Here is a 113,613-nt window from a genome sequence, read left to right as displayed (position 1 = left end):
AGCCCTTCGTCGCGGACGTCCCCGACCGCGGTGAGCTGCTGCAGCGCGTCGAGCTGCTCGAGGCCACCCTCGCCGCCGAGGACCTCTTCGAGGCCGCCGGCGACCTCTCCGGCGCCCTCCGGGGGACGACGGAGCGCGTGGTCGCCTGACCCCCTGGGGCGCCGCTGCGAGCACCCCGCCGCCGCCCGCCCCCGGCCACCCCGAGAGGAGCACCCACCGTGCCGATCGACCCCGCCGACATCCGGGCCCAGGAGTTCCGGGTCACCTTCCGCGGCTACGACATCGGAGAGGTCGACGCCTTCCTCGACTGGATCGAGGAGGAACTGGGCCGGACGGCCGGCGCCGCGCCCCCGGCCGGCCACGCCGGACCCCGCGCCGCGGCCCCTCCGCAGGAGACCGGCACCCCGGCCGTGGCGCTGCGCACCCTCCAGCACGCCGAGCGGATGGCCGAGCAGGTCCTGGCCGACGCCACCGCCGACGCCGCCGCGATCGTGGCCCGGTCCCGGGCCGAGGCCGAGGCGGTCCTCGCCGACGCGCGCGACGAGGCGGCCCGGATCGTCGCGGCCGCGCACCGGGCCCCGCGGGCCGACGTCGACGACCTCGTCGCCCGCGGGCGGCGGCTGCGGGCCGAGCTGGACGGCCTCGACGAGTCCGAGCGCCGCTGTCGCGAGGAGCTGCGGGCCTGGCTCGACGAGCACGAACGGCTGCTCGACCGGCCCGCTGCCGGCGAGGCCGTCGACCGGCCGGCCCGGCCCCGCACCGACGCCACCGTCCGCCGGGTCAGCACGACCCTGCCGTTCACCGCCGTCCGATGACCTCCCCACCCGCACCCGGAAGGACACCCGTGATGACCGCGCTCCCGATCGACGTCTACGACGAGTTCACCAGCCGCAACCGGGGCTTCGTGCCCCCGGAGTCGCAGCAGCGGCTGCGGGCCGCGACGGTGCTCGTCGCCGGGTGCGGGTCGACCGGCGGCGCCGTCGTCGAGCCGCTGACCCGGCTGGGCGTCGAGGACCTCGTCCTCGCCGACAACGGCGTCTACGAGCTGAACAACCTCAACCGGCAGAGCGCCGGGCGGGAGGACATCGGGCGGAACAAGGCCGAGGTCTGCGCCCGCCGCGTGGCGGAGATCAACCCGCGCGCCCGGACCTGGGTCGACACCGACGGCATCCAGCCCGGCACCGTCGCGGCGATGGTCGGTGCCTGCGACCTCGTGGTCGACGGCGTGGACGTGACCGAGCCGGCGGGGTGGCGGGCCAAGTACGCGCTGCACGAGGCGGCCGCCCGCGCCCGCCGGCCGGTCATCTCCGGCTACGACATGGCCGGCACCCAGTACGTGCGCTTCTACGACTACCGGCGGCCCGGAGCCCCCTTCGACGGGGCCGTCACCGCCGCCCAGGTGGCCGAGGGGCGGACGTGGAGCCTCCTGCGGCGGGTCGTCCCGCTGCGCGTCGTGCCGGTGGAGATGCTGGAGAGCGCCCGCCGCTCGGTGGCCACCGGCGAGGAGAGCGTCTCCCAGCTGGTCTACACCTCCATGCTGTTCGGCGCCCTCACCGCCCGCATGGTCATCGACGTGCTCGACGGCCGGCCGGTCCGCCGCCACACCGTCGTCGACGCCCACCGGGCCGTGCGGCCGCCGCTGGCCCACCTGCGCACCCGGCTGCGCAAGCCGTGGGTGCTCGCGCTGGCCCTGCGGGACCTCGCCGTCCTGGAGCACGGGTCGGAGCGGAGGCGGTGATCGAGCGCTTCACCGCCGCCACCCGGCGGTGGCGCTGGCCGATCGCGGTCCTCTGGCTGGTCGCCGTGGCCTGCGCGGGCGTCGTCGCCACCGGGCTGCCCGGCCGGCTCAGCGGCGGCGGGTGGGAGGTCGAGGGCTCGCAGTCCGCGGCCGTGGAGGAGGCCCTGCGCTCGGGCTTCGTCGGCCGCGCGGCCAGCACCCTGACCGTCGTCGTCCGGGACACCGCGCACACGGCGGAGGAGGAGCCGTTCGAGGGGCGGGTCCGCGAGGTGGTGGCGGCGGTGACCGCCGACCCGACGCTCGACGTCCAGAGCGGCTACGGCTGGTCGACGCTGGGGCCCGAGGCCCGCGCCCCCTTCCTCGGCCCCGACCGGCGCACCGCCGTCGACGTCGTCGGCCTCGGCATCGAGGAGGGCCAGGCCCGGCAGGAGCTGCCCGACGTGCAGTCCCGCCTGCGCGAGCAGTTCGCCGACCGCGGGCTGCAGGTGTCCCTCGTCGGCCCGGCGTCCTTCTGGGGCGCGGTCAACGAGCTCAGCGAGGAGGGGCTGGTCCGGGCCGAGCTGATCACCCTGCCGCTGGTCCTGCTCGTGCTGCTGGTGCTCTTCGGCGGCGCGGTCGCGGCGCTGGTCGCGCTGGTGGTCGGCGGGACCTCCATCGTGCTCACCCTCGCCGTGCTCACCGTGCTGGCCGGCCAGTACGAGCTGTCGCTGTTCGTGCAGAACACCGCCACCATGCTCGGCCTGGGCGTCGGCATCGACTACTCGCTGTTCGTCATCGCCCGGTTCAAGGAGGAGCTCGCCGCGGGCCGGGACGTCGAGAGCGCGGTCGCCGCCACGCTGCGCACCTCCGGGGAGACGGTGCTCTTCTCCGGCGTCACCGTGATCGCGGCGATGTGCACGCTGTTCCTGGTCCCGCTCGGCGTCATCGGGTCGATCGCGCTGGGCGCGGTGGTCGTCGTCGCCTTCTCCGTGCTCACCAGCGTCGTCCTGCTGCCGGTGGTGCTGCACCTGCTCGGGCCGCGCATCGAGCGGGGGGTGGTGTTCGTCCGCCGGGGGACCCACCGCCGGCCGGCCGCCGCGCGCTGGGTCGCCTTCGCCGGCCGCGTCATGCGGCGCCCCGCGCTGTTCCTCGCCGTGAGCGTCGGCGGCCTGCTGCTGCTCGCCGCGCCGTCGCTGGGCCTGCAGACCTTCACCCCCGACTCGCGGATCGTCCCCGCCGACGAGCCGGTGCGGGCCGGCTTCGCCGTCATGGAGGAGCAGTTCGGACCCGGCTCCACCGCGCCGCTGCAGGTCGTGGTGAGCTCCCCGGACCCGTTGGGCTCCGACGACGGCGCCGCCGTCCTCGGGCTGCGGGACCGGCTGCGGGCCCTGCCGTCGGTGGTCCGGGTGGACTCCGCCCTGGACGCGCTGGCCGCCGTCGCCCCGGCCGACCCGCTGGCCGCCCTGGCGGGGCCGGCGCGGGAGGCCCTGCCGCCCGACGTCCGGCAGACCGTCGACCACCACGTCTCCGACGACGGCCGGCGGCTGCTGCTCAGCGTCGTCCCCGACGCCCCGGCGTCGGCTCCGGGCACGCAGGACCTGCTGGCCGCCGTGCGGGCCGAGGGTGCGGCCCTGGACGCCCCCGGCCTGTCGGTCGCCGTCGGCGGCGAGACGGCGCAGGGAGTGGACAGCAACGACGCCATCACCCGCACGATGCCGCAGGTGGTCCTGGCGATGCTGGCGATCATCTACCTCTTCCTGCTGCTGAGCTTCCGGTCGGTGTTCCTGCCGCTGAAGGCCATCCTCATCAATATGCTGTCGGTGGCGGCCACGTACGGCGTGCTGGTCCTGGTCTTCCAGCACGGCCTCGGCGCCGACCTGCTCGGCTTCGAGCGCACCGGGTACGTCCAGAACTTCGTGCCGGTGCTGCTGCTGACCCTGCTGTTCAGCCTCAGCACCGACTACGAGGTGTTCCTGCTCAACCGGGTGCGCGAGTACCACCAGCAGACCGGCGACGACCGGGGCAGCGTGGCGCGCGGGCTGGCCGACACCGCACCCCTGATCTCCGGGGCGGCGCTGCTCATGGTCGTGGTCTTCGGGGCCTTCTCCTTCGCGGGGATCCTGCCGATGAAGCAGCTCGGCTTCGGCATGGCCGTCGCCATCGCCCTCGACGCCACGGTCATCCGCCTCCTGGTCGTGCCCGCCTCGATGCGGCTCATGGGGGCCTGGAACTGGTGGATGCCCGGCCGCCGCCGGGTCCCGGCCCGCCGGGCCGCCGCCCGCGGCCGGCAGCCCCGCCGCCCACCGGCCGGCGTCCCCGCCCCGGCGCGGGACACCCAGCACCGCTGGGCGCCGGCCGCCCCCTAGCGCCCGCGCGGCCGCGTCCCGCGGCGCCCACCGCGCCCGGGGCGGGGGTCCACCCCACCCCGCGGCCGGGGGTCGGCAGCGCTCCTCGTAGGGCCTGCTCGATCGTCCCGGGCCGCCGACCGCAGCAGGCTCCTCGTACCGAACCGCACGCCGCTCCCGCGGCCCTCCCGAGACGAGGCACGAGATGGTCAGCACCCAGCCGGAGTCCACCCGCCACGGGGGACAGGCCACCAGGGCGCCGGAGGGCACCGGCCGGTCCCCGGAGCCGGCGGCGCGCCCCCGGCAGCCGCGACCGGCGTCCGGACCGGCGGGCCCCGCGGGGCACCGGACGACGCGCGGCACCCCGGCGGTGCGCGTCGACCGGGCGCCGGCGGCGCGGGACACCACCGGCCACCTGGTCCGGCGCGCCGCGCAGGGCGACCAGTGGGCCTGGCACGCCGTCGTCGAGCGGTACGGCGGACTGCTGTCGTCGGTCGTGGGGGCGTTCCCGCTCTCGGACGCCGAGGCCGCGGACGCCGTCCAGGCCACCTGGCTGCGCCTGCTGGAGGACCCCGCCGCCCTGCGCCGACCCGAGCGGCTGGCCGGGTGGCTGCGGACCACCGCCCGGCGTGCCTGCCGGGACGCGCTGCGGGACGCGGACCGGGAGGACCCCGACGACGGTGCGACCCCCGGGCCCGATGCCGACCCCCTGGCGCACGTCCTCCGCCAGGAGCGGGCCGACCTGGTCCGCCGGGCCGTCCGGCAGCTGCCCGAGCGGCAGCGGCAGCTGCTCGAGCTGCTCGTCACCACCCCGGTCCCGAGCGACGCGGCGATCGGCGCGCGGCTCGGGATGCCGGTCGAGGCCGTCGGGCCGGCCCGGGCCCGTCTGCTGGCCGGGCTGCGCACCGCGCTGGCACCCGCCGCCCCCTAGGACCCCCTCGCCCCGCGACCGCCCCGCCCCTCAAGAAGCCCCGACAAGCCCCGACAAGCCCCGACGAGGAGAAGCCCGTGCCCGGACCCTCCACCGCCCCCCGGAGCCGCATCCCCGACCGGTACGACGCGATCGTCACCGGCGCGGGAGCCGGCGGCCTCACCTGCGCCCTCACCCTCGCCCAGCAGGGGGCCCGGACGCTGCTGCTGGAGAAGAACCCGTTCGTCGGCGGGTACGCCCACGGCGACGGGGAGCAGGGCTTCCACTGGGACCACGGCGGGCACATCCTGCTGGCCTTCCGGCTGGGCATGCCGGCCCGCCAGGTGTTCGAACGGCTCGGCATCGACCAGCGCATCGAGATGGTCCCCGACCTGCAGAGCTTCCAGGGCGTCTTCCCCGACGAGCGGGTGGGCATCCCGGCCGACCTCACCCTGACCGCCGAGCAGCTGTCCCGGCGGTTCCCGGCCGAGCGGGCCGGGATCACCCGGGTGCTGCTGGACATGGAGCGCATGGTCACCGAGCTCGACCTCGTCGTCCCGAGCTTCCGGATCGCCGACGTCCCGGGGCAGCGTCGCCCGCTGGACCGGCTGCTCGAGCAGTTCCAGCGGCCGTGGCTCGGGGACGCCGTCGCGCCCCTGGCCGGCCGGCTGGGCCTGCCCGGCTCGACGCTGCTGAAGTACCAGAACCGGACCCTGCAGCAGATGCTCGACGAGCACCTGCGTGACCCGGACCTCAAGGCCTCCCTGTCCCTGCTGTGCGTCGGGATCGGCACCGCCCCCTCGGAGCTGTCGGCGGTCATCGCGTCGGTCTTCCTCGTGCACGCGCTGCGGCTCATGTGGATGCCGCGGGGCGGCTTCGGCCGGCTCGCCGAGGTGCTGCGCGAGATGTTCCTCGAGGCCGGCGGCACGGTGGTCACCGGCGCGGAGGTCGAGCGGGTGCTGGTCACCGGCGGCCGGGTGCACGGGGTGCGGACCGTCGACGGCCGCGAGTTCGCCGCGGGCGCGGTGGTCTGCGCCTCCGACGCCCGCCGGCTCTACACCGAGCAGCTGCCCGCCGACGTCGTCCCCCGCCGGCTGCGGACGGCGGTGCAGACCCACCCCACCACGCCCTCGTTCTTCCAGGTGCAGCTCGGCATCGACCTGGACCTGGCCCGGTACGGCGAGGAGATCAGACGGCTGAACTTCGTCTACCCGCACCGCGACATCGACAAGGCGATGGCGGCCTTCCCGCTGGGCAACGTCGAGGAGGCGGCCTACTACCTCTACGTCGCCACCCTCCACCAGCCCGAGCTCGCCCCGCCCGGGATGCACTCGGTCAAGCTGGAGTGCCCGACCCGCCTGGACAGCGTCGGCATCGACTGGGACCGCGACAAGGACGCCATCGCCGAGGTCTTCATCCGGCGCACCGAGGCGCTCATCCCCGACCTGCGCCGGCACGTCGTGGTCCGCCGCGTGTACACGCCGCTGGACATGGTGCGGCGCACGCACAACAACCAGGGCGCGTTCGCCGGGTGGGGGCTGGTGCCGCAGATGCTCAGCCGCTCCCGTCCGCAGCAGCGCTCCCCGCTGCCGGGGCTGTACCTGGCCGGCCAGTGGACGACGCCCAACGCCGGCCTGCCCTGGGTCGTGCTGTCGGGCTACAACACCGCGGGCATGGTGCTCGCCGACGGCGGAGGGCACCCGCGGTGGGACCACTGACGACCACGGCGACGGAGCAGCGCAACCTCGACACCATGACGGCGGTCGTGCCGTGCTGGAACCGCCACGACGTGGCCGGGATCCTGGCGCACTACGACGACGGGATCACCTGGCACGACGTGGCGATGGGCCGCACCCACCGCGGGAAGGCCGAGGTCGGGGCGGTCCTGCAGGGGCTCTTCGACGCCGTGCCCGACCTCCGGCTGGACCTCACCCGGCGGCTGCCCCACGGGGACCTCGTCGCCGAGGAGTACACGCTCAGCGGCACGCACCTCGGCACGCTGTTCGGCGTCCCGGCCACCGGGCGGCGACTGCGGATCCGGGCCGTCAGCTTCGTCCGGATGCGCGACGGGCGCCTCGCCGAGGACCACTTCTACCTCGACGTGGCCGGCGTCCTCGCCCAGATGGGCCTGTTCCCGCCCCTGACCCTCGCCGAGACCCGGGCGGGACGGGCGGCCCTGCGGATCGCGGTGGCCCTCCGGTTCCCGTGGCGCGCCCTCGCGCGGACCGGCGTGCGGAGGCGTCGCGTGGGGCCGGTGTGACCAGCGGGCGCCCGCGGTGTGGTTCCGCTCAACACCGCGGCGCGCCCGGCCGAACCTGCCCGCAGGAGTTGTGCACCACCCGGTTGGTCCCCACGCACCCAGGAGTGCTGATGTCGTCGAGCTCGTCCGCCGCGCCCACCGGGGAGCTGCTCGAACTGCGCGCCATCGTCGAGGCCCTGCGGAACTCCCAGGCGGTGGTGGAGTACGACCTGGACGGGACCGTGCTGGCGGCCAGCCAGGACTTCCTCGACACGATGGGCTACACGCTGGAGGAGGTGCGCGGGCAGCACCACCGGGTCTTCTGCGAGCCCGAGCTGGCCCGGAGCCCCGAGTACGCGGGGTTCTGGGAGCGCCTGGCCGGCGGGGCGTCCGAGTCCGGTGTCGTGGTCAAGCGGCTGGCCAAGGGCGGCCGGGAGGTGTGGCTGCGGTCCTCCTACATCCCGATCCCGGGTCCGGCCGGCCGCCCGACCAAGGTGATCGTGCTGGCCACCGACATCACCGAGGGCAAGGTGGCCGCTCTCGAGCGGGAGAGCCAGGCGGTGGCGCTGGACCGCTCGCAGGCGGTCATCGAGTTCGCCCTCGACGGCACGATCCTCACCGCCAACCGCAACTTCCTCGACGCGATGGGCTACACGCTGGCCGAGGTGCGGGGCCGGCACCACCGGGTGTTCTGCGAGCCGTCCGTGGCCGCCAGCGACGAGTACGCCCAGTTCTGGCAGCGGCTGGCCAACGGCCAGTTCGAGGGCGGGGTGTACAAGCGGCTGGCCAAGGGCGGCCGGGAGGTGTGGCTCCAGGCGACCTACAACCCGATCCTCGACGAGGACGGCAAGCCGCTGAAGGTCGTCAAGTTCGCCAGCGACATCACCGTCGCCAAGCTCGCCGACACCGAGTTCCGCGGCAAGGTGGCCGCCATCGACCGCGCCCAGGCGGTCGTCGAGTTCCGGCTCGACGGGACGGTGCTGACGGCCAACCAGAACTTCTGCGACACCATGGGCTACGCCCTGCACGAGATCCAGGGCCGGCACCACGGCATGTTCTGCGAGCCGACGCTGACCAACAGCGAGGAGTACGCGGAGTTCTGGGCCCGGCTGGGTGCCGGCGGCTACGAGGTCGGTGAGTTCAAGCGGATCGCCAAGGACGGGCGCGAGGTGTGGCTGCAGGCCACCTACAACCCGATCCTCGACGACTCCGGCAAGCCGCTGAAGATCGTCAAGTTCGCCAGTGACATCACCGAGGCGAAGTACGCCGGTGCCGAGTCCCGCGGCAAGGTGGCCGCCATCGACCGCGCCCAGGCGGTCGTCGAGTTCGACCTGGGCGGCCGGGTCCTGACCGCGAACCAGAACTTCTGCGACACGATGGGCTACTCGGTCGCCGAGATCCGCGGCCGGCACCACCGGCTCTTCTGCGACCCCGCCTCCGCTGCCACCGACGAGTACGCGGACTTCTGGCACCGCCTGGCACAGGGCCGGTACGAGGCCGGGGAGTTCCGGCGCCGCGACAAGGACGGGCGCGAGGTGTGGCTGCAGGCCACCTACAACCCGATCCTCGACGACTCCGGTCGCGTGGTGAAGATCGTCGAGTTCGCGACCGACGTCACCGCGGCCAAGCGGCAGCACAACGAGTTCACCGGCAGGGTCGCCGCGATGGACCGCGCGCAGGCGGTCATCGAGTTCGACCTCGACGGCACGGTGCTCGGCGCGAACGGCAACTTCCTCGAGGCGATGGGCTACACGCTCGCCGAGGTCAAGGGCAAGCACCACCGGCTCTTCTGCGACCCGGCGTACGCCGCCACCGACGAGTACCGGCAGTTCTGGGAGAAGCTCGGCGCCGGCGACTTCCACAGCGGCGAGTACCGGCGGCTCGGCAAGGGCGGCAAGGAGGTGTGGATCCAGGCCACCTACAACCCGATCCTCGACGACGCCGGCAAGCCTTTCAAGGTGGTCAAGTTCGCCGTGGACGTCACCGCGAGCAAGCGGCGGTCGGCCGAGGTCCGCGCGCGCATCGACGCCGTGGACCGGGCCCAGGCGGTCATCGAGTTCGACCTCGAGGGCAACGTCCTGTCGGCCAACGAGAACTTCCTGCGGACGATGGGCTACTCCCTGCGGGAGATCCTCGGCCACCACCACAGCGAGTTCTGCGACGAGGCCTACATCCGCTCGCCGGAGTACCGGGACTTCTGGATCCGGCTGGGCAAGGGCGAGGTGCTCGCCGGCCGCTTCCACCGCAAGGGCAAGTACGGCCGGGACGTGCACATCCAGGCCACCTACAACCCGATCTACGACCTGTCCGGCGCGCCGTTCAAGGTGGTCAAGTTCGCCTACGACGTCACCGACGAGGTGGAGCGGGAGAACCGGATCGCCACCGCCACCCGCGCCATGACCGCCTCGGTGGGCGAGCTGGCCGTGTCCATCGAGGACATCGCCCGCAGCTCGCACACCGCGACCGCGCTGGCGGGGGAGACCCAGGACAACGCCCAGCAGGGCGTCGAGGCGCTGCGGGCGTCGCTGGAGGCGATCGCCCTGATCCAGAGGTCGTCCAACTCCATCACCGAGATCGTCCGGGTGATGGGGGAGATCGCCAACCAGACCAACCTGCTGGCGTTCAACGCCTCGATCGAGGCCGCCCGCGCCGGCGAGCACGGCGTCGGCTTCTCGATCGTCGCCGGCGAGGTGCGCAAGCTCGCCGAGCGGTCGTTCGAGGCCTCCCAGCAGATCGGCCGGCTCATCGAGGAGTCGGCCGACCGGGTCGCCCAGGGCTCGGAGGTGTCCAAGCGGGCCGAGTCCGCCTTCGAGCGGATCGTCGACAGCGTGACCCGCACCAACGACACCATCCGCAGCATCTCGGCCTCCACCCAGCAGCAGCAGGCCGCCTCGCGGCAGGTCGACGACCTCATCGCCCAGCTCGCCTCGGCCGACCGGACGTGACCGCGCCGGTCGGCCGCCTCCCGGTCCCGGTGGCGGGCACGGCCGGGGAGTCCGCGGGCGAGGTGGTGTACGGGCTGCTCCGGATGGCCGGGGTGGACGTCGCCCTGCCGCTGTCCGCGCTGCGCGAGGTGGTGCCCTGCCCGCCGGAGCTGGCCGGGCTGCCCGCCGCCGCCCCGGGCCTGCTCGGGGCCGTGCAGCTGCGCCGGCTGGTCCTGCCCGTGCTCGACCTGGCGGCGGTCCTGGGGCGCCCGGCCCCGCGGCGCCCGGGCCAGGTCGTGGTCGTCGCCGCCTCGGACGGCCAGGTGCTCGGCCTGCTCGCCGACGAGGTCCGCGGCATCTGCCAGGTCCCCGCGGACGCGCTGGTCGCCGCCCGGACCGAGGGCGGCGGCCTGCTGTTCTCCGCCACCTTCCGCCACCCGGAGACCGGTCAGGCGCACAGCGTCCTGGACGCCGCGGCGATCCTGGCCCTGCCCGGCGTGCCCACCGTCACCGACGTCACCCGCGACGCCGCCGTCCCCGGGTCGGCGGCCGACGGCGCCCGGCGGACGCTGACCGTGCTGCGTTGCGGGCCGTACCGGTTCGCCGTCGACGCCGCCCACGTGCACACCACGCTGCCCACGCCCGACCTGCAGCCGTCGGTGCTGTCCAGCCGCACGTGCCGCGGGGTGGTCGACTTCTCCGACCGCGAGGTGCCGGTCGTCGACCCCCTCGTCCTGCTGGGCCTGGGCGAGCTCGCCGCCCACGAGACCGGCGCCGGGCTGGTGCTCGACCTCGGCCCCGGGTACGTGGTGCTGGCCCTCAGCGAGCTGCTCGACCTGGTGCACGTCGCCGACGAGGACGTGCTGCCCGCGCCGTCGTTCGCCGTGCCCCGGCCGGACCTGGTCGCCGGCATGGTGACCGTCGACGGGCTGGGGGACTGCCTGGTCCTCGACGGCGCGGCGCTGCTCACCGATCCGGACCTCACCGGGTTCGCCTCGGTGAACACCGCGCTGGACACCGCGTCCGCCCGCCCGGGCGACGTCGCCTCCGTCGCCGCCGCGGCTGCCGGCGGCGCGCCGTCCCACCTCGTCTTCTCCGTCGGCGTCGACGTCACCACCCCGCTGGAGCAGGTCACCGAGATCCTGCCCCGCCCGCAGACCCTGACCGCCACCGCCGTGGCCGGCGTGCTGGGCCTGGTCACCCACCGCCGGGCCGCCGTCCCGGTGCTCTGCCTGGCCACCCTCCTCGGCCTGCCCGGGCAGCCGATGGGCGCGTCCACCTGCCTGCTGCTGGTCGACGTCGACGGCCGCCCGGTGGCCTTCGCCGTCGACGCGCTGCGCACCATCGCCCCCAGGACCTGGACCGACGGCGAGCAGACGGTCCGCGGACCGGCCGCCGACCGGGGCGCGACCCTGCGCTCCGCGCCGCTGGTGCGCGTCGGGGACGACAGCCGGCTGCTCCCCGACCTCGACCTCCGGGCCGTCGCCCGGCGCCTCCAGCAGCTGCGGGGGGCCTCGCTGCCCGGGGAGGTGGCGCCCCCGTCGGCCGCCGCGCGACCCGGGGCGCTGGCCGGCTCGCCGGCAGGGACCCGGTGGGCCTCCTCCGGAGGCGGGGAGGAGCCCCGGTCCTGACCATCGGGGCGGAGGCGCCGGGGGGTTCCCGACCTCCGACTCCGTGCGGGACAGTCGTCGGCGACCGGGCGACCGGGCCGGACCTCGACCGGCGTGTCACAGGGAGCCGGGATGCGGATCGTGCTGCTGACCGCCGGGAGCCGCGGGGACGTCGAGCCGTTCCTCGCGCTGGCCCGACGGGCACGGGACGACGGCCACGACGTCCGTCTGGGCGTGACGCGCGACTTCGTCGACACGGCCGAGGGCGTGGGCGTCGACGTCGCACCCCTGGACGCGGACTTCACCCGGGTGGTCGCGCAGCAGGGGGTCTCGGCGTGGGCCGCGCTCAGGTCCTACCGCTCCGTGGTCCGGCCCATGATGGCCGCGATGCTGCGGTCGGCGGTGGAGGCCGCGCTGGCCTTCCGCCCCGATGTGGTCGTCCACCACCCCAAGGTGCTGTCCGCGCCGGTCGCGGCCGCCCACCTGGACGTGCCCCGGGTGGTGGTCGAGCTCGTCCCGACCCTGACCCCCACCCGCGAGTTCCCCGCCGCCGGGGTCACCACAGCGGACCTGGGGCGGTTCAACCCGGTGACCTACCGGGTCCTGGCCGGCGCCTCCCGGGCGTTCGCCGGGACGCTGCGCGAGATCCGGGGCCGGCTCGGCGTGCCGGTGCGCGGCCCGCTCCCGCAGCCCTCGCTCACCGTCGTGCCGATCAGCGGGGTCCTCCTGCCGCGGCCCCACGACTGGCCGGACACCACCCAGCTGACCGGGGCCTGGCAGAGCCCGCCGGCGGATCCGCCGCTCGACGCCGAGCTCGAGGCCTTCCTCGACGGCGGGGACGTCGTGTACGCCGGCTTCGGGTCCATGGCCGCCGGTGACCCCGTCGCTCGCGGCCGGGCCGTGGTCGGCGCGGTCCGCGCAGCCGGACGACGGGTCCTCGTGACCACGGGATGGGGCGGCCTGCAGATCCCCGAGGACCTGACCGGCGAGGACGTCCTCGTCCGTGCGGGTGTCCCGCACGCCACGGTCCTGCCCCGGTGCGCCGTCGCCGTGCACCACGGCGGCGCCGGCACCGCGCACGCCGTCGTGCGGGCGGGGGTGGTGTCGGTGACGGTGCCGTTCCTCGCCGACCAGCCCTTCTGGGGCGCCCTGCTGCACCGGCGGGGCCTCGGCGCGGTGCCGGTACCCGCGCGGCGGCTCACCGCTGACCGCCTCGGGGCGGCACTGGCCACCCTCCCCGCTCCCGGCGCCGCGGCGGCCGCCGCCCGGGCGATGGCCGGGGAGGACGGCTGCCGGACCGCGATGACGCTCCTCCACCGGCTGTCCTGAGGTCGCGGCGCGGACACGGTCCGCACGCGTCGCGCCGTCCGCCGCCTCCCGGTAGGACTGGAGCGGGGCGCCGTGGGCGTCCTGATCGCTCCCCCCGAGAGGACCGGACGTGACCGCTCCCACGCTGGAGACCGACCCGTGGCTGGTCCGCCAGCCGCACGTGGACACCGAGACGCTCGCCGTCGCCGAGTCGGTCTTCAGCCTGTCCAACGGCTACCTCGGCATCCGGGGGGCGCTGGACGAGGTCGAGCCCTCCGGCATGCGGGGCACGTACCTGTCCGGCGTCTACGAGACCCATCCCCTGTCCTATCCCGAGGGCGGCTACGGACAGCCCGAGGAGGGGCAGGCGCTGCTCACCGTCGTCGACGGCACGCCGCTGCGCCTGCTGGTCGACGGGATCCCGCTCGACGTGCGGGAGGTCCGGCCGCAGGTCCACGAGCGGGCGCTGGACCTGCGCGCCGGCACCCTCGACCGCCGCGTGCGCTGGACGACGCCGTCGGGCGCCTCGGTGGAGGTGCGCTCGCGGCGGCTGGTGTCGCTGGTGGAGCGGGCGGTCTGCGCGGTCCGGTACGAGGTCCGCGTCCTGGAGGGGGCCGCGCACGTGCTCGTCCGGTCCGAGCTGGCCGCCGGCGAGGTGACGCCGACGGGCGTGGACAACGACGACCCGCGCGTGGCCGAGGCCCTGGACCGGGCCTTCGACCCGCGCGCGCAGATCGGCACCGGCAGCGGTGGCACCCTCGTGGAGCGGACCCGGGGGTCGGGCATCACGGTCGCGGCCGCGGTCCACCACGTGGTCGACGGCGGGCGGGTGAGCACCGCCGTCGACGAGCAGCACGTGGTCACCACCGTCGGCGCCCACCTGGGCGCGGGGGAGGGCCTCACCGTCGTCAAGGTCGTCGGGTACAGCTGGTCGTACGACGCCGGGTCCGACTCCGTCGTCGGCGAGGCATCCGGCGCCGTCGACTCCGCGCTCGACCTCGGGTGGGAGGGGCTGCTGGCCGGTCAGCGGGCGGCGCTGGACGAGCTGTGGGCGACGGCGGACGTCGAGGTCGACGGCGACACCGAGCTGCAGCAGGCGTTGCGCTACGCGGTGTTCCAGCTGTCCTGCTCCGCCGCCTGCATCTCCGACGCCCCGGTCGGCGCCAAGGGACTGACCGGCACCGGGTACAGCGGCCACACCTTCTGGGACGTCGAGGGCTTCGTCCTGCCCGCCCTGACGCTGCTGCGCCCGCAGGCAGCGGCACGGCTGCTGCGGTGGCGCTCGGCCACGCTGGACCTCGCCCGGGAGCGCGCCCGCACGCTGGGGCTGGAGGGGGCGTCGTTCCCCTGGCGCACGATCAGCGGGCGGGAGGTCTCCGCGTACTGGCCGGCGAGCACGGCGGCGATGCACGTCAACGCCGACATCGCCCGCGCCTTCTGGCTGCACCAGAACGTCACCGGCGAGGACCTCGAGCACCTCGGCGGCCTGGCGGTGCTCGTCGAGACGGCGCGGCTGTGGATGTCCATCGGGCACGAGGACGCCGCCGGCGGCTGGCACCTGTTCGGCATGACCGGGCCGGACGAGTACACGGGCGTCGTGGACGACAACGTGTTCACCAACCTCATGGCCCGACGCAACCTGCGGTGGGCCGCCGACGCGTGCCGGCGGCTGGAGGCCCGGGCGGCGGAGCTGGGGGTGGACCACGCCGAGACCGCCGCCTGGCGGTCCGTGGCCGACGCCGTCCACGTCCCGTGGGACGCGGGCCTGGGCGTGCACCCCATGAACGCGAACTTCACCGCCTACCGGGAGTGGCCCTTCCGGGACGACCCGGACGCCTACCCGGTCCAGGACCACCAGCACTACGCGACGTTCTACCGCCGTCAGGTGCTCAAGCAGGCCGACCTCGTCCAGGCCCTGTGGTGGTGCCGCGACGACTTCACCGCCGAGGAGGTGGCGCGCGACCTGGACTACTACGAGGCGCGCACCGTCCGGGACTCCTCGCTCTCGGCGGCCGTCCAGGCGGTCGTCTGCGCCCAGGCGCAGCACCCCGACCTCGCCCACCGCTACCTGCGCGAGTGCGCCCTCGTGGACCTGCGCGACCTCCGGGGCGACACCGCCGGGGGCCTGCACCTGGCCGCGGTCGGAGGGGCGTGGCTGGCCCTCGTCGCCGGGCTCGGCGGACTGCGGGAGGACCACGAGGACCTCGAACTCGCCCCGCTGCTGCCCTCCTCCCTGACCCGGACGGCCTACTCGGTCACCTGGCGGGGCAGGGGGCTCCGCGTCGAGACGACGCGGGAGGGCACCACGGTCACGCTCACCCGCGGCGAGGGGCCGGTGACCGTCGTCGTGGACGGCGCACCGCTGGCGGTGACGGCCGGGGCACCCGCGCACGCACCGCTCCGGACCCCGGCGCCGCTGCTGGACGAGCCGAGGCAGCCACCCGGTCGCGCACCGCGCGCGTGAGGGGCGGCCGGCGCCGATGGTCGCCCGCCCGTACCCGGGGTGTGGTCACCGCCCGTCGAGCAGGGTGGCGAGCAGGAGGTGCGCCGCGGCGCAGGCCCGGCCGAGGGGGTCCGCGCCGACCGAGCCGGGGGTGGTCGCCTCCCGCGCGAGGCCGGCCAGCGCTCCGTCGTAGAGCAGCAGCAGGTCCGCGGCCAGGTCCGCGGGCCGCGGGGCGCCGGCGGCCCGGGCGAGGTCCCCCAGCCGCCCGGTGAGCAGCGCCGTGTCGGCGGCCAGCCAGTCCTGACCGGGATGGCCGGCCGGGAGCTCAGCGGCGGCGGCGAGGAACCCGCACCCCCGGCGGCTGCCCGACCGGCCCCGGTACCGCCCGACCGCGTCGAACACCGACAGGAGCCGGTCGCGGGGGTCGCTGCGCTCGGCGAGCACCTCGTCCCACACCGCGCGCCACTGGTGGTGCCGCTGCTCCAGGTAGGCGGCCACGAGGGCGTCCTTGCCGGAGAAGTGGGCGTACATGGTGGCGGGGGAGACGCCGGCCCGCTCGAGGACGGCGTCGACACCGGTCGCGGCGATGCCCGACTCGTAGAACAGCTCGGCGGCCGCGGTGAGCAGCCGCTCCCGCGCCGGGATGGCGGACGTCCGGGGCACGGACCTATCGTAACGATCGTTATGGCGAAACGACCGTTACACCTGCGCGACGGGTCGGCCGCGCGACTGGTCGGTGCCGGCCTCGCCGTCATCGCGGTGACCTACGGACTGGCCCGGTACGGGTTCGGCCTGTACCTGCCGCAGTTCCGCGGGGAGTTCGGGATCTCCGCCGGCACCGCCGGGTGGCTCGCGGGCGGGGGCTACCTGGCCTACTGCGCCGCCGCCCTGCTGGCCCCGCCCCTGGTCGCCCGGGGGCGCGGCCGGGCCGCGCTGTGGGCCGCCGGGGGCAGCGCCGCGGCGGGGTCGGTGGTGGTCGCGACCGCGACCAGCACCCCGGTGCTCGCGGCCGGCGTCCTGGTCGCCGGCAGCGGGGCGGGGGCGGCCACCCCCGCGCTCGTGGCCGCCGTGGCCGCGACCGTGCCCCCGGCGTCGGAGGCCCGCGCCCAGGCGGTGGTCAACAGCGGCACCGGCGCCGGCGTGGTGGCCGGCGGGCTGCTGGTGCTCGCCGCCCCGGGGGCCTGGCGGGCGGCCTGGCTCGGGTTCGCCGTCCTCGCGCTGCTGGTCACCGGACTGGCCGACCGGTCGGCCCGGTGGTCCCCGCCGGCCGGCGCCCCGCCCCGCTCCGCCGGCCGACCGTGGGACCGGCTGGGCCGGGCGACGGCCGCCGCCGTCCTCGCCGGCGCCGGGTGCGCCGGCGTCTGGACCTTCGGCCGGGACCTGCTCACCGGACACGGCGGCCTGGCCGCCGGCACCAGCGGTGCGCTGTGGTGCGTCCTGGGCGCGGCGGGGCTGGCCGGCGGCGTCAGCGGCGCGCTGGTCGAGCGGCACGGGGTGCGCGGCGCGTGGTGCGGCAGCCTGCTGGTGGCGGCCGCGGCGACCGCGGTGCTGGCCGTCCGGCCCGACGTCGCGGTGCTCGCCGGGGTCGCCCTGGCCGCCTTCGGCAGCTCCTTCGTCGCGCTCAGCGGAGTGCTGATCGCCTGGGGAGCCCGGGCCCGGCCGGACGGCGCGGCGGCCGCCGCGGCGTTCCTCTTCGTGGGCCTCACCGCCGGTCAGGCGCTCGGTGCCGTCGGCCTGGGCGTCCTCGCCGCGCGGGTCGGGCTCCCCGGCGCCCTCCTGGTCGCGGCCGGGACGGTGCTGCTCGCCGCCGGCCTGGCCGGCCGCCCGCGTGCACCCCGCCGCCCCGTGGGAGCCGCGGGGCGGACGTGGTCCCGGCGCGTCAGGGGAGCGGCGTGTAGCCGGGCAGGTGCCCGGTGAGCCACTCCGTCCAGCGCGGTTCCTCCCGGGCGGCGACCTCGGCCCCACCCGCACCGAACAGGAGCGCCCGCACGGCGACGTTGGTGCCGCCGTGGCCGAACGCCGCCACCTCGAGGACGCCGGGGTGCGGCTGCTCGACGTGGAGGGTGACGCTGCGGGGCTCGGCGTCGACCACGGTGCCCACGGTCCGCGGGGCCCCGCCGTCCAGGTCGACCCGCTCGCCGGGGGAGACCCCGGCCAGGCCGAGCGCGGACAGCAGACCCGCGGCGGCGTCGTCGACCGACCCGCCGGGCAGCGAGCCGAAGACCGCCATCGGCGCGACCGGCTCCCCGCGGAAGTGCGTCAGCACCAGCCGCAGGGTGCGCAGGGCTCCGCGCCACCCCTCGTCGGTGCCCGCCAGGTGCTCCTCCCAGCCCTCCCCGCCGGTGAAGAAGCCGCTCACCAGCCGGACGACGCAGGTGCCGCCACCGCGCGACTCGACGAGCAGCTCGGTCGCCCACGGCGGCGCGTCGGGGGCGTCGGGATCCCAGTCGCGCTCCTCGTAGGCGAACCGGTGCGGCGGCTCCCAGACGGTGACCACGCCCTCGGAGCTGCCGAAGGGACCGTGGTGGGTCACGATCCGCCCGCCCTCGCGCTCCTCCACCTCGGCCGGGACGAACCAGGTCGAGATGCCCGGCCCGGTGGCGATCGCGCGCCACACCTCCTGCGGGTCCCCCGGCACCTCCGTCTCGTGGGCGGAGACGCGGGCGGTCGGGTCGGCGGGGTCGTAGCGGGTCACGGCTCCTCCTCGCGGGGCGGGCCGACGGGGACGTCGGCGGGGACCGGGTGGACGGCGAGGACGACGCGCTGCCACCGGCCGTCGGGGGCGTCCTCGTCGTGGTGGCGGGCGACCAGCCGCGTCACCGCCGCCGCGAGCTCCTCGGCGAACGTCGCGCGGTCGGCCGGCGAGGCGAAGCGGATGTCGGCGTCCAGGGCGAGGACGGGGAGCGCCGCGCCGGTGCGGCGGGCCCGTGCGGCCATGCCGCCGACCTCGCGCAGCACCCGCCCGGCGAGCGCGAGCAGGTAGGCCGCGGACAGGCGGTCCCGCGCGGCCGGACCGTCGGCGGCCGCGGCGCCCAGTGCCTCCGGGGAGACGAGGTAGCCGGCGGCCGTGGCCGACAGGAGGCGTTCGGTCAGGCCGCCCCAGCGCCTGGTGCCGGCGGGCTCGACCAGCCGGTGCTCCTCCAGCTTGCGCAGGTGGTAGTTGACCTTCTGCCGGCTGAGCCCGAGCCGCTGGGCGAGGCCGGCCGCGGAGGTCGGCGTGCGCAGCTCCGCGAGCAGCCGCGCGCGGACGGGGTCGAGCGCCACCGCGGCGGCCGCCGGGTCGGCGATGACGTCGAGGTCCTGCACAGCTCCAGGGTCCCTGTGACAAGAAATCTTGTCAAGGAGGTCGCCAGTCGGCGGGCGGATCGCTGGCGGGGACGACTGCACCCCCCACCGGTCGACGTCCTCGGCGGGGAGGGGGCGGCGCCCGCGCCGCCGACGCGACCGGGGGTGTCCCCTGCCCGGGGACCGGCGGCACCGACCGGTGATCCGGGGTGCCCGGCAGGTCCGGTCCGGGCCCGAGCGCCGGGCCGTTCGGGTCGACCGCCGACGGCACCGGGTCCGCGCGCGCCTCAGGCGGAGAGGGCGGTGCCCGTCCCGGGGTCGGTGAGGTCGGCGACCAGCCGGTCCAGCGGGACGCCGAGGGCGCCGGCCAGCGCGGCGACGGTGAAGAACGCCGGCGTGGGCACCCGCCCCGACTCGATCTTCCGCAACGCCTCCAGGCTGACCCCGGACGCGGCGGCGACCTCGGCGGGCGGGCGCGCACCGCGGGCGGCGCGCAGCAGGGCGCCCAGCCGGCGACCGCGCTCGCGCTCCTCGGGGCTCAGCGGCGGGCGCACCATGGGCGTGATAGTAATACCGGGATACCAATACCGGAAGGACCGAGATGATCGAGCTGCGCACGCCCGGCGAGCTGGAGGCCATGCGCGCGGCCGGGGCGGTGGTGGCCGCCGTGCTCGCCGCCGTCCGCACCGCCGCCGCACCCGGCGTCCGGCTGACCGAGCTGGACGAGGTGGCCCGCGGCGTCCTCGCCGACGCCGGCGCCGGCTCGCCGTTCCTCGGCTACGCGCCGCAGCCCACCACCCCGCCGTTCCCCGGGGTGGTCTGCCTGTCGGTCAACGACGTCGCGCTGCACGGCATCCCCACCCCCCAGGAGCTGGAGGACGGCGACCTGCTCAGCGTCGACGCGGGCGCCACCCTCGACGGCTGGGTGGGCGACGCGGCGGTCACCTTCCCGGTCGGGACGCCGCGGCCGGAGGACCTCCGGCTGGTCGCGACGGCCGAGCGGGCGCTGGCGGCCGGGATCGCGGCGGCGGTGGTCGGCAACCGGGTCGGCGACGTGTCGGCCGCCATCGGCGCGGTCGGTCGCGCCGGCGGCTGCGGCATCAACACCGACCAGGGCGGGCACGGCGTCGGCCGCACCATGCACGAGGCGCCGCACGTGCCCAACGAGGGCCGGCCCGGCCGCGGCCTGCCACTGCGCCCCGGGCTGGTCATCGCCATCGAGCCGTGGTTCCTGGCCGGCGGCAGCGACGACTACCGGGTCGACGCCGACGGCTGGACCCTGCGCAGCGCCGACGGCAGCCGCGCGGCCCACGTCGAGCACACGGTCGCCGTCACCGCGGACGGCCCGCGCATCCTCACCGCTCCGCGCTGAGCCGCCGCCTTGCCCGCCGGGGTGCCGCGCGGACGGACGGGGTCACCAGGCGGACGATCGTCCGCTGGTGGTGGCACACTCGCCGGACCGACGACCCCGAGTGAGGTAGGCCACATGACGACTCCGACCTTCGGACTGTTCGACCACATCGAGGGCATCCCGGGCACGCCCACGCACCGTCTGCTGCGTGACCGGCTCGAGCTCGTCCGGACGGCCGACCAGGCCGGCTTCGCCAGCGTGCACTTCGCCGAGCACCACGGCACCGACCTGTCGCTGGCGCCGAACCAGGACCTCGTGGTCGCGGCGGCCTCGCAGATCACCACGGACATCCGGATGGGGCCGATGGTGAAGCTGCTGCCGATGCACCACCCGGTCTCGCTGATCGAGGACATGTGCGTGGTCGACCAGCTCACGCAGGGACGGCTGGAGTACGGCGTCGGGCGCGGCGCGGTGCCGGCGGAGCACGCCTGGCACGGCAGCAGTCACCGCGACGCGAAGGAGCGGTTCGTCGACACCCTCGGGATCATCGCCGAGGCGTTGCGGACCGGTGAGATCTCCAGCGAGCACAGCCGCTACCACGACTTCCCGACGATGCCGATGTCGACGACGCCGTTCCAGGAGCACATCCCGTTCTGGTACCCCGGCAACCCCGAGACGGCCGGTCGGTACGGCATGAGCCTGATGTGGCCGGGCCCCATCGACCCGGAGTCCTACGAGCGGTACGTGACGAGCTGGGAGGCGCACCGGGGGGAGCGGATCCGCCTGGACGGTCCCGGCTCGAAGCCGCAGGTCGCCTGCTCGATGCTGCTGGCGCTGGCGGACCGGGAGGAGGAGGCCGTGGCGATCGCCCGACGCGGGGCCGACGGCCTGGGACGGCGGACGGTGTCGGCCCACCGGTTCGACTCCGTGGTGATCACCGACGACGAGCGGGACGCGGTGATGGCCCCCCTCAAGGCGATCCTCGCGGGCCTGGAGATGTCGATCGGCCTGGGCGCCGGCACCCCGGCGCAGATCACCGAGCGGTTCGCCGGCTTCCTGGCCTCGGGCATGGTGGACCGGGTCGTGCTGATGCTGCCGACCGGGGACATGACGATGGACGAGGCGCGGCGCTCGCTGGACCTGTTCGTCAGCGAGGTCAAGCCGCAGCTGGAGCTGGTGTCCGCGGCCTGACCTGACCCGGGCCGGGCCGCTCGGCCCGGCCCGCGGGGCGGCTAGAAGCGGTAGTGCAGGACGACCGTCCCTGCCCGGGACCACGCGGTGCTGTGCGAGGACAGCCGGTGGTACAGGCGCAGGAGCGGGGGGAACCGGGCGACCTCGGGTTGCCGGCTGAGCAGCATCTCCCGGACCAGCTGCAGGCGGGGGTTCCAGCGCTCGAGCTCGTGGGGGTCGTCGACGCCGGGGAAGCGGAGCAGCCCGGAGACGGCCCGGGTGCCGGGCACGTGCCTGGTCGCCCGGATCGCGAAGCGCGAGTAGCTGTTGAAGGCGATCTCCCCGGAGGGGAAGTGGCCGACCAGCCGGTCGAGCAGGGCCGACACCTCCTCCTGGGTGAGGAACCCGATGAGGCCGTCGGCGACGACCACGGCCGGCCGGCCCCGCGGGACGGCGTCCAGCCAGGTCCCCTCCCGCAGGTCCGCGCCGATGGCACGGGGCCCGCCCCGGGCGGCGGTCCTCGCGTGGTGGGGGATCGCGACCTCACGGGCGGCGACCACGGCGGGGAAGTCGACGTCGTACCAGTCCACGGTGGGGGGCGGGGCGATGCGGGCCCACCGGGTGTCCAGCCCGGCGCCCAGGTCCAGGCCGACGGCGTCGGGGTGGCGGGCCACGAAGTCCGCCGCCACCTCGTCCATGCGCTTGGCCCGGACCGCGCAGGAGGTGACCAGGTTGGCATCGATGTGCAGTCGACCGGTGTCGAGGTCCAGCGCCCGGACGATCTCGTCGGCGAGGGTGTCCCCGAGGAGGGGGCGGGGGGAGCGGCTGTCCAGCGCCCGGCAGCTGAGCGTGAGGTACAGGCTCTCTTCCAGCGGCGTGAAGGCCGGCAGCGTGGTGCCCATCGTCTCGGCCCCTCGGAGGAGTGGCGGCCGGCCCAGCGTCCTCCCTCCGCCCGCGCCGGCCAAGACCCCCGGCCCCGGTCCGGGCGGGTCCGGCCGACCGCGGTCACGTCATGTCGACGGCGATCTTCAGCTGCCCCGGCCGGGGGGCGATGGCGGCGCTGAAGGCGGCCTGCACCTCGGCGACGGGGTGGACGTGGCTGACGAAGCAGTCCCGCAGGGCCGGGTGGGCCGCCAGGTGGGTGCCGGCGTCGGCCAGCACCCGCCGCCGCTCCAGGGTGACCCCCGAGCGCAGGGTCAGGTTCTTGCGCAGCAGGCTCATCATGTCCACCGGGTAGACCGGGTCGTCGGGGACGCCGAAGTAGTAGACCTGACCGCAGGGTGCCACGGCGTCCAGTGCCGGCTGCAGCGTCGAGATCTGGTGGCCCACCGCCTCCACCACCACCGACGGGCGGTCGGCGTCGGAGAGGGCACCCGCCCACCGCTCGGCCCGTGCCGTGACGACCTCGTCGACGCCGAAGACGGCGGCGACGTCGGTGCGGTCGACCGGGTCGACGCCGGTCACCCGGGCCGCGCCGCGGGCCTTGAGGACGTGGCTGAACAGCAGGCCGATCGGGCCCTGCCCGATCACCGCGACCGTCCGCCCGGAGACGTCGCCGAGTTGCTCGACGGCGTAGAGCACGCAGGCCAGGGGCTGCAGCATGACCGCGGTGGTGGCCGGCAGCCGGGTGTCGTACCGGGCCACCCCGTCGCCGTCGGTGACCACGAGCTCGGCGATGCCGTCGAACATCGACGCCCAGCCCACGACGAGGTCGCCGGGGGAGTGGTCGGGGTGCCGGCTGGCGACGACCTCGCCGACGATCTCGTGCATCGGGAAGCCCGGAGCCCGCGTGGCGCCCCAGCCGTCCTCGGCGGCGGGGTGCGGCCACACGGCACCGCGGAAGTTGGGCAGGTCGCTGCCGCAGATGGCCCCGGCACGGGGGGCCAGCAGGACGTGTCCGGGCGCCAGGGCCGCCGGGTCGGGGGGCGCGACCTCGACCTGCTCGAAGCGGAAGGGGCCGCTGAGCGTCTGTGCCCACATGGCTGGTCTCCGTCCTGTCGGGCGTGCCGGCACTCCCACGCCGCCGGCGGCGGTCCCGTCGAGTGGACGGGACCGCCGGGCGGCGTCCTCCAGCCTGGCAGCATCGCCGCGGTCGGGCGCCGCGGCCAGTCGGCGGCGTCGGCCGGGGGTTGCCCGGTCGCCGTCGACGGTCCGTGTCGGCCGGAGACGTCGCCGGTGTGCGTACCGGGGGCGGGCCGCCGTACGTCGAGGAGCGATCCCGGTCCCCGTCGGCAGGCGGCAGACGCGGGCACCGGCCGGACCTAGCGTCGCTGGGCGACGACGACCCGCCGGGGCGTCGAGTCGACCAGCGAGAGGACGCACCCGAGATGTCCCGCACGACACTCACCACGGTGGCGCTCGTCGCCGTCGTGTGGACTTCGATGCTGAACCTCGGCGGTGTCGCCGCCGAGACCGTGATGCTCTACCCGAACATCTTCGGCGATCCCCCTGCGTCGCTGGACCGGGCCCGGGAGTTCCTCGTCGCCGGGAGCCCCGGCGACTACTTCCCACCCCTGGGCGCCTCCGTGGTGGTCACCGGCCTGGCCGCGCTCCTGCTCTCGTGGCGGGAGCGGCGTCTGCGGTGGTGGGTCGCCGGCGCGGCCGCGGTGTTCATCGCCTGCGACTTCGTCTTCTCGGTCCTCTTCTCCTGGCCGCGCAACGAGGTCATGTTCGTCGACCCGGTCGGCACGCACCCGCCGGAGTACCTGCGCGAGGTCGCCGCGGAGTTCGTCACCGGACACTGGGTGCGCCTGGCCGGCAGCGCGGTGACCGCCGCCCTGACCTTCACCGCCCTGCTGCGCTGGGTCCGGGCCAGCGCCCCCGTCCCGGCCGCGGCCCAGCCGGTCGCCGCGGGGCGCGGGGACCACGGCGCATGAGCGCCCCGGGCACGCCCGACGGGGGCGACACGGCGGCGGCGCTGCGGGCCCGCGCGGTGCGCGCGCTCGCCGCGCACGCGCCCCACGCAGCGGGCGTCGAGCTGCGGGACCTCGGCGGCGGGCTCGACCACCGGGCGTTCCTCGCGGGGGACCTGGTCGTGCGCGTCACGGCGTCCGCTGCCCGCGCCGACGTGGTGCGGGAGGCCGAGCTGCTGGGGCTGGTCGCCGCGCACGTGTCCGTCCCCGTGCCCGTCCCGTGCTTCGCCGACCCGGCCGAGGGGGTGCTCGGCCACCGGCTGCTGCCGGGCCGGTCGCTGCTCGGCCGAGCGGCTCCCGAGGGTGCCGCCACCCGCCTCGGATCCGTCCTCCGGCAGCTGCACCACATCGACCGGTCGGACGTCGGCGACCGCGCCCCCGTCGAGCCCGCCGACCCGGACGAGTGGCTCGAGGAGCTCTCGGGTCCGCCACGACTGCTGCGGGTGGTCCGTGCGACCCGGCCCCGCCCGGCGCGCGCGCTGGTTCTGGCGCACGCCGACCTCGGCGCGGAGCACGTCCTCGAGCGCGACGGTCGCCTGACCGGGGTCATCGACTGGTCCGATGCGGCCGTCACGGACCCGGCCCTGGACCTCGCCCGGCTGTACCGGGACTTCGGCCCCGCCTTCCTCTCCGAGGCGCTGCGCGCCTACGGCCACGACAGCCCGGGGTTCCGGCGCCGCATCACGTTCTTCGCGCGCTGCGCCGCCCTGGAGGACCTGGCCTACGGACGGGAGAGCGGTCGCGAGGAGTACCGCCGCGCCGCCCGGCGCAGCCTGACCTGGTTGTTCCCCGGCAGCGAGGAGCCGACGGCATGACCGCGACCCCCTCCGCCCCCGGTCCGCGGGTGCTGCACCTGCCGACGGGGGAGACCATCCGGGTCCTCGCCTCGGGCCGCGACAACGGCGGCGCCGCCCTGGAGGTCGACGCGCTGCTGCCGCCCGGCCTGGCCGGCCCGCCGCGGCACCGTCACCGCACGCAGACGGAGACCTTCACCGTGCAGGAGGGGCGGCTGCAGGTGCTGGTCGGCCGGGACACCCGCGTCCTCACCGCGGGGGGGTCGGTGACGGTCCCGCCCACGGTGACCCACGGCTTCGCCAACCCCTTCGACGAGCCGGCGCTGGTCCGCGTGCGGGAGACCCCCGCCGGGCCGCTCGAGGACCAGTTCCGTGCGCTCGCCCGCAGCGGCCGGATCCCGCCCATCGGGGAGCTGGCCGAGATCAACGTGCGCCACGGCCTGTCCTTCGCCGTCCACGGGGTCCCGGCCCTGGTGCAGGAACCGGGATGGCGGCTGCTGGCGAGGGTCCACCGGGCCCGCGTCCGGCTGCGCTCGGCCGGTCGACGGTGAGCGGGTCGTCGCAGCGGTCCCGGCGCCGGCGCGCGGGCCTGTCCGCCGGCCGGTCCGGATTCCTACCCTGACGCCGTGCCCGACTCCAGGGACCGATCCGCGCGCGACAGGGCCGGCGCGGTCGGTGGACGCCGGGGCGACCTGCTTCTCGCGCTGGCGCAGACCCTCGCCGTGGCCCTGGTCATCGCCGCCGACCTGGAGCAGACCGGCCGGGCGACCGCGGGGGCCCACCTGTTCGCGGTCGGGTTCGGCGGCCTGGCCGTGGTGGGCCGCCGCGCTCCCCGCCTCGTCCTGGCGCTGACGGTCCTCGGCGTCTTCGCCTACTACGCCCTCGGGTTCCCGCCGATCGGCATCGCCCTGCCGGCGGTCGCCGCGCTCTACCGGGCGGCCGACGTCGGTGCCCTCCGCTGGGCGGCCGGCGCGGGGACGGTGCTGGTCGGCGGAGCCGCGTGGGCGCGGGTCGCCGAGGGCCTGCCCACCGCCTACCTGCTCAGCTACGAGCTGCTCACGAACGTGGCGCTCGTCGCCGCGGCGATCGCCCTCGGGGTGAGCGTCCGCGCCCGCCGGGAGGTCCGCTCCTCCCAGCAGTGGCTGCGGGCGCTGGCCGCCGCCGACCAGGCCCGCGAGGCCGAGGGCCGGCTGCAGGCCGAGCGGGTGCGCATCGCCCAGGACCTGCACGACTCCGTCGGCCACGCCATGTCGGTGATCGCCCTGCACGGCAACGTCGCCGCCGAGGCCATCGGCCGCGACGACGAGGCCGCCCGGCGGGCGGTGGAGCAGATCGGCGCGGCGACCTCGGCGCAGCTCCGGGAGCTCCGGGCCACCGTGAAGCTGCTCCGGTCGCCGAGGGGTGGGGCCGAACGCGGGACGGTGGGTCTGGCCGGGCTCCGGAGCCTGGCGGACGCCGCCCGGGACGCGGGGGTCGGGGTGGATCTCGACGTCAGCGTCGGCGAGGGCTGCCTCGACGGCGCCATCGAGGCGGCCGCCTACCGGATCGTGCAGGAGTCGCTCACCAACGTCATCCGGCACTCCGGGGCCACCCACGCGCAGGTCACCGCCGGCGTCCGCGGGGACCGGCTGGAGCTGGTGGTCGCCGACGACGGTCCCGCGGGTCGCCCGGCCGGCCCGTCGTCCGCCGGGAGCGGTCACGGTCTGGTGGGCATGCGCGAGCGGGCCGCCGTGCTCGGCGGTCAGCTCACCGCCGGGCGCGGGCCAGGCGGTGGCTTCCAGGTGCGCGCGGTGCTGCCGGTGAGGCTGGACCCGTGATCCGGATCGTGCTGGTCGACGACCAGGAGCTCGTGCGCACCGGTCTGCGGACCCTCGCCGAGCGCGACGGCGACATCACCGTCGTCGGCGAGGCCGGCACCGGTCGCGCGGGCCTGGCGCGGATCCGCGAGCTGCGGCCCGACGTCGTCCTGATGGACGTCCGGATGCCGGAGATGGACGGCCTCCAGGCGACCCGGGAGATCGTCGCCGACCCGCGGCTGAGGGACGTCCGGGTGCTGGTGCTGACCACCTTCGACGAGGACGAGCACGTGTTCGAGGCCGTCCGCGCCGGCGCGGCCGGTTACCTGCTCAAGGACGTCTCGCCGACCGATCTGCGCCAGGGCATCCGCGTGGTGGCCGCCGGCGAGTCGCTGCTGTCCCCCTCGGTCGCCCGGACGGTGCTGCGGTCCCTGGCCGACCGGCTGCAGGCCGCGGTGGACGACACGCCGCTGCAGGTGCTCACCGAGCGGGAGCGGGAGGTCCTCGCCCTCGTGGGCCGGGGCCGGTCCAACGAGGAGATCGCCCGGGAGCTGTTCCTCTCCCCGGCGACGGCGCGCACCTACGTCTCCCGGCTGCTCACCAAGCTCGACGCCCGCGACCGCTCGCGCCTGGTCGTGCTGGCCTACGAGACGGGCCTCGTCGTCCCCGGGGGGTGAGCGGGCGGTATATACTCATCCCGCTCTGGATATATGGACGGGAGGGGCGCGCGTGACGAAGCGTCTGATCGACCTGGACGACGACCTGCTGGCCCAGGCGCAGCGCGAGCTCAACACCAGCGGGGTGTCGGACACGGTCCGGGCTGCCCTGCGGCACGCGACGAGCGCAGCCGCCCGGGCCCGGCAGGTGGCCTGGCTGCGCGAGGGCGGCCTGGACGCGATGGCTGATCCCGAGGGGCGAGCTGACGTGTGGCGGTGATCGCCCGCTTCCTCATCGACACCAGCGCGGCGGCCCGGATGCGGCTGACCGTCGTCGCGAACCGGTTGGAGCCACTGATCACCGGGGGTCTGGTCGCCACGTGTGCCACCCTGGATGCCGAGGCGCTGCACAGCGCCCGGAGCCCGGCGGAGTACGAGCAGGTGCGAGCCGACCGCCGGGAGGCCTACGAGTACCTGCCGACCGACGACGAGCACTGGCAGCGCGCGTTCGACGTGCAGCGGGTCCTGGCCCGCACCGGCCGGCACCGGGCGGTGGGCATCGCGGACCTGCTCACCTCAGTCCTGGCGGCCGAGCACGGGATGACCGTCCTGCACTACGACGCGGACTTCGAGATCGCCGCCGAGGTGCTCGCGTTCGAGCACCGGTGGGTCCTGCCGCGGGGGAGCGTGTAGCGGCGCGCGGGTCGACAGCACGGCGCCCTCGGCGTGGGCACGGTCCGTACCGGCACGGTGCGCGCGTACCGGGCCCACGGACGCGCGGACGCCCCGGACCGCAGCTGCGGTCCGGGGCGTCCGAACGGGGGACTACCGCAGGTCGAAGCGGTCGAGCTCCATGACCTTGACCCACGCCTGGACGAAGTCCTGCACGAACTTCTCCTTCGCGTCGTCGGCCGAGTAGACCTCGACGATGCCGCGCAGGATCGAGTTCGAGTTGAACACCAGGTCGACCGCGGTGGCCGTGCGCACGACGGTGCCGTCGGCGTCCAGCCCCTCGTAGACGCCCTCGCCCTCGGTCGCGGTGCGCCAGGAGATGCCCAGGTCGAGCAGGTTGCGGAAGAAGTCCTGCGACAGCACGCCCGGGCGGTCGGTGAACACGCCGTGCTGCACGCCGCCGGTGTTGGCGCCGAGGACGCGCAGGCCACCGACGAGGAGGGTCATCTCCTTGGCGGTCAGCTCCAGCATGTACGCCTTGTCGATCAGGAGCGTCTCCGGCTGGAGCTTGCTGCCCGGCGCGATCCAGTTGCGGAAGCCGTCGGCCCGCGTCTCCAGCCAGCGGAAGTTGTCGACGTCGGTCTGCTCCTGGGAGGCGTCGGTGCGGCCCGGGTGGAACGGCACGGTCACCTGCACGCCGGCGTCGGCCGCGGCCTTCTCCACCGCCGCGCTGCCGCCGAGCACGATGAGGTCGGCGAGCGAGACCTTCTTGCCGGTCTGCTCCTCGAACTCGCCCTTGACCCGCTCGAGCACCGGCAGCACGTCCTGGACGCCCTGGTTGGCCGCCCAGTTGATCTGCGGCTCCAGGCGCAGCCGGGCGCCGTTGGCGCCGCCGCGCTTGTCCGTGCCGCGGTAGGACGCAGCGGCGGACCAGGCCGTGTGCACCAGTTGCGAGACCGTCAACCCGGAGGACAGCAGGCGCTGCTTCAGGTCGGCGATCTCCGCCTCGCCCACGAGCTCGTGGTCGACGGCGGGGAGGGGGTCCTGCCAGATCAGGTCCTCGTCCGGCACGTCGGGGCCGAGGTAGCGGACCTTGGGGCCCATGTCACGGTGCAGCAGCTTGAACCAGGCCCGCGCGTACTGGTCGGCGAAGTACTCCGGGTCGTTCCGGTAGCGCTCCGAGATCGCGCGGAGCTCGGGGTCCTTGATGAGCGCCATGTCGGCCGTCGACATCGTCGGCGGGTTCTTCTTGCCCTCGACGTGCGCGTCGGGGACGAGCTCCTGCGCCTCGGGGTTGACCGGCTGCCACTGCTTGGCGCCCGCGGGGCTCGTGGTGAGCTCCCAGTCCCAGCCGAAGAGGGTGTCCCAGTAGGAGTTGTCCCACGTCGTCGGCGTCGGGGTCCAGGCGCCCTCGAGACCGCTGGTGATCGTGTCCGCGCCCTTGCCGGTGCCGTACTGGCTGATCCAGCCCAGGCCGTTGCCGTGCACCGGGCAGCCCTCGGGCTCCGGTCCGACCAGTTCGGGGTTGCCGGCGCCGTGCATCTTGCCGAAGGTGTGGCCGCCGGCGACGAGCGCGACGGTCTCCTCGTCGGTCATGCCCATCCGGCGGAAGGTCACCTTGATGTCGTGGCCCGAGGCGAGCGGGTCACCGCTGCCCTTCGGCCCCTCCGGGTTGACGTAGATCAGGCCCATGGTGACGGCGGCGAGGGGGCCTTCCTCGAGGTCCAGCGGCTCGTCGGCGGCGTAGCGCTCGTCGCCGAGCCAGGTGTCCTCGGGGCCCCAGAAGACCTCGCCCGGCTGCCAGTTGTCCTCGCGGCCGAAGGCGAAGCCGAAGGTCTTCAGGCCCATGTCGTCGTGCGCGACGTTGCCGGCGAGCAGCAGGAGGTCGGCCCAGGACAGCGCCCGGCCGTACTTCTGCTTGATCGGCAGCAGCAGCCGGCGGGCCTTGTCCAGGTTGGCGTTGTCCGGCCAGCTGTTCAGCGGGGCGAAGCGCTGCCCGCCCTCGCCGCCGCCACCCCGGCCGTCGGCGATCCGGTAGGTGCCGGCGGCGTGCCACGACATCCGGATGAACAGCGGGCCGTAGTGACCCCAGTCGGCCGGCCACCAGTCCTGCGAGGTGCGCATGAGCTCGGCGAGGTCGCGCTTGACGGCCGCGACGTCGAGGGTGGCCACCGCGGCCTTGTAGTCGAAGTCCTCGCCCAGGGGGTCGGAGTCCTTCGAGGGCTTGTTCAGCACGGAGAGGTCGACCTGGTTGGGCCACCAGTCCCGGTTGCTCTGCGGCCGCCGGTTGGTGACCGGGGTCGGCGAGGAGATCGCCGGGTTCTCGCTCTCGCTGGTGCTCTCGGACTGCAGCTTGTCGACTTCGTCGGTCACGACGTGCCTCTCTGTGGGGTCGGGCCAGGGGAGGGGGCGGGGGACCGGCCGCCCGTGCAGGACGGGCAGCGCCCCCAGAAGACGACCTCGGCCTCGTCGATGGCGAAGCCTGCGTCGTCGGACGGGGTCAGGCAGGGTGCGGCGCCGATCGCGCAGTCGACGTCGACGATCGTGCCGCAGTCGCGGCAGACCAGGTGGTGGTGGTTGTCACCGACCCGCGCCTCGTAGCGCGCGACCGAACCCGGCGGCTGGATGCGGCGCACCAGGCCGGTGTCGGTCAGGACGCGCAGCACGTCGTACACCGCCTGGTGCGACACCGCGCCCAGGCGGGCACGGGCCGCGCTGATCAGCGTCTCGGTGTCCAGGTGCGGCTGCGCGTGGACGGCGTCCAGCACCGCCAGTCGCGGGCGCGTGACCCGCAGACCGGCCCCGCGCAGCACGCGTCCGAGGTCTGCTGCGTCCGGCACAGCCGCATCCTGGCGGCTTGGCTTGAACCGGTCAAGACTGACTTCCAGCCGTCCGGGTGCCCGCCGGTCAGTGGTCGGCGAGCACCTCCACGGGGTCCCCGAAGACGACCCGGCCCGGCTCCTCGACGGTGGCGTACACCCCGAAGACGACCGCGCCGTTGTCCGGGAGGTGGGCGACGGGGGTGGTCAGCTGCCTGGCCAGCTCGCCGCGGTAGCGCGCGATGGCCTTGAGCGTGCCGAAGTCCACCACGCCGGTGTCGGGGTCCTCGTTGGTGACCACGCAGCGTGGGACGGGGCCGACCACCTGGACCGTGGCGTCGCCCAGCCGGAGCCGGCGACCGGCCCAGGTGTCCTCCTCGTGCACCCCGCACCCGTCGACCTCGACCAGCATGCGGAACCGCCGGTGGTCCAGTCGCTCGCCACCGGGGGTCACGCTGCGCAGGTGCTCGATGGTGGCCGAGGAGACCAGGGTCACCGGGTGCACGTCGACCGCGTCGCCGGGGGTGTCGACGGCCACCAGGTGGACCGGCTCGCCGACGAACTCGGTGAGGGCGGCCGACCACGGACCGGTCAGCAGACGGCCGGCCACGGCGCGCCCGTAGAAGTCGGTGACGACCGGCTCGCCCAGGTCCCTCGTCGTCCCCTGGACCGGCTCCCGGCCGGGGATCTGCAGGGACAGGTGCTCCCGCTGACCGTCGTACTGCGCGGTGAGCCGGACCAGCGGTCCGTGGTGCTTGCCGTTGAACAGCCGGTGCCGGGCGTCGACGAGGTGGAACCGCCGGTTGTCCTCCACGCCGTTGCGGGTGAGCGTCAGGCCGGCGGGGTGGTGGAGGGCCGTGCCCTTGACGGGCGTCACCGAGAAGCGGGAAACGACAGGCATGGCTCTCCCATCGGTCGGGCGCGGTCCCGGCCGAGCGTAGGGAGTCCCCGCCGGCCCCGCGCACCGGCCCCGTCCCCCGGGGCGGGCCTCAGGCGGGCTCCGGGACGCCGCCCGGGTCCCCGCCGGGATCGTCCGGTGACGCCTCGATCGGCGGCGGCGGCAGCGGCTCCGGTGCGTCCGGGAGCAGCTCGCCCGGGTCATCGGGTACCGGCTGGTCCGGGTCGATCTCCCTGTCCGGTTCTGGCAGCGGCGAGACCATCCGCCGAGTCAACCAGTGCGTCGTCCCGGGCGCAGCGGTCCGGTCGGGGAACGGTCGTCGACCGGCACGCCCTCCAGCGCGGCGGTGACCGCCGCGTCCACGTGCAGGCTCGTGGTCGGGAAGACCGGTACGGGACTGTCCTCGGCACCGACGAGCAGCTCGATCTCGGTGCAGCCGAGGACCACCCCCTGCGCGCCGGCGTCCACGAGTCGCTCGATGACCTGCCGGTAGGTGTGGCGCGACTGCGTGCGCACGACGCCGAGGCACAGCTCGTCGTAGATGACCCGGTGGACCTCGGCCCGGTCCGCCGCCCCGGGCACCAGCACGCGCAGGCCGTGCCGGGCCAGCCGGTCCCGGTAGAAGTCCTGCTCCATCGTGAACGCGGTGCCGAGCAGCCCGACCGTGGACACCCCCGCGGCGAGCACCGCCGTGGCGGTCGTGTCGGCCAGGTGCAGCAGCGGGATGTCCACCGCTGCCTGCACCTGGTCGGCCACGCGGTGCATGGTGTTGGTGCAGAGCACCAGCAGCTGGGCGCCGGCCGTCTCCAGCCGGGCCGCTTCCTCGGCCAGGACCCGCCCGGCGTGGTCCCACTCGCCGGTGACCTGCAGGGGCTCGATCTCGGCGAAGTCCACGGAGGCGAGCAGCACTCGTGCGGAGTGCAGCCCGCCCAGCCGCTCACGGACCAGCACGTTCGCGAGCCGGTAGTACTCGGCGGTGGACTCCCAGCTCATCCCGCCGATCATGCCGATGACCCGCGGTCGGGCCCCTGGGGTCGGCCGCGGGTCCGGACCGGGCGCGGCGGGCGAGGGCGAGTGGGGCATGTCAGCGGTTCCCTCCACGGAGCGGCGGGCCGGCTCCGGCCCGGTGTCATCCTCGTCGGGGCGCGAGCAGGGGCCGGCCGCGGGCCCGGCCGGTCACCCGGCGTCCGACGCGCAGCGGGCGTGCACGGTGGCCACGCCCGGGCCGGTGAGGTCGCCGCAGTAGGTGCTGCGGCCTGCCATCGCCATCGTCAGCGCCAGCGTCGTCCCGCGGACGAGGAGTCCGTCGCCGGCCCGGAAGGGGCCGTCGGTCGCCTCCAGGCGGAGGCCGGCGATCGCGCTGCGGCTGGCCACGGTGAAGTCGCGCCGGGCGTAGAAGCCGGCGACCTCGGTGACGGCCTCGATCGAGGGCACCCGCTCCAGCCCCAGGGGACGGCGGATGTCCTGGGCGTGCACGACGACCTCACCCAGCCAGGCCGCGGTGTGCCCGGTGGGCGCGGTCGTGCTGGTGACGACCCGCCGGAACCGGTCGAGGGTCTCGCTCGGCGTCCGGCCACGGTGCTCGGCGAGGCGGCGTCGGTTGTGCAGGTCCGGGTCGAACCGCGCGGCGAGGATGCTGGCGAGCCAGCGCACCGTCCCCACGCTCGCTGCGGCGGTGAGGTGGGCGACGACGTCCTCCACCACCCAGTCGCCACACAGCGTCGGTCGCTGCCACTGCTCGTCGTCCAGGCCGGCCAGGTCGTCGGCGAGGCAGGCGCGCTCGTCGTGGACGAGGGACCACAGCGCGGAGCGGGAGGGGGAACGGGACACGGGCACCTCCGGTCGAGTGGGACGGACACCCGTGGCGACCGCGGGCGCGTGCCGGACTCATCGGCACGCGGAGGACGAGCACGCACGCAGCGCCGTCCGTGCACCGGGACCACGACCGGTGCGACGTGGACGAGGGCGGGCAGCACCGGACCGACGGCAGCCAGCAGCTCGAGCACCCCGAGGGTCTGGACGAAGCCGGCACCGGCACCCGCGGTCCACTCCCCGCCATGGGCGGCAGCCAGCGGCGCCGGTCGCCGTCCTCGCCGTGCTGCCGATCGCCGTCCGGGGGTCCGCCTTCGGCGTCCACCTGCCTGGGGACCCGGTCACCGGCGGCTGGGACGCGAGAACAGCGGCTCGACCCCGGCGATCTCCTCCTCGGTGGCGACCCGGAACGGGGGAGCGGCCGGGGCCTCGACGCCGCGGCGTGCCTGACCCCGGGTGGCCCGCAGGCTCAGCCAGACCGAGGTGCCGATGATCGTGGCGACGACGGCGAGGCTGACCGTGGTGGGCACGTAGAGGAGGTCGATCTTGAGCATCATCTTGACGCCCACCCAGACCAGCACCAGCGCGAGGCCGAGCTTGAGGTAGACGAACCGGTGGACGAGGTCCGCGAGCAGGAAGTACATCGCCCGCAGGCCCAGGACCGCGAAGGCGTTGGCGGTGAAGACGAGGAACGGCTCGTCGGTGACGGCGAAGATCGCGGGGATCGAGTCGACGGCGAAGACGATGTCGGTGACCTCGACGAGCACCAGGACCGCCAGCAGGGGAGTGGCCAGCAGCCGGCCGCCGCGGCGGACGAGGAACCGCTGCCCGTGGTAGGCGTCGGTCATCGGCACCCAGCGGCGGAACAGCCGCAGCGCCCGTGACCGCCCCGGGTCCAGGTGCTCGTCGCGCTGCCGGATCATCCGGTAGCCGGTCCACAGCAGGAAGGCCGCGAACAGGTAGAGCACCCAGCCGAAGCTGGCGATGAGCACCGAGCCGCCGGCGATGAACAGCCCGCGGAAGACCAGCGCACCGAGCACGCCGAGGAAGAGCACCCGGTGCTGCAGCTCCCGGGGGACGGCGAAGTAGCTGAAGAGGACCGCCCAGACGAAGACGTTGTCCACGGCGAGGGACTTCTCGATCAGGTAGCCGGCGAAGTACTGCTGTCCGGACTCCGAGCCGAACGCCGTCCACACCCACGCGCCGAATCCGACGCCGATCGCGACCCACACCGCCGACCACGCCGTCGCCTCGCGCACCCCGATGACGTGTGCCCGGCGGTGGGCGAACAGGTCGACGGCGAGCATGCCGACGATGAGGCCGAGGACGGCGAGCCACAGCCACCACGAGACGTCCACGAGACGAACCCCCTCCGGTCGGAACCCCAACCGGAGGTCTCTCCCGGCCCGAGTGCCGGGCCCACCTCGCCGGGTGCCCGCGTCGGGCCCGTACTGACGACGAGGCGTTCGGGGATACTCCCCTCCGCACGACGAGTGAAGCACACTTCACCTGTGGCGGCGAGCGAGCAACCTCCCCGACGGACCGATCCCGCCGGAGCCGGCGGCCGCCCGCCCTGGACCTTCCTCACCAACCACGGGCACGTGCTGATCACCGTCGCGGGCGATCCCGACGCCCGGGTGGAGGAGATCGCCGCCCGGGTGGGCATCAGCTCCCGTGCCGCGCTGACCATCCTCCGGGACCTGGAGGTGGCGGGATACCTCACCCGCACCCGCCGGGGCCGGCGCACGCACTACGAGGTGCGGCCGCACCAGCACTTCCGGCACCCCGCGACCGCCGCCCACGAGGTCGACGAGCTCCTGGCGATCTTCCGGCCGGACCGCACCGGGCCGTAGGCCGGCGTCCCGCCGCTGCCTGGCGACGCGCGGGTATCGTCCGGCCCCGGGCGCCGACCTCGGCCCCGGCTCCTGACGGCCGGGGAGCGCCGGGTCAGGAGCGCGGGGCCACCCGGAAGACGGGCCAGCCGATCTCGGTGCGCCACGCGGTCGGGTCCGCCGTGTCGCGCGGACCGACCAGGTAGCTCTCCCGCACCGGCCCGGCCACCGCGAGCGCGTTGGCCACCACCCAGGAGCCCAGCAGGCCGTAGGTGACGTCGATGTCGTCGTGCTCGCCGACGTGGGTGGTGACGGCCAGCTCGGCGGCGGGCAGGGTCACCGGGTGCACCCGGCCGCGGTGCGGGGGTTCGGCGGTCGGCCGGTACACGAGCAGGTGCCCGCGGCCGGTCTCGAACAGCGCGTTGTCGTACAGCCCTCCCGGGACGCCGGTCGGCTCGTCGACCACGGCGTCCAGCTCGGCCATGGCACCGGCGTACCAGGTGAGGACGTGGTCGTGCGCCACGTCGTCCTCGACCGCGGCCACCGTGGTGGCCGGCACCGCGCGCAGCTCGACCTCCAGCGGGGCCGGCTCGGGCCGCAGCAGCCGGCGCAGCGACGCCACCGCGGCCCGGGTCCGGTCCAGCTCGGACTCGAGCCGCTGCAGGTGGTCGGCGACGAGCGCTGCGCGGGCGCCGGGGTCGGAGGAGCGCAGGATGCGCTGGACGTCGGACAGCGGCACGTCGAGCTCGCGCAGGCGGTGGATGACCTGGGCGGTCGGGATCTGCTCCGCGCTGTAGTACCGGTATCCGCTCGCGTCGTCCACGGTGGCGGGCTCGAGCAGGCCCGCGTCGTGGTAGCGGCGCAGCGTGCGCACGCTCAGGTGGGTCAGCCGGGAGAACTCGCCGATCGCCAGCACGCCGAGCACTGTGCACCCTCTCCCCGGGGGAGGGTCCAGCGCTTGACCCTCCCACGGCGCGAGGACGCACCGTCGGGGCATGACCACACCGACCAGCACCCAGCCCGGCCACCTCCCCGCCACGATCCGCGGCTACCTCGCCGCCCACGCGGCCCGGGACGTCGACGCCGCCCTCTCCGCCTTCAGCGCCACGGCCGTGGTCGTCGACCAGGGCCAGACCTTCCGCGGGACCGAGGAGGTCCGCGGCTTCCTGCGAGGCGCCGGCACGGAGTTCACGTACACGATCGAGCTGCTGGGTGCCCAGCGCCTCGCCGACGAACGCTGGGTGGCCACCAACCGCCTGGAGGGCGACTTCCCCGGTGGCGTCGCCGAGCTGGATTACCGCTTCACGATGGACGGCGACCTGATCGCCGAGCTGGTCATCGCCCCTCGATGACCCGGCAGCCGGGACCGGCCCGAGCAGGCGGGGCCGGTCCCGCACCCTCCCCGCCCCGCGGCAGCCGCGCTGCGGGGCCGGGGAGTCCCACACCCCCACGACCAGAGAGGGACCACCGTGTCCGCTCCCACCTCCCCGGGCCCCCCGGACGCGACGAGGCCCACGGTGGTGCTCGTCCACGGGGCCTTCGCCGACTCGTCCAGCTGGAACGGGGTGGTCGCGCAGCTCGCGGGCGACGGCTACGCGGTCGTCGCGGCGGCCAACCCGCTCCGGGGGCTGCGCAGCGACGCCGAGTACGTGCGCAGCGTCCTGGACGACGTCGACGGCCCGATCGTGGTCGCCGGCCACTCCTACGGCGGGAGCGTGATGGGCGAGGCCGCCGCCGGGAACCCGCAGGTGCAGGCGCTGGTGTACGTCGCCAGCTTCCTGCTCGCGGAGGGGGAGAGCACCGGCGAGCTGGCCAGGAGGTTCCCGGGCAACGAGCTGGGGCCGGCGTTGCGCCCGGTGCCCGTCGGGGGTCCCACGGGGCAGCCGGTGACCGACCTGTACGTCCAGCAGGCCAGGTTCCGGGAGGTCTTCGCCGCGGACGTGCCGGAGGAGGTCGCCACGCTGATGGCCGTCACGCAGCGGCCGATCCTCGCCGACGCACTGGAGGAGGAGGCCACGCGGGCCGCCTGGCGGACCATCCCGTCGTGGGTCCTGGTCACCGTCGAGGACCTCGCCGTCCCGGCGGCGGCGCAGCGGTTCATGGCCGAGCGGGCGGGGGCGCACACCGTCGAGGTGGACGCCTCCCACGCCGTGACGGTCTCCCGGCCCGGCGACGTCGCCCGGCTGGTCGAGGAGGCGGCCCGCGCGACGACCCCCGGATGACACGATGCGGCCATGGCCCCACCCGCGACGCCGGCCGGCACGGCCTTCGTCCTCGGTGGCGGGGGAGTGCTCGGCGCGGCCGAGGTCGGGATGCTGCAGGCGCTGTTCGAGCACGGCGTCCGGCCCGACCTGGTCGTGGGCACGTCGGTGGGGGCGATCAACGGCGCGCTCGTCGCCGCCGACCCCGCCCCGGGCGCCGTGGACCGGTTGCGCGGCGTGTGGGAGGAACTCGCCTCCCGGCGGGTCTTCGCCGGGTCCGTGCTGGGCCGGGCCCGCACGCTGGTGCGGACCCGCACGCACCTGCACCCGCGGGAGCCGCTGCGGGACCTGCTCACCGAGCACCTCCCGGTGCGCACCTTCGCCGAGCTGCGGGTGCCGTTCCAGTGCGTCGCGGCCAGCATCGAGCGGGCCGCGGAACACTGGTTCACCGAGGGGCCGCTCGTCGAGGCGGTGCTCGCCTCGTGCGCGGTCCCCGGGCTGCTGCCGCCGGTGGAGCTCGACGGCGAGCACTACCTCGACGGCGGGCTGGTGCACAGCATCCCGGTCGGCCGGGCGGTCGCGCTCGGCGCCGGCACGGTCTTCGTGCTGCACGTCGGGCGGATCGACCGGCCGCTGCGCCCACCGTCCGGGCCGTGGGAGGTCGCGCAGGTCGCCTTCGAGATCGCCCGGCGGCACCGCCTCGCCGCCGACCTGGCCGCCCTGCCCCCCGGCGTCACCGTGCACGTGCTGCCCTCGGGGGACCCGGCTCCCCCCGGGGCGGCCAACCTGCGCTACCGCGACTTCTCCGGGGTCCAGGCCAGGATGGACCAGGCGTACCGCGCGGCCCGGGTCCACCTCGACCGGCTCGGCGCGTCCCGGGACGGAGGGGGCTGAGGTGCTGCCGCCCCGCCGCGTCCGCCGGGTCACCGGTCCGCTCCTCGTCGCCGCGCTGGTGGCCGCGGTCGCCCTACTGCCCGCGCTGGTGGTCGTGGCGGTGGTCGTCTCGGTCTTCCTCCCCGGCCGGCTACGCGCGCTGCGGCTGCTGGCCTTCGCGCTGGTCTACCTCGCGTTGGAGGTGGCCGGGCTCGCGGCCGCGGCGGTCCTGTGGGTGCTCAGCGGCTTCGGCCGCCGGTTGCACACCCCGCGCGCCCGGACGGCGCACTACACCGTGCTGCGCCTGCTGCTCGACACGCTGATGCGGGCGGCACAGCGGCTGTTCGCGCTGCGGCTGGTCACCGACGGCACGTCGTGGTCGCCGCTGGACGACGGGGTGCCCGGCTCCACCAACGCCATGGTCGTGCTCTCCCGGCACGCGGGCCCCGGCGACTCGTTCCTGCTCGTGCACACCCTGATGGACCGCGACCACCTGCGCCGGCCGCGGGTCGTCCTCAAGGACCTCCTGCAGCTGGACCCGCTCATCGACGTCTACCTCAACCGGCTGCCCAACCACTTCGTCTCCGCCGGTGCGGCGGCGGGGCACGGCGAGGAGGCGATCGCGGACCTCGCCCGCGGCCTGGGCGAGGAGGACGCGCTGCTGATCTTCCCCGAGGGGGCCAACTTCACCCGACACCGCCGGACCCGGGCCATCCAGCGCCTGCGCGACCGGGGCCTGCTGTCCGCGGTGCGCCGGGCCGAGGCGATGCAGCACCTGCTGCCGCCGCGTCCGGGCGGGGTCGTCGCGGCACTGCGGTCGGCGCCGCACGCCGACGTCGTCCTCGTCGCGCACACCGGCCTGGAGCACCTGAGCACGGTGCGGGACCTGTGGCGCCACCTGCCCATGGACAAGACCCTGCACCTGCGCTGGTGGTTCATCCCGGCCGCCGAGGTGCCGCGGGACGAGGTGCAGCTGGTCGACTGGCTGTACCACTGGTGGGAGACGATCGACGCCTGGATCAGCACCACGTCGGGTGCGGCCCCGCCGGCGGAGGACGTGCGCCCGGGCGGTGCGCCGGGGGAGCCGGGGGCGGGCAGCGCGCTCACCGGCGGGCCGGCGTAGCGGCCGCAGCTCCCCGGGCAGAGGACGCCGCGGTCAGCCGGGGTCGGTGGGGCCGGGACTGCCGGTCGAGCGCGTGCTGTCCGCCACCGCGGAGACCGCGGCCGTGGCCGTCGGTGGGCCCGGTCAGGCTCCGGGGGCCGCGGTGGCCCGCCGGTACCCGGCCTGCACGATGTCGTAGCAGTCGCAGGCCACCTCGTGCAGGGCCTCGGGGTCGAGGACGGTGATCCGCCCGCGGGTGTAGCGGATGACGCCGGCCTGCTGCAGCACGCCCGCGGTGAGGGACACGGTGCCTCGCCGGACGCCGAGCATCTGGGCGAGGAACTCCTGGGTGAGGACGAACTCGTCGGAGCCGACGCGGTCACGGGTCTGCAGCAGCCAGCGGGCGCAGCGCTCCTCGGTGGTGTGCAGCCGGTTGCAGGCCACGTTCTGCGACAGCTGGACCATCGTGGCCTGGGTGTAGCGGTGCAGCAGGTCGTGCAGCGCGCCGTCCGTGGCCAGGAACCGGCGCAGCTCGCCGAGAGGCAGGCACGCCGCGGTGCCGGCGATCTGGCAGTAGGTGTCGAGGGGGCTCTCGGGCGAGCCGAGGAAGGCCGGCAACCCGGCCATGCCCTCGAAACCGACCGTGGCGACCTCCACCGCCGCCTCCCCCTCGACGGTGGCGAGCAGCGACAGGACCGCGTCGATGGGGAACCAGACGTGCTCGATGGGTTCGTCACGCTCGTAGAGCTGGTCGCGGACGTCGAGCTGCACCGGCTCGAGGGCGGGCTGCAGGCGGTCGAACTCGTCCTCGGGCAGGGAGCCGAGCAGCAGGTTGCGGCGCGGGTCCGGCGGCGGACGGGTGGGCGTGGACACGTTCCACCTCTCGGGGACGGATCACCCTCGGTTCCGAGGCCGGGGAGGGCTACCCCCGGCCGCCGGGCCTCATGCCGGCACGGGGGGACGCGCACCCAGGCGCGCCCAGGGTGGCACGGGCACGGCGAACAGCTCCGCGGCGCCGGGGGCCATGACGTAGGCCACCAGCGCCGGCGCCACCAGGGACAGCGGCAGGGCGTGCTCGACGCAACCGGTGGCCAGGGCGGCGCTCGGCATGCCGGGCGCCTCGGCGTCGTCCGGGTCCTGGACCAGCACCCGCCCGCCGGCCCGCCGCACCGCGCGCACCCCGGCGGACCCGTCGGACAGGCGACCGGTCAGCACGACGGCCAGCACGCCCCGGCCGAAGGCGGCGGCGGCGCTGGTGAACAGCCCGTCCGCGGTGCTGGTGGTGGGGGAGGGCCGCAGCGACAGGTGGCCGTCCGGCTGCAGCTCCCCGGTCATGCCGGCCGGCAGCACGGTCACCCCGGGCTGCAGGACGCCGGGCGTGGCGGTCTGTACCGGCAGCTGCCCGCGGGCCCGCAGCAGAGCGGTGAGGATCTCCGGCGTGCCGGATCCGCGGTGCTGGACCACCAGGACCGGCACCGGGAAGTCCGACGGCAGCCCGGACACGACGGTGCGCAGGGCCCGCACACCGCCGGCGCTGGCGGCCAGCACGACGACGGAGAAACCGGGGCGCCGGTCGGGGAGGTGTGCGGTCGCCACCTCGTCGACGGTACCCCTGTGTCGGGTACCTGACACAGGGCCGCAGCGAGTCCTCCTCCAGCCGTCCGGCCGCCCGACCCCGAGGCCGCCCGGGTCCTCGGGGTCGGGCGCCCCGGCGACGGGTCAGGTGCGCGGCAGTTCGCCGGTGTGGACGACCTCCTCGGCCAGCACCGCCAGCTTGACGTTGCGGTGGCTGCTGCACTGCCGCAGCAGGTCGAAGGCCTGGTCCTCGGTCAGCCGGTGACGGGCCATGAGGATGCCGATGGCCTGGCTGATGCGCCGGTTGCTGGTCAGCGCCACCTCGAGGTCCGCCACCCGGCGCTCGGCCGCCGAGAGCCTGCGGCGCAGCTCGGCCGCGTCGGTGACCGTGGCCCGCTGCGCCCGGACGGTGCACCGGAGGGTCACGGTGCGGGCGCGCATCTCCGCGGCCTGCCGGCGGAGCGTCTGTGCCGAAGCGCGCCGTGCCTGCGCCCACTCCCGCACGGTCGTGGCGCCGTCCGGCGGGGCGTCCGCGTGCTCCACGTCCTCGACGGTCATGGTGACCTCGTCCGTCCTGCTCGCGGTCGACCCGGCAGCGCGTGGTCGGACCACCGGACGACCTGATCGTGCAGGCACGGGCACGCCCCTGCCACCGTCCGGGCTCCGTCCGTCAGCGCGCGTCCAACGGCGTCGGCAGGAGCCACAGTGCGCTCGTCAACGCGCCGTACAGCAGCGCGGGGCCGGTGTGCGGCAGCGGCTTGCCGGCGGCCGCCCGAGCCTCTCCGCGGCGGAAGGCCCACCGCTCGGCGGCGACCACCCCGCGGACCGTGAGGGCCAGCGCGGCGGCTCCCGCTCCGATGGCGAGGACCTTGCCCCCGGTGGACGGCGGACCGGGTGTGACCGGGGGGACGGCCTCCCCGTCCAGCTGCTGCGGCTCCCTCGCGGTCGCCCAGGCGGCTCTCACGTCGGGCACCGCCACGGCGAGGGAGAGGGCCACCAGCCCCGCCTTCGCCCAGCCGCGAGCCGTGCGGGAGGAGATGAAGTCCGGCGTGGCGTAGTAGAGCGTGGTCGCCGCTCCGGAGATCAGCACGGACGCTGCGCGCGGGGACGTCGGCTCGGGGGTCATGCCGCCATTCTGTCGGGCGCGGCGGGGAGCAGTCCGCGATCGGCGCACCCCGTCACCAGTGGCGGGGGAGACCCGGTCCACGGCCGGGTGCTGCAGAGGGTGGGCTCCCGTCGTCGCCCGGGCGCGGCGGCTGTGGCGGCAGGTGCTTCCGGCGGAGGCTCCCGTGGGGCATGGTTCCCCACCATGGGGGCCGCGATGCGCACACCGAGTCACGTCCTCCGGGACCTGGACGTGTGGGAGTGCCGGGCACTCCTGGGGACGGCGACGTTGGGCCGGCTGGCCTTCACGCAGAACGCGCTGCCCATGATCCTGCCGGGGCACTTCCGGATCCGGGGGGCCGAGGTGGTCGTCGCCATCCTCGCTCCCTCGAGCATCGCCAGCGCCAGGAACGAGCACGTCGTGGTCTTCGAGGTGGACACCTATGACGAGGCGACCCGGGAAGGCTGGTCGGTGAGTGTGATCGGTCCGTCGCGGCTGGTCGTGGACGCGGAGGAGATCGCCGAGCTCGACGGTCTGGACTTCTCGCCGTCGAGCTCGGCGCAGGGCTGGCACTACGTCGCCGTCGACATGGGCGTGCTCCGCGGCACCAGGTTGGCCCGGACCGCGCCGGAGGTCGTCAGCCGCAGCACCGACGTCACCCGGTGAGGATGGGGCCGACCGCCGGGCCGGGCTGGCCGCGCGCGTGGTGGGACCGCGCGTCAGGTCCGGGTCAGGCGTCCCGGACCAGCGCCCTGATCCGGTCGGCCATCTCCGGCGTCACGTCGACACCGTGCGCCTCCTTGGCGTGCGGGCCGGCCTGGGCCATGACCTCCTCCACCGACTCCCCGTGGACGACTGCGTCGCAGTCGAACCCGGCATCCCGACACTCCAGTCGCTTCACGGGTGGCCTCCTCGTTCGACAGGGACGGGTACGGGCGGTGTCGGACAAGCGTGGCCGACACCCGGTGGCTGTCGCCAGCGTTCCGGATGCGCGATCCCGCCGTTCCCTGGCGCACGAGCCGCGGGCTCCGCGGTGGCTGTCCGCGAGCCTGCGGCGGCCCTCATCGCGCTCACATCCACCGTCACGTGCACCGCGGCAGCGTCGAGAGGCCGCCGACCGCCTCGCGGCGCTGCTCGAGCAGGGCCGCGTCGGCGAGACGCGCTGTCGTGGTCCTCGATCGATGTGAAGGGCGGTCGCCGGGATGATCTCGTCGGACCGGCTGCTCCACTGGCGCGGTCGATCGGTGGCGTGGCGGACGGCTGGTTCGGGACCACCGGTCGTGTTCTGCCACGGCACGCCCTGGTCCTCCGCGTTGTGGAGGCCCTTCGCCGACGCGCTGAGCCGGGACTTCACGGTCTACCTCTGGGACATGCCCGGCTACGGGCAGTCCTCGATGGAGCCGGGACACGCCGTGGACCTGGGTGTCCAGGGCGAGTTGCTCGTCGATCTGCTGACCACGTGGGGCCTCGACGCGCCACACGTGGTGGCACACGACCTCGGTGGCGCGGTTGCGCTGCGCGCCCACCTCGTGCACGGCAGCCGTCTCGCATCGCTGTTCTTGGTCGACGTCGTCGCCCTGCGCCCGTGGGGGTCTCCGTTCTTCAAGCTGGTCAAGGACCACGCCGACGTCTTCGCTCGACTACCGCAGGCCGTCCATGCGGGAGCGCTGCGGGCCTATGTCGGCGGCGCGAGCCACCGCGGTCTGACCGAGGCGCAACTCGACGAGCTGACGGCCCCGTGGTCGACCGAGCAGGGGCGCCCGGCCTTCTACCGCCAGATCGCGCAGGCTGACGAACGCTTCACCGACGAGTTCGCGGGTCGGCTGCGGGACATCCGGGTCCCGGTCCGCATCGTCTGGGGAGAGGACGACACCTGGATCCCCGTCGCCCGTGCCAGGTCGCTGCGCGATGCGATCCCGGGCTCCACGTTGCGCCTGGTCAGCGGGGCCGGTCACCTCGTGCACCTCGACGCCCCGGTTGCCTTGGCGGACGAACTGCGCGCCTGGCTCGACCGGCAAGCTCCCCGAACAGGCGGGCACCGTTAGGACGTGCCGCCAGGCGGATCGTGTGGGGCGGGGGACATCCCGCGCGGGCGCTGCGCTCTCGGCGAACCGACGCCCCGAGGGAGGTCGCGCAGTGCAGGGTGACGGCATGGAGGTGCTCGACGTCCTGCCGCGCCTGCGCATGCTGCGCTTCCCCGTGGGAGCGGCCTGTCTCTGGCGCGACGACGACGCGTTGACGCTGATCGACACCGGGACCGCCGACCGGGCCGCCGAGATCGAGGCGGCGCTGGACGGACCGCTGCAGCGGATCGTGCTGACCCATTGGCACGAGGACCATGCGGGCTCGGCGGCGGAGCTGGCCGCCGGCCACGGCGCCGAGGTGGTGGCGCACCGGCGGGAGGCCCCGGTGATCCGGGGCGAGGTCGCCGGGACACCGCCGGTCCTGGAGGCGTTCGAGGTGCCGATCCGGGCGGCGGTGCCCCCGCTGCCGCCCGCCCCTCCGTGCCAGGTGGACCGCGACGTGGACGACGGTGACGTGCTGGAGTTCGGCGGTGGCGCGGTGGTGGTCGCGGTGCCGGGCCACACGGACGGGTCGATCGCCCTGTACCTGCCGCAGCCGCGGCTCCTGGTCACCGGTGACGCCGTCGCCAACGTCGGCCGCACCATGCTCGGGGTCTTCAACACCGACCGCGCGCAGGCGGTGCGGTCGCTGCACCGGCTGGCCCAGATGGACGCCGACGCCGCGGTCTTCGGACACGGCGAGCCGATCGTCCACGGTGCCACGGCCGCACTCCGGCAGGCGGCAGAGAGGGTCTGAGCAGGGCCGGACGACGCGGGGCCTCCATGCGTCGTGTCCGCTCGTCGTGTCCGCTCGTCCCCACACGGTCGTGTCGACCCAGCCCGGCAGCCGCCTGACGAGGCCCCGCACCGTGTCCGCCGGTTGCTGCGACGGAGTGCCGTCCTCGGCGGGGAGCCGGCTGGACAGGGCCCTTCGAGGAGGGCGAGCAGGTCGCGCGCGCGATCGGGGGGATCGGGAACGCCGCAGTCGGCGGGCTGCTGGGTGAGGCGGGCGTGGATCGGGGCCGTGTCGGCGACCAGATCCCCGCCGGTCGCGTTCGACACCGGTGGACGGGGCGACGTCACGCACGCGCGCCGAGCGGCGGGTGCTCGAGCACGCATGGCTTGTACTCGACCAGCTGGATGCGGCCGTCGAAGGTCCGGTGGTCGATCATCTCGAGGGCGACGTCCGGGTAGCCGTCGTAGATGCGTTCTTCGCCCGTGGCCCCGGTGATCACCGGGAACACCACGACCCGGAAGCGGTCGACGAGCCCGGCCCTCAGCAGGGACCGGCACAGGCTGAGGCTGCCGATCGTGCTGAGGAGCCCCGAACCGTTCTCCTTCATGGCGCGGACGGCTTCCACGGCGTCGTCGCGGACGAGCGTGGAGTTGGCCCACGTCAGTGGCTCCTCGAGCGAGGAGGAGAACACCACCTTGGACGCCCGCGTGAGCTGGTCGACGGACGCCTCCTCCTCCGCCCTCAACCCGTCCTGGCCATTCGGGACCTCGCCCGCGGCGAAGCCCGACATCAGGCGGTAGGTGTTCGCGCCCATCAGGTAGGTGACCTCGGGCTGCTCGCCGAGCCACGCGAGGTACTCCGGGCCCTCGAGGCCCCAGAACCCGGGCCAGCCCTCTCCCGATGCGTAGCCGTCGAGGGAGGTGATGAAGTCGACGAGAAGCTCAGACATGGTGGTGTCCTCTCCTGGGGCGTCACGGGCTTGGACCGGCCGGGAGCCACGAGTTCATCGGCCGCGCTGTGAGGTGATGAGGAACCCATCGGTCCGGGCCGACGGCCGAGGCGGCCTGCCCGCCCGGACCGTGCGCCACGTCTGCACGGTCCTGCGGTCCGCTCCCGGCGACGCCGTCGAGCACGGGCGGCTGTCGGTGGACCCGACCGACCGGTGGACACCGCCGAGCGGTCGCCCGCCGGGTCGGCCTGGGGCTGCGCGAGTTTGCCGTCACGGCCCGCTTCCAGGTGGCCCACGTCGCCGCCAGGCTGCTGGGGCCCACGTGGAGGGTGCTCACCGGCGAGTACCCCGCCGGGCCGGTCCCGCTCGAGGAGCACCTCCCGGGGGTGCGGCAGTTGACCGGGCTGCGTTCCGGCACGCCACTGGGGACGGAGACCTGGCTCCGGTGGGGGAGCTGATCGCCGCCCTCGCCGGTGCCGGGCAGGGACGCGGGGGGCTGACCGCGACGACCGGCCCGCACGCGGTGCGCCCGCGAGTTGACCTCCCGGGGTGAGCAGCAGTAGGCCTGGGAACGGACCGGCCGGTATCGAGCGCGCCGGGAGGGCCGCTGGCATGCAGGGTCTCCTCGAGAGCGTCCTGTCCGTACCGACGGTCCTGGCCATGGGGCTGGTCTCCGGTGCCGTCATCCGCCGGCTGCTCGGCGTGCGGCTGCGAGCGGTGCCAACGGTGCCCGCGGCCGTGGTTGTCGGGTCGTCGTCCCGGAAGGGCCCCTGCCGGGGGTCGGTCGCCCGCACGGGGCGGCGCGTCGGGGCGGAGAGCGTGTTCGGGTCGGCGGCCGAGTTCGCCGACAGCACCGAGGAGCACCGGCAGTCCCGCCGCGCCGACCTCGAGGCGCAGGCGGCCGGGAGCCCGCCGGCCGCGAGCGTCGCGTCACAGGGGCTCGCGCTGTCTCGTCTCCACACCGGAGCCCATGCACGAGAGGAGCGCACGATGCGAGTGTTGGTGGCAGGTGGGAGCGGGGTCATCGGCCGGGCCGTGGTGTCCGCACTCGTCGCGCGGGGCCACCAGGTGAGCGCGACGACCACGGACCCCGCCAAGCTGGACCTGCTGCTGCGGCTGGGAGCCGAGGGGCGCGTCATGGACGGACTGGACCCGATGTCCGTCGGCGAGGTGGTCGCGGCAGCCAGGCCGGACGTCATCGTCAACGAGATGACCGGTCTCTCGGGACGGCACGCGGGCAAGGCCAACCCGCGGAGGCCGGACCGCTTCTTCGCGGCGACGAACCGGCTCCGTACGGAGGGGATCGACCACCTCCTGGCCGCGGCAGACGCGGCGGGCGGCTCGCGGGTCGTGAGCCAGAGCCACGGCAGCTTCAACGGAGCACGTCAGGGCGGATGGGTGAAGACGGAGGACGATCCTCTCGAGATGACCGTGGGGACCAGGGCGGTCGCACATCTGGAGGAGGTGGTCACCGGAGCGGGCGGGGTCGCCCTGCGGTACGGCGCCTTCTACGGAGCCGGGGCCAACGAGGAGCAGATCCGGTTGGTGCGCAAGCGTCTGCTCCCGGTCATCGGCGGGGGGACGGGGTACACCTCCTGGGTCCACGTGGACGACGCCGCGAGTGCGACGGTCCTCGCGGTGGAGCAGGACCGCACGGGTGTCTACAACGTCGTCGACGACGAGCCGGCGCCGGTCTCGGAGTGGCTGCCCCACCTCGCCGCGTGCGTGGGAGCCAAGCCGCCCCTGCGGGTCCCGGCGTGGCTCGCTCGGGTGCTGGCGGGCGACATGGCGGTCGGCATGATGACCGAGGGGCGGGGCTTCTCCAACGCGAAGGCGAAGCGCGAACTGGGCTGGGTCCTGCGGTACCCGTCGTGGCGTCAGGGGTTCGAGGCGGATCTGGCGGGACGGCAGCTGGAGATGTCGTGAGCCGGACCCAGGAGTTCGAGGAGCTGCGGCCCCTGCTCTTCTCCCTCTCCTACCGCTTGCTGGGCAGCGTGGCCGAGGCGGAGGACGCGGTGCAGGAGGCCTGGCTGCGCTACGAGGGGACGCCGACCCGGCCCCGGTCCCCCAAGGCGTTCCTCTCCGCTGTGGTCACCAGGATCTCGATCGACGTCCTCCGGTCGGCGCGAGTCCGGCGCGAGCAGTACGTGGGCGAGTGGTTGCCCGAGCCCCTGCTCACCGATCCGTACCAGGACCCGGCGAGGTCGGCGGAGCTGGCGGACTCCGTGTCGATGGCGGCACTGCTGCTGCTCGAACGTCTGTCGCCGCTGGAGCGCGCCGTGTTCGTGCTGAGGGACGTCTTCGGCTACGACTTCTCCGACGTGGCCGCGGCGGTGGGGCGATCCGAGGCTGCCTGCCGCCAGCTGCTGGTGCGGGCTCGGGACCACATCCACGGTGGACGACCACGGTTCGAGGTGGACCGCCGGGCACGGGAGGTGCTGGCGGACCGGTTCTTCGCCGCGTTCCGCGACGGGGACGTCGACGGACTCAGGGACGTGCTCGCCGCGGACGTCCAGCTGGTCGGCGACGCCGGGGGCAAGGCCCCCGCCCTGAGCCGCACCGTGGCGGGTGCGGACAAGGTCGCGCGCCTGCTCGCGGCGGTCTTCGCCGACCTCGCAAGGGTCGGCGTGACGCTGGAGCGGTGCGAGGTGAACGGTCAGCCCGGCGCGATCCTGCGGGACCGCGAGGGCAAGGTGGCCTTCACGTTCGCGCTGGACCTGCTGGGAGGACAGGTCCAGACCGTCCGCTCGGTGGTCAACCCCGACAAGCTCCGGCACCTGGGGCCGGTGGCGGACGCCTGGGAGCTCCACCGGGAGGTCAAGGAAGCGAGACGTCGCTGACCGGGATCCCGGACGCCCGCGAGCGTGCGACCGTGGGCTGGAGCTGGTGGCCGTGGGGTCGGCCCTGGCACTACGGCAGCTTCGGGCCGATGGGCATCGGGCTCGCGATGGGGCCGCAGGCCATGGACGCCGTGGTGCAACGAACGGCCCTCGCCTGGACCTCGCCGTCGAGGACGACGGATCGTCGATGGAGGTGTCGCAGTTCTCCCCGATACGGCCCAGACCCCCAGGCGGGTGGAGATGGCCGACGGCGAGGGCTGCACCGGTGCCCGGATCCGGGCTGCTTTCGCGGCCCGGCCCCGTGGTCCTGCGCGGCCGTGACCCACTCGTGCATCCCAGTGACCTGGTCGCGCCGACCGCCCAGCCCTGACCTCAACGGGTCTGCCCGCCGTCAGGACCGGCCGGCCGGCCACGAGGCCGTGAAACGACCGGGCGCGGTGGCGGCCGCGCGGAGAGCATCCGCAGCGGCGGGTGAGCTGTTCACGCGCCAGTCGGTCTCCTTGTCGTACTGGAACCAGATGACCACCTGCACGCCCTCGTCCAGGGCCAGCTCGAACAGCGCTTCGATCCAGGCCGCCTTGTCGCCGCCCTCCTCCGACGAGCCCGTCTCGGTGATGGCGAGCGGGCGGTCGGACAGGCGCTGGAGGTCCGCCAGCGACTCCCCGAAGACCTCCTCCGGACTGCGCCAGCCACCCCACGGGAGCGCGGTGCCGCCGTTGTAGCCGTCGATGCCCACCCAGTCGACCGCGTCGTCACCCGGGTAGAGCGCCGCGTACGACTCCGTTCCCGGTGCGTGGACGTTGACCGACCACACCCAGAGGACGTCGTCCGCCCCCTCCTCCTCGAACACCTCCCGGACGTGGTGCCAGGCCGCTGTCGCCTGGGCCGGCTCGTTCCCGTTGACGCCGGTCGACCAGGGGTAGTGCGGGGCGTTGAGCTCATGCAGGAACCTGAGGCCGAGCCGGCCTCCCCAGTCCCGGACCTGCCGGGCGAACGCCCGGACGTAGTCGTCGTGGACACCGCCCGCGATGCTCGCCAGCGAGTAGTCCGGCTGGTCGACTCCGGCGCCTGGGGACCAGGCCTCCCAGGTCAGCAGCGGCAGGGCTCCGCGTGCGGCGACCGCGTCAGCACGAGCGGTGTCGAGCGGTTGGCGCCCGGCCCACGCCTGGTACCACTGGTACACGCCGACCGGCGTGCCGGCGACGTCCGCGAAGGAGTCCAGCGCCGTCACGTCGTCGGCCGCGACACCGAGCGTGACCGGTTCCGCTCGACCGCAGCCGGCCAGCCCGAGGACCGGCAGGATCGTCAGCACACCGACGGTCGTCCACAGCCGGATCGGGTGCACCACTCGTTGGTACCACCCCTCCCTTCGCCGGGCGAACGAGCCGAACGGTCGCCGAGCCCGCATCATCGATGGGCGTGTCGGCGAAACCAGGCGTGTCGGGGGTCATCCGGGGAAGTGGGGCGATGAGCGCGCGTACGGTGCCGGTCCCGCCCGTGGCGGCCGTGGAGGAGGCACGCGTCCGAGCACTGGAGGACCTCGGAGTCCTGCACACCGGGCCGGAGGAACGCTTCGACCGGATCACGCGGCTGGCCCGGCAGGTCTTCAAGGTCGCCTCTGCCGCGGTCACGCTCATCGACCGGGACGTGCAGCACGTGAAGTCCCAGGAGGGCCGGCACCTGGACGCGGTGCCCCGTCACGACTCGTTCTGCCACCACACGCTGGGGACGGGCCGGACACTCGTGGTGGAGGACGCCGCGGGGGACGAGCGCTTCGCCGGCAACCCGCTGGTCCTCGGTGGGCCGAACATCCGCTTCTACGCCGGTCACCCTCTCGAGGCACCCGGCGGCCACCGGGTGGGCGCCCTGTGCCTCATCGACGACCGCCCACGCCGGTTCACCGACGAGGAACGGGCCCTGCTCGAGGAGCTCGCCGGGTGGGTCCAGGAGGAGATGACCCGGTCGAGGGAGTTGCAGCAGGCCGCGGAGGTCCAGCGGGCCCTCCTCCCATCCCGCTGGCCGGATCTCGACGGGTACGACCTGGCCGGCGCGTGCATGCCCGCACGGAGCGTCGGTGGCGACTTCATCGACTGGGGGTGCACCCCGGACGGGGACCTCGCCATCACGTTGGGGGACGTGATGGGGAAGGGCCTCCCAGCGGCGATCGTGATGGCCACCGTCCGCGGCGCCATGCGGCTGGCGAGCCGGGGGGCCGAACCTGGCGACGCCGTGCGCGAGGCGGCGGCGACCCTCTACGAGGACCTCGACGGGACGACCACCATGGTCACCCTCTGCCATGCGCGGCTGTCGCCCCGTGCGGCGACTCTCCGCTACACCGACGCGGGTCACGGCCTGATGTTGCTGGTGCGAGCGGACGGTTCGATGGTGCGACCGCAGCGGGGCGGTCTGCCGCTGGGCATCCTGCCCGACCAGGAGTGGCGGGAGGACCGGGTCGTGCTGAGGGCGGGCGACACGGTCGTCGCGTTCAGCGACGGGCTGCTCGATCTCTGCGGCGGCTCGCCCGAGACGGCGCTGGACGAGGTGGCCCGTGTGGTCAGGGGCGCCGCGTCGTCCGGCGACGTCGTCCGGCGGTTCATGACACTGGCACGGACCCGGCCGGTGCTCGAGGACGACGTCGCGATCCTGGTCATGCGGAGGGACCCGTGAGCCGGCACCGGCCGCCCGACAGCCTCCGCGCCCGTAGCCGTCGGGGACTCATCCGGGTGCTGGTCATCCTGACGCTCGTCTCCGGGGTCAACTACGTGACCTGGCGCTGGTTGTCCTCGGTGAACTGGGACAACTGGTGGATCGCGGTCCCGCTCGTGCTCGCTGAGACCTACAGCCTGATCGACGCGTTCCTGTTCGGCGCCACGATGTGGCGGGTCCGTGAGCGTGGCGAACCGCTGTCCCCGCCGGACGTGACGGTGGACGTGTTCATCACCACCTACAACGAGCCCGTCGACATGGTCATGGCCACTGCCCACGCTGCCGCCGCGATCCGATACCCGCACCGGACCTGGGTGCTCGACGACGGGGAGCGGGCCGAGATGCGCAGTGCGGCGGCCGCAGCCGGCATCGGCTACATCACCCGGAGCGCCGACTGGGCCGACCGGCCGCGGCACGCCAAAGCGGGCAACCTCAACAACGCCCTGTTCGCCACCGAGGGCGAGTTCCTGCTCATCCTCGACGCCGACCAGGTCCCCGACCCGGCGATCCTCGACCGCACGCTCGGCTACTTCCGGGATCCCCGGGTCGCGCTCGTGCAGACCCCGCAGTGGTTCGTCAACGTGGACGACTCGGACCCCCTGGGCAGCCAGGCCCCGCTGTTCTACGGCCCCATCCAGCAGGGCAAGGACGGGTGGAACGCGGCGTTCTTCTGCGGCTCCAACGCGGTGCTGCGGCGGGAGGCCCTGATGCAGCTCGGAGTCGTTGGCTACGTCCGCGAGGTTGAGGTGGCCGTGCGCGAGGCTCTTGGTGCCGCGGGGACGATGATCGCGCAGGCGCGGCGGGAGGCCCGGCACCACCCCGCGGCCGTCGCAGCGCTGGACCAGGTGTCTGCGGCGGTCCGGGACGCGCGGTCGGAACTCAAGGCCGGGCAGCCCGTCTCCGAGGTCACCTACCGGTTCCAGCAGCGCGTCGATGCGGCGAGCCAGGGCATCGTCGCGGCCGACATCGAGGCGCTCAGGGCGGATCTCGCCGCGATCGAGACGTTGCCCATCGGAACCGACGGCCAGCTCAACGCGGTGGTCGTCGACGAGGCGGCGCTCGAGCAGCTGGCCGCCCGGGAGTGGTCGCCGCTCGGTGCCCTGGAGTCGATCCAGGCGCTGGTCCGCGCGGTCGACGTCGACCTCGTCGACGAGGCGCAGCCGGTGATGCCGCTCGCGACGATCTCGGTCACCGAGGACATGGCCACGGCCATGCGGTTGCACGCGCTGGGCTGGCGGACCGTGTACCACCACGAGGTCCTCGCCCGGGGTCTGGCGCCGGAGGACCTCGGCACCATGCTGCACCAGCGGCTGCGCTGGTCGCAGGGAACGCTGCAGGTGATGCTGAAGGAGAACCCGCTCGTCCAACGGGGGCTCAGCGTCGGGCAACGGCTCATGTACTTCGCCACCATGTGGAGCTACCTCTCCGGCTTCGCCGCCGTGGTGTACATCGCGGCGCCGGTGCTCTACCTCTTCTTCGGCATCCGGCCGGTGCAGAGCTTCGGTGGCGACTTCGCCGTCCGGCTCCTCCCGTACCTGCTCACGACGCAGCTGCTCTTCCTGGTCGTGGGCTATGGCATACGGACCTGGCGCGGGCAGCAGTACAGCCTCGCGCTGTTCCCGCTCTGGATCCGGGCGTGCACGACGGCAGTCGGCAACGTGTTCTTCGGGCGCAGCCTCGGGTTCGTGGTCACGCCGAAGACCCGTCAGGACAGCGGGCGGTTCCCGTGGCGGCTGATCCGGGCACAGCTCGTCGCGATCGCGCTCCTGGTGGCCGCGCTGGTCGTCGGGCTGGTCCGGCTCTGGCTGGGGCTCGCGCCGACGGCACAGGGCACCTGGATCAACGTGGTGTGGGTGCTCTACGACCTGGTCGTGCTCAGCGTGATCATCCAGGCGGCGCGCTATCGGGGGCCGGTGCGACAGGAGGAGGCAGTGTGATCGAGGTGGATGCGCAGGAGGCCGGGAACTGGGTCGTGCTCAGGCCCCAGGGTCGACTGACGATGGTCACGGCGCCCGAGCTGCGCGCCGCGGTCGCCGAGGCGGTGGAGGCCGGGCGGGTGCGGATCGTGGTCGACCTCAGCGCCTGCGAGTTCATCGACTCCTCCGGTCTGGGGGCGATCATCGGCGGTCTCAAGAAGGCGCGCCAGGTCGGTGGCGACCTCCGGATCGCCTGTGTGGGCCCTCAAGTGGCCACCGTCCTCCAGCTCACCAACCTCGACCGGGTCCTCCGCTCGCACGACAGCGTCGTCGGAGCCCTGCGTGACGGATGAGGAGGTCCTCCGCCTGACCGCATCGACCGTGCCGGCGTCTCTCGAGGCCGTGCACGCGCTGCTCGAGCGCTTGTGGCTCGAGCACGGCGAGGTCGTGCCGGAGGACCGCATGCGGTTCGAGATCGCCGTCACCGAGATCGCCGGGAACATCATCCGACACGCCACGGACGGCGATCCGATCGACTTCGAGCTCGAGGTGGTGGCACGGCCCGGCCGTCTCCAGGCTGAGTTCCGCGACGGCGGAAAGCGGGTCGATGTGGAGCTGGACGGGGCGCAGCTGCCCTCTCAGCTCGCCGAGTCGGGGCGCGGTCTCGCACTGGCACTGGCCGCGGTACACGAGCTCGGCTACCGGCGTGAGGGCTCCACGAACCACTGGCGGATCGTGCGGTGGCGCACGGACCCCTGACCGGTGAGGTGCATCGTCGACGCCACACTGGGCCGATGCGTTCTCGGTGAGGCCGTTGTGGAGCCGGGCCAGCCGCTGCACCGAACTGCGATGCCCGATCGGAGACGAGCGACCACCTGTGGACCGGCGGCGACACGACGCCGGGCTGCTCCGACTGACCCCGAGAGTCCTGACGGGTCCCCGATCACCGAACGAGGAACGGATGACACTGCACGTGCGCCCAGCGGCGCCCGAGGACGTCGCGGCCGCGGCTGCGGTGCTCGCCGACGCCTTCACCGACTACCCCTGGACCCGGTGGACCGTCGACGCCGATCGCCACGGCGAGCGGCTGATGGCGCTGCACTCTCTCTTCCTCGCCGAGGTCGCCCTGCCCTTCGGGTCGGTCGACCTCGGCGAGACGGATGAGGAGCTCATCAGCGTCGCGGTGTGGATGCCCAGCACCGGAGTACCCGACGAGGCGTGGGCACGGGTCGGGACGGCCGCCGCCGAGCTCGCCGGCAGCCGGGCGGCCGCCGGGGCCGCGGCCGAGGCGGCACTGGCCGGACGTCGGCCCGACGGGCCGCACGTGACGCTGGCCAGCCTCGGTGTCCTGGCCCTCCGGCAGGGGCGAGGCGCAGGTGCCGCGACGCTGTTGCCGGGGCTCGGCCGCGCCGACCGGGAGCGGCTGCCGGTGCACCTGGAGACCAGCGCCGAGTCCAACGTGCGCTTCTACCGGCGCCTCGGCTTCTCGATCACCGACGTCGTCGACCTGCCCGGCGGGGGGCCGCGCACCTGGCTGATGCGCCGTGACCCCTGCGCGGCACCCCCCGGGACCGCGGGGACAGCCGCTGACACCGGGGCGGGCTCGGAGCAGCGCACCCGGTGGACGGCTTCCTGATCGTCCTCATCGTGGAACGATCGCGGTGCCCGACGTGTGCCAGGCTGCGCCATGGCCGACAACAGGTACCGCCTCCCGGAGAACGAGTTCCTCGCCGGTGCCCGGGTTCCGCTGCACGAGCAGGTCGAGATGCAGGCTGAGCCAGTCCCGCCACCCGCCGATCGGCGAGGCGATCCGATGCCGTGGGCGGACGGCGGCTCCGGCGACGCGGACGGCGACTGACCTCTCGCGGAGCGGTCGGGAGCGCGGGCCGCGTGGTGAGGACCCCGGCAGCCGATGGCAGGGGGACCGTTCATCGACTCGAGCCCGCAGGTCCTGTGGCTGGATGCGGAGGGGAGCGGACGCTGGAACGGTACGACGAGATCCGGTTGGCCATGCTCCGGGACCTCCTGGCACCGCTCCCCGGTGACCGGGCGGCCGCGGTGCTGGCCGCGCTCGAGACGCTGGTCGAGGCCGTCGGTCGCCCGCGCTGACCGCCCGCCTTCGCCTGATCCGCGGGACCGCAGCTTTGCGGTCGCGTGACGTTCCACCGCGCATCCCGATGCTCGAGGGGATCCGGGGCACACCAGTCCGTGGCCCTGCCCGGGCGTCGCTCCGAGGCCAGGGCGAGCCCGCACGGAACAGGATCTGGAGGGTCAGCATGCTGCAGCAGCACCCGACCCGGTGGTGGCTGACCGTCGCCGCTGTCGCCACCGCTCTCACCGTCGCCGGCTGCGGCGACGTGACCCGGGACCTCGACGGCACCGGTGCCGTGGGCCCCGACGAGGTCGTGAGTGGTGCGGTCACGGTCCTCCAGGTCCAGCTCGAGTACCCGCTCGACGGCGTCTACGAGGTGGGGGAGGACGCCCGGCTCTACCTCGGCATCGCCAACGACGGAACCGAGGACGACGCGCTGCTCGACGTCCGGGGACCGGACTTCGCCGACGCCGTGCTCACCGTCGACGCAGAGGGCGTCGAGGCCGTCCCCGTGCCGGCCGACGACACCGTGTACGTCGGCGCGGAAGGTGCGCCGTCGGTCCTCCTCCGGGAGCTGCGGACGCCGCTGCGGTCGTCGCAGTCCGTTGCGGTGACACTCGTGTTCGAGGATGCGGGGGAGGTGACCGTCGATGCGGTGGTCGCCGCGGAAGGGCAGACGCCGACGCCGCCGTTCGACTTCCCCGACCCGGCGGAGGACCCCACATCGTGACCTGCGGCCGCTGGATCACGCGATCGGTCGGCGTTGCATCCGCCGGCAGCGCGACGCCGACGGCGAGCACACGCACCACCAGGCGAGCACACGCACCACCAGGGGAGCCCCGGGCTCGGGGACGCCGAGGGCCGCTAGCTGCCGGTTGAGGCGGGCGTGGACGGGGGTGATCCGGCTGCACGACCTGCGCCACACCCACGCCACCCTGCTGCTGGCCGACGACGTGCCGGTCGAGGTCGTGTCGGAGCGCCTCGGTCACGCCAGCGCCACCATCTCGCTCACCGTCCACCAGCACGTGCACCACGGCATGGGCCGGGAGCCGCCGACCGCTTCGCGGCGCTGCTCGCGGGCTGATCCGACGGACGGAGTACCACGGGGGCCTCCGAGGCCCCGGCAGCAGAACACCCCGGGCTCCTGACCTGCAGGAATCCCGGGGTGAGGTGGTGTCCGAGGGGGGACTTGAACCCCCACGCCCGATAAAGGGCACTAGCACCTCAAGCTAGCGCGTCTGCCATTCCGCCACCCGGACGAGTGCGAGACAGAGACTACCGGACGCCGGGACGGCGATCACGCACCCCCTCGCCGGCGTTCCCGGAACTCAGGCGGGGGCGACGGCGACCCGTCCCCGGCCGCTCCGCTTGGCCTCGTACAGCGCCCGGTCGGCGGCCGAGTAGAGCGCGGTGAGGTCGCCGGCGCCGCCGTGCAGGTGGGCCACGCCGAGGCTGATCGACAGCGTGAGCAGGGTGCCGTCGGGCAGCGGCAGCGGGGTGGAGCGGACGACGTCGTGCAGCTGTTCGGCGCGTCGTGCGGCCACCGCCGCGGAGCACCCGGGCAGCAGGACGGCCAGCTCGTCGCCGCCCAGCCGGGAGAGGACCGCGTCCTCGGCGCGTACCTGCTCGCGGAGGATCCGCGCGAGGTGCACCAGCGCCGCGTCGCCCACGGGGTGGCCGTGGGAGTCGTTGATCGCCTTGAACGAGTCCACGTCCATGAGCACCAGAGCCGTGCCCGCCGCCGTCCACCGGGGGGCGCTCCGGGTCAGCGCCTCGTCGAACACCCGCCGGTTGACCAGCCCGGTGAGCGCGTCGACGCGGGCCTGCTCCTGCAGCGCGGCGACCAGCTCCTCCTGCCGTTCGTTGCCGCGGACCAGCATGACGGCCATGACGACCAGGACGGCGCCGAAGAACAGCAGGCTGGTCGTGGCCGCCTCGGCCGGGAGCAGCAGGTAGAGGCTCAGCGCGTCGGCCACCACGGCGATCGAGGTGGCGAGGACCACCGCGCCGCGGCGCAGGTGCGAGGCCGCCCAGAGGACCGGGAAGGCGAGGAAGGACTGGCCGGTGATGCTCGCGTCGCCGGTCAGCGAGTTCAGCGTGGTGGCCAGCAGGACCCCGCCCAGCGCCAGGCCGACGCAGAAGCCGGTCCGGTCCAGCGCCTCCGCGGAGACGAACCGGCAGACCGCGGCACCGCCGAGCATCAGCAGCACGCCGGCCCACGACCCGACGGCCACGGCGACCGACGGGTCCTCCACGGCGGTCAGCGCGGCCAGGGCGGCGGCGCACACCACGAGGATGAGCACGGCGCTGCGCGCGGCCGTGCGGGGCTCACGGGCCCGCAGCGCACTCGGCAGTTCCACACCCCGGTGATCGGCGCGGCGGCGTCCGCGGTGGAGGCCCGTCCCACCCCTCCGGGGGACGCGCCGGGCCGGTGGCACGATCGGCGGCATGTCCGAGACCTCGCCCGCCCCCCTCGCCGCCGCCCAGGCCGAGGTCGCGGAACTGCTGAGTGACCTCATCCGCATCGACACGACCAACACCGGGGACACCGCCACCGGCAAGGGCGAGCGGGCGGCCGCGGAGTGGGTCGCCGGCAAGCTGGACGAGGTCGGGATCGGCAGCGTCATCCACGAGTCGGAGCGGGGGAGGGCCAGCCTGGTGGCCCGCATCCCGGGCGCCGACCGCAGCCGGCCCGCCCTGCTCGTCCACGGCCACCTGGACGTCGTCCCCGCCGACCCGGCCGAGTGGAGCGTCCACCCCTTCTCCGGCGAGGAGCGTGACGGCTACGTGTGGGGCCGCGGCGCGGTCGACATGAAGGACATGGACGCGATGGTGCTGGCGCTGGTCCGCGACTGGGCCCGCACCGGCGTGCAGCCCCCGCGGGACGTCGTGCTGGCCTACGTCGCCGACGAGGAGGCCGGGGGCCGGCTGGGCGCCCGCTTCCTCGTGGAGGAGCACCCCGACCTGTTCGAGGGCTGCACCGAGGCGATCAGCGAGGTCGGCGGCTTCAGCATCACCGTCCGCGACGACCTGCGCCTCTACCTGGTGCAGACCGCCGAGAAGGGCCTGGCCTGGATGCGGCTGACCGCCGGCGGCAGGCCCGGCCACGGCTCGTTCGTCCACGACGACAACGCCGTCACCCGGCTGTGCGCGGCCGTGGCGCGGCTGGGCTCGCACCGCCTGCCCACCGTGCTCACCCCGCCGATGCGCCAGTTCCTCGCCGCCGTCGAGGACGCCTACGGCATCGAGATCGACCCCGACTCCCCCGAGGAGGCCCTCGCCCGCCTGGGCAGCATCAGCCGGATGATCGGCGCGGCGCTGCGCAACACGGTCAACCCGACGATGGTCGAGGCCGGCTACAAGGCCAACGTCATCCCGGGCACCGCCAGCGCCACCGTCGACGGCCGCTTCCTGTACGGCCAGGAGGAGGAGTTCGAGCGGCAGCTGGCCGGCCTGCTCGGCGAGGGCGTCCAGCGGGAGTGGATCGTGCACGACCAGGCCGTGGAGACGACGTTCGACGGCCCGCTGGTCGAGCAGATGGTCGCCGCGCTCAAGGCCGAGGACGACGGCGCGCGGCCGGTGCCGTTCACGATGAGCGGCGGCACCGACGCGAAGAGCTTCGAGCGCCTGGGCATGCGCTGCTTCGGGTTCTCCCCGCTGCGGCTGCCGCCGGAGCTGGACTTCGCCTCGCTGTTCCACGGCATCGACGAGCGGGTGCCGGTGGAGTCGCTGCGGTTCGGCATCCGCGTGCTCGACCGCTTCCTGCGCGCGGCCTGAGCCGGCCGTGGTGTGATGCGGCGGTGACCTCCACCACCCCCGGCCCCGGCTCCGTCGCGCTGATCACCGGGGGCACCGGCGGCTTCGGCCGGGCCCTCGCCGAGAAGCTGCGCGGGGGCGGTGTCACCGTCGTGCTCGCCGACCTCGACAGCGAGCGGGCCCGCGCCACGGCCGCCGACCTCGGCTGCGGGTTCGCCGTCCTCGACGTCACCGACCGCGCGGCCAACCGGGCCGTCGTGGCGCAGGTGGAGGCCGAGCACGGCCGGCTCGACGCGGTGTTCCTCAACGCCGGCATCGCCGGGTTCGACTCCGACGCGCTGCTGGACGTCGAGGGCTTCCTGCGGGTGGTCGACGTGGACCTGTTCGGCGTCGTCTACGGCACCGAGGCCGCGCTCCCGGCGCTGCAGCGATCCGGCGGCGGTGCGATCGTCGTGACCGCGTCGCTGGCCGGGCTCTCGCCGATGGCCACCGACCCCGGCTACAGCGTGGCCAAGGGCGGGGCGGTGGCGTTCGTCCGGTCGATGGCGCCCCGGCTGGCCGCCGAGGGCATCACCATGACCGCGATCTGCCCGGGGTTCGCCGACACCGCGATCATCGACCCCATCCGCGAGGAGTTCGAGAAGGCCGGCTTCCCGGTGCTGACCGCCGCGGAGGTCGCCGACGCGATGGTCGCGGCCTGGGCGTCGGGGGAGCCCGGCGCGGCCTACATCGTGCAGCCGGGCATCGGCGCCGTCCCGTACCGGTTCAAGGGCGTGCCCAGCGCGCGCACCGCGACCGGGGAGACCGCCGTCGTCCCGGAGGCGCTGCGCCCGCCGACGATGCGCTGACCTACCGCGCGGGGCCGGTGGGCCCGGAGCAGGCGAACAGGAACGCCGGTGGCACGTTCCACGGGGAGATCCGCCGGCGCACGGAGGCGAAGCGCCTGCGCAGCTCGCCCTCCATGAGGGGCGAGTACTGGATCACCAGCGTCACCCCCTGCGGCGTCATCGCCTTGGGCAGCACGTCGAGGATGCGGCGGCGCAGCCCGGGCTCCAGCGAGGTGTAGGGCAGCGCCGAGACGACGACGTCGGCCAGGGAGCCGTCCAGGTGCGCGTCGAGGAACTCGGCGGAGTCGCTGACCACGGTCAGGCGCGGGTCCCGGTGGCGCTCAGCCAGCAGCCGGGCCAGCCGCGGATCGATCTCGAAGGCCAGCAGGCGCGCGTCGGGGCCGAGCCGGGCGAGGATCTCGCCGGTCTGCGAGCCCGTCCCGGCGCCCAGCTCCACGACCAGCCGCGCCGCGGGCAGGTCGGCCAGGTCCAGCATGTCGCGCACCGCCCAGCGCGAGGTCGGCAGGACCGCCCCGACCTGGCGCGGGTTGGTGACGAAGGCCTGCAGGAAGCGCAGCCGGTCGGTCAGGTGGGAGAGCATCGACGTCCTTCCCGGCCGCCCGGGGAGTCGGCGACCGCCGGTCCGCACCTTGTCACGACCGCGCCCCGGCGGCGAACCGGACGGCCCGGAACGCGGGTCACCGGCGCGTCTGGCAGGGTCGCGGGCATGCGTGCATGGCGGGTCCACGAGCTGGGTGATCCCTCGGCGGTGCTGCGGCTGGAGGACGTCGAGCCGCCCACCCCCGGCGACGGCCAGGTGCTGGTCCGGGTGCGGGCCGCGGCGCTGAACTTCCCCGACATCCTCATGGTGCAGGGGAGGTACCAGGAACGCCCGCCGCTGCCGTTCACCCCCGGCGTCGAGCTGTGCGGTGAGGTCGTGGAGACCGGCCAGCGGGTGATCGGCGGCCCCTCCGGCGGCCCCGGCGCCTTCGCCGAGTACGCCCTCATGGACGCCGACGGCGCCTGGCCGGTGCCCGAGGGCATGTCCGACGAGAAGGCCGCCGCGCTCTACCTGACCTACCAGACCGGGCACGTCGGGCTGCACCGCCGGGCGCACCTGCAGCCGGGGGAGTGGCTGCTGGTGCACGCGGGCGCCGGCGGCGTGGGGTCGGCGGCGATCCAGCTGGGCAAGGCGGCCGGCGCGCGGGTCATCGCCACCGCCGGGGGCGCGCGCAAGGTCGAGGTCTGCCGCGAGCTCGGCGCCGACCACGTCGTGGACTACACCAGCGAGGACTTCGTCGCCGTGGTCAAGGAGGTCACCGGCGGTCACGGCGCCGACGTCGTCTACGACCCGGTCGGCGGCGACGTCTTCGACCGCTCCCGCAAGTGCATCGCCTTCGAGGGGCGGCTGGTCGTGGTGGGCTTCACCAGCGGCCGGATCCCGGAGGCCCCGGCCAACCACGCGCTGGTGAAGAACTACAGCGTCGTCGGCCTGCACTGGGGGCTCTACCGCACCAAGGAGCCCGCGCTGATCGCCCGCACCCACGAGGCGCTGACCGCGCTGGTCGCCGCCGGGCAGGTGGACCCGATGATCGGCGACGTGCTGCCGCTGGACCAGGCCCCGCAGGCGCTGGCGCGGCTGGCCGACCGCAGCACCGTGGGCAAGGTCGTGCTCGTCCCCTGAGCGGGGGCGCGCTAGATGTGCGGCTTGGGCAGGTAGGACAACCGCGCCCGCCGGCGCAGGATGGCCTTGCGCGTGCCGTCGGCGTGCAGCTGCAGCCGGGCGAGTTCCCAGCCACCGACGTCCGACTGCAGGCTCAGCATGGTCGCCGCTGCGGACCGGGACGTGCCCGGTGGGATCCGCAGCGGCGCGAACTCGTAATCCCCGGCAACCGCCTCCATCAGCCCGATTGTGCCCGCCCGTCGCCCGTGGAGCACGTGTTCGTCGTCTCCCGGTCTGCCGGTCACCCGTGCGGGCGGCAGGATGGGCCCGACCCCGACCGCACGACGAGAGGGAGGACGACGTGACCGACCCCGGCATCGACGCGACCGACGCCGACCGCGCCGAGCAGCAGGACCTGGTCGATCCGCCCGAGGTGTCCCTCGCCGCCGACGCCACCCCGCCCGCGGGTGACGTGCCGGAGGCCGATGCGCTCGACCAGCAGCTGGTGGCCCGGCCGCGGGGCACCGGCGCGCCGCTGCGGCCCGTGGGCGACCGCGAGGCCGACGACGCCGACGTCCTGGAGCAGGAGGCCGACGTGCCCGTGGAGGAGGACCCCGACCTCACCTGACGCGCCCCCGCGCCCGGGCCGGTCCGCCGGCCCGGGCGCGGGCTCAGCGTCCCCCGGCCAGCAGCGAGCCGAGGACGTCGGTCCGGACCGACGTCCGGTCCGCCGTCGGGGCCGGCGCGGGCGCCACGAAGGGCACCTCCTGCTGGCACACGGTGCCCTCGGCGGGCAGGGCCACCTCGAGCAGGTAGGTGTCGGCCGCGGCGGTGATGCACGCGGAGTTGCCCAGGTAGGCGGTGTGGTTGTCGCCCTCCATCGTCAGCAGCCGGGCGTTGCCCAGCTGCGCGGTGAGCCGCTGCGCCCACGGGTAGGGCGTCGCGGGGTCGTAGGTGGTGCCGATGACCAGCACCGGCGGTGCGGACGCCGGGACGGTGAACGGGCCGGTGAACGCGTCCTCGTCGCGGGCGGGCCACAGCCCGTAGCTGATCTCGGCGTACCCGCTGTTGGACCAGAAGTGCGGGAACGACGCCCACGACTCCGCGCCACGGTCCAGGTAGACCCCCAGGTCGCCCTGCGGATAGCGCTGCTCGCTGGCGCCGATGGTGAAGTAGCGGTCCAGGCCGGGGTCGAACGTGCCGTCGTCCCGGCGGCCGTAGTAGCCGTCCACCAGCTGCCGGATCGCCGAGCCGTCCCCGGCGGCCGCGGCGGCCAGCGCCGCACCGAGGGTGCCCCACCGGCGCTTGGAGTACAGCTGCCCGAACGTGGCGATCAGGATGTCGTCGCCGGTGACCGCCCGCGGGTCGGCGGGGTACCCGTCGGCGGGGATGGGCGTGGCGTTCGCGGCGGCGACCAGCCGGTCGTAGGCCAGGTAGGGGTCGGTGCCGCCGAAGCCCGAGCAGGCCTGCTGGTCCACCGCGCACGCCTCGGCGAAGCGGGCCAGGGACTGCTCGAAGCCGGCGGTCTGCTCGGCGATGTTGCTCAGCGGGTCGGAGATGTACTCCTCGGCGTCGATCGCGCCGTCGAGCACGAGCGCCCGGTACCGGTCGGGGAAGAGGGCGGCGTAGGTGGCACCGAGGAACGTGCCGTAGGAGAAGCCCAGGTAGCTCAGCCGCTCGTCGCCGACGGCGGCGCGCAGCACGTCCATGTCGCGGGCGACGTTCGCCGTCGACACGTGTTCGAGGATCGGCCCGTTGGCCAGGCAGGCGTCCACGTAGCCCTGGGCCTTGGCGACGTAGGCGTCGACGTCGATGTCCAGCGGTGTGGGCACCGGCATCGAGTAGATGCCCTGGGTCTCCTGGTCCACCCGGCAGTCGATCGACGGGCTGCTCTGGCCGACGCCGCGCGGGTCGAACCCGACGACGTCGAACCGCGCGGTCAGCCCGGGGAGGAACGCCGCCCCCACGGCCTGGAGGACGTCCACGCTCGTCCCGCCCGGGCCGCCGAAGTTGAAGAAGAGGGACCCGATGCGGTTGGCCGGGTCGGTGGCCGGCACGCGGGCGAGCGCGATCTGCACCTGCGCGCCGGCGGGGTCGTCGTAGTCCAGCGGCAGCGGCGCGGTGGCGCACTGGACGCCGGCCGCCGTCCCGGCCTCGGTGGTGCCGCAGTCGGTCCAGGTGAGGGTGGGGACGATCGGCTCGGCGGCCGGGACCGCGGGCGCCCGGGCGCCGGCGACGCCGCTGCCGGTGCCGAGGGAGAGCGCGGTGACGACGCCGATGACGGCGGTCCGACGGCAGGCGGTCACGAGCACGGCAGCCCCCTGGAGGCCCGGGCGCCGCGGGCGGGTGCCCGGAGTGGGGCCCATGGGACACCCACCCGGGAGGCCGGGGCAACGGCCCGCCGGGGAGTCGCGCCGTCTCTTTCTGAGACCGGCTGGTCCGGGCGGTGCGCGGCCGCCCGCCAGGCCTTCCCCCACCGAGGTCACTATGGTTAGGCTCGCCTAAGTCCTGTGTCGCAGATCTCGAGGGAGCGCCCATGACGACGAGCCCCGGCCGGAGCCCCGCGCCGCCCGCCGTGCTGGCCGACCCGGCCGAACGAGCCCGCACCGTCGCCTCCCGCGAGCCGGCCGCCCTCTGCGTCCGCGGCCTGGCACCCAGCCGGCCGCTGGCCCACGCCACCACCCGCGACGGGCAGGTGCTGGTGCTCGTGCCGGGCGCGGGGGAGGTGGCCGCCGCCCTGGCCGGGGAACCCGACGTCACCGCCGTCCTGATGGTCAGCGACCGGGCCCCCGTCCCGCTGCGTGACACCCTGCGCGCCCAGCTGTGGCTCTCCGGCTGGCTCACCCCGGTCCACCCCGCCGACCAGCGCCTGGCCGCGATGGCCTTCGCCGACGTCCGCCCGGTCGGGCAGCTGCTCGACGTCGGCGGCGACACCACCCTGCTGCGCCTGGACCTCGCCGAGGTGGTGCTGCGCGAGGGCACCGGCTGCGCCGAGGTCGGCCCGCACGACTACGCCGCCGCCCGCCCCGACCCCCTCGCCGGCGTCGAGGCGGCGATGCTGCGCCACCTCGACCGCGACCACCCCGAGGTGCTGCAGCTGCTGCGCAGCCGCATCCCGGCCGGCGAGCTGGGGCCCCGCGACGTCGTCCGGCCCCTGGGCGTGGACCGGTTCGGGTACCGGCTGCGCATCGAGCGGCTGACCAGCACCCGCGACCTGCGGATCCCCTTCGCCCGGCCGCTGACCTGCCCCGGGCAGCTGCACGGGGCCACCCGGCAGCTGCTGTGCGCGGCCCGCGCCGCGCTGGCCCGCCGCGACTGACGGCCTTCGTGGCCACTTCGGCCGCCTCCCGAGGGGCCGAAGTGGCCACGAAGGCCCTCGGGTGGGCCGGTCCGCTGGGCTAGTCCGCGTTGTCGGCCAGCAGCGCGGCCAGCCGGGTGCGCCGCGGCCGGACGTCGACCTGACCGACCGCGCGGGCCAGCGCCGCCCCGCTGGCGTGCACGATCGACAGGTGCCGCTGGGCGCGGGTGAGCGCGGTGTAGACCAGCGGCCGGGAGAGCATCCCCCCGGCCTCCGGCGGCAGCACGACGACCACCCCGGCCCACTCCGAGCCCTGCGCGCGGTGCACGGTGATCGCCCAGCCGTGCCGCAGGTCGCTCATCGCCGACCCGCTGACCGTCACCGGCCCGGAGGCGAAGTCGACGTCCAGCGTGCCGTCGCCGGTGCCGGTGACCACACCCACCTCGCCGTTGGCGAACCCGATCGGCTCGAGGTCCAGGTGGTTGGCGGTGGCCACCACCCGGTCGCCCACGTCGAAGCCCCACACCGTGCCGTCGCCGGGGTTCAGCTGCGCCTTGAGCGCCTTGTTCAGCTCGATGGTGCCGGCCGGCCCGCGGTGCACCGGGGTGACCACCTGCACCGCCGCCGGGTCGATGCCCAGCGCCCGCGGGATCGAGTCGGTGACCAGCTGCACCACCCGCCGGGCCGCCTCCGCGCTGCCCGCCGCCGGGACCACGACGACCTCCCGGTCGGGGGAGTCCACCGGCGGCAGCTCACCGGCCCGCACGGCGTTGGCCAGCCGCGCGATCGCCCCGCCCTCGGCCTGCCGGTAGAGCGTGGTCAGCTCCACGACCGGGACGACGCCGGAGTCGATGAGGTCGCCCAGCACGTGCCCGGGGCCGATCGAGGGCAGCTGCGCAGGGTCACCGACCAGCAGGAGGTGGGTGCCGTCCTGGCAGGCCTCCAGCAGCGCCGCGGTCAGCTCGACGTCCAGCATCGAGGCCTCGTCGACCACGACGACGTCGGCGTCCAGCGGCCACTCCTCGTTGCGGGCGAACCCGCCGGAGGTGCCCTGGGCGCCGAGCAGCCGGTGCACGGTGACCGCGGGGTGGTCGGTGAGCTCCTCCAGCCGCTTGGCCGCCCGCCCCGTGGGGGCGGCCAGCGCGACCTCGCTGCCCTTGGACCGCAGCAGCGACACCACCGCCGCGACCGTGCGGCTCTTGCCGGTGCCCGGGCCGCCGGTGAGCAGCGAGACCCCGGCGCCGAGCACCTGGGCGACGGCCTTCTTCTGCGCCTCGTCCAGCCCCTTGGCCACCGACCGGACGGCGGCGGGGTCGGCGATCCGCTCGGCGGTGGCCATCAGCCGGGCCACGTTCTCCGCGACCGCCTCCTCGGCCATGCCGTAGCGGGCCAGCGACAGCGTCCGCAGGGCGGGATCCGGTTCGGGCAGCTCCTCGACGTCGGCGTCCTCGTCGAACTCCGGCTCCGGCGGCTCGTGCTCGAGCACGTCGCCGCTCTCCACGGCGGCCACGATCGCCGCCGCCGGGTCGGCGACCTGCTCGGCGCGCAGGGCCGCGACGACCAGGTCGGCGGGCAGCACGGTGTGCCCGTCGCGGGTCGCCGTGCGCAGCGTCATCGACACGATCGCCCGGCCGCGGCGGGTGTCCTGCCGGTCGGCGCCGGGCAGGACCGCGATCGCCAGCCGGTCGGCGTCGGCGAGGGTGACCCTGGGCAGGGTCAGCAGCGCCCACGGGTCGTCCCGCAGCCGGCGGGCCGCGTCGGTGCCCAGGGCGTCGGCGGCGGTGGCGGCCAGCCTCGCCTCGAGACCGGCGCCGACCAGCAGCGCCACCACCTCGTAGGTGGGCTGGGCGGCCAGGAACCCGGAGAACAGCCGCTCGGCGCGCTGCCGCCCCACCCGGGGCAGCTTCAGCAGCCGGTCGGCGGTGACGTCGTCGGGGGAGGTGATGCCCGCGGCGGGGAGCTCGGCCGCGGCCCGCTTGCCCAGGCCGGGCCAGAGGCCGGCGGCGCAGAAGGCGGCGAAGACGGGGTCGGCGGCCACGGCGGGGCGGGTCATCGCCGCTCCGGGTAGCCGAAGTAGGGCGCGGAGACGTCCTCCAGCGCGGTGCGGATCGCGGCCGGCAACCGCACCGCCTCGGCGTCCAGCGAGGCCTGCAGCTGCTGCGCGGTGCGCGCGCCGACCACGGGGGCGGTCACGCCGGGACGGTCCCGCACCCAGGCCAGCGCCACGGCCAGCGGGCTGGTGCCCAGCCCCTCGGCGGCGGTGATCACCGCCTCGACAATGCGGTCGGCGGTGGCGCTGCGCAGCCCGTCGATGAACCCCTGCCACTGCGGGGAGGCCCCGCGGGACTCCGGCGGCGTGCTGTGCCGGTACTTGCCGGTCAGCAGCCCGCGGCCCAGCGGCGACCAGGCCAGCACCCCCAGGCCCAGCGTCTCGGCGGCCGGCACGACCTCGCGCTCCACCCCGCGCTGCAGCAGCGAGTACTCCACCTGGGTGCTCACCACCGGCGCCCGGCCCGGCCAGGCCCGCTGCCACGTCGCGGCCTGCGCGGTCTGCCAGCCGGTGAAGTTGCTGACCCCGACGTAGCGCACCCGCCCGGAGCTGACCGCGGTGTCGCACGCGGCGAGGGTCTCCTCCAGCGGGGTCGTCTCGTCCCAGGCGTGCAGCTGCCACAGGTCCACGTGGTCCAGGCCCAGCCGGTCCAGGGAGGCGTCGAGGGCGGCCAGCAGGTGCCCGCGGGAGCCGCCGCGGCCCATCGGCCCCGGCGCGGTGCGCCCGACGGCGGTGGTGGCGACCAGCACGTCGGAGCGGGGGACGACGTCGGCCAGCAGCCGGCCCAGGGTGCGCTCGCTCTCGCCGTCGCCGTAGACGTCGGCGGTGTCGACCAGGGTGCCGCCGGCGTCGACGAACGCCGTCAGCTGCATGGCGGCCTCGTCCTCGTCGGTGTCCCGGCCCCAGGTCATGGTGCCCAGCGCCAGCCGGGAGACGACCAGGCCGCTGCGCCCCAGCGCGCGTTGTTCCACGGGGGGCCAACCTACCGGCGACCCCCCGCCCGGGCCGGGGAGCTCGGGGGATCGGGGACGGCGCGCCGGGCTGGGGATGCCGCCGCACCGGAGCGGCGCCCGGGTCCCCGGCCCGGCCGCGCCTAGGCTGGCCTCCCGTGCTCCGCAGACCCGTCCCCGCCCGCCGTCGCAGCCCCGCTCCCCACCGGGGGATGAGCACCCGATGAGCTGGGTCGAGGCCGTCGTCCTGGGCCTGGTGCAGGGCCTGACCGAGTTCCTGCCCATCTCCTCCAGCGCCCACCTGCGGGTGGTGGGGGAGGCCTTCGGCTGGGGCGACCCGGGCGCGGCGTTCACCGCCATCACCCAGATCGGCACCGAGGCCGCGGTGCTGCTCTACTTCCGCCGCGACATCGGCCGGATCATCGCCGCCTGGGTGCGCTCGCTGGGCGACCGGTCGGCGCGCAGCGACCCCGACGCCCGCATGGGCTGGCTGATCATCGTGGGCAGCCTGCCGATCGTCGTCCTCGGCCTGCTGTTCCAGGACGACATCGAGACCACCTTCCGCAGCCTGTGGATCGTCGCGGTCGCGCTGATCGCCTTCTCGCTGATCCTGTTCTGGGCCGACCGGGTGGGCGCGAAGAAGCGGGAGCTGGACCGGCTGACCGTCGGGCACGGCATCGCCTTCGGGGTCGCCCAGGCGATGGCGCTGGTGCCCGGCGTCTCCCGCTCCGGCGGCACGATCACCATGGGTCTGTTCCTCGGCTACTCGCGCTCGGCCGCGGCCCGCTACTCGTTCCTGCTCGCCGTCCCCGCCGTCCTCGGCTCGGGCTTCTTCCAGGCCTACGAGGCGCTCACCGGCGACGTGGCGGGCGAGACGGTGTCGTGGGGCCCGACGCTCCTCGCCACCGTGCTCGCCTTCGGGGTGGGCTGGACCGTGATCGCCTGGCTGCTGCGCTACCTCGACCGCGGCAGCTTCACCCCCTTCGTCGTCTACCGGGTGCTGCTGGGCGGGCTGCTGCTGGTGCTGCTCGGCACGGGGGTCCTCGCCGCCTCCTGACGCCGCCCGCGCGCGGTCGACCACCGGGTGCGTGCCCGGCGACACGCCCGGTCGCGGCGGGTCGCCGGGCACCGGTCCGGTGATCGACCGGGGGAGCCGTGCGCAGCGCCCCCTAGGCTGCGGCGTCGTGACCACGGTCCTCCTCCTGCGGCACGGCCGGTCGACGGCCAACACCGGCGGCGTCCTCGCCGGCTGGACCCCGGGCGTGCAGCTCGACGAGACCGGGCAGGCCCAGGCCCGCGCGGTGGGGGAGCGGCTGGCGCCGGTGCCGCTGGCCGCCGTGGTGAGCAGCCCGCTGGAGCGCTGCCGGCAGACCGCCGCCGCCGTCCTGCCCGGCCGCGACCTGCAGCTGCAGACCGACGACCGGCTCGGCGAGGCCCGCTACGGCGACTGGACCGGCCGGACGCTCGAGGACCTGGTCAAGGAGCCCCTGTGGAAGGTCGTGCAGCAGCACCCCTCCGCCGCGGTGTTCCCCGGCCCGGAGGGGGAGGGGCTGGCGCAGACCCAGGCTCGCGCGGTCGCCGCCGTCCGCGCCTGGAACGCCACCCTGGGGCCGGACGCGGTCTGGCTGGCCTGCAGCCACGGCGACGTCATCAAGGCCGTCCTCGCCGACGCCCTCGGCCTGCACCTGGACCAGTTCCAGCGGATCGTCGTCGACCCCGCCTCGATCTCGGTGGTCACCTACACCGAGACCCGCCCGTTCGTCGTCCGCATGAACGACACCGGCGGCGACGTCACCGCGCTCATCCCGCCGAAGAAGAAGGGACGGCGCCGGAAGAAGGCCGACTCCGACGCCGTCGTCGGCGGCGGGGCCGGCGCGACCGTGTGACCTCGGCGTCTCCGGCTCGCCCCGGACGCCCGTCCGCGTAACCTGGGGCCCGTGCCGCGCCAGGTCCATCTCTTCGACCGTCCCTCCCGGTTCGTCGCGGGCACGGTCGGGCAGCCCGGCGACCGCACCTTCTACCTCCAGGCCTCGGACTCCGCCGGCCGCGTCGTCAGCGTCGCGCTGGAGAAGACCCAGGTGCAGGTGCTCGCCGACCGGATGGACGAGCTGCTCGACGAGGTCGCAACCCGGCCGGGCACCGTCGTCCCGCCCGACGCCGAGGTCGACGACCTCGAGCCGCTCACCGCGCCGGTCGACGAGGAGTTCCGCGTCGCGGCCATGGGCCTGGCCTGGGACGGCGAGGCGCAGGCCGTCGTCGTCGAGGCCGTGGCCGCCGGTGAGGAGCCGGTCGATGAGGACGCGATCCTCTCCGACAGCGAGGAGGGGCCCGACGCGCTGCGGGTCACCATCACCCCCGCGGCGGCCCGGGCGTTCGTCGTCCGCGCCCGCCGGGTGATCGCCGCCGGCCGCCCGTCCTGCCCGCTGTGCTCCCTGCCGCTGGACCCCAGCGGGCACGTGTGCCCGCGGCAGAACGGTTACCGCCGCTGAGCCGGGTGGGCTGGGTGTGACGAGGCCGACCCGATGACCGAACGTCCCGCCGACCCGGCGTCGGACCTGCGCGCCCCGGCCGGGGACGACGAGGCCCGCGCGCTGCTCCTCGAGGGTGAGATCGACCTCGAGGGGCGGATGCTCGATGCCAGCAACGTGACCCTCGTCGGCACCATCCGCACCGGCGAGCTGGAGGCCGAGTGCGTCTACAAGCCGGTCGCCGGCGAGCGCCCGCTGTGGGACTTCCCCGACGGCACCCTCGCTGGCCGGGAGGTCGCCGCCGCGCTGGTCTCCGAGGCCACCGGCTGGCGGGTCGTGCCGCCCACGGTGCTCCGCGACGGCCCGTTCGGCCCCGGCATGGTGCAGCTGTGGATCGACGGCGACCCCGACGTCGACCTCGCCGCGTTCGTCCGCTCCGACCACCCCGGCCTGCGCCGCATGGCGGTCTTCGACGCGGTGGTGAACAACGCCGACCGCAAGGGCGGGCACATCATCCCCACGCCCGACGGCCACGTGTACGGCGTCGACCACGGCATCTGCTTCTCCGTGGACCCCAAGCTGCGCACCCTGCTGTGGCGCTGGGCCGGGCAGCCGCTGCCCGCCGAGGCGGTCGAGGTGCTGGAGCGGCTGACCGGCGACCTGCTGGGCGACCTCGGGGAGCAGCTGCACGACCACCTGACCCGCCGCGAGGTGCGCCGCACCCAGCAGCGGGTCGCCGACCTGCTGCGCACCGGGCGGCACCCGCAGCCCAGCGGCGACTGGCCGGCGCTGCCCTGGCCGCCGTTCTGAGCTGTCCGCTTTCGTCGAGATCCCCGCATCTCGCACGGTTCCGGCGCTCCGGGCGTGCGAGATCCGCGCATCTCGCACGGTTCCGGCGCTCCGGGCGTGCGAGATCCCCGCATCTCGCCCTGTCGGTGCGCGGGGAGACAGTGAACCCATGCCGCACCGATCGCGCCTGGCCGTCCTGCTCATCGACCTGCCGCCGGAGCTCCACGACGAGGGGCGCGCCTTCTGGGCCGCCGCGACCGGCCACCCCGTCGAACCCGACCCGATCGACGACGACTGGTCCGCGTTGGGCACCTTCGCCGACGGCTTCCACCTGGAGGTGCAGCGCACCGGGGCCGGGACGCTGCCCCGCTGGCACGTCGACATCGAGACCGACGACGTGCCCGCGGAGGTCGCCCGCCTGGAGGCGCTGGGTGCGCGGCGGTTCGCGGACATGGGCGGCTTCTGGCAGATGAAGGACCCGTCCGGACTGGTGTTCTGCGTGGTCGGCGTCCAGACCGCGGAGTTCGACCGGTACGCCACCAGCTGGCCCTGAGCCGCTACTCCAGCCGCACGAGGCCGATCATCGCCGCGGCCTGCAGGCCGTCGCCGTCCACGGTGAGCACCTCCAGCGGCACCCGCCGCCACACCGCCAGCAGCAGGTCGCCGGCGGTGCCGGTCAGCGCCGCGATGGGGAACGGCCGCGAGCCGGGGAACAGGGTGCGCTCGGCGTCGGCGTCCACGGCGTGGAACACCACCGGGTGCGCGGTCTCCGGCGGCCCGTCCGGCAGCGCCCCCGGCACGATCACCTCCAGCCACTCGTCGAGCCCGTCGAGGCCGACGGCGGCCGGGATGGGCCGGACGTCGCCGAGCACCTGCTCGACGTCCACGGTGTGCACCACCGCCTCCATGGTCTGCCGGCGCAGCACGAACGCCACGTCCTGCCGGGGCGCCCACGTCCACACCCGCTCGGCCGGGTCGGCGCCGGCCAGCACCGTCTCCAGCTCCGCGGACTGGGCCAGTCCGTAGCCGAGCAGCTCGTCGTCCGGGTGCCGGACGGGCTCGACGTAGGTGCCCGGGTCCACCGCGCGGGTGCGCACCACCCACGCCCAGAAGTGCTGCACCTCGGCCAGGTGCCAGACCACGTCGGCGAGGGTCCAGCCCGGGCAGCCGGGCACCGGTGCCCGCCAGCCGTGCGCCAGGACCGCCTCGGCGGCGGCGTCGGCGAAGCGGGCGTTGGTCTTCTGCAGGACCGGCAGGTACTCGTCGGGCTCCACGGTTGCTCCTCGGGCACGGGGCGGCGTCCACCGTCAGGATGAGGGCCGACGGGCGCGGCCGGTAGGCGCATCTAGGCTCGGGGCGTGCTCGCCTGGCCTGCTCCGCTCCTGCCGACCCTCCCGGGCACCGGTCCCGTGCTCAAGCTGCACGACACCGCGCGCGGGGAGGTGGTCGCCACCAACCCCGACCGCACCGCCCGCATGTACGTCTGCGGGATCACCCCGTACGACGCCACGCACCTCGGCCACGCCGCCACCTACCTGGCCTTCGACCTGGTCAACCGGGTGTGGCGGGACGCCGGGCACGCGGTCCACTACGTGCAGAACGTCACCGACATCGACGACCCCCTGCTCGAGCGCGCCGAGCGCGACGGGGAGGACTGGATCGTCCTCGCCATGCGCGAGACGGCGCTGTTCCGCGAGGACATGACCGCCCTGCGGGTGCTCCCGCCCGACGACTACGTCGGCGCGGTCGAGTCGATCCCGCGGATCGTCGCCCACATCGAGAGCCTGCTCGACGACGGGCTGGCCTACGTCCTCGACGACGGCACCGGTGACGTCTACCACGACGTGTCGCAGGCCCCCGGCTTCGGCGGGGAGTCCGGCTACGACGAGGCCACGATGCTGCGGTTTTTCGCCGAGCGCGGGGGCGACCCCGACCGGGCGGGCAAGCGCAACCGGCTGGACCCCATGCTGTGGCGCGGCCAGCGGCCCGGAGAGCCGTCCTGGGCCGGCCCCCGCGGGGTCACCGGGCGGCCGGGGTGGCACATCGAGTGCGCCACCATCGCGCTGGAGACCATCGGCATGGGCTTCGACGTCCAGGGCGGCGGCAGCGACCTGGTGTTCCCGCACCACGAGTTCTCCGCCGTCCACGCCGAGGCGCTCACCGCCACCAAGCCCTTCGCGCGGGCCTACGTGCACGCGGCGATGATCGGCCTGGACGGCGAGAAGATGAGCAAGAGCCGCGGCAACCTGGTGTTCGTCTCCAAGCTGCGCGGCGAGGGCGTGGACCCCATGGCGATCCGCCTGGCCCTGCTGTCCGGGCACTACCGCACCGACCGGTTCTGGACACCGGACCTCCTCGACGCCGCCCGCACCCGGCTGGGCACCTGGCGCCGCGCGGTCGCCCTGCCGGCCGGCGCACCGGCGGCGCCGGTGCTGCAGGGCCTGCGCGAGCGGCTGTCCGACGACCTCGACAGCCCGGGGGCGATCGCCCTCGTCGACGCCTGGGCCGCCGCCACCCTGGCCGCCGGGCCGGACGACGACCGGGAGGACGGCGCCCCGGCCGTGGTGTGCGACGCCGTCGACGCGCTGCTCGGTGTCGCGCTGGCCGACTGCTGATGGGCGGCTTCCGGCTGGTCGACCGGGCCGCCCGGGAGCGCGAGGAGCAGGCCCTCGCCCCGGCGGCGACCCGGTCGGCCGCCACCCGCGGCCGGACGGTCGCCGAGCCGGAGGACGCCCTGCGCACCGCCTTCGAGCGCGACCGGGACCGCATCCTGCACGCCAAGGCCTTCCGCCGGCTCAAGCACAAGACGCAGGTGTTCCTCAACCCCGACGGCGACCACTTCGTCACCCGGCTGACCCACACGCTGCAGGTCACCCAGGTCGCCCGCTCCCTGGCCCGGGCGCTGGCGCTCAACGAGGCCCTCGCCGAGGCGATCGCACTCGGCCACGACCTCGGCCACTCGCCGTTCGGGCACATCGGCGAGGACGCCCTGGAGCCCTACGTGCCCGGCGGCTGGCACCACGCCGCGCAGGGGGTCCGGATCGTGGAGGTGCTGGAGCGGCTCAACCTCACCTGGGAGGTCCGCGACGGCATCCGGGCGCACAGCTGGAAGATCGACCCGCCGCCGGCCACCCGGGAGGCGGAGTGCGTGCGGTACGCCGACCGGATCGGCTACCTCTCCCACGACGCGCTGGACGCCGTCCGGGCCGGGGTGCTGCGGATGGGGGACCTGCCGGCGCGGGCCCGCGCGGTGTTCGGCGACCCGGGCAGCGAGATGGTCGGCGCGATGGTCGACGCGGTCATCGCCGGCTCGCTGGCCGACGGCGGGTCGGTGGTCATGGCCCCCGAGCCGCTCGAGGCGATGCACGAGCTGCGCACGTTCATGTTCGAGCGGGTCTACGCCTCGGAGACCGCCGCGGGGCAGAAGCACCTGGCGATCGACGTCACCCGCCGGCTGGTCGACCACCACCTGGCGCACTCGGAGCTCATCCCGGCGTCCTACCGGGACACCGAGGCCGATCCGGTGACCCAGGTCGTCGACTACGTCTCGGGCATGACCGACCGGTTCGCGCTGGCCACGCACGACCGGCTCTTCGACGCCGACGCGACGTCGGCCATGCGCCCCCTGCTCCGTCAGCAGTAGCGCCGGCGCCTGCCCGCGACCGGGACGCCGCGCGCCGCCGGTACGACCGTTATCGCCAACATGGCCGCGCCACCAGACGCCGCGGCGGCCGGCGATCCCGAACCGGGGAGCGGCAGCAACGAGGTGAGCCCCCCCCACGTGCGAGATCCCGTGATCTCGCACGCCGGGAGGCCCCGGGACGTGCGAGATCACGGGATCTCGACGGGGTCGGCGTCGCTCAGGCGGGAGAGGACCCCGCCGAGGTCAGGTCGTGCCGCCGCGGCGGCGCAGGTAGCGCTCGAACTCGCGGGCGATCGAGTCGCCGTTGGCGTTGGACAGGTCGACCTCGGTGGCGCGCTCCTCCAGCGAGCGCACGTACTCGACGACCTCGGCGTCCTCGTTGGCCATCTCGTCGACGGTCTTCACCCAGTCCTCGGCCTGCTCGGGCAGCGCACCCAGCGGCACGGGGATCTCGAGCACCTCTTCCACGCGCGTGAGCAGCGCGACGGTGGCCCGCGGCGACGGCGGCTGGGAGACGTAGTGCGGAACGGCGGCCCAGAAGCTGATCGCCGGCAGCCCGGCCTGCACGCAGGCGTCCTGGAAGACGCCGAGGATGCCGGTGGGCCCCTCGTAGCGGGAGGTGTCCAGGCCGTAGCGCTCCGCGGACTCCGCGTCGTAGGCCGAGCCGGTCACCGGGGTGGGCCGGGTGTGCGGCGTGTCGGCCAGCAGGGCGCCCAGGCCGACGACGGCGCGGGCGTCGAGCTCACGGCACAGCTCGATGAGCTCCTCGCAGAACCCGCGCCAGCGCATGTTCGGCTCGATGCCGCGGATCAGGACGACGTCGCGCTCGGCACCGGGCGGGCGGGCCACGGAGATCCGGGTGGTCGGCCACTCGATGCGGCGGCTGACCCCGCCGACGAGCGACACGGTGGGCCGGTTGACCTGGAAGTCGTAGTAGTCCTCGGGGTCGAGCGCGGCGAGCGGGGTGGCGTCCCAGATGAGCTCGAGGTGCTCCAGCGCCCCGGTGGCGGCGTCCCCGGCGTCGTTCCAGCCCTCGAAGGCGACGACCACGACGGGGTCGGTCAGCCGCGGCAGGTCCTCAGGAGTGGACTTCGGGTCGATCACCCTTCGAGCCTACGTCGGTCCCGGCGCCCGGCCGGTCCGCGCGCGCCCTCCCGGGCGACGCGGGTCCCGCGACCGGGCGAGGGGGACGGCCGCGCAGCGGTCCGGGGATGGGACCATGGGGCCGCAGTTCGTGGACGACGAGGCACCGCGGCCCGTCGGAGTTGCCAGAGCCCTGGCGCCGGACGCTCTCGTGACCGTGCCCGAACCCCTCCCGAGGACAGCCCGTGCCCGAGTCCCCCGCGCTCCGTCCCGACGCCACCGCCGAGCTCACCGCGCTGCTGCAGCGGCGCATCCTCGTGCTGGACGGGGCGATGGGCACTGCGATCCAGCGCCGGCGGCCCGACGAGGCCGGGTACCGGGGGGAGCGGTTCGCCGACTGGCCGGTCGACGTCCAGGGCAACAACGACCTGCTCAGCATCACCGCGCCGGACATCGTCGCCGGGATCCACCGCGAGTACCTCGAGGCCGGCGCGGACGTGGTGGAGACGAACACGTTCAACGCGACGGCGATCTCCCTGGCCGACTACCGCATGGAGGAGCTGGCCTACGAGCTCAACGTCGCCGCCGCCCGGCTCGCCCGCCGGGAGTGCGACCGCATGACCGAGCGGACGCCGGCCAAGCCCCGCTACGTCGCCGGCGCGATCGGCCCGACCAGCCGCACCGCGTCCATCTCGCCCGACGTCAACGACCCCGGCGCCCGCAACGTCACCTTCGACGAGCTGGCCGCGGCCTACCTCACCCAGGCCAACGGGCTGGTCGACGGCGGCGCCGACGTCCTGCTGGTCGAGACGGTCTTCGACACCCTCAACGCCAAGGCGGCGGTCTTCGCGCTGGAGACGCTGTTCGAGGAGCGCGGGCGCCGCTGGCCGGTGATGGTCTCGGGCACCGTCACCGACGCCTCCGGCCGGACGCTGTCCGGTCAGGTCACCGAGGCCTTCTGGAACTCCGTGCGGCACGTGCGCCCGCTGCTGGTCGGGCTCAACTGCGCCCTGGGTGCGGCGGAGCTGCGGCCCTACGTCGCCGAGCTGGCCCGGATCGCCGACACCTTCGTCTCCTGTCACCCCAACGCCGGCCTGCCCAACGCCTTCGGGGAGTACGACGAGTCCCCGGAGGAGACCGCGGCGGTGCTCGGCGAGTTCGCCGGCAGCGGCTTGGTCAACCTGGTGGGCGGCTGCTGCGGGACGACGCCGGCGCACGTCGCCGCCGTCGCCGCGGCCGTCGCGGGCGTGGCCCCACGGACGCCGCCCCGGGTCCGCCCGGCGCTGCGGCTGTCGGGCCTGGAGCCGCTCACCGTCGACGAGGACTCCCTGTTCGTCAACGTGGGCGAGCGGACCAACATCACCGGCTCCGCCCGGTTCCGCAACCTGGTCCGGGCCGGTGACTTCCCGGCCGCCCTGGCCGTGGCCCGCCAGCAGGTGGAGGCCGGCGCGCAGGTCATCGACGTCAACATGGACGAGGGGATGATCGACGGCGTCGCGGCCATGGACCGCTTCCTCAAGCTGGTCGCCGCCGAGCCCGACATCTGCCGCGTGCCGGTGATGGTCGACTCCTCCAAGTGGGAGGTCATCGAGGCCGGCCTCAAGTGCGTGCAGGGCAAGTCGATCGTCAACTCCATCTCGCTGAAGTCCGGCGAGGAGGAGTTCGTGCGCCAGGCCCGGCTGTGCCGCAAGCACGGGGCGGCCGTCGTCGTCATGGCCTTCGACGAGCAGGGGCAGGCCGACGACCTGGAGCGCCGCAAGCAGATCTGCCGGCGGGCCTACGACATCCTGGTCGAGCAGGTCGGCTTCCCGGCCGAGGACGTCATCTTCGACCCGAACGTCTTCGCCGTCGCCACCGGCATCGAGGAGCACGCGTCCTACGGGCTGGACTTCATCGAGGCCACCCGCTGGATCAAGGCCAACCTGCCCGGGGCGCTGGTCTCCGGCGGCGTCTCCAACGTGTCCTTCTCCTTCCGCGGCAACAACCGGGTCCGGGAGGCCATCCACGCGGTCTTCCTGTTCCACGCGATCGCCGCGGGCATGGACATGGGCATCGTCAACGCCGGGGCCCTCGAGGTGTACGACGAGGTGCCCGCGCAGCTGCGGGAGCGGATCGAGGACGTCGTCCTCAACCGGCGGCCGGATGCCACCGAGCGGCTGCTGGAGATCGCGGGGGAGCACGCCGCGGACGGCCCGGCGAAGGAGGCCGCCGCCGAGGAGTGGCGGGCGCTGCCGGTCGGGGAGCGGATCACCCACGCGCTGGTGAAGGGCATCGACGCGTTCGTCGAGGCCGACACCGAGGAGCTGCGCGCCGAGATCAGCGCCCGCGGCGGCCGGCCGATCGAGGTGATCGAGGGGCCGCTCATGGCCGGCATGAACGTCGTGGGTGACCTGTTCGGCGCGGGCAAGATGTTCCTGCCGCAGGTGGTGAAGTCCGCGCGGGTGATGAAGAAGGCCGTGGCCTACCTCATCCCCTTCATCGAGGCCGAGAAGCGCCCCGGGGACGTCGAGCGCAGCAACGGCAAGGTGGTCATGGCGACGGTGAAGGGCGACGTCCACGACATCGGCAAGAACATCGTCGGCGTCGTCCTGCAGTGCAACAACTACGACGTGGTCGACCTGGGCGTCATGGTGCCGGCCCAGACGGTGCTCGACACCGCCAAGCAGGAGGGCGCCGACGTCATCGGCCTGTCGGGCCTGATCACCCCCTCGCTGGACGAGATGGTCACCCTGGCCACCGAGATGGAGCGGCAGGGCTTCGACATCCCGCTGCTGGTCGGCGGGGCGACCACCTCGCGGGCGCACACCGCGGTGAAGGTGGCGCCGGCCTACCACGGCCCGGTCATCTGGGTGAAGGACGCCTCCCGGTCGGTGCCGGTGGTCGCTGCGCTGCTGTCGGACGAGCAGCGCCCCGCGCTGCTGGCCGGGGTCGAGGAGGAGTACGCCGGGCTGCGGGAGCGGCACGCGGCCCGCCAGGACACCCGCACGCTGCTGCCGCTGGCCGCCGCGCGCGCCGCGGCGCCGGCGCTGGACTGGCGCGGCTACACCCCGCCGCGGCCGCGCATGCTGCTGCAGCAGGCCCGGGACGTGTGCGCCGCGCCGGACTGCGAGCACCGGCACGGCTCGGCCACCCAGTTCGTGCGCACCTTCCCCGACCAGTCCCTGGAGGAGCTGCGGCGCTACATCGACTGGCAGCCGTTCTTCTCCGCCTGGGAGATGCGCGGCCGGTTCCCCGACATCCTGCACAACCCGGCGACCGGCGAGGCGGCCCGACGGCTGTTCGAGGACGCCCAGGCCATGCTCGACCGGATCGTGGGGGAGCGGTGGCTGCGCGCGGCCGGCGTCGTCGGCCTGTTCCCCGCCAACCGGGTGGACGGCGAGGACATCGAGGTCTACACCGACGAGACCCGCACCGCCGTCCGGGCCACCCTCCACCAGCTGCGCCAGCAGACCGAGGGCCGTGACGGCGCGCCGCGCAAGTCCCTCGCCGACTTCGTCGCGCCCCGGGACACCGGCCTGGCCGACTACGTGGGCGCCTTCGCCGTCACCGCCGGCCTGGGGGTGGCCGACCGCGTCGCGGCGTTCAAGGCGGCCCACGACGACTACAGCGCGATCCTGCTGGAGTCGCTGGCCGACCGGCTCGCCGAGGCCTTCGCCGAGCGGCTGCACGAGCGGGTGCGCACCCAGCTGTGGGGCTACGCCCCCGACGAGCACCTGGACAACGGCGAGCTGATCGCCGAGCGCTACCGCGGCATCCGCCCGGCCCCGGGCTACCCCGCCTGCCCCGAGCACACCGAGAAGCGCACCATCTGGGCGCTGCTCGACGTCGAGGCGGCCACCGGCATCCAGCTCACCGACAGCATGGCCATGTGGCCCGGCGCCGCGGTCAGCGGGCTGTACTTCTCCCATCCGCAGTCGCGCTACTTCAACCTCGGCCGTCTCGGCCGCGACCAGGTCGAGGACTACGCGCGCCGCAAGGGCTGGACCCTCGCCGAGGCCGAGCGCTGGCTCTCACCCAACCTCGGCTACCGCACCGACGACGAGTGAGCGCGTAGCCGATCTCACGGGCGCCGGGACGGCGGCCGGGGCGGGCCGGCGCCTACCGTGGACGTGATGGAGAACCTGGGGAGCGACGCCGCGGCCGGGACGACGGCGGGGCCCGCCCCGCAGGCCGTGCTGTTCGACATGGACGGCACTCTCGTCGAGACCGAGCAGTACTGGGGCGACGCGATGTTCGCCCTCGCCCGGCAGCTGGGCGGCCGCATGTCCGACGCGGCGCGGGAACGGACCGTCGGCACCAGCATGCGGGTGGCCATGGACATCCTCTACGCCGACCTGGGTGTGGTGCGCAGCGAGGAGCAGTTCCTGGCCGACGCCCGCTGGATCGAGGACCAGGTGGCCGAGCTGCTCGGCGGGGAGATCCACTGGCGGCCCGGCGCCCGCGAGCTCATCGCGGAGCTGCGGCACGCCGCCGTCCCCACCGCGCTGGTGACCACCACCCCGCGCCGGCTGGCCGACGTCGTCCTCGCCGCCATCGGCCGCGCCTTCCCCGACGTGCCGCCCTTCGACGTCACCGTCTGCGGCGACGAGGTGCCCGCCCGCAAGCCCGACCCGGCGCCCTACCGGCAGGCCATGGCCGCGCTCGGGGTGCGGCCCGAGGGCTGCGTGGTGCTGGAGGACTCCGTCGCCGGGGTGACCGCCGGGCTGGCCGCCGGCGCCGCGGTGCTCGGCGTGCCCTCCCTGCAGCCGCTGGAGCCGGCTCCCGGCCTGGTGCTGCGCGACACCCTGGCCGGCGTGCGGCTGGCCCACCTGGCCGAGGTGCTGGCCGCCCGCGACGCGGACGGCGTCCGGGTCTAACCGGCCGGGCCCACCTCCCGGCCCCGGGACACCACCAGCCGGGGCCGCTGGAGCCCGGTGACGTCGCGGGTGACGTCCCCGTCGGCCAGCAGCAGGTCGGCGTCCAGGCCGGGGGCCAGCCGGCCGGTGCGGTCACCCAGCCCGCAGGCGCGGGCCGCCCGGCTCGTGGCCGCCGCCAGCGCCTCGGCCACCGGGACGCCGCACTCGACCACCAGGTCAGCCACCGCCATGGGCACCAGCCCGTGCCGCTTGGGCGGGGAGATCCCGGCGTCGGTTCCCGCCAGCAGGAACACCCCGGCCCGGGACAGCCGGGTCACGGTGGCCAGCTGGGCGGCCACGGTGGCCCCGGTGGCCGCCATCCGCGCCTGCACGTGCGGCGGCGGCTCGATGCCGGGCTGCCAGACGAGCGTGGGGCACACGAGGGTGCCCGCGGCGGCGAGGCCGGCGGCGAGCCCGGGCGGCGTCCGGACGCCGTCGGCGGTCAGGCAGCTGCAGTGCTCGATGCCGTCGACGCCGGCGGCGAGGGCGTGCTCGACGGCGGTCAGCGCGTGGGCGTGGGCGGTGACCGGCAGCCCGTGGCGGTGCGCCTCGTCGACCACCGCGCGCAGCTCCGCCGGGGAGAACTGGGCGGCGGTGAGGTCCGTCCCCGGGGTCATCAGCCCGCCGCTGGCCATCACCTTGACCACCCCGGCGCCCCGCTCCGCCCGCTCGCGCACGGCCCGGCGCAGCTGGTCGACCCCGCTCGCCTCCCCGCCCATGGACCAGCAGTGACCCCCAGGAGAGGTGATCGGCGGCCCGGCGGCCACGACGGTCGGCCCGTCCGCGCCGCGCCGGGAGCGCTCGAGCACCGCCCACTCGTGGGCCCCGAGGTCCCGGACGGCGGTGACCCCGGCCCGCAGGTGCTGCCGCCCGGCCTCGGCGATGACCGCGTCCAGCCGGTCGGCGGACAGCTCGGGGAGCTGCTCCAGTGCCCGCGGACCGCCGTCCCCGCACAGGTGCACGTGCGTGTCGACCAGGCCCGGCAGCAGCGTGGTGCCCGGCTCCTCGGTGACCGGGCAGCCGGCCGGTGCGGGGGTCGACGCCGGTTCGACCGCGACGATCGTGGTGCCCTCCACCAGGACCAGGGCGCCGCCGGCCAGCACCCGCTCGCCGTCGAAGGCCCGCGCCGCCCGGTATCCCCGCACGCCGGTCACTGTCGACCCCGGGGGCGGTCAGCGGAAGGCCACCGGCCCTCCTCATCCGGCGGCCCCGCCGGCGGGCGGTGAGGAGGCCGGGGCCCCTGCCTCAGTCCCCCTCGGTGACTCAGTCCCGCTCGACGACCGGCAGCGAGGTGTGCCAGCCGGCGGCGGCCGCGGCCTCGGCCGGGAACGGCGGGGGAGTGCCGCCGAAGGACGGGCACAGCGCCTGGTGGTCGCACCAGTCGCACAGGCGGGTGCGGTTGGGCCGGAAGTCGCCGGTGGCCACCGCCCGCTCGATCGCCGCCCAGATCGCCTGCAGGGTCCGCTCGAAGCGCACCAGCTCACCCTCGTCGGGTGCGTAGGTCAGCGCGTCGCCGTTGCCGAGGTAGAGCAGCTTGAGCTGGCTGGCCACCACGCCGCGGGTGCGCCACAGCACCAGGGCGTAGAACTTCATCTGGAACAGGGCCTTGCCCTCGAACGCCTCGCGCGGCACCGACCCCGTCTTGTAGTCGACCACCCGCAGCGCCCCGTTGGGCGCGACGTCCAGCCGGTCGACGAAGCCGCGCAGCAGCAGCCCGTCGGGCAGGGTGACCTCGACCAGCTGCTCGCGCCCCTCCGGCTCGATGCGCGACGGGTCCTCCAGGGAGAAGTAGGTCTCCACCAGCCGCCCGGCCGAGGCCAGCCACGCCTCCAGCGACTGGCCGGCCGGGTCGTCGTCGGCCGCGCCGCCCTCGGCGAACAGCTCCGCGACCTCCGGATCGGTGCGCAGCTCCTCCCACGCGGGGCCGACCAGCTCCTGCGCCGACTGCACCGTGCGCTGCCGGGCCGGCAGGTCGTAGAGCTTCTCCAGCACCGCGTGCACCAGCGTGCCGCGGAGCGCGGCCAGGCTCTTGCGCTCGGGCAGCCGGTCGATGGTGCGGAAGCGGTAGAGCAGGGGGCAGGTCTTGAAGTCCGCGGCCCGGCTGGGGGACAGCGACGGCCGGCGCGGCGTCGCCGCCGGGTCGGCGGGTGCGCCCAGGGGAGGGGCAGCGGCGTCGGCGGGTGCGCCCGGGGGAGAGGCAGCCGCGGCGGCGGGCTGCCCGGTCTGCACCATCGTGGTCATGTCCCGAGGCTAGGTCGGGCCGCCGACAGTTCCGAGTGCGCACGCCGAGAGCCGCGCCACGCCTCCGTAGGCTGGCCGCCCGTGGACGACCAGCAGCAGGCCCCCGAGACCGCCGACGTGCCCGTGACCGAGCCCCGGACGCCGGTGCCCGGGGCGTTCGTCGCCGGCGACCGCGTGCAGCTCACCGACCCCAAGGGCCGGTTGCACACCGTCGTCCTGGAGCCCGGGAAGCTGTTCCACACCCACCGCGGCGCCATCGCCCACGACGACCTGATCGGTGCGCCCGAGGGTTCGGTGGTGCACTCCACCGCCAACACCGGCTACCTCGCGCTGCGCCCGCTGCTGGCCGACTTCGTGCTGTCCATGCCGCGCGGCGCCCAGGTCATCTACCCCAAGGACGCCGCCCAGATCGTCGGGTCCGGCGACGTCGGCCCGGGGATGCGGGTGCTGGAGGCCGGCGCCGGCTCGGGCGCGCTGACCTGCTCGCTGCTGCGCGCGGTGGGGGAGCGGGGCACGGTCACCAGCTACGAGCGCCGCGAGGACTTCGCCGACGTCGCCCGGGCCAACGTCGGTGCCTTCTTCGGCGAGGTGCCGGCCAACTGGTCCCTGCGTCTGGGGGACCTCGCCGACCACCCCGCGGAGGAGACCGTCGACCGGGTCGTCCTGGACATGCTGGAGCCCTGGGCGGTGCTGCCCACGGTGGCCGCCGCGCTGCGGCCCGGCGGGGTGCTCGTCGGCTACGTCGCCACCGTCACCCAGCTGTCCACCTACGTGGAGGCGCTGCGGGCGCAGGGCGGCTGGACCGAGCCGTACTCCTGGGAGTCGCTGGTGCGGCCCTGGCACGCCGTGGGGCTGGCCGTGCGCCCCGAGCACCGCATGGTCGCCCACACCGCGTTCCTGGTGACCGCGCGGCGGCTGGCCGAGGGCGTGGTCGCCCCGACCCGGCAGCGGCGGGCCCAGAAGCACTGACAGGGGGCGTTCGGCCGGGGACGCACCGCAGTCGTAGCGGTGCCGTGACCGAGTGTCCCGCGAGCCCCCGGCAGGCTGTCGCCGGGCGTGTATAGATTTGCCTCCTGGCTCTCCCGATGTGTGCGGAGGTGCGCGATGGGCCTGGGTCCCGACGAGTTCCGAGCGCGACGTGAGCGTGACGTGGCGGCACTGCTCACGCAGATCTCCTACCTGGAGGAGGAGATCGGTCTCCTGCGTCGCAAGGTGGCCGAGAGCCCCCGGCAGGTGCGGGCGCTGGAGGAGCGGATCGCCGAGGCGGAGGGGCGCGCGGCGTTCCTGTCCGAGCGGAACGACAAGCTCACCACCACGCTGCGCGACGCCCGCGAGCAGCTGGTCACGCTCAAGGAGGAGGTCGACCGGCTCGGGCAGCCCCCGTCCGGCTACGGCGTCTTCCTCGGCATCCACGACGACGGCACCGTCGACGTCTTCACCGGTGGCCGCAAGCTGCGGGTGTCGCTGTCGCCGTCGGTGGACGTCGCGACGCTGCGGCCGGGCCAGGAGGTCATGCTCAACGAGGCGATGAACGTCGTCGAGGCGTGCGGCTTCGAGCGCGCCGGCGACGTCGTCATGCTCAAGGAGCTGCTGGAGCCGATCGACGGGGTCACGCCGCGGGCCCTGGTGATCGGGCACACCGACGAGGAGCGCGTGGTCTACCTCGCCGACTCCCTCGCCGACCAGCCGCTGCGCAGCGGCGACTCGCTGCTGCTGGAGTCCCGCTCGGGCTACGTCTACGAGCGGATCCCCAAGAGCGAGGTCGAGGAGCTCATCCTCGAGGAGGTCCCCGACATCGACTACGCCGACATCGGGGGCCTGTCCCGGCAGATCGAGCAGATCCGGGACGCCGTCGAGCTGCCGTTCCTGCACGCCGACCTGTTCCGCGAGTTCGAGCTGCGCCCGCCCAAGGGCATCCTGCTCTACGGCCCGCCCGGCTGCGGCAAGACGCTGATCGCCAAGGCGGTGGCCAACTCGCTGGCCAAGAAGGTCGCCGAGGTCCAGGGCGAGGGCTCGCGTGCGGCGAAGTCCTACTTCCTGAACATCAAGGGCCCGGAGCTGCTCAACAAGTACGTCGGCGAGACCGAGCGGCACATCCGGCTGGTGTTCCAGCGGGCCCGGGAGAAGGCCAGCGAGGGCACGCCGGTCATCGTCTTCTTCGACGAGATGGACTCGATCTTCCGCACCCGCGGGTCGGGGGTCTCCTCCGACGTGGAGTCCACGATCGTGCCCCAGCTGCTCAGCGAGATCGACGGCGTCGAGGGCCTGGAGAACGTCATCGTCATCGGCGCCTCCAACCGGGAGGACATGATCGACCCGGCGATCCTGCGGCCGGGCCGGCTGGACGTGAAGATCAAGATCGAGCGGCCGGACGCGGAGGCCGCCCGCGACATCTTCAGCAAGTACCTGACCACCTCGCTGCCGCTGCACCCCGACGACCTGGCCGAGCACGGGGGCAGCCGGGAGGCGACGATCGCGGCGATGATCCAGCGCACCGTCGAGCGGATGTACACCGAGAGCGAGGAGAACCGCTTCCTCGAGGTGACCTACGCCAACGGGGACAAGGAGGTCCTGTACTTCCGGGACTTCAACTCCGGGGCGATGCTGCAGAACATCGTCGACCGCGCCAAGAAGATGGCCATCAAGGAGCGGCTGGAGACCGGCACCGGTGGCCTGCGCGTCGGCCACCTCATGCAGGCCTGCGTCGACGAGTTCAAGGAGAACGAGGACCTCCCGAACACCACCAACCCCGACGACTGGGCGCGGATCTCGGGCAAGAAGGGCGAGCGGATCGTCTACATCCGCACGCTCATCAGCGGCAAGGGCACCGAGTCCGGCCGCGCCATCGACACCGCGACCAACACCGGCCAGTACCTCTGAGCCGACCCCGCCGCCGGGTGGCTCCGGCAGCGCACCACGGCCCGGTCCCCGCTGTCCGCGGGGGCCGGGCCGTCGGCGTGCGCGGGGCCCGGCGGCACCCCCGCGCGGCCCGGGTCCGGGCGTGCGGGCGGTGCCGGACGGTGCCCGCGCCGCGGCCTAGGGTTGGGACATGAGCGTGCGGCGGGTCATGGGCACCGAGGTCGAGTACGGCATCTCGGTGCCCGGGCAGCCGACGGCCAACCCCACCACCCTGTCCAGCCAGGTGGTCAACGCCTGGGCGGTGGCCGAGGCCCCGACCCCGCGCCGGCCGCGGTGGGACTTCGAGGAGGAGTCCCCGCTGCGCGACGCCCGGGGGTTCGACCTGTCCCCGGCCCAGGCCCTGGACCACAACGACCTGGACGAGGACTCGGGGATGGCCAACGTCATCCTCACCAACGGGGCGCGGCTCTACGTGGACCACGCGCACCCGGAGTACTCGACGCCGGAGGTCACCAACCCGCGCGACGTCGTCCTCTGGGACAAGGCCGGCGAGCAGGTGATGGCCGAGGCCGCCCGCCGGGCCGCGCGGGTGCCGGGCACGGTGCCCATCCAGCTGTACAAGAACAACACCGACGGCAAGGGCGCCTCCTACGGGTCGCACGAGAACTACCTCATGGACCGGCGCACGCCGTTCCTGGAGATCATCCGCGGCCTGATCCCGTTCTTCGTCACCCGGCAGGTCGTCGCCGGCTCCGGGCGGGTGGGCATCGGCACGGAGAGCCGCACCCGCGGCTTCCAGCTCTCCCAGCGGGCCGACTTCTTCGAGGTCGAGGTGGGCCTGGAGACCACCCTCAAGCGCCCGATCATCAACACCCGCGACGAGCCGCACGCCGACGCCGACAAGTACCGCCGGCTGCACGTGATCATCGGCGACGCGAACCTCGCCGAGCTGTCCACCTACCTCAAGGTCGGGACGACGTCGCTGGTGCTGGCCATGATCGAGGCCCGCACCCTCACCCAGGACCTCAGCATCGAGGAGCCGGTGGAGGCGCTGCAGGCGGTCAGCCACGACCCGTCGCTGTCGCACAAGGTCCGGTTGCGCGACGGGCGGCGGATGACCGCGCTGGAGGTCCAGGAGGCCTACCTGGAGATGGCGCAGCGGCACGTCGACCGCACCGGGGACGGCGACGAGCAGACCGCCGACGTGCTGCGCCGGTGGGCCGAGGTGCTCACCGACCTCCGCATCGACCCGATGCGCTGCGCCGACCGGCTGGACTGGCCGGCCAAGCTGCGGCTGCTGGAGGGCTACCGGTCCCGCGACGGCCTGGCCTGGGGCGACTCCCGGCTGCGCCTGGTGGACCTGCAGTACTCCGACGTCCGGCCGGACAAGGGGCTCTACCACCGGCTGGTGGCCCGCGGCTCGATCCAGCGGCTGCTCACCGACGAGGAGGTGGCCCGCGCGGTGGTGCACCCGCCGACCGACACCCGCGCCTTCTTCCGCGGCGAGTGCCTGCGGCGCTACCCCGCGCAGGTGGCCGCGGCCTCCTGGGACTCGGTGGTGTTCGACCTGGGCCGGGAGAACCTGGTCCGCATCCCCACCATGGAGCCGCTGCGCGGCACCCGCGAGCACGTGGGCCGGCTGTTCGAGTCCACCTCCTCGGCGCAGGAGCTGGTCGACACCATCACCGGCGGCTGAGCCCGGGGGAGTCCCCAGGCGCGGGCGTGGTCCCCAGACCGCTCGCCGACACCCGTTCGTCACTCCCCGCGGGTAGCTTTCGTCCCAGGCACCAGCCACGACACCACCTGGAGGCAGCCATGGCCACGAGGGACACCGGCGGGCAGCAGAAGGCCACCCGCACCCGCGAGGAGACCGACGAGGTCGAGGCCTCGGTCGACACCGAGGTCGCCGAGCGCCACAAGGAGATGACCGAGGACGTCGACTCCATCCTGGACGAGATCGACGAGGTGCTCGAGGAGAACGCCGAGGAGTTCGTCCGGTCCTACGTGCAGAAGGGCGGCCAGTAGAGCCGTCCTGGCGGTCCGTCCGGAGCGGTCCCCGAGGAGTCCTGCGAGGACGGCGGTGAGCTGAGGCCGGCCGAGGAGTCCACACGCGACCGGACGCGGCCGGACGGTCCCAGCTCCTCCTGCAGGACGCACGCACGGCGGCGCAGGGCGGGATGCGCGCCCCCCGTCGCGCGGCCCCGGCCCTCCACGTCGACCACGAGACCGGCGCGGTCCGCGTGCTGCTGTGCTCCCACGGCACCGGGAGCCTCGGCCGGTTCCGGGACGACCCGTACCTGCTGCACGTGGCAGCCTGGCACGTGGAGTCCCACCGCCGGCGTCAGGCGTTCGACCGGCTCCAGGAGGAGTCCGCGGGCACCGCTCCGGGCACGGCCAGCCGCCCGGGGAGCCCGCCGGTAGGGTCGCAGCGACGTCCGGGCAGCACGCGCAGCACCGGGCGGACCAGCGGGTCACGCCGGCAGGACACGGCGGGAGAGGCGGATACGTGAGGGAGCTCGCGAGCTCACCCATGGACACAGCAACGCCGGGCACGCGCTCGTCGAGCGCCGGCGAGGGGAACGCGTGAACGAGTCGTCAGCCGGCCGCAGCGGGTTCTCGCCCGCGTACCTGGACCGGGTGGGTTCCTCGTTCACCGACTTCCTCGCCGTCACCGCGCCGGACCTGCTGCCCGGTCGCCGGCCGGTGCCGCAGATCCCGGTCGGTGACATCACCCCGCACGGCACCACGATCGTCGCGGTCACCTACGCGGGCGGCGTCCTCATGGGCGGTGACCGGCGCGCCACCATGGGCAACCTGATCTCCAGCCGGGACATCGAGAAGGTCTACCCCGCGGACACCTGGTCGGTCATCGGCATCGCCGGGGCCGCGGGCATCGCCATCGAGATGGTGAAGCTCTACCAGGTCGAGCTCGAGCACTACGAGAAGATCGAGGGGCTCACCCTCTCCCTCGACGGCAAGGCCAACCGCCTCGCACAGATGATCCGCGGCAACCTCGGCGCGGCGCTGCAGGGGCTGGCCGTCGTCCCGCTGTTCGCCGGGTTCGACCTCGACGCGGCCGAGGGCGCCAGCCCGGGGCGGATCTTCAGCTACGACGTCACCGGCGGCAACTACGAGGAGCGCGGCTACTCCGCGGTGGGCTCCGGGTCGCTGTTCGCCCGCAACTCGCTGAAGAAGACCTGGCGCCCCGGGTTTCCCGAGGACGCCGCCACGCGCTCCCTGGTGGAGGCGCTCTACGACGCCGCCGACGACGACTCGGCCACCGGCGGCCCCGACCCGGTGCGGCGGCTGTACCCGATCGTCTACCGGGTCGACGCCGAGGGCGCCCTGCGGCTCTCCGACGACGAGGTCGCCGCCGTCGCCAAGACCATCACCGACGAGCGGGCCGCCGCGGACGGGCAGGGCTGATCGCCATGACGATGCCGTACTACGCCTCGCCCGAGCAGCTGATGCGCGACCGCTCGGAGTACGCCCGCAAGGGCATCTCCCGCGGCCGCTCGGTCGCCGTCGTCACCTACGCCGACGGCGTGCTGTTCATCGCCGAGAACCCCAGCTCCACCCTGCACAAGGTCGGGGAGCTCTACGACCGGATCGGCTTCGCCGCGGTGGGCCGCTACAGCGAGTTCGAGAGCCTCCGGGTCGCCGGGGTGCGCCTGGCCGACGTGCGCGGCTACTCCTACAACCGCCGCGACGTCACCGGCCGGGTGATCGCCAACGCCTACGCGCAGACGCTCGGGGAGATCTTCACCCAGCAGATGAAGCCCTACGAGGTGGAGCTGTGCGTCGCCGAGGTCGGCGACACCCCCGAGTCCGACCAGCTGTTCCGGCTCACCTTCGACGGCTCGGTCGTCGACGAGCCGGACTTCGTCGTGATGGGCGGCCAGGCCGAGGCGGTCAGCACCCACCTGCGCGAGCACTTCCTGCCCGGTATGAGCCTCGCCGAGGCGCTCAAGGTCGGCGTGCAGGCCCTGTCCGCGGTCAGTCCGGCCACCAGCGCCGGCAACGGCGGGCCGGCCCTGCTGTCGGCCGAGCAGCTGGAGGTGGCCGTCCTCGACCGCCGCCGGCCCAAGCGGGCGTTCCGGCGGGTCGTCGGCGCCGCCCTGCGCACCCTGCTCGACCGGGGGGACGAGTCCGCCGCCGAGACCGTCGAGGAGCCGCACACCGCCTCGCACGCCCCCAGCACGCCGCAGCCCGGCGCGCCGGCCGGGCTGGGCGACCCGGCGGCCCCCGACACCGGGGGCACCGCCGGCAGCGGGGGACAGGCCCCCACCACCTGAGCGAGGGCCTCCCTGCCCCGCCGTGCGCCGGTGGGGCAGGGAGGCCGGCCCGGTCCCGGCACGGGGCGCCGAGAAGGGGCCAGTGTCGGTTCCGGCGCCTAGAGTCGGATCGTGGAACGACGGATCTTCGGGATCGAGACCGAGTACGGCGTCACGTGCACCTTCCGCGGGCAGCGTCGGCTGTCCCCGGACGAGGTCGCCCGCTACCTGTTCCGCCGCGTGGTGTCGTGGGGGCGCAGCTCCAACGTGTTCCTGCGCAACGGCTCCCGGCTCTACCTCGACGTGGGCAGCCACCCCGAGTACGCCACCGCGGAGTGCGACGACCTCACCGAGCTCGTCGTCCACGACAAGGCCGGGGAGCGGATCCTCGAGGGCCTGCTGGTCGACGCCGAGCAGCGGCTGGCCGAGGAGGGCGTCACCGGCGACATCTACCTGTTCAAGAACAACACCGACTCGGCCGGCAACAGCTACGGCTGCCACGAGAACTACCTCGTGGGCCGGCACGGGGAGTTCAGCCGGCTGGCCGACGTGCTGATCCCGTTCCTGGTCAGCCGGCAGATCGTCGTCGGCGCGGGCAAGGTGCTGCAGACCCCGCGCGGGGCGATCTACTGCGTGAGCCAGCGCGCCGAGCACATCTGGGAGGGCGTCTCCAGCGCCACGACCCGGTCCCGGCCGATCATCAACACCCGCGACGAGCCGCACGCCGACGCCGAGCGCTACCGGCGGCTGCACGTCATCGTCGGCGACTCCAACATGAACGAGACGACGACCCTGCTGAAGGTGGCCGTCACCGACCTCGTGCTGCGGATGATCGAGGCCGGCGTCCCGATCAAGGACATGGCGCTGGAGAACCCGATCCGCGCCATCCGGGAGATCAGCCACGACATGACCGGACGGCGCAAGGTGCGCCTGGCCAACGGCCGGGAGATGTCGGCGCTGGAGATCCAGGCCGAGTACCACAGCCGGGCCGCGGAGTTCGTCGACCGGGAGGGCTTCGGCCCGGTCCACCGGCAGATGCTGGAGCTGTGGGGGCGGGTGCTCAAGGCCGTGGACTCCGGTGACCTGTCGCTGATCGACCGCGAGATCGACTGGGCGACCAAGTACACGATGATCGAGCGGTACCGGGCCAAGCGGGACCTCCCGCTGTCGCACCCGCGGATCGCCCAGATGGACCTCGCCTACCACGACATCAGCCGCAAGCGGGGCCTGTACTACCTGCTGGAGCGCAACAACCAGGTCGACCGGGTGGCCCACGAGCCACGGGTGTTCGAGGCCAAGAACGTGCCGCCGCAGACCACCCGCGCCCGGCTGCGCGGGGAGTTCATCCGCAAGGCGCAGGAGAAGCGCCGCGACTTCACCGTCGACTGGGTGCACCTCAAGCTCAACGACCAGGCGCAGCGCACCGTGCTGTGCAAGGACCCGTTCAAGGCCGTCGACGAGCGCGTCGACAAGCTCATCGCGTCCATGTGAGCCCGGCGGGCCCGGCCGTGGCCGGCCCGCGAGGAGCGCGCGCCGACGTCGGGCGGCCGCCGGCCTCCCGGCGGAAGTGCCGGCAGCGCTCCTCGCGGGTGGGCGGCGGCGCCGGGCCGCGGTGTCGACCGGTGGGTCGCCGATCAGTCGAGCGGCACCCGCAGGGCGGCGTAGCGGCCCGCGGCGGCCGCGGCGAGGAAGTACGCCCGCTCCTCGGGGTAGCCGCGGCCCATCGTCGACAGGGGCACGGGGGAGAGCCCCAGCGCCTCCTCCAGGCCGTCCACGTCCATCCACACCACCGGGTTGCGCTCGGGCTGACCGGCGAGGTCCTCCTCGACCTGCCCGCCCAGCTCCGACCCGAGCCCGCGCGGCGCCACCAGCGTGACCCCGGCCAGCGCCACCCGGCCGAACGCGGTCAGCGAGTGGTGGGAGACGCCGCGGTGGCGCGGGCGCGGGTCGGCGTCGGAGATCCGCAGCGCCCCGACCGGCTGCCCGCCCAGCACCGACACCGCGTTGCACGCCTCACCGGCGGCCACCCCCGAGAAGCCCCACGGCGTCCCGGTGCCGAGGTTGCCCGGCCCCTGGGTCACGATCGCCACGTCGGCGCCCAGCACGTGCCGGGCCGCCAGCAGCCCGGTGTGCAGGGTGACCGCCTCCACGTCGCCACCGAACGCCTGGCCCACCGTCACCACGCCGGCCAGGGACGGCGCCAGCGCCGACAGGGTGCGGGAGAAACCCGCGACCAGCGCCCCGCCGTCGGTCATCACGTAGGCGACCCGCAGGTCGGGGTCGGTGGCCAGCACCCCGATGAGCGCCGCGGGCAGCGCCGAGTGCAGGTCGGCGACGACGACCGGCATGCCGGCGAGGTCCTCGGCCTCGGCGATGGTGTCGTGGGAGTCGGTGTCCTGCTCGTCGACGCCCCGCACGGTCACCTGCAGCGGTGTGTACCGGGCCTTGACCAGGTGCCCGGGCCCCTCCGGGTCCGGCGGCAGCCGGTCGGGGACGGCGACGACGAGGGCGTACCCGCCGGTGCCCAGGCGCTGCGCCCAGGCGGTGGTGTTGAGCAGCACCGTGTCGCCCACCTCGGGCAGGCCCACCAGCGACGGGTGCGCCAGCGCCCGCACCTCACCGTCGTCCGGGACCTGCACGGTGAGCTCCTGGGCGTCCCGCCAGGACCGCCCCAGGGCGGTCACCGTCCCACGCCGCCACCGGATCCGCTGCTGCATCGACGTCGCTTCCCCCACGCGGGCAGGCTAACCAGGCCCCTCGCGGGGCGCCGTGCTGCTGGTCGGCCCACCCCACCCGGCGCCGCGGTGACTAGCCTGGGCGCGTGGCGGCGAAGCGGGCAGAACGGCTGGTGAACCTGGTCATCGCCCTGCTCGGCACCCGGCAGTACGTGACGGCGGCGCGGATCCGGGCCACGGTGCCCGGGTACGAGCCCGACGACGGCACCGCCCGCGCCGACGAGGCGTTCAAGCGGATGTTCGAGCGGGACAAGGCCGAGCTGCGCGAGATGGGCGTGCCGCTGGAGACCGGCCGCACCAGCGTCTTCGACACCGAGGACGGCTACCGGATCGCCCGCGCCGACTACGAGCTGCCCGAGATCACGCTCACCGGGGAGGAGGCCGCCGCGGTCGGCCTGGCGCTGCGGCTGTGGGAGTCCGCGCAGCTGGCCGGGGCCGCGCAGAGCGCCCTGGTGAAGCTCAAGGCCGCGGGCGTGGACGTCGACAGCGGCCGCTCGATCCCGCTGCGGCCCCGCCTGGACTCCGACGAGCCGGCCTTCGAACCCTGCTACGTCGCGGCCCGCGACCGGCGGGTGATCGAGTTCGACTACCGCCGTCCCGACGAGGACGCGCCCACCCGCCGGCACGTTCAGCCGTGGGGCGTGGTGGCCTGGCACGGCCGCTGGTACCTGGGCGGGCTGGACCTCGACCGGCAGGCGCCCCGCGTGTTCCGCCTGTCCCGCGTCGTCGGCCTGCCCCGGGCCACCGGCCCGGCCGGTGCCTTCGAACCGCCGGAGGACGTCGACCTCGCCGCCATGGTGGCCGGCCAGTCCACCGGGGAGGAGCAGCTGGTGGTGGTGCGGGCCCGGCCGGGGACGGCGATCGGGCTGCGCCGGCACGCCGTGCCGCTGGGCCCGGCCGACGCCGGCGACGGTCAGGTCGAGGACCGCCTGCAGGTGCGCACCACCGATCCGGCGCGGCTGGCCGACGAGCTGGCCGCCTACGGTCCCGACGTCGTGGTCGAGGCGCCGGCCGCGGTGCGCGACGCGGTGGTCGAGCGGCTGACCCGGCTGGCGGCGATGGCATGACCGCGCCCACCACCACCGAGCGCATGACCCGGCTGCTCGCGCTGGTGCCCTACCTGACCGCCCGCCCCGAGGGGGTGCCGCTGGCCGAGGTGGCCCGCGACTTCGGCGTCCCCGAGCGGCAGCTGCGCCGCGACCTCGAGCTGCTGTGGATGTGCGGCCTGCCCGGCTACGGCCCCGGGGACCTCATCGACCTGGCCTTCGAGGGGGACCGGGTGCGGGTCACCTTCACCGCGGGCATGGTCCGCCCGCTGCGGCTGACCACCGACGAGGCGGTCGCCCTGGTGGTGGCGCTGCGCACGCTGCTGGAGCTGCCCGGCCTGGCCGAGCGGGAGGCGGTCAGCCGCGCGCTGGCGAAGGTGTCGGCCGCCGCGGGGCACGCCGGGGAGCGGGTCACGCCGGTGGCGCTGTCGGTGGACGCCCGCGAGCAGGCACTCGCCGTCGTCCGCGACGGGCTGGAGCGCAAGCGGGCGCTGCACCTGCACTACTACGTGCCCACCCGGGACGAGCGCACCGAGCGCACCGTCGACCCGCTGCGGCTGCTGCTGGTCGACGGCCGGTGGTACCTGGAGGCCTGGTGCCGCCGCGCCGAGGGGCTGCGGCTGTTCCGCCTGGACCGGGTCGACGACGTCGTCGTCCTCGACGAGCCCGCGGCCCCGCCCGAGGGGGTGCACCTGCGCGACGTCGACGCCGGCATCTACCAGCCCGGGCCGGACGCGCCGGTGGTGCGGCTGCGGCTGGCCCGCACCGCCCGCTGGGTGGCCGAGTACTACGCGGTGGAGGACGTCCGCGAGGTCGACGACCCGCCCGGCGGTCTCGCCGTCGCCGTCCGCACCGCCGACGTCGCCTGGGCGCGGCGGCTGGTCGCCTCGCTGGGCGGCGCGGCGACCGTCGAGGAGCCCGCCGGGCTGGCCGCGGCCGTCGCCGCCGACGCCCGCGCGGCGCTGGAGCGCTACGGGGTGCAGCCGCCGCGGCCGCCCGGGGCCGGGGACTAGGGTCGGCGCCGTGCTGCTGCTGGTGGTCTGGATCGCCGTCGCCGTCCTCGCCGTCGTGGTCCTGGGCGCGCTGCTGTACGGCCTGCTGGGTGCGGCCAACCGGCTGCGCCGCGAGCTGGAGGCCCTGCAGCAGGAGGTGCGCCCCGTCCTCGCCCAGGTGCAGGCGAGCGCCGCGCGGGCCGCCGACACCCAGCGTTCACCCTGATCTCACCCTGCGACCCCCCGGTTGCGGGGGATGCACACCCGGTCCGGCCACGTAGCATCGAAGACGCCCACCCCACCCCTGGAGGACCGTCATGGCCGGACTCGGCCCCCTGGAGATCGGCCTGATCATCCTGGCCATCCTGCTGCTCTTCGGCTACAAGAAGCTGCCGGACGCCTCGCGTTCGCTCGGGCGCTCGCTGCGCATTTTCAAGGGCGAGATGAAGGGCATGAAGGACGACGACGTCCGCACCAAGGACGCCGCCACCACCGCCGTCCGCGGTGAGGTGCTGCCGCCGGCCGGTCCGGACGCCGCCGCCCTCGAGGCCGAGGCGCTGGCCGCGGAGGCCCGGGCCGCCGAGCTGCGCGCCCGCGCCGCCCGGCGCAGCGACAGCACCCGCTGACCCCTCCCGCACCGGCACCACGATGAGCGACGACGGCCTGCGACGGTCCCGCCTGCGGCGACGCCGCCCGCCGCGTGACGCGGCGGCGACGATGACGCTCATCGCGCACCTCACCGAGCTGCGCAACCGCGTCGCCAAGGCGCTGCTGTTCCTCGGGCTGGGGACGGTCGTCGGGTTCCTCTGGTACGACCACGGGCTGCTGTCCTTCCTCACCGAGCCCTACTGCGCGCTGCCCGGGGAGCTGCGGCTGCAGCAGGACGGCGACTGCCGGCTGGTGGTCCTCGACGTCTTCGGCGGCGTGCTGCTGCGGCTGAAGATCGCGTTCATCGCCGGCGCGGTGCTCTCCTCGCCGTTCTGGCTCTACCAGCTGTGGGCGTTCGTCACTCCCGGCCTCAAGCGCAACGAGAAGCGCTACACCGTCGGCTTCGTGGCCGCCTCGACCACGCTGTTCGCCCTCGGCTCGGTGCTGGCCTACATCACCCTGCGCAAGGGCCTGGAGCTGCTGCTCACCCTGGCCGGTGACGAGGTGGCCTTCCAGCTGACCGCCGAGCTCTACCTGGGTTTCGTGATCAGCCTGCTGGTCGCGTTCGGGCTGTCCTTCGAGGTGCCGCTGGTGGCGGTGGCGCTGAACCTGGTCGGCGTCCTCAGCTACCAGGCGCTGAAGAGGTCCCGGCGGTGGATCTTCTTCCTCACCATCGTCTTCGCCGCCTTCGTCACCCCCACCCAGGACCCGTTCACGATGCTGGCCATGGCCGGGCCGATGATCGTGCTGTTCGAGCTGGCCATCCAGATCGCCCGCATCGTCGACCGCCGCCGGGCCAAGCGCGCGGCCGTCGAGCACTTCCACGGTCTGTCCGACGACGAGGCCTCACCCCTCGACGCCGCGCCCACGCCGATCGACGACCTGCGCCGGGAGGACGACCAGCCGGTCGAGGGCCCGACGGTCCGCTCGTCCCGCTGAGCGTCGCGGTCCTGCTCAGCCCGGCCGCGGGCCGGGGCCGGGCCCGCCGGGCAGTCGGCCCGGTGCTCGCCGCCCTGCGCACCGCCGGGCTGGACCCGCGGGTGCTGCCGGCCACCACCCGCGCCGACGCCGAGGCGCAGGCGGCCGCGGCGGTCACCGCCGGGGCCGCCGCGGTGGTGGCCGTCGGCGGGGACGGCGCGGCGCACGCCGGGCTGCAGGCCGTCGCGGGCACCGGCACCCCGCTGGCCGTCGTCCCGGCCGGGACCGGCAACGACCTCGCCCTCGCCCTCGGGACGCCGGCCGATCCGGTGGCCGCCGCGCGGGCGGCCGCCGAGGACCTGCGGGCCGGCGCGGTGCGCACCCTCGACGCCGGGCGCACCGGCGGGCGCTGGTGGGCCACCGTGCTGTGCTGCGGCTTCGACTCCGCGGTGACCGACCGGGCCAACCGGCTGCGCTGGCCGCGCGGACCGCGCCGCTACGACGTCGCGGTCCTCGCCGAGCTGGCCCGCCTGCGGCCCCGCGAGGTGACCCTGCTGCTCGACGGCGCGGCCCGCACCCTGCCGGTGACGCTGGTCGCCGTCGGCAACACCGCCTGGTACGGCGGCGGGCTGCGGGTCTGCCCGGCCGCCGACCCCACCGACGGCCGCCTGGACGTCACCGTGGTGGGGCCGGTGTCGCGGCGGGAGCTGGTGCGCACCCGGCCGCGACTGACCGCCGGCAGCCACGTCGAGCACCCGGCGGTCAGCGTGCACCGGGCCGCGCGGGTGGAGCTGGCGGGGGAGGGGCTGACCACCTACGCCGACGGGGAGCCGATCACCCCGCTGCCGGCCACGAGCGTGTGCGTGCCCGGCGCGCTGGCCGTGGCGGGCACCGGCCGCTGAGCCGGGTCCGACGGTGACCGGCCGGGGTCCCCGGGCCCACCGGACCACGGGCGACCGGCCGGGGCCGTGACCCCCGGGGGCACCGTCCGGGCGCGGCACCGGCGAGGCGGCCGGATGACGGGGGCCGGCACCACCGGGGCGCTCCGCCCGTCGAACAACCGTTATCCCCAACACGGCCGCATCGAGGGTCGGACGCGCCGACCGGAGCGGACACGCCTAACGTGGAGACATGTCCAGCCCCGCTGAGCGGTACGCGGCTGCCCGGCGGCGCAGTGCCCACCCGACGCTCGCCGACTTCACCGCCGAGTTGTCCTTCTCCCTCGACCCGTTCCAGGTGGAGGCCTGCGAGGCGCTCGACGAGGGCGCCGGCGTCCTGGTCTGCGCGCCCACCGGCGCCGGCAAGACCGTCGTCGGCGAGTTCGCCGTGCACAAGGCGCTGGCCGAGGGCCGCAAGGCGTTCTACACCACCCCGATCAAGGCGCTGAGCAACCAGAAGTACAACGACCTGGTCGAGCGCTACGGGGAGGACCGGGTCGGCCTGCTCACCGGGGACAACGCCGTCAACGGCGACGCACCGGTGGTCGTGATGACCACCGAGGTGCTGCGCAACATGCTCTACGCGGAGTCCCCGGCGATCGCCGGCCTCGGCTACGTCGTCATGGACGAGGTGCACTACCTGGCCGACCGGTTCCGCGGCGCGGTCTGGGAGGAGGTGATCATCCACCTCCCGCAGTCGGTGACCCTGGTGTCGCTGTCGGCCACGGTGAGCAACGCCGAGGAGTTCGCCGACTGGCTGGTCACCGTGCGCGGCCACACGAAGGTCGTGGTCAGCGAGGTGCGGCCGATCCCGCTGTGGCAGCACATGCTGGTCGGCAACCGGGTGTTCGACCTGTTCTCGCTGCGCCCGGCCGCGCACGCCGCCGAGCAGGGGGACACGCCGCGGCTGCTGTCCACCCGCGACCGCGGCGCGAGCGTGGTGGACCCGGAGCTGGTCCGGTACGTGCGGGAGTACGAGCGGCGGATCGACACCTGGGGCGGGGGCAACGGCGGCTCCCGCCGGGAGCGGGACTGGCACAAGCCGCGGTACCGCCCGCCGGCGCGCCCCGACGTCATCGAGCGCCTCGACCGGGCCGGCCTGCTGCCGGCGATCACCTTCGTGTTCAGCCGCAACGGCTGCGACGCCGCCGTCGACCAGTGCCTGCGGGCCGGTCTGCGGCTCACCGACGAGCGCGAGCGCGCCGAGATCGCCGCGATCATCGACGAGCGCACCGGGTCGCTGCCGGAGGAGGACCTGCACGTCCTGGGCTTCTGGGAGTGGCGGGAGGGCCTGCTGGCCGGGCTGGCCGCGCACCACGCCGGCCTGGTGCCGGCGTTCAAGGAGACCGTCGAGGAGTGCTTCGTCCGCGGCCTGGTCAAGGCGGTGTTCGCCACCGAGACCCTCGCGCTGGGCATCAACATGCCCGCCCGCACCGTCGTCCTCGAGCGGCTGGTCAAGTGGAACGGCGAGGCGCACGTCGACGTGACGCCGGGGGAGTACACCCAGCTCACCGGCCGGGCCGGCCGCCGGGGCATCGACGTGGAGGGGCACGCGGTCGTCGTCTGGGCGCCGGGCATGGACCCCTCGGTGGTCGCCGGGCTGGCCAGCACCCGCACCTATCCGCTGCGCTCGTCGTTCCGGCCCAGCTACAACATGGCCGTCAACCTGGTCGGCTCGTTCGGCCGGGCACGGGCGCGGGAGCTGCTGGCCTCCTCCTTCGCCCAGTTCCAGGCCGACCGCTCCGTGGTGGGCCTGGCCCGCGCCGCCGCCCGGCACGAGAAGGACGCCGAGCGGTGGGCCGCCGAGATGCACTCCGAGCACGGCGACGTCGGCGGGTACGCGATGGTGCGCCAGCAGATCGCCGACCGGGAGAAGGAGCTCTCCCGCGACTCGCAGGCCCGGCGCCGGGTGGAGGCCGCCGACGCCCTGGCCGCGCTGCGCCCCGGTGACGTCATCCGCGTCCCCCAGGGACGGCGGCAGGGGCTGGCCGTGGTCCTGGACCCCGGCATCACCGACCTCGCCGAGCCCCGGCCGCTGGTGCTCACCGAGGACAAGTGGGCCGGCCGGCTCGGCTCGGTGGACTTCCCGACGCCGGTGACCGCGCTGGCCCGGGTGCGGGTGCCCAAGAACTTCAACCACCGCAGCCCGCACGCCCGCCGCGACCTCGCCGCCACCCTGCGCAACGCCCGCGTGGAGCACGACCTCGGCGCGCGGCGGGTCAAGCAGCGCTCGGCCGCGGCCGACGACCCGGTGCTGGCCGACCTGCGGCGGGCGCTGCGGGCGCACCCGGTGCACGGGCTGCCCGACCGGGAGGAGCGGGTGCGGGCCGCCGAGCGCTGGCTGCGCGCCGTCCGGGAGGCCGAGGCCACCCACCGCCGGATGGCCGAGCGCACCGGCTCGCTCACCCGGCAGTTCGACCGCACCTGCGACGTCCTGGAGGAGCTGGGCTACCTGGTGCCCGAGGTCGCCCCGCTGGTGCCCGCCGACACCGAGGCCGTGCCGGCGGTCGACGACGTCCCCGTGGTCACCGACGACGGGCGCCGGCTGGCCCGCATCTGGTCCGAGGCCGACCTGCTGGTCGCCGAGTGCCTGCGCGCCGGGGTGTGGCGGGGCCTCACGCCGGCCGAGCTGGCCGCGGCGGTGTCCACGCTGGTGTTCGAGGCACGGCGGGACAACCCCAGCCAGCCCGCCGTGCCGGCGGGGAAGGTGGCCGCCGCGATCGCCGAGATGCGGCGGATCCGGGCCCGGCTGCAGGACGTCGAGCTCGACCACGGCGTCCCGGGCACCCGCGACCTGGACCTCGGCTTCGCCTGGGCGGCCTTCCGCTGGGCCGACGGGCAGAGCCTCGACCGGGTCCTGGCCGGCGCCGAGCAGGCCGGCACGGAGCTCTCCGGCGGGGACTTCGTGCGCTGGGCCCGCCAGCTCATCGACCTGCTCGACCAGCTGGCCAAGGGCGCCGAGGATCCGGTGGCCGCGACGGCCCGGCGGGCCGTGGAGCGGGTGCGGCGCGGTGTGGTGGCGGTCGCGGTGGGCGGCTGACCGGCGCGCCGCACCGCCGTCCGGGCGCCCGGCGCGGTGCACAATCCCCCCGCCCGTGACGCGCCGTCACCGGGCCCCCTCCGCCACCGGGAGCGACGATGACCAACCCACCCCAGGGCGGCGGTACGCCGGGGCCGTACGGCCCACCGCCGGGCCCCTACGGGCAGCAGCCGGGGCCCTACGGGCCGCCGCCGGGCCCGTACGGCGCCCCGGGGCAGTACGGGCACCCCGGGCCGCCGGGCCCCTACGGCGCCCCGGGCCAGTACGCAGCCCCCGGTCCCTACGGGCCGCCCGGTCCGTACGGGCCGCCGCCCGGCCAGTACGGCCCGGCGCCCGGCCAGCAGCCGCCCTGGGGGCCGCCCCCGTCCGGCGGCGCGACCGCGCCCCGCAGGTCGCGGCTGCGTCTCTACCTCGGCCTGGCCACCCTCGCGGCGCTGCTCGTCCTCGCCGTCGTCCTCGCCCGGGTGATGGGCGACACGGTGCTGGACCGCTCCGCGGTCGAGCGCGACGTCGCGGCGCAGTTCGAGGAGCGGGCCGGCGTGGCGATCGACCTCGACTGCCCCGCGGAGATGACCGTGGAGGCCGACGCGGTCTACGAGTGCTCGGGCACCACCGCCGACGGCGAGGACGTCACCCTGGAGATCCGCATCACCAACGTCGTGCTGGCCGAGTACACCTGGGACGAGATCTGAGGCGGCCCCCGCCGCGCCGGCCCGCGCCGTGGGGCCCTGGTCAGACCGTGGCGTCGGCCGGCCAGCCCAGCGCCGCGCCCAGCCGCCGCACCGAGGACTCGATGCCGTGCGCGGCCGCCAGCGCGGCCAGCGCGTCCGGGTCGGCCGGCCGGCGCGGCAGCTCGTCGGCGACCGGCGGCAGGTCGATGTCGCGGGCCACGGCGACCACCACCGGCGCGGCGTCGAGGTAGTCCGCCCCGGCGTGCAGCTTCTTCAGGACCGCCGCGGTCAGCGGCGCCCGGGGGACGACGGTGCGCGCCGCGGCGGCCCGGATGCCGGCCAGGTCGCCGAACTCGGTGATCAGCGCGGCCGCGGTCTTGGCGCCGATGCCGGCCACGCCCGGCAGGCCGTCGCTGGGGTCACCGCGCAGGACGGCGAAGTCGGCGTAGGCCCGCCCCGGGATGCCGTACTTCGCGGTCACCGCCGCCTCGTCGACCAGCTCCAGGTCGGTGATCCCGCGGGCGGTGTAGAGCACCCGCACCCGCCGCGCGTCGTCCACCAGCTGGAACAGGTCGCGGTCGCCGGTGACGACGTCCACCGGGCCCGCGGCCCGCTCGGCGAGGGTGCCGATGACGTCGTCGGCCTCGTAGCCGGGGGCGCCCACCCGGGCCAGGCCGGCCGCGGCGAGCACCTCCACCAGCACCGGCACCTGCGGGCCGAGCTCCTCGGGGGTCTCCTCGCCCCCCTCGGGGGCGACCCGGTGCGCCTTGTAGGAGGGCAGGGCCTGGACGCGGAAGGCCGGGCGCCAGTCGTCGTCCCAGCAGGCCACCAGCCGCTCGGGGGCGTGGGTGGTCACCAGCCGGGCGGTCATGTCCAGGAACCCGCGCACGGCGTTGACCGGGCGGCCGTCGGGCGAGGTCACGCTGGTGGGCACGCCGTAGAAGGCCCGGAAGTAGAGGCTGGCCGCGTCCAGCAGCATCGTCGTCACAGCCGGCGACGGTAACGGCCGGGAGGGGTTCCGGTGCGCGGAGCTAGTCTGCGGTCCGTGCCGACCTCTTCCCCGTCCGGGCCGCTGGTGACCGTCGACCGGGTGCACACCGCCCGCGCGGTGGCCGCCGAGCTCGGCATCGACCTGCTCGTGGTCACCCCCGGCTCCGACCTGCGCTACCTGTGCGGCTACCACGCCCACGCGATGGAGCGGCTCACCGCGCTCGCGGTGCCCCGGCGCGGCGAGCCGTTCCTCGTCGTCCCCCGGCTGGAGGCGCCGATGGTCGACGCCAGCCCCGCCGGCGGCCTGGGCCTGGACGTGCTGGCCTGGGACGAGACCGACGACCCGTTCGCGCTGCTGGCCGGGACCGCCACCGCCCGCCTCGGCACCGCCCCGGCCCGGGTCGCGGTCGGCTCGCGCACGTGGGCCGAGCACGCCCTCGGCGTGCAGCGGGCGCTGCCCGGTTCGGCGCTGGAGCTGGCCGCGCCGGTGGTCGACCGGCTGCGGATGGTCAAGACCCCGGCCGAGGTCGCCGAGCTGGCCGCCGCCGGCGCCGCCATCGACCGGGTGCACGCCCGGATGGGGGAGTGGCTGCGGGTGGGGCGCACCGAGGCGCAGGTCGGCGCCGACATCGCCGCGGCGATCCTCGCCGAGGGCCACGTCGGCGTGGACTTCACCATCGTCGGCTCCGGGCCCAACGGCGCCAGTCCGCACCACGAGCTGTCCGACCGGGTCGTCGAGAACGGCGACGTGGTGGTGGTGGACATCGGCGGGGAGACCGCCACCGGCTACCGCTCCGACTGCACCCGCACCTACGCCGTCGGCCGCGCGCCCGGCGCCGAGGTCACCGAGTGGTACGCCGTCCTGCAGCAGGCGCAGGCGGCCGCCACCGCCGCCGTCCGGCCCGGGGTGAGCGCCGAGCAGGTCGACGCCGCCGCGCGCGAGGTGATCACCGCGGCCGGGTGGGGGGAGTACTTCATCCACCGCACCGGGCACGGGATCGGCCTGGACACCCACGAGGCGCCCTACATCGTGGCCGGCAACGCCCTGCCGCTGGCGCCGGGGATGGCCTTCTCCGTGGAGCCGGGCATCTATCTGCCCGGCCGCTGCGGCGCCCGCATCGAGGACATCGTCGTCTGCACCGAGGACGGCGTGGTGAGCGTCAACGAGGGTCCGCGTGAGCTCCTCACCCTCGGCGGCTGAGCCCGGCGGCGGGAGCCCGCCCACCGCCTCGGCCGACGTCGACCGGGCGCTGCTGGCCGCGCTGGCCCGCGACGGCCGGGCCAGCTACACCGAGCTGGCCGAGCGGGTCGGGCTGTCGGTGTCCGCGGTGCACCAGCGGGTGCGCCGGCTCGAGCAGCGCGGCCTGATCACCGGCTACCACGCCAAGGTCGACGCGGCCTCGCTCGGGCGGGGGCTGACGGCGTTCGTGTCCATCACGCCCATCGACGTCGCCGCGCCCGACGACGCCCCGTCCCGCCTGGCGCACCTGACCGAGATCGAGGCCTGCCACTCCGTCGCCGGGGTGGAGAGCTACATCCTCAAGGTGCGGGTCGCCTCACCCGACGCCCTGGAGGCGCTGCTGCAGAAGATCCGCGCGGCGGCCAACGTCACGACGCGGACGACGGTGGTGCTCTCCACCTTCTACGAGGACCGCCCGCCGCTGTGAGCCGCGAGGGTGCCGGGGACCGGCTCGACCGGCTGTACGCCGCCTTCGCCGCCCGCGACGTCGCGGCGGTGACGGCGGCGATGACCGAGGACGTGGACTGGCCCAACGGCTGGGAGGGCGGCCGGGTCGTCGGGCGCGCGGCGGTGGCGGACTACTGGCGCCGGCAGTGGACGCAGATCTCGCTGTCGGTGCGCCCGCTGCGCACCACCGAGCTGCCCGACGGCCGGGTCGCCGTCGACGTCGCGCTCGTGGTGCGGGGACCCGACGGCGGCGTGCTGTCCCGGGCCACCGTGCGGCACGTGTACGCCTTCCGCGGCGACCTGGTGGCCCGGATGGACGTCGTCCCGGCCGGCGCGCAGCCCCCGGCCCCGTAGGCCACCGGGGGCGTGGACCGACCCGGCGGGCCCCCGCCTGGACACGTCTTCGAACGTGTGTTCGGATGGCGGCATGCGATGGGACGCGCAGCGGATCGACGCCGCCGACCCGGCGACGCTGCCGGGCATGCCCACCCTGCGGGGCCTGCTGCGCAGCGTGCAGGTGCCGGAGTTCCCGGGGCTGACCTTCCACGAGGTGCGCAGCAGGAGCGCGCTCAACGAGGTGCCCGGTCCGTCCGCCATGCCGTTCCGCTGGACGATCAACCCCTACCGGGGCTGCTCCCACGCGTGCCTCTATTGCTACGCCCGTGGCACGCACCAGTGGCTGGAGCTGGACCCCGGGCGGGACTTCGACTCCCAGGTCGTGGTGAAGACCAACGTCGCGCAGGTGCTGCGCCGGGAGCTGGCGCGGCCGTCGTGGCGGCGGGAGCACGTGGCGCTGGGCACCAACACCGACCCCTACCAGCGGGCCGAGGGCCGGTACCGGCTGATGCCGGGGGTGATCGCGGCGCTGGCCGGGTCCGGCACGCCGTTCTCCGTCCTGACGAAAGGCACCCTGCTGCGGCGGGACCTCCCGCTGCTGGCCGCCGCGTCCCGCGACGTCCCGATCGGGCTGGGGGTGTCCATGGCGATCCTCGACCAGGAGCTGCACGAGTCGCTGGAGCCCGGGGTGCCCGGCCCGCGGGCCCGGCTGGAGCTGGTGCGCGCCATCACCGACGCCGGGCTGTCCTGCGGGGTGTTCCTCGCACCGGTGCTGCCCGGCCTCACCGACCGCCGGGCGGACCTGGAGGCGACCATCGCGGCGATCGCCGAGGCCGGCGCCAGCGGCGTCACCGTCGTCCCGCTGCACCTGCGGCCGGGCGCGCGGGAGTGGTTCTCCGCCTGGCTGGCCCGCGAGCACCCGCAGCTGGTGCCCCGCTACCGGCAGCTGTACCGCCGGGGGGCGGCCGTGGCGCCGGAGTACCGGCGCTGGCTGGCCGGCCGGGTCGCCCCGCTGCTGGCGGCGCACGGGCTGGACCGGCGCAGCGGGGGAGCGGCGCGCGGCGCGGGTGCCCCGGCCGCCGGCATCCCGGGCGACGAGCACAGCGACTTCCCGACCGGCAGCCTGCCCCCGGCGCGGGGCGGGACGGGTGGCCCGGCGGTGCCCGGTGCCCGCGCCGCAGCGGTGCGCCCGGCGGCACCGGAGCAGCTGGCGCTGCTCTGATCCGCGCCGGTCAGTCGGCCCGCCGCGCCGAGCGGGCCACGGTGCGCTGGGCCCGGACCGCGCCGCGGGCGGCGACCGGGGCGGCGCCGGCCGCGAGGGCGAGCCGGCGGTAGGAGTCGTAGGACAGCGTCAGGTAGGCCACCGCCAGCGCCTCGGCCTGCTCCCGGCGTGAGGGGGGCGCGGTCAGCCGCAGGTGGTGGGCGGTGCGGACGGCGTGCTTGGCGAAGGTCACCTGCAGCGCCTGGGTGGACAGCTGGCCACCGACGGCCGAGGCCAGGCCGGGGCCGCGGCGCAGGGCCGGCAGCACCCACGGGCTGTCGGCGAGGGCCGGGAAGCGGGCGCGGCGGGCCTCCCAGGCGTGCCAGGCGGTGAGCGCGCCGGGCACGGACCACTCGCCGTCGTCGGTGCGGACCACCAGGCGGCGGGCGGTGGCGTGGACCTGCTCCCGGCGCAGGGCCCGGAACTGGCCCACGGTGGCCGGCCAGTTCAGCGCCAGGGCGCACCAGGCGACGGTGCGCAGGTGCTCGGGGTCGTCGCTGCGGACCCGGGTGAGGGGGCGCAGCTCCAGCGTGGGCGGCTCCGGCTCCGGCGTGCGCACCGTCGGCAGGGCCACCCCGCCGTAGCGGGCCACCTTGCTGTAGAGCGCGACGGTGGCCGGTTTCCAGCCCCGGGCGGCGGCGATCGGGTCCAGTCCCTCCTCGGCGAGGGCGTCGGGGCCCAGCCCCAGCTCGAGGGCGGCCTCGATCAGCCGGCGCCACTGGACCTCGTACCCCTCGGGCGGGCGCAGCCGCTGCCAGGAGCGCTCGGCGGGGGGAGCCGGCATCGACGGCAGCGGCGACTGCCACGGACCAGTCATGACGCCATCCTACCGTTATCCCCAACATAACAACACCTCTGTGCCGTGGGCACCCGCCGTCGTCCCCGGCGGCGCCTCCGGCGCCGGAGCAGCGACGCGCGAGGCCCGTGCGGCGCGAGGAGGAAGGGCAACGGCGCCGCAGGGGCCAGTTGTTCCACAAGACACTTGGGCATAACGGACGACGGCGTGTCGGCTTGACGGTTCGCCGCGCGGCGGCGCCCGCTCCTGGTGATCATGGGCGGGTGCGCACCGTGGGCGTGGAGGAAGAGCTGCTGGTCGTGGACCCCACCGGGCGGCCGGTGCCGCGGGGCCCGGCCGCGCTGGAGGTGGCCGCTCGTCGGGGTGAGGGCGAGACGGTGCCCGAGCACGACCGCGCCGACCGGGAGCGCACCGATGATGCCGCAGCCGGCGACGGGCACGACGGCGACGCGCGGGGCGGGCTGGTGCCCGAGCTGAAGGCCCAGCAGCTGGAGTACGCCACCCGCGTCTGCGCCGGCCTCGACGACGTCCTGACCGACCTGCGGTACTGGCGCGGGCGGGCCGACGCCGCCGCCCGCGCCGTCGGCGCGCGGGTCGCCGCGCTGGCCAGCTCCCCGGTCGAGGTCGAGCCGGTCACCACGCCGGGGCAGCGCTACACCGAGATGGCGCAGACCTTCGGGCTCACCGCCCTGGAGCAGCTGACCTGCGGCTGCCACGTGCACGTCTCGGTCGAGGACGACGAGGAGGGGGTGGCCGTCCTCAACCGCATCCGCACCTGGCTGCCGGTGCTCACCGCCGTGACCACCAACTCACCGTTCTGGCTGGGCCGCGACAGCGGGCACGCCAGCTTCCGCTCCCAGGCCTGGAACCGGTGGCCCTCCTCGGGCCCCAACGAGCTGTTCACCGACGCCGCGGCCTACCACCGGCTCATCGCCGACCTGGTCGCCACCGCGACCATCGTGGACACCGGGATGGTGTACTTCGACGCCCGCCTGTCCGAGCGGTGGCCCACCGTGGAGGTCCGCACCGCCGACGTCGCGCTGCGCGTGGAGGACGCCGTCACCCTCGCCGGGCTGGCCCGGGCCCTGGTGGAGACCGCCGCCCGGGAGTGGCGGGCCGGTGTGCCCGCCCCGGCCGTCCGCAGCGAGGTGGTCCGCGTCGCCGCCTGGCGGGCCGGCCGCTCCGGCCTCACCGCCGACCTCGTCCACCCCGGCACCGGCCGCCCCGCCCCGGCCGCCGCGGTGCTCGGGGCGCTCCTCGACCACGTCCGGCCGGCGCTGGTCGACGCCGGGGACGAGCAGCGGGTCACCGACGGCGTCGCCGCCCTGCTCGAGCGCGGCACCGGGGCCGACTTCCAGCGGCGGGTGCACGAGCAGACCGGCGAGCTCGCGGCGGTGGTGCGGGCCGCCGTCGAGGTCACCCACCGGTGACCGCGGCCCCGGGGTCGTGGTCCCGCGGGGGCGGCTATCGTCCGGCCATGTACACCGCGAGCTGGCGCGACGTCGTCCGCAGGGACCTCTTCGGCCCCCGCCCCGACCCGCGCGACCGGCCCTACCGGGCGGTCATCCGGCTGGCCCTGATCGTGTTCCGGCTGTTCCGCTTCCGCTTCGACGTGCGCGGCGCCGAGCACGTGCCGGCCACCGGCGGGGCGATCATCTGCAGCAACCACGTCAGCTACCTGGACTTCACCTTCCTCGGGCTGGCCGCCCTGCCCCAGCGGCGCCTGGTCCGGTTCATGGCCAAGGCCTCGGTGTTCGCCCACCGCTTCTCCGGGCCGTTCATGCGGGCGATGCAGCACATCCCGGTGGACCGCCGCGCCGGCGCCGCCGCGTTCGAGGCGTCGGTCCGCGCGCTCAAGGACGGCCACGTCGTGGGGGTCTTCCCCGAGGCGACGATCAGCAGCAGCTTCACGGTCAAGGAGCTCAAGGCCGGCGCCGCGCGCATGGCCATCGACGCCGGTGTCCCGGTCATCCCCGCCGCGGTGTGGGGCGGCCAGCGGGTGGCCACCAAGCACCACCCCGTGGACCTCAAGCGGGACGTCGCGATCACCGTGGTCCTGGGCGAGCCGCTGGTCCCCGAGCCGGGGGAGAAGACCCAGCAGCTGCTGCGGCGGATCCGGGCGGCGATGGAGGCGCTGGTCGACGAGGCGCAGCGCAGCTACCCGCAGCAGCCCGCTGGCCCCGGGGACCGCTGGTGGCTGCCGGCCCACCTCGGCGGCACTGCGCCCACCCCGGAGGAGGCCACCCACCTGGACCACCACGACGAGCGCGGCACCGCCACCCGGCTGCCCCGCCCGCACCCGGTGGCCCGTGTCCGGGCCGTGCTGGCCCGCCGCCGCGCCTCCGGCTAGCGCGACGGCCCCGGCCGGTTCCCCTCCTCGGCCCCTGCACCGAGCCGGCGCGCGGTGGGGGGCAGGGGGCCTTCAGTCCACGACCACGGGGGCCATCAGCCGGAACACCTCCAGCTCGACGTCGTACCACCGCCGCATGCGCCCCAGCGGCGCCATGCCCAGCCGGCGGCACACCGCCAGGGACGGCGCGTTGCCCGGCCGGACGACGGCGTAGACCTCCGGCAGGCCCGCGGCGAAGGCCCGGTCGATGACCAGCCGGGCGGCCTCGGTGGCGTAGCCGTGCCCCCAGGAGTCCGGGTGCAGGTGCCAGCCCACCTCCACCTCCCCGACGCCGTCGGGCAGCGGCTTGAGCAGCAGCGTGCCGGCGACGACGCCGGTGGCGGCGACCTCGACCGCCCAGACCCCGGAGCGCTCCCCGGCCGCGGACACCGCCGCCCAGCGCGCCACCAGCTCCACCGGTGTCACCGACGGGGGACCCCCCAGCCAGCGGGTCACCTCGTCGCGGCCGTAGAGGTCCAGCAGCCGGGCGAGGTCGGCGCGGGCGGTGCTCCACGGCCGCAGCCGCAGCCGGGCGGTGTGCAGCGCCCCGCCCTCGGCCGTCATCTGCCCTGCCTACCCCGGGGCCCCCGCGGCGGCCACCCGGGACACGGGGAGTCGGCTCAGTCGGCTCAGTCGGCCAGGGACGCCGCCCGGGACGCGGCGGCGGCGCGGTCGGCGGCGGCGCCCCATCCGTCCGCCCACGCCCCGCGGCCCCGCCACCAGGCCCGCCCGCTCTCCGGCAGGGTCGCGATCGGGTCGTAGTAGGTGTAGCGGCGGTCGAGGGCGTCCTCGTCGTCGCGCTCAATGCCGGTGCGGTAGTTCTTCGTCCAGTAGCTGATGCCGCGCTCGCGGTCGTACTCGGCGACCTGGTGCACCCAGCGCTTCCCGACGTAGGGCACGTCGCAGACGATCCGCGGCGTGGCGAAGCCGGGCAGGTAGCCCATGAGGTCGTGCTGCAGCGTCTGCGCCTCGGCCAGCGACACCCGCCAGTGCTCGGCGCTGGGCACCATGTCGCACATGTAGAAGTAGTAGGGGGTGATGCCGGCGCCGTCGAGCAGCGCGAAGCACAGGTCCAGCAGCGCCGGCGCAGAGGCGTTCACCCCGCGCAGCAGCACGCCCTGGTTGCGCACGTCGCGCACCCCGGCCGCCAGCAGCGCCTGCGCCGCCTCGGCCACCAGCGGGGTCACCGACTGGGCGGCGTTGACGTGCGTGTGCACGGCGAGGGACACCCCGCGCGCCCGGGCGGTGGCCGCCAGCCGGGCCATGCCGGCCACGACGTCGTCCTGCAGCCAGTGCTGCGGCAGGCCCATGAGCGCCTTGGACGCCAGCCGGATGTCGCGGACCGACTCGATCTCCAGCAGCCCGGCGACGAACGCCTCGAGACTGCGGAAGGGCAGGTTGGCGACGTCCCCGCCGGAGACGACGACGTCGCGCACCCCGGGGGTGGCCCGCAGGTAGGCGAGCATGGCGGCGTGCCGGTCGACCGGCCGGGCCGCGAAGCGCAGCTTGGCGACGGTCGGGGTGGAGTTGCCCACCAGGTCCATCCGGGTGCAGTGGCCGCAGTACTGCGGGCAGGTGGGCAGCAGCTCGGCGAGCACCTTGGTGGGGTAGCGGTGGGTGAGCCCCTCGACGGCCCACATCTCGTGCTCGTGCAGGGAGTCGCGGGCGGCGTAGGGGTGGCTGGCCGCGTCGCCGGGCAGCCGGTCGGAGGCGACCGGGAGCATGTAGCGGCGCACGGGGTCCGCGCGCATGGCCGCGGGGGTCGGCACGGCGTCGGGCACCATCGTGGTGAGCACCTGCGGGGGCAGCAGCAGCGACATCGTGGCGCGGCCGGCCTGGTCGGCGGCGACGTCGGCGTAGAAGGCCTCGTCGAGCAGGTCGCCGTAGACGCCGTACAGCTGCCGCACGTTCTTCACGCAGTGCGCGCGCTGCCACTGGGCGCTGCGCCACTGCTCGGCGGTCACGTCGGCGAAGCCGGGCAGCCGACGCCAGTCGGGCTCGGCGAGGGCACGGGCGGTGTACTCGTAGGGCTGTTCCAGCACGGTGGCGCCTCCCGGATCTCCGCTCTCGTGCCGACCATACGGGAGGATTTCCCGTTCCACGGGGGAAAGGCGCTAGGTTCTCCACGATGGACGCGCGAGGACGCACGGAACTGCTGCCCCGGGCCCTGGGTGCCCACCGGGTGCTCGAGCCCCCCGGTGTGCTGCCCCAGGCGGCCGCCCGGCTGGACGCCGACCCGGCGATCGGGCCCGACGAGGTGCGGATCGCGGTACAGCGACTGAACCTCGACGCGGCGTCCTTCCGGCAGCTGGCGGAGTCCTGCCACGGGGACGGCGCCGCGGTCCGGGCGGCGGTGCTGGCCATCGTCGCCGCACGCGGCAAGATGCAGAACCCGGTCACCGGGTCCGGCGGCATGCTCATCGGGGTGGTCGACGCGGTGGGGCCGGAGTCGCCGCTGGGCCTGGCCGTCGGCGACCGGGTGGCCACCCTGGTCTCGCTCACCCTCACGCCGCTGTCCCTCACCGACGGCCTCGCCCGCTGGGACGGCCGCAGCGAGCAGGTGCCGGCCGCGGGGACGGCGATCCTGTTCGCCCGCTCCCTCGCCGCGGTCCTGCCCGACGACCTGCCCGAGGCCGTCGCCCTCGCCGTCCTCGACGTGTGCGGGGCGCCGGCGGCCACCGCGCGGGTGGTGCGGGAGTCGGGCGCCCGCTCGGTGGCCGTCCTGGGGGCGGCGGGGAAGTCCGGCTGCCTGAGCCTGGCCGCGGCCCGGGCGGCGGGGGCCACCGAGCTCACCGGTTTGGTCCGCGACGCGCGGGAGGCCGCGGCCCTGACCGCGGCGGGGCTGGCCGACCGCGTGGTCGTCGCCGACGCCACCGACCCGCTGGCCGTGGCCGCCGCGGTCGCCACCCCGGCCGAGGTCACCGTGGTGTGCGTCGACGCGCCGGGCGCCGAGCACGGGGCGGTCCTCGCCACGGCCGACGGGGGCACCGTGGTCTTCTTCTCCATGGCGACGTCGTTCGCGCAGGCGGCGCTCGGAGCGGAGGGGATGGCGGCGGACGTGACCATGCTGATCGGGAACGGCTACACGCCGGGGCACGCGGCCCTGGCCCTGGACCTGTACCGGTCCACGCCGGGGGTGCGGGCGCTGGTCGACCCGCGGGTGCACCGGTGAGCGTCCTGGTCACCGACGTGACCGTGGGCGACCGGCCCGGGCGGGCGGTGCGCGTGGAGGAGGGCCGCCTGGCCTGGCTGGGCGACGCCGCCGACGCCGCGCCGGCCGACCGGGTGGTCGCCGGGGAGGGCGCCCTGCTCACCCCGGCGTTCGTCGACGCCCACGTGCACGCCACCGCCACCGGACTCGCGCTGATCGGTCTCGACCTCCACTCGAGCGTGAGCCTGCAGGCGGCGGTGTCGGCCGTGGCGGCCCACGCCCGGACAGCGCGGGACGGGGTCCTGCTGGGCACCGGGTGGGACGAGACGGGCTGGCCGGAGGGCCGCGGGCTGACCCGCGCGGACCTCGACGCCGTCGTCGGTGACCGCCCGGCCTACCTGGCCCGCGTCGACGTGCACTCCGCCACCGTCTCCACGGCGCTGCTGGACCGGGTGCCGGGCATCGCCGCGCTGCCCGGCTTCGCCCCCGACGGCCGGCTGCGGCTCGACGCCCACCACGCCGCGCGGCAGGCGGCCTACGGCGCGGTGGACGCCGCCGGCCGCCGCGCCGCCCAGCGCGCCACCCGGGCGGCCGCCGCCGCGCTGGGCATCGGCAGCCTGCACGAGATGGCCGGCCCGGAGGTCTCCGGCGCCGAGGACCTCGCCGGGCTGCTCGCCCTGGCCGCCGGGGAGCCGGGCCCGCTGGTCCTGGGGTACTGGGGGGAGCTGGCCGAGCGCGGCGGCCTGGACGTGGTGCGCGAGCTGGGGCTCAGCGGCGCCGGCGGCGACCTGTTCTGCGACGGCGCGTTCGGCTCCCACACCGCGGCCCTCACCGCCCCCTACGCCGACCGGCCCGACACCGCCGGCAGCCTGCGCTTCGAGACGGCGTCCCTGGTGCACCACGTGCGCGCCTGCACGCGCGCCGGGGTGCAGGCCGGCTTCCACTGCATCGGGGACGCCGCCGTCGAGCAGGTGCTCACCGCCGTGGGCGCCGTCGTGGCCGACCTGGGCCGCGCCGCGGTGCGTGCCTGCCGGCACCGGCTGGAGCACGTGGAGATGGCCGGCCCCTCGGCGGTGGACCGGATGGCCGACTGGGGGATGGTGGCCAGCGTCCAGCCCGGCTTCGACGCGGCGTGGGGCGGGCCGGCCGGCATGTACGTCGAGCGGCTGGGCCCGGCGCGGGCCCGGGACTGCAACCCGTTCGCCGACCTGGCCGACGCCGGCGTCGCGCTGGCGCTGGGCAGCGACGCCCCGGTGACCCCCATGGACCCCTGGGGCGCGGTGCACGCCGCCGTCGACCACCGCACGCCGGCCTCGGGGCTGCGGCCGTTCGACGCCTTCGACGCCGCCACGCACGGCGGCTGGCACGCCGTGCGCGCCGAGCACCCGCAGGGCCCGCTGGCCGTCGGCGCGCCGGCGCACCTGGCGCTGTGGGAGACCGCGCAGACCCTCTCCGCCGTCCTGGGCGGGGGGGGGGGGGGGGGGGGGCGGGGGGGGGGGGGGGGGGGGGGTGGGGGGGGGGGGGGGGGGGGGGGGGGGGGGGGGGGGGGGGGGGGGGGGGGGGGGGGG

Annotated in this window: 110 protein-coding genes and 1 tRNA gene (1 of these 111 only partly in view); 75 read left to right on the top strand and 36 right to left on the bottom strand. The window is 75.1% G+C overall.

What is annotated here, in order from left to right:
- The 11 genes from ACI79E_RS13500 to ACI79E_RS13450 form a co-directional block, all read left to right on the top strand.
- A protein-coding gene (locus ACI79E_RS13500) for a hypothetical protein (protein ID WP_456933061.1) crosses the window boundary here: on the top strand, positions 1–149 show its 3' portion. It extends 763 nt beyond the left edge of the window; the window shows 149 of its 912 coding nt (coding positions 764–912); the start codon falls outside the window, past its left edge; the stop codon is at positions 147–149.
- A gap of 69 nt (positions 150–218) precedes the next feature.
- Positions 219–815 (top strand): DivIVA domain-containing protein, encoded by a 597-nt coding sequence (locus tag ACI79E_RS13495; RefSeq protein WP_456933060.1) that lies wholly within the window; start codon positions 219–221, stop codon positions 813–815.
- Positions 816–847: 32 nt separating this feature from the next.
- On the top strand, positions 848–1,738 hold the full coding sequence (locus ACI79E_RS13490) for a HesA/MoeB/ThiF family protein (protein WP_456933059.1): 891 nt from the start codon (positions 848–850) through the stop codon (positions 1,736–1,738).
- Positions 1,735–4,083 carry an MMPL family transporter gene (locus ACI79E_RS13485; RefSeq protein ID WP_456933058.1) on the top strand — a complete coding sequence of 783 codons (2,349 nt, stop codon included), beginning with the start codon at positions 1,735–1,737 and terminating at the stop codon, positions 4,081–4,083. Before ACI79E_RS13490 ends, ACI79E_RS13485 begins: the two co-directional genes overlap by 4 nt.
- Before the next feature lie 184 nt (positions 4,084–4,267).
- Positions 4,268–4,993, top strand: coding sequence for an RNA polymerase sigma factor (locus tag ACI79E_RS13480; RefSeq protein WP_456933057.1), 726 nt, complete (start codon positions 4,268–4,270; stop codon positions 4,991–4,993).
- Between the two features lie 77 nt (positions 4,994–5,070).
- Positions 5,071–6,690 carry a phytoene desaturase family protein gene (locus tag ACI79E_RS13475; RefSeq protein ID WP_456933056.1) on the top strand — a complete coding sequence of 540 codons (1,620 nt, stop codon included), beginning with the start codon at positions 5,071–5,073 and terminating at the stop codon, positions 6,688–6,690.
- Positions 6,678–7,232, top strand: coding sequence for an ester cyclase (locus ACI79E_RS13470; RefSeq protein ID WP_456933055.1), 555 nt, complete (start codon positions 6,678–6,680; stop codon positions 7,230–7,232). The genes ACI79E_RS13475 and ACI79E_RS13470 overlap by 13 nt, the downstream gene beginning before the upstream one ends.
- A 110-nt stretch (positions 7,233–7,342) precedes the next feature.
- The gene (locus ACI79E_RS13465; RefSeq protein ID WP_456933054.1) at positions 7,343–10,156 is read left to right on the top strand and encodes a methyl-accepting chemotaxis protein; all 2,814 of its coding nucleotides are present in this window, start codon (positions 7,343–7,345) and stop codon (positions 10,154–10,156) included.
- A complete protein-coding gene (locus ACI79E_RS13460) occupies positions 10,153–11,766 on the top strand; it encodes a chemotaxis protein CheW (RefSeq protein ID WP_456933053.1) in 1,614 nt (537 codons plus the stop codon). Before ACI79E_RS13465 ends, ACI79E_RS13460 begins: the two co-directional genes overlap by 4 nt.
- A 111-nt stretch (positions 11,767–11,877) precedes the next feature.
- Positions 11,878–13,074 carry a glycosyltransferase gene (locus ACI79E_RS13455; protein WP_456933052.1) on the top strand — a complete coding sequence of 399 codons (1,197 nt, stop codon included), beginning with the start codon at positions 11,878–11,880 and terminating at the stop codon, positions 13,072–13,074.
- 109 nt (positions 13,075–13,183) lie between these two features.
- Entirely contained in the window at positions 13,184–15,517 is a 2,334-nt protein-coding gene (locus ACI79E_RS13450) for a glycoside hydrolase family 65 protein (protein ID WP_456933051.1), read from the top strand.
- Between the two features lie 45 nt (positions 15,518–15,562).
- Here ACI79E_RS13450 and ACI79E_RS13445 read toward each other — a convergent pair whose 3' ends face one another.
- Positions 15,563–16,159, bottom strand: a complete 597-nt coding sequence (locus tag ACI79E_RS13445; RefSeq protein ID WP_456933050.1) for a TetR/AcrR family transcriptional regulator — start codon at positions 16,157–16,159, stop codon at positions 15,563–15,565.
- 21 nt (positions 16,160–16,180) lie between these two features.
- On the opposite strand from ACI79E_RS13445, the gene ACI79E_RS13440 reads away from it, so the two are divergent.
- Complete coding sequence (locus tag ACI79E_RS13440) at positions 16,181–17,413, top strand: MFS transporter (RefSeq protein WP_456933049.1); 1,233 nt, start codon at positions 16,181–16,183, stop codon at positions 17,411–17,413.
- On the opposite strand, the gene ACI79E_RS13435 is transcribed toward ACI79E_RS13440, so the two are convergent.
- The 3 genes from ACI79E_RS13435 to ACI79E_RS13425 form a co-directional block, all read right to left on the bottom strand.
- Positions 17,376–18,191 (bottom strand): SRPBCC family protein, encoded by an 816-nt coding sequence (locus ACI79E_RS13435; protein ID WP_456933048.1) that lies wholly within the window; start codon positions 18,189–18,191, stop codon positions 17,376–17,378. The two genes, ACI79E_RS13440 and ACI79E_RS13435, sit on opposite strands and share 38 nt — an antisense overlap.
- Positions 18,188–18,802: an ArsR/SmtB family transcription factor gene (locus tag ACI79E_RS13430; protein WP_456933047.1), complete on the bottom strand. Its 615-nt coding sequence runs from the start codon at positions 18,800–18,802 to the stop codon at positions 18,188–18,190. Before ACI79E_RS13430 ends, ACI79E_RS13435 begins: the two co-directional genes overlap by 4 nt.
- Before the next feature lie 266 nt (positions 18,803–19,068).
- Positions 19,069–19,338 carry a helix-turn-helix domain-containing protein gene (locus tag ACI79E_RS13425; protein ID WP_456933046.1) on the bottom strand — a complete coding sequence of 90 codons (270 nt, stop codon included), beginning with the start codon at positions 19,336–19,338 and terminating at the stop codon, positions 19,069–19,071.
- A gap of 44 nt (positions 19,339–19,382) precedes the next feature.
- Here ACI79E_RS13425 and map point away from each other — a divergent pair, with 44 nt between their 5' ends.
- Together map and ACI79E_RS13415 are read left to right on the top strand one after the other, a co-directional pair.
- Positions 19,383–20,153 (top strand): type I methionyl aminopeptidase, encoded by a 771-nt coding sequence (map, locus tag ACI79E_RS13420; RefSeq protein WP_456933045.1) that lies wholly within the window; start codon positions 19,383–19,385, stop codon positions 20,151–20,153.
- 114 nt (positions 20,154–20,267) lie between these two features.
- Entirely contained in the window at positions 20,268–21,323 is a 1,056-nt protein-coding gene (locus ACI79E_RS13415; protein ID WP_456933044.1) for an LLM class flavin-dependent oxidoreductase, read from the top strand.
- A 41-nt stretch (positions 21,324–21,364) separates the two neighbouring features.
- Here ACI79E_RS13415 and ACI79E_RS13410 read toward each other — a convergent pair whose 3' ends face one another.
- Complete coding sequence (locus tag ACI79E_RS13410) at positions 21,365–22,204, bottom strand: class I SAM-dependent methyltransferase (protein ID WP_456933043.1); 840 nt, start codon at positions 22,202–22,204, stop codon at positions 21,365–21,367.
- A gap of 103 nt (positions 22,205–22,307) precedes the next feature.
- On the bottom strand, positions 22,308–23,282 hold the full coding sequence (locus ACI79E_RS13405) for a zinc-binding dehydrogenase (RefSeq protein ID WP_456933042.1): 975 nt from the start codon (positions 23,280–23,282) through the stop codon (positions 22,308–22,310).
- A 347-nt stretch (positions 23,283–23,629) separates the two neighbouring features.
- Between ACI79E_RS13405 and ACI79E_RS13400 the strand changes: the two genes are divergently transcribed.
- The 7 genes from ACI79E_RS13400 (at position 23,630) to ACI79E_RS13370 (ending at position 28,153) form a co-directional block, all read left to right on the top strand.
- The gene (locus tag ACI79E_RS13400; RefSeq protein ID WP_456933041.1) at positions 23,630–24,178 is read left to right on the top strand and encodes a hypothetical protein; all 549 of its coding nucleotides are present in this window, start codon (positions 23,630–23,632) and stop codon (positions 24,176–24,178) included.
- Complete coding sequence (locus ACI79E_RS13395; RefSeq protein WP_456933040.1) at positions 24,175–25,029, top strand: phosphotransferase; 855 nt, start codon at positions 24,175–24,177, stop codon at positions 25,027–25,029. The genes ACI79E_RS13400 and ACI79E_RS13395 overlap by 4 nt, the downstream gene beginning before the upstream one ends.
- Positions 25,026–25,559, top strand: a complete 534-nt coding sequence (locus ACI79E_RS13390; protein ID WP_456933039.1) for a cupin domain-containing protein — start codon at positions 25,026–25,028, stop codon at positions 25,557–25,559. The genes ACI79E_RS13395 and ACI79E_RS13390 overlap by 4 nt, the downstream gene beginning before the upstream one ends.
- A gap of 75 nt (positions 25,560–25,634) precedes the next feature.
- Complete coding sequence (locus ACI79E_RS13385; protein ID WP_456933038.1) at positions 25,635–26,825, top strand: sensor histidine kinase; 1,191 nt, start codon at positions 25,635–25,637, stop codon at positions 26,823–26,825.
- On the top strand, positions 26,822–27,481 hold the full coding sequence (locus ACI79E_RS13380) for a response regulator (RefSeq protein WP_456933037.1): 660 nt from the start codon (positions 26,822–26,824) through the stop codon (positions 27,479–27,481). Before ACI79E_RS13385 ends, ACI79E_RS13380 begins: the two co-directional genes overlap by 4 nt.
- 52 nt (positions 27,482–27,533) lie before the next feature.
- Complete coding sequence (locus tag ACI79E_RS13375; protein WP_456933036.1) at positions 27,534–27,740, top strand: DUF2191 domain-containing protein; 207 nt, start codon at positions 27,534–27,536, stop codon at positions 27,738–27,740.
- On the top strand, positions 27,737–28,153 hold the full coding sequence (locus ACI79E_RS13370) for a PIN domain-containing protein (RefSeq protein WP_456933035.1): 417 nt from the start codon (positions 27,737–27,739) through the stop codon (positions 28,151–28,153). Before ACI79E_RS13375 ends, ACI79E_RS13370 begins: the two co-directional genes overlap by 4 nt.
- Before the next feature lie 132 nt (positions 28,154–28,285).
- Here ACI79E_RS13370 and katG read toward each other — a convergent pair whose 3' ends face one another.
- The 6 genes from katG to ACI79E_RS13340 form a co-directional block, all read right to left on the bottom strand.
- Entirely contained in the window at positions 28,286–30,505 is a 2,220-nt protein-coding gene (gene katG, locus ACI79E_RS13365) for a catalase/peroxidase HPI (RefSeq protein ID WP_456933034.1), read from the bottom strand.
- Entirely contained in the window at positions 30,502–30,972 is a 471-nt protein-coding gene (locus ACI79E_RS13360) for a Fur family transcriptional regulator (RefSeq protein WP_456933033.1), read from the bottom strand. Before ACI79E_RS13360 ends, katG begins: the two co-directional genes overlap by 4 nt.
- 67 nt (positions 30,973–31,039) lie before the next feature.
- Positions 31,040–31,852, bottom strand: coding sequence for an MOSC domain-containing protein (locus tag ACI79E_RS13355; RefSeq protein WP_456933032.1), 813 nt, complete (start codon positions 31,850–31,852; stop codon positions 31,040–31,042).
- Between the two features lie 267 nt (positions 31,853–32,119).
- Positions 32,120–32,854: an aspartate/glutamate racemase family protein gene (locus ACI79E_RS13350; RefSeq protein ID WP_456933031.1), complete on the bottom strand. Its 735-nt coding sequence runs from the start codon at positions 32,852–32,854 to the stop codon at positions 32,120–32,122.
- A 171-nt stretch (positions 32,855–33,025) separates the two neighbouring features.
- Positions 33,026–33,679: a maleylpyruvate isomerase family mycothiol-dependent enzyme gene (locus ACI79E_RS13345; RefSeq protein ID WP_456933030.1), complete on the bottom strand. Its 654-nt coding sequence runs from the start codon at positions 33,677–33,679 to the stop codon at positions 33,026–33,028.
- 323 nt (positions 33,680–34,002) lie between these two features.
- Positions 34,003–35,019: a TerC family protein gene (locus tag ACI79E_RS13340; RefSeq protein WP_456933029.1), complete on the bottom strand. Its 1,017-nt coding sequence runs from the start codon at positions 35,017–35,019 to the stop codon at positions 34,003–34,005.
- Between the two features lie 153 nt (positions 35,020–35,172).
- On the opposite strand from ACI79E_RS13340, the gene ACI79E_RS13335 reads away from it, so the two are divergent.
- Positions 35,173–35,514: a winged helix-turn-helix domain-containing protein gene (locus ACI79E_RS13335; RefSeq protein WP_456933028.1), complete on the top strand. Its 342-nt coding sequence runs from the start codon at positions 35,173–35,175 to the stop codon at positions 35,512–35,514.
- A gap of 94 nt (positions 35,515–35,608) precedes the next feature.
- Here ACI79E_RS13335 and ACI79E_RS13330 read toward each other — a convergent pair whose 3' ends face one another.
- A complete protein-coding gene (locus ACI79E_RS13330; RefSeq protein ID WP_456933027.1) occupies positions 35,609–36,409 on the bottom strand; it encodes a MerR family transcriptional regulator in 801 nt (266 codons plus the stop codon).
- Between the two features lie 79 nt (positions 36,410–36,488).
- On the opposite strand from ACI79E_RS13330, the gene ACI79E_RS13325 reads away from it, so the two are divergent.
- The 4 genes from ACI79E_RS13325 to ACI79E_RS13310 all read left to right on the top strand — a co-directional run bounded on the left by ACI79E_RS13325 (position 36,489) and on the right by ACI79E_RS13310 (position 39,690).
- Positions 36,489–36,845: a nuclear transport factor 2 family protein gene (locus ACI79E_RS13325; protein WP_456933026.1), complete on the top strand. Its 357-nt coding sequence runs from the start codon at positions 36,489–36,491 to the stop codon at positions 36,843–36,845.
- Between the two features lie 165 nt (positions 36,846–37,010).
- Positions 37,011–37,715 (top strand): alpha/beta fold hydrolase, encoded by a 705-nt coding sequence (locus ACI79E_RS13320; RefSeq protein WP_456933025.1) that lies wholly within the window; start codon positions 37,011–37,013, stop codon positions 37,713–37,715.
- Positions 37,716–37,727: 12 nt separating this feature from the next.
- Positions 37,728–38,588 carry a patatin-like phospholipase family protein gene (locus tag ACI79E_RS13315; protein ID WP_456933024.1) on the top strand — a complete coding sequence of 287 codons (861 nt, stop codon included), beginning with the start codon at positions 37,728–37,730 and terminating at the stop codon, positions 38,586–38,588.
- 1 nt (position 38,589) lies between these two features.
- A complete protein-coding gene (locus tag ACI79E_RS13310; RefSeq protein ID WP_456933023.1) occupies positions 38,590–39,690 on the top strand; it encodes a 1-acyl-sn-glycerol-3-phosphate acyltransferase in 1,101 nt (366 codons plus the stop codon).
- A gap of 123 nt (positions 39,691–39,813) precedes the next feature.
- Here ACI79E_RS13310 and ACI79E_RS13305 read toward each other — a convergent pair whose 3' ends face one another.
- The 4 genes from ACI79E_RS13305 to ACI79E_RS13290 all read right to left on the bottom strand — a co-directional run bounded on the left by ACI79E_RS13305 (position 39,814) and on the right by ACI79E_RS13290 (position 42,370).
- Positions 39,814–40,542 carry a Crp/Fnr family transcriptional regulator gene (locus tag ACI79E_RS13305; protein ID WP_456933022.1) on the bottom strand — a complete coding sequence of 243 codons (729 nt, stop codon included), beginning with the start codon at positions 40,540–40,542 and terminating at the stop codon, positions 39,814–39,816.
- Between the two features lie 69 nt (positions 40,543–40,611).
- Positions 40,612–41,265 (bottom strand): chemotaxis protein CheB, encoded by a 654-nt coding sequence (locus ACI79E_RS13300; protein WP_456933021.1) that lies wholly within the window; start codon positions 41,263–41,265, stop codon positions 40,612–40,614.
- A 123-nt stretch (positions 41,266–41,388) separates the two neighbouring features.
- Positions 41,389–41,802, bottom strand: a complete 414-nt coding sequence (locus ACI79E_RS13295) for an ANTAR domain-containing response regulator (protein WP_456933020.1) — start codon at positions 41,800–41,802, stop codon at positions 41,389–41,391.
- Between the two features lie 112 nt (positions 41,803–41,914).
- Positions 41,915–42,370, bottom strand: a complete 456-nt coding sequence (locus tag ACI79E_RS13290) for a hypothetical protein (protein ID WP_456933019.1) — start codon at positions 42,368–42,370, stop codon at positions 41,915–41,917.
- Positions 42,371–42,565: 195 nt separating this feature from the next.
- Here ACI79E_RS13290 and ACI79E_RS13285 point away from each other — a divergent pair, with 195 nt between their 5' ends.
- Positions 42,566–43,015, top strand: a complete 450-nt coding sequence (locus tag ACI79E_RS13285; protein ID WP_456933018.1) for a pyridoxamine 5'-phosphate oxidase family protein — start codon at positions 42,566–42,568, stop codon at positions 43,013–43,015.
- Positions 43,016–43,079: 64 nt separating this feature from the next.
- Here ACI79E_RS13285 and ACI79E_RS13280 read toward each other — a convergent pair whose 3' ends face one another.
- Entirely contained in the window at positions 43,080–43,250 is a 171-nt protein-coding gene (locus tag ACI79E_RS13280) for a DUF1059 domain-containing protein (RefSeq protein ID WP_456933017.1), read from the bottom strand.
- A gap of 301 nt (positions 43,251–43,551) precedes the next feature.
- Here ACI79E_RS13280 and ACI79E_RS13275 point away from each other — a divergent pair, with 301 nt between their 5' ends.
- Entirely contained in the window at positions 43,552–44,394 is an 843-nt protein-coding gene (locus ACI79E_RS13275) for an alpha/beta fold hydrolase (RefSeq protein ID WP_456933016.1), read from the top strand.
- A 106-nt stretch (positions 44,395–44,500) separates the two neighbouring features.
- A complete protein-coding gene (locus ACI79E_RS13270; RefSeq protein WP_456933015.1) occupies positions 44,501–45,169 on the top strand; it encodes an MBL fold metallo-hydrolase in 669 nt (222 codons plus the stop codon).
- 322 nt (positions 45,170–45,491) lie between these two features.
- On the opposite strand, the gene ACI79E_RS13265 is transcribed toward ACI79E_RS13270, so the two are convergent.
- Entirely contained in the window at positions 45,492–46,097 is a 606-nt protein-coding gene (locus ACI79E_RS13265) for a dihydrofolate reductase family protein (protein ID WP_456933014.1), read from the bottom strand.
- A 660-nt stretch (positions 46,098–46,757) separates the two neighbouring features.
- Here ACI79E_RS13265 and ACI79E_RS13260 point away from each other — a divergent pair.
- Positions 46,758–48,023: an NAD-dependent epimerase/dehydratase family protein gene (locus ACI79E_RS13260; RefSeq protein ID WP_456933013.1), complete on the top strand. Its 1,266-nt coding sequence runs from the start codon at positions 46,758–46,760 to the stop codon at positions 48,021–48,023.
- On the top strand, positions 48,020–48,937 hold the full coding sequence (locus ACI79E_RS13255) for an RNA polymerase sigma-70 factor (protein ID WP_456933012.1): 918 nt from the start codon (positions 48,020–48,022) through the stop codon (positions 48,935–48,937). Before ACI79E_RS13260 ends, ACI79E_RS13255 begins: the two co-directional genes overlap by 4 nt.
- A 391-nt stretch (positions 48,938–49,328) precedes the next feature.
- Here ACI79E_RS13255 and ACI79E_RS13250 read toward each other — a convergent pair whose 3' ends face one another.
- Positions 49,329–50,282 carry a glycoside hydrolase family 26 protein gene (locus ACI79E_RS13250; RefSeq protein ID WP_456933011.1) on the bottom strand — a complete coding sequence of 318 codons (954 nt, stop codon included), beginning with the start codon at positions 50,280–50,282 and terminating at the stop codon, positions 49,329–49,331.
- A 122-nt stretch (positions 50,283–50,404) separates the two neighbouring features.
- Between ACI79E_RS13250 and ACI79E_RS13245 the strand changes: the two genes are divergently transcribed.
- The 6 genes from ACI79E_RS13245 (at position 50,405) to ACI79E_RS13220 (ending at position 56,381) form a co-directional block, all read left to right on the top strand.
- A complete protein-coding gene (locus ACI79E_RS13245; RefSeq protein ID WP_456933010.1) occupies positions 50,405–51,604 on the top strand; it encodes a PP2C family protein-serine/threonine phosphatase in 1,200 nt (399 codons plus the stop codon).
- A gap of 56 nt (positions 51,605–51,660) precedes the next feature.
- Positions 51,661–53,580 carry a glycosyltransferase gene (locus ACI79E_RS13240; RefSeq protein WP_456933009.1) on the top strand — a complete coding sequence of 640 codons (1,920 nt, stop codon included), beginning with the start codon at positions 51,661–51,663 and terminating at the stop codon, positions 53,578–53,580.
- Positions 53,577–53,912, top strand: a complete 336-nt coding sequence (locus ACI79E_RS13235; RefSeq protein ID WP_456933008.1) for an STAS domain-containing protein — start codon at positions 53,577–53,579, stop codon at positions 53,910–53,912. The genes ACI79E_RS13240 and ACI79E_RS13235 overlap by 4 nt, the downstream gene beginning before the upstream one ends.
- Positions 53,902–54,318, top strand: a complete 417-nt coding sequence (locus ACI79E_RS13230; protein ID WP_456933007.1) for an ATP-binding protein — start codon at positions 53,902–53,904, stop codon at positions 54,316–54,318. Before ACI79E_RS13235 ends, ACI79E_RS13230 begins: the two co-directional genes overlap by 11 nt.
- Positions 54,319–54,520: 202 nt before the next feature.
- Entirely contained in the window at positions 54,521–55,195 is a 675-nt protein-coding gene (locus ACI79E_RS13225; protein WP_456933006.1) for a hypothetical protein, read from the top strand.
- Positions 55,196–55,835: 640 nt separating this feature from the next.
- Positions 55,836–56,381, top strand: a complete 546-nt coding sequence (locus ACI79E_RS13220; protein ID WP_456933005.1) for a copper chaperone PCu(A)C — start codon at positions 55,836–55,838, stop codon at positions 56,379–56,381.
- A gap of 441 nt (positions 56,382–56,822) precedes the next feature.
- Here ACI79E_RS13220 and ACI79E_RS13215 read toward each other — a convergent pair.
- Positions 56,823–56,910 (bottom strand) — tRNA-Leu (locus ACI79E_RS13215).
- 69 nt (positions 56,911–56,979) lie between these two features.
- Positions 56,980–58,011, bottom strand: coding sequence for a diguanylate cyclase (locus tag ACI79E_RS13210; protein WP_456933004.1), 1,032 nt, complete (start codon positions 58,009–58,011; stop codon positions 56,980–56,982).
- Positions 58,012–58,099: 88 nt separating this feature from the next.
- On the opposite strand from ACI79E_RS13210, the gene ACI79E_RS13205 reads away from it, so the two are divergent.
- Both ACI79E_RS13205 and ACI79E_RS13200 read left to right on the top strand, forming a co-directional pair.
- Positions 58,100–59,428, top strand: a complete 1,329-nt coding sequence (locus ACI79E_RS13205) for a M20/M25/M40 family metallo-hydrolase (protein ID WP_456933003.1) — start codon at positions 58,100–58,102, stop codon at positions 59,426–59,428.
- 23 nt (positions 59,429–59,451) lie between these two features.
- Entirely contained in the window at positions 59,452–60,255 is an 804-nt protein-coding gene (locus ACI79E_RS13200) for an SDR family oxidoreductase (RefSeq protein WP_456933002.1), read from the top strand.
- A gap of 1 nt (position 60,256) precedes the next feature.
- On the opposite strand, the gene ACI79E_RS13195 is transcribed toward ACI79E_RS13200, so the two are convergent.
- Positions 60,257–60,835, bottom strand: a complete 579-nt coding sequence (locus tag ACI79E_RS13195) for a class I SAM-dependent methyltransferase (RefSeq protein ID WP_456933001.1) — start codon at positions 60,833–60,835, stop codon at positions 60,257–60,259.
- 126 nt (positions 60,836–60,961) lie between these two features.
- Between ACI79E_RS13195 and ACI79E_RS13190 the strand changes: the two genes are divergently transcribed.
- Positions 60,962–61,918 carry an NADPH:quinone oxidoreductase family protein gene (locus ACI79E_RS13190; protein ID WP_456933000.1) on the top strand — a complete coding sequence of 319 codons (957 nt, stop codon included), beginning with the start codon at positions 60,962–60,964 and terminating at the stop codon, positions 61,916–61,918.
- 11 nt (positions 61,919–61,929) lie between these two features.
- On the opposite strand, the gene ACI79E_RS13185 is transcribed toward ACI79E_RS13190, so the two are convergent.
- The gene (locus ACI79E_RS13185) at positions 61,930–62,136 is read right to left on the bottom strand and encodes a DUF5703 family protein (RefSeq protein WP_097206678.1); all 207 of its coding nucleotides are present in this window, start codon (positions 62,134–62,136) and stop codon (positions 61,930–61,932) included.
- Between the two features lie 122 nt (positions 62,137–62,258).
- Between ACI79E_RS13185 and ACI79E_RS13180 the strand changes: the two genes are divergently transcribed.
- A complete protein-coding gene (locus ACI79E_RS13180) occupies positions 62,259–62,525 on the top strand; it encodes a hypothetical protein (protein WP_456932999.1) in 267 nt (88 codons plus the stop codon).
- A 43-nt stretch (positions 62,526–62,568) separates the two neighbouring features.
- Here ACI79E_RS13180 and ACI79E_RS13175 read toward each other — a convergent pair whose 3' ends face one another.
- Positions 62,569–64,209, bottom strand: coding sequence for an alpha/beta hydrolase (locus tag ACI79E_RS13175; RefSeq protein ID WP_456932998.1), 1,641 nt, complete (start codon positions 64,207–64,209; stop codon positions 62,569–62,571).
- 224 nt (positions 64,210–64,433) lie between these two features.
- Here ACI79E_RS13175 and ACI79E_RS13170 point away from each other — a divergent pair, with 224 nt between their 5' ends.
- Complete coding sequence (locus ACI79E_RS13170) at positions 64,434–65,216, top strand: DUF2470 domain-containing protein (RefSeq protein WP_456932997.1); 783 nt, start codon at positions 64,434–64,436, stop codon at positions 65,214–65,216.
- Positions 65,217–65,295: 79 nt separating this feature from the next.
- Here the strand turns inward: ACI79E_RS13170 and ACI79E_RS13165 are convergent, their stop codons facing one another.
- A complete protein-coding gene (locus ACI79E_RS13165; protein WP_456932996.1) occupies positions 65,296–67,248 on the bottom strand; it encodes an AAA family ATPase in 1,953 nt (650 codons plus the stop codon).
- Positions 67,245–68,216, bottom strand: a complete 972-nt coding sequence (locus ACI79E_RS13160; RefSeq protein WP_456932995.1) for an aldo/keto reductase — start codon at positions 68,214–68,216, stop codon at positions 67,245–67,247. The genes ACI79E_RS13165 and ACI79E_RS13160 overlap by 4 nt, the downstream gene beginning before the upstream one ends.
- Before the next feature lie 202 nt (positions 68,217–68,418).
- Between ACI79E_RS13160 and ACI79E_RS13155 the strand changes: the two genes are divergently transcribed.
- The 5 genes from ACI79E_RS13155 to ACI79E_RS13135 all read left to right on the top strand — a co-directional run bounded on the left by ACI79E_RS13155 (position 68,419) and on the right by ACI79E_RS13135 (position 72,005).
- On the top strand, positions 68,419–69,252 hold the full coding sequence (locus tag ACI79E_RS13155) for an undecaprenyl-diphosphate phosphatase (RefSeq protein WP_456932994.1): 834 nt from the start codon (positions 68,419–68,421) through the stop codon (positions 69,250–69,252).
- 127 nt (positions 69,253–69,379) lie between these two features.
- Positions 69,380–70,081: a histidine phosphatase family protein gene (locus tag ACI79E_RS13150; protein ID WP_456932993.1), complete on the top strand. Its 702-nt coding sequence runs from the start codon at positions 69,380–69,382 to the stop codon at positions 70,079–70,081.
- A gap of 51 nt (positions 70,082–70,132) precedes the next feature.
- Entirely contained in the window at positions 70,133–70,684 is a 552-nt protein-coding gene (locus tag ACI79E_RS13145; protein WP_456932992.1) for a DUF3090 family protein, read from the top strand.
- Positions 70,685–70,717: 33 nt separating this feature from the next.
- Entirely contained in the window at positions 70,718–71,473 is a 756-nt protein-coding gene (locus ACI79E_RS13140; protein ID WP_456932991.1) for an SCO1664 family protein, read from the top strand.
- Between the two features lie 148 nt (positions 71,474–71,621).
- A complete protein-coding gene (locus tag ACI79E_RS13135) occupies positions 71,622–72,005 on the top strand; it encodes a VOC family protein (RefSeq protein ID WP_456932990.1) in 384 nt (127 codons plus the stop codon).
- Positions 72,006–72,009: 4 nt separating this feature from the next.
- Here ACI79E_RS13135 and ACI79E_RS13130 read toward each other — a convergent pair whose 3' ends face one another.
- On the bottom strand, positions 72,010–72,726 hold the full coding sequence (locus ACI79E_RS13130) for a maleylpyruvate isomerase family mycothiol-dependent enzyme (RefSeq protein ID WP_456932989.1): 717 nt from the start codon (positions 72,724–72,726) through the stop codon (positions 72,010–72,012).
- Between the two features lie 84 nt (positions 72,727–72,810).
- Here ACI79E_RS13130 and mshC point away from each other — a divergent pair, with 84 nt between their 5' ends.
- Positions 72,811–74,067 (top strand): cysteine--1-D-myo-inosityl 2-amino-2-deoxy-alpha-D-glucopyranoside ligase, encoded by a 1,257-nt coding sequence (mshC, locus tag ACI79E_RS13125; protein WP_456932988.1) that lies wholly within the window; start codon positions 72,811–72,813, stop codon positions 74,065–74,067.
- Positions 74,067–75,095, top strand: coding sequence for an HD domain-containing protein (locus ACI79E_RS13120; RefSeq protein ID WP_456932987.1), 1,029 nt, complete (start codon positions 74,067–74,069; stop codon positions 75,093–75,095). The genes mshC and ACI79E_RS13120 overlap by 1 nt, the downstream gene beginning before the upstream one ends.
- 243 nt (positions 75,096–75,338) lie before the next feature.
- Here ACI79E_RS13120 and ACI79E_RS13115 read toward each other — a convergent pair whose 3' ends face one another.
- The gene (locus ACI79E_RS13115) at positions 75,339–76,199 is read right to left on the bottom strand and encodes a PAC2 family protein (RefSeq protein ID WP_456932986.1); all 861 of its coding nucleotides are present in this window, start codon (positions 76,197–76,199) and stop codon (positions 75,339–75,341) included.
- 224 nt (positions 76,200–76,423) lie between these two features.
- Here ACI79E_RS13115 and metH point away from each other — a divergent pair, with 224 nt between their 5' ends.
- Entirely contained in the window at positions 76,424–80,224 is a 3,801-nt protein-coding gene (gene metH / locus ACI79E_RS13110) for a methionine synthase (protein WP_456932985.1), read from the top strand.
- Positions 80,225–80,290: 66 nt separating this feature from the next.
- Positions 80,291–81,034, top strand: coding sequence for an HAD family hydrolase (locus ACI79E_RS13105; protein WP_456932984.1), 744 nt, complete (start codon positions 80,291–80,293; stop codon positions 81,032–81,034).
- Here ACI79E_RS13105 and ACI79E_RS13100 read toward each other — a convergent pair.
- Together ACI79E_RS13100 and ACI79E_RS13095 are read right to left on the bottom strand one after the other, a co-directional pair.
- Positions 81,031–82,218, bottom strand: coding sequence for an amidohydrolase family protein (locus ACI79E_RS13100; RefSeq protein WP_456932983.1), 1,188 nt, complete (start codon positions 82,216–82,218; stop codon positions 81,031–81,033). The genes ACI79E_RS13105 and ACI79E_RS13100 overlap by 4 nt on opposite strands.
- A 118-nt stretch (positions 82,219–82,336) precedes the next feature.
- Positions 82,337–83,314, bottom strand: coding sequence for a RecB family exonuclease (locus tag ACI79E_RS13095; RefSeq protein ID WP_456932982.1), 978 nt, complete (start codon positions 83,312–83,314; stop codon positions 82,337–82,339).
- An 81-nt stretch (positions 83,315–83,395) separates the two neighbouring features.
- Here ACI79E_RS13095 and ACI79E_RS13090 point away from each other — a divergent pair, with 81 nt between their 5' ends.
- The 8 genes from ACI79E_RS13090 (at position 83,396) to pafA (ending at position 91,938) form a co-directional block, all read left to right on the top strand.
- Entirely contained in the window at positions 83,396–84,283 is an 888-nt protein-coding gene (locus ACI79E_RS13090) for a tRNA (adenine-N1)-methyltransferase (RefSeq protein WP_456932981.1), read from the top strand.
- Between the two features lie 180 nt (positions 84,284–84,463).
- Positions 84,464–86,194, top strand: coding sequence for a proteasome ATPase (gene arc / locus ACI79E_RS13085; protein WP_456932980.1), 1,731 nt, complete (start codon positions 84,464–84,466; stop codon positions 86,192–86,194).
- 169 nt (positions 86,195–86,363) lie between these two features.
- Positions 86,364–87,869, top strand: coding sequence for a depupylase/deamidase Dop (gene dop / locus ACI79E_RS13080; protein ID WP_456932979.1), 1,506 nt, complete (start codon positions 86,364–86,366; stop codon positions 87,867–87,869).
- 119 nt (positions 87,870–87,988) lie between these two features.
- Complete coding sequence (locus ACI79E_RS13075; RefSeq protein WP_456852816.1) at positions 87,989–88,198, top strand: ubiquitin-like protein Pup; 210 nt, start codon at positions 87,989–87,991, stop codon at positions 88,196–88,198.
- Positions 88,199–88,350: 152 nt separating this feature from the next.
- A complete protein-coding gene (locus ACI79E_RS13070) occupies positions 88,351–88,683 on the top strand; it encodes an endonuclease domain-containing protein (protein ID WP_456932978.1) in 333 nt (110 codons plus the stop codon).
- 73 nt (positions 88,684–88,756) lie between these two features.
- Entirely contained in the window at positions 88,757–89,599 is an 843-nt protein-coding gene (gene prcB, locus ACI79E_RS13065; protein WP_456932977.1) for a proteasome subunit beta, read from the top strand.
- 5 nt (positions 89,600–89,604) lie between these two features.
- Positions 89,605–90,468: a proteasome subunit alpha gene (prcA, locus tag ACI79E_RS13060; protein WP_456932976.1), complete on the top strand. Its 864-nt coding sequence runs from the start codon at positions 89,605–89,607 to the stop codon at positions 90,466–90,468.
- 111 nt (positions 90,469–90,579) lie between these two features.
- The gene (gene pafA / locus ACI79E_RS13055) at positions 90,580–91,938 is read left to right on the top strand and encodes a Pup--protein ligase (RefSeq protein ID WP_456924064.1); all 1,359 of its coding nucleotides are present in this window, start codon (positions 90,580–90,582) and stop codon (positions 91,936–91,938) included.
- Between the two features lie 143 nt (positions 91,939–92,081).
- Here the strand turns inward: pafA and ACI79E_RS13050 are convergent, their stop codons facing one another.
- The gene (locus tag ACI79E_RS13050) at positions 92,082–93,182 is read right to left on the bottom strand and encodes a DUF3866 family protein (protein WP_456932975.1); all 1,101 of its coding nucleotides are present in this window, start codon (positions 93,180–93,182) and stop codon (positions 92,082–92,084) included.
- 86 nt (positions 93,183–93,268) lie between these two features.
- Here ACI79E_RS13050 and ACI79E_RS13045 point away from each other — a divergent pair, with 86 nt between their 5' ends.
- The 8 genes from ACI79E_RS13045 (at position 93,269) to ACI79E_RS13010 (ending at position 101,456) form a co-directional block, all read left to right on the top strand.
- Positions 93,269–94,249: a helix-turn-helix transcriptional regulator gene (locus ACI79E_RS13045; RefSeq protein ID WP_456932974.1), complete on the top strand. Its 981-nt coding sequence runs from the start codon at positions 93,269–93,271 to the stop codon at positions 94,247–94,249.
- Positions 94,246–95,241, top strand: coding sequence for a helix-turn-helix transcriptional regulator (locus ACI79E_RS13040; protein WP_456932973.1), 996 nt, complete (start codon positions 94,246–94,248; stop codon positions 95,239–95,241). Before ACI79E_RS13045 ends, ACI79E_RS13040 begins: the two co-directional genes overlap by 4 nt.
- A gap of 10 nt (positions 95,242–95,251) precedes the next feature.
- Positions 95,252–95,446 (top strand): hypothetical protein, encoded by a 195-nt coding sequence (locus ACI79E_RS13035; RefSeq protein WP_456932972.1) that lies wholly within the window; start codon positions 95,252–95,254, stop codon positions 95,444–95,446.
- Positions 95,447–95,537: 91 nt separating this feature from the next.
- A complete protein-coding gene (tatA, locus tag ACI79E_RS13030; protein ID WP_456932971.1) occupies positions 95,538–95,846 on the top strand; it encodes a Sec-independent protein translocase subunit TatA in 309 nt (102 codons plus the stop codon).
- 22 nt (positions 95,847–95,868) lie between these two features.
- On the top strand, positions 95,869–96,807 hold the full coding sequence (tatC, locus tag ACI79E_RS13025; RefSeq protein ID WP_456932970.1) for a twin-arginine translocase subunit TatC: 939 nt from the start codon (positions 95,869–95,871) through the stop codon (positions 96,805–96,807).
- Positions 96,804–97,688, top strand: coding sequence for a diacylglycerol kinase family protein (locus tag ACI79E_RS13020; RefSeq protein WP_456933064.1), 885 nt, complete (start codon positions 96,804–96,806; stop codon positions 97,686–97,688). Before tatC ends, ACI79E_RS13020 begins: the two co-directional genes overlap by 4 nt.
- A 229-nt stretch (positions 97,689–97,917) precedes the next feature.
- A complete protein-coding gene (locus ACI79E_RS13015; protein WP_456932969.1) occupies positions 97,918–100,764 on the top strand; it encodes a DEAD/DEAH box helicase in 2,847 nt (948 codons plus the stop codon).
- Positions 100,765–100,862: 98 nt separating this feature from the next.
- A complete protein-coding gene (locus tag ACI79E_RS13010) occupies positions 100,863–101,456 on the top strand; it encodes a DUF4333 domain-containing protein (protein ID WP_456932968.1) in 594 nt (197 codons plus the stop codon).
- Between the two features lie 40 nt (positions 101,457–101,496).
- On the opposite strand, the gene ACI79E_RS13005 is transcribed toward ACI79E_RS13010, so the two are convergent.
- Positions 101,497–102,414: a 5'-3' exonuclease gene (locus ACI79E_RS13005; protein ID WP_456933063.1), complete on the bottom strand. Its 918-nt coding sequence runs from the start codon at positions 102,412–102,414 to the stop codon at positions 101,497–101,499.
- A 66-nt stretch (positions 102,415–102,480) separates the two neighbouring features.
- Here ACI79E_RS13005 and ACI79E_RS13000 point away from each other — a divergent pair, with 66 nt between their 5' ends.
- The 4 genes from ACI79E_RS13000 to ACI79E_RS12985 all read left to right on the top strand — a co-directional run bounded on the left by ACI79E_RS13000 (position 102,481) and on the right by ACI79E_RS12985 (position 105,670).
- The gene (locus ACI79E_RS13000) at positions 102,481–103,626 is read left to right on the top strand and encodes a M24 family metallopeptidase (RefSeq protein ID WP_456932967.1); all 1,146 of its coding nucleotides are present in this window, start codon (positions 102,481–102,483) and stop codon (positions 103,624–103,626) included.
- On the top strand, positions 103,601–104,092 hold the full coding sequence (locus ACI79E_RS12995; protein ID WP_456932966.1) for an Lrp/AsnC family transcriptional regulator: 492 nt from the start codon (positions 103,601–103,603) through the stop codon (positions 104,090–104,092). Before ACI79E_RS13000 ends, ACI79E_RS12995 begins: the two co-directional genes overlap by 26 nt.
- On the top strand, positions 104,089–104,466 hold the full coding sequence (locus ACI79E_RS12990; RefSeq protein WP_456932965.1) for a nuclear transport factor 2 family protein: 378 nt from the start codon (positions 104,089–104,091) through the stop codon (positions 104,464–104,466). Before ACI79E_RS12995 ends, ACI79E_RS12990 begins: the two co-directional genes overlap by 4 nt.
- Before the next feature lie 73 nt (positions 104,467–104,539).
- On the top strand, positions 104,540–105,670 hold the full coding sequence (locus tag ACI79E_RS12985; RefSeq protein ID WP_456932964.1) for an Rv2578c family radical SAM protein: 1,131 nt from the start codon (positions 104,540–104,542) through the stop codon (positions 105,668–105,670).
- Between the two features lie 10 nt (positions 105,671–105,680).
- On the opposite strand, the gene ACI79E_RS12980 is transcribed toward ACI79E_RS12985, so the two are convergent.
- Positions 105,681–106,526, bottom strand: a complete 846-nt coding sequence (locus ACI79E_RS12980) for a hypothetical protein (RefSeq protein WP_456932963.1) — start codon at positions 106,524–106,526, stop codon at positions 105,681–105,683.
- Between the two features lie 242 nt (positions 106,527–106,768).
- Between ACI79E_RS12980 and ACI79E_RS12975 the strand changes: the two genes are divergently transcribed.
- A complete protein-coding gene (locus tag ACI79E_RS12975; protein WP_456932962.1) occupies positions 106,769–107,935 on the top strand; it encodes a carboxylate-amine ligase in 1,167 nt (388 codons plus the stop codon).
- A gap of 47 nt (positions 107,936–107,982) precedes the next feature.
- Positions 107,983–108,855 carry a lysophospholipid acyltransferase family protein gene (locus tag ACI79E_RS12970; protein ID WP_456932961.1) on the top strand — a complete coding sequence of 291 codons (873 nt, stop codon included), beginning with the start codon at positions 107,983–107,985 and terminating at the stop codon, positions 108,853–108,855.
- A gap of 72 nt (positions 108,856–108,927) precedes the next feature.
- On the opposite strand, the gene ACI79E_RS12965 is transcribed toward ACI79E_RS12970, so the two are convergent.
- Positions 108,928–109,458, bottom strand: a complete 531-nt coding sequence (locus ACI79E_RS12965) for a GNAT family N-acetyltransferase (protein WP_456932960.1) — start codon at positions 109,456–109,458, stop codon at positions 108,928–108,930.
- A gap of 65 nt (positions 109,459–109,523) precedes the next feature.
- Positions 109,524–110,936: a KamA family radical SAM protein gene (locus ACI79E_RS12960; RefSeq protein WP_456932959.1), complete on the bottom strand. Its 1,413-nt coding sequence runs from the start codon at positions 110,934–110,936 to the stop codon at positions 109,524–109,526.
- 86 nt (positions 110,937–111,022) lie between these two features.
- Between ACI79E_RS12960 and kdd the strand changes: the two genes are divergently transcribed.
- Positions 111,023–112,066, top strand: a complete 1,044-nt coding sequence (gene kdd / locus ACI79E_RS12955) for an L-erythro-3,5-diaminohexanoate dehydrogenase (RefSeq protein ID WP_456932958.1) — start codon at positions 111,023–111,025, stop codon at positions 112,064–112,066.
- Positions 112,063–113,613: amidohydrolase (locus ACI79E_RS12950; protein ID WP_456932957.1), on the top strand; the 1,551-nt coding region annotated here is incomplete at its 3' end. The genes kdd and ACI79E_RS12950, both read left to right, overlap by 4 nt.

It is taken from the genome of Geodermatophilus sp. SYSU D00079 (assembly GCF_054050635.1).
Note: the sequence above shows the minus strand (reverse complement) of the source record. Positions and strands in the feature narration are given on the sequence as shown.

What these genes read in the sequence shown, in the direction of transcription:
- ACI79E_RS13275 (WP_456933016.1), top strand. Translation starts at nt 43,552, where the DNA reads ATGATCTCGTCGGACCGGCTGCTCCACTGGCGCGGTCGATCGGTGGCG.
- ACI79E_RS13105 (WP_456932984.1), top strand. Translation starts at nt 80,291, where the DNA reads ATGGAGAACCTGGGGAGCGACGCCGCGGCCGGGACGACGGCGGGGCCC.
- ACI79E_RS13415 (WP_456933044.1), top strand. Translation starts at nt 20,268, where the DNA reads ATGACGACTCCGACCTTCGGACTGTTCGACCACATCGAGGGCATCCCG.
- dop (WP_456932979.1), top strand. Translation starts at nt 86,364, where the DNA reads ATGAGCGTGCGGCGGGTCATGGGCACCGAGGTCGAGTACGGCATCTCG.
- ACI79E_RS13260 (WP_456933013.1), top strand. Translation starts at nt 46,758, where the DNA reads ATGGGGCTGGTCTCCGGTGCCGTCATCCGCCGGCTGCTCGGCGTGCGG.
- ACI79E_RS12970 (WP_456932961.1), top strand. Translation starts at nt 107,983, where the DNA reads ATGTACACCGCGAGCTGGCGCGACGTCGTCCGCAGGGACCTCTTCGGC.
- ACI79E_RS13410 (WP_456933043.1), bottom strand. Translation starts at nt 22,204, where the DNA reads ATGGGCACCACGCTGCCGGCCTTCACGCCGCTGGAAGAGAGCCTGTAC.
- ACI79E_RS13490 (WP_456933059.1), top strand. Translation starts at nt 848, where the DNA reads ATGACCGCGCTCCCGATCGACGTCTACGACGAGTTCACCAGCCGCAAC.
- ACI79E_RS13225 (WP_456933006.1), top strand. Translation starts at nt 54,521, where the DNA reads ATGACACTGCACGTGCGCCCAGCGGCGCCCGAGGACGTCGCGGCCGCG.
- ACI79E_RS13195 (WP_456933001.1), bottom strand. Translation starts at nt 60,835, where the DNA reads ATGCTCTCCCACCTGACCGACCGGCTGCGCTTCCTGCAGGCCTTCGTC.
- ACI79E_RS13465 (WP_456933054.1), top strand. Translation starts at nt 7,343, where the DNA reads ATGTCGTCGAGCTCGTCCGCCGCGCCCACCGGGGAGCTGCTCGAACTG.
- tatC (WP_456932970.1), top strand. Translation starts at nt 95,869, where the DNA reads ATGAGCGACGACGGCCTGCGACGGTCCCGCCTGCGGCGACGCCGCCCG.
- ACI79E_RS13350 (WP_456933031.1), bottom strand. Translation starts at nt 32,854, where the DNA reads ATGATCGGCGGGATGAGCTGGGAGTCCACCGCCGAGTACTACCGGCTC.
- ACI79E_RS13295 (WP_456933020.1), bottom strand. Translation starts at nt 41,802, where the DNA reads ATGACCGTCGAGGACGTGGAGCACGCGGACGCCCCGCCGGACGGCGCC.
- ACI79E_RS13265 (WP_456933014.1), bottom strand. Translation starts at nt 46,097, where the DNA reads ATGTCTGAGCTTCTCGTCGACTTCATCACCTCCCTCGACGGCTACGCA.
- ACI79E_RS13405 (WP_456933042.1), bottom strand. Translation starts at nt 23,282, where the DNA reads ATGTGGGCACAGACGCTCAGCGGCCCCTTCCGCTTCGAGCAGGTCGAG.
- ACI79E_RS13070 (WP_456932978.1), top strand. Translation starts at nt 88,351, where the DNA reads ATGCGCGCCCCCCGTCGCGCGGCCCCGGCCCTCCACGTCGACCACGAG.
- ACI79E_RS13005 (WP_456933063.1), bottom strand. Translation starts at nt 102,414, where the DNA reads ATGCTGCTGGACGCGGCCAGCCTCTACTTCCGGGCCTTCTACGGCGTG.
- ACI79E_RS13220 (WP_456933005.1), top strand. Translation starts at nt 55,836, where the DNA reads ATGCTGCAGCAGCACCCGACCCGGTGGTGGCTGACCGTCGCCGCTGTC.
- ACI79E_RS12985 (WP_456932964.1), top strand. Translation starts at nt 104,540, where the DNA reads ATGCGATGGGACGCGCAGCGGATCGACGCCGCCGACCCGGCGACGCTG.
- ACI79E_RS13395 (WP_456933040.1), top strand. Translation starts at nt 24,175, where the DNA reads ATGAGCGCCCCGGGCACGCCCGACGGGGGCGACACGGCGGCGGCGCTG.
- ACI79E_RS13285 (WP_456933018.1), top strand. Translation starts at nt 42,566, where the DNA reads ATGCGCACACCGAGTCACGTCCTCCGGGACCTGGACGTGTGGGAGTGC.
- ACI79E_RS12965 (WP_456932960.1), bottom strand. Translation starts at nt 109,458, where the DNA reads ATGACGGCCGAGGGCGGGGCGCTGCACACCGCCCGGCTGCGGCTGCGG.
- ACI79E_RS13165 (WP_456932996.1), bottom strand. Translation starts at nt 67,248, where the DNA reads ATGACCCGCCCCGCCGTGGCCGCCGACCCCGTCTTCGCCGCCTTCTGC.
- ACI79E_RS13205 (WP_456933003.1), top strand. Translation starts at nt 58,100, where the DNA reads ATGTCCGAGACCTCGCCCGCCCCCCTCGCCGCCGCCCAGGCCGAGGTC.
- ACI79E_RS13400 (WP_456933041.1), top strand. Translation starts at nt 23,630, where the DNA reads ATGTCCCGCACGACACTCACCACGGTGGCGCTCGTCGCCGTCGTGTGG.
- ACI79E_RS13185 (WP_097206678.1), bottom strand. Translation starts at nt 62,136, where the DNA reads ATGGAGGCGGTTGCCGGGGATTACGAGTTCGCGCCGCTGCGGATCCCA.
- ACI79E_RS13140 (WP_456932991.1), top strand. Translation starts at nt 70,718, where the DNA reads ATGACCGAACGTCCCGCCGACCCGGCGTCGGACCTGCGCGCCCCGGCC.
- ACI79E_RS13480 (WP_456933057.1), top strand. Translation starts at nt 4,268, where the DNA reads ATGGTCAGCACCCAGCCGGAGTCCACCCGCCACGGGGGACAGGCCACC.
- ACI79E_RS12980 (WP_456932963.1), bottom strand. Translation starts at nt 106,526, where the DNA reads ATGACTGGTCCGTGGCAGTCGCCGCTGCCGTCGATGCCGGCTCCCCCC.
- ACI79E_RS13010 (WP_456932968.1), top strand. Translation starts at nt 100,863, where the DNA reads ATGACCAACCCACCCCAGGGCGGCGGTACGCCGGGGCCGTACGGCCCA.
- ACI79E_RS13355 (WP_456933032.1), bottom strand. Translation starts at nt 31,852, where the DNA reads ATGCCTGTCGTTTCCCGCTTCTCGGTGACGCCCGTCAAGGGCACGGCC.
- ACI79E_RS13190 (WP_456933000.1), top strand. Translation starts at nt 60,962, where the DNA reads ATGCGTGCATGGCGGGTCCACGAGCTGGGTGATCCCTCGGCGGTGCTG.
- ACI79E_RS13440 (WP_456933049.1), top strand. Translation starts at nt 16,181, where the DNA reads ATGGCGAAACGACCGTTACACCTGCGCGACGGGTCGGCCGCGCGACTG.
- ACI79E_RS13455 (WP_456933052.1), top strand. Translation starts at nt 11,878, where the DNA reads ATGCGGATCGTGCTGCTGACCGCCGGGAGCCGCGGGGACGTCGAGCCG.
- ACI79E_RS13040 (WP_456932973.1), top strand. Translation starts at nt 94,246, where the DNA reads ATGACCGCGCCCACCACCACCGAGCGCATGACCCGGCTGCTCGCGCTG.
- map (WP_456933045.1), top strand. Translation starts at nt 19,383, where the DNA reads ATGATCGAGCTGCGCACGCCCGGCGAGCTGGAGGCCATGCGCGCGGCC.
- ACI79E_RS13170 (WP_456932997.1), top strand. Translation starts at nt 64,434, where the DNA reads ATGACGACGAGCCCCGGCCGGAGCCCCGCGCCGCCCGCCGTGCTGGCC.
- ACI79E_RS13135 (WP_456932990.1), top strand. Translation starts at nt 71,622, where the DNA reads ATGCCGCACCGATCGCGCCTGGCCGTCCTGCTCATCGACCTGCCGCCG.
- ACI79E_RS13325 (WP_456933026.1), top strand. Translation starts at nt 36,489, where the DNA reads ATGACCACACCGACCAGCACCCAGCCCGGCCACCTCCCCGCCACGATC.
- ACI79E_RS13075 (WP_456852816.1), top strand. Translation starts at nt 87,989, where the DNA reads ATGGCCACGAGGGACACCGGCGGGCAGCAGAAGGCCACCCGCACCCGC.
- ACI79E_RS13120 (WP_456932987.1), top strand. Translation starts at nt 74,067, where the DNA reads ATGGGCGGCTTCCGGCTGGTCGACCGGGCCGCCCGGGAGCGCGAGGAG.
- ACI79E_RS13015 (WP_456932969.1), top strand. Translation starts at nt 97,918, where the DNA reads ATGTCCAGCCCCGCTGAGCGGTACGCGGCTGCCCGGCGGCGCAGTGCC.
- ACI79E_RS13245 (WP_456933010.1), top strand. Translation starts at nt 50,405, where the DNA reads ATGAGCGCGCGTACGGTGCCGGTCCCGCCCGTGGCGGCCGTGGAGGAG.
- ACI79E_RS13390 (WP_456933039.1), top strand. Translation starts at nt 25,026, where the DNA reads ATGACCGCGACCCCCTCCGCCCCCGGTCCGCGGGTGCTGCACCTGCCG.
- ACI79E_RS13425 (WP_456933046.1), bottom strand. Translation starts at nt 19,338, where the DNA reads ATGGTGCGCCCGCCGCTGAGCCCCGAGGAGCGCGAGCGCGGTCGCCGG.
- kdd (WP_456932958.1), top strand. Translation starts at nt 111,023, where the DNA reads ATGGACGCGCGAGGACGCACGGAACTGCTGCCCCGGGCCCTGGGTGCC.
- ACI79E_RS13270 (WP_456933015.1), top strand. Translation starts at nt 44,501, where the DNA reads ATGGAGGTGCTCGACGTCCTGCCGCGCCTGCGCATGCTGCGCTTCCCC.
- tatA (WP_456932971.1), top strand. Translation starts at nt 95,538, where the DNA reads ATGGCCGGACTCGGCCCCCTGGAGATCGGCCTGATCATCCTGGCCATC.
- ACI79E_RS13095 (WP_456932982.1), bottom strand. Translation starts at nt 83,314, where the DNA reads ATGACCACGATGGTGCAGACCGGGCAGCCCGCCGCCGCGGCTGCCTCT.
- ACI79E_RS13290 (WP_456933019.1), bottom strand. Translation starts at nt 42,370, where the DNA reads ATGACCCCCGAGCCGACGTCCCCGCGCGCAGCGTCCGTGCTGATCTCC.
- prcA (WP_456932976.1), top strand. Translation starts at nt 89,605, where the DNA reads ATGACGATGCCGTACTACGCCTCGCCCGAGCAGCTGATGCGCGACCGC.
- ACI79E_RS13315 (WP_456933024.1), top strand. Translation starts at nt 37,728, where the DNA reads ATGGCCCCACCCGCGACGCCGGCCGGCACGGCCTTCGTCCTCGGTGGC.
- ACI79E_RS13155 (WP_456932994.1), top strand. Translation starts at nt 68,419, where the DNA reads ATGAGCTGGGTCGAGGCCGTCGTCCTGGGCCTGGTGCAGGGCCTGACC.